The following is a 115,343-nucleotide window of genomic DNA, read 5'->3' as shown; positions in this document are numbered from 1 at the left end:
CGGGACTACATCCTCCAGCACCTGCGCGACCAGCCGCTCTCGCCCTTCCGGGCGAGCTACGCCTACACCAACTACGGCCTGACCGAGGCGGCCGTCGCCGTGGCCAGGGCCAAGGGGGTGGCCTGGGAGGACCTCGCGGCGGACGAGCTGTACAAGCCACTGGGCATGAACTCCACCAGTTCACGGCGCTCCGACTACGACCGGGCGGCGAACAAGGCCGCTGCGCACGTCAGGACCGGCTCCGGCTGGCAGGTCAGCACCACCGAGAACGCGGACTCCCAGTCCCCGGCCGGAGGCGTCAGTTCCACCGTGCAGGACCTCGCCAAGTGGATGCGGCTGCAGCTCGCCGACGGGAAGTTCGACGGCCGCCAGGTGATCGACCCGGCCGCCCTGAACGAGACCCGGGTGCCGCACTACGTCAACAGCCCGCCCAGGGCGCCCGCGGGCACCGCCGGCTTCTACGGCCTGGGCTGGAACGTCAGCACCGACACCCGCGGCCGGCTGCGGCTGAACCACTCCGGCGGCTTCGAACTGGGCGCGGCGACCACGGTCACCCTGCTGCCCTCCGAGCAGCTCGGGATCGTGGTGCTGACCAACGGCCAGCCGACCGGCCTGCCGGAGGCGGTGGCCGAGGAGTTCTTCGACGTCGCCCAGGAGGGCCACGAGACGGTCGACTGGCTGGCCTTCCTCGGCAAGGTCGTCCCCGCGGCCGCCGCCAGCCCGGTCTCGCCGACCGACTACTCCAAGCCCCCGGCCGGCGCCGCCCCGGCCAAACCGAACGCGGCCTACACCGGCACCTACCACAGCGGGTACTACGGACCGCTGACGGTGAGCGAGCAGGGCGGCGGCCTGCTGATGACCGTCGGCCCCGCCAACCTGCAGTACCCGCTGCAGCACTACGACGGCGACGTCTTCAGCTTCCGCAGCGAGGGCGAGAACGCCGTCGGCCTCTCCGGGGTGACCTTCACCGTGGGTGTCGACGGGAAGGCCGGCAAGGTGGTGGTCGAGCAGCTCGACATCGACGGCCTCGGGACGTTCACCCGCAGCTGACCCGGACGGCCGTGAACGAACAGAGGCCCGCGTGAAGTTGTCTGACCAAGTTCGGCCGCTGTTCGCCCGCGCGCCCTTCCCCGGGCCGTGCCGAACCGGTATCTCTGTCCCGCTCGTGGTGCACGGCCACGGCAACCACCTCACGCAACCAACGGGACGAGGTACCCCCCATGCGACTGCGCTGGAGCCCCCTCGGCGGGCTGCTCGCCACCCTCCCGCTCATCGGCGCCCTGGTCGTCGGTGCACCGACCGCCGCGCAGGCGGCGGTCGGCAGCGGCAACCTGATCGTCAACGGTGACGCCGAGGCAGGCGGCTACTGCACCAACGACTGGAGCGCCGCCACCACCGTCCCCGGCTGGACGACCCAGGCCGGCGGCGTCGACGTCATGTGCTCCACGGTCGGCTCCTTCGGCCTGCCGAAGGACGGCAACACGCCCGGCAAGGCCTTCTTCGGGCCGGGCAACTTCGGCGACGGCTCGATGAGCCAGACCGTCGACGTCTCCTCCGCGGCCACCGCGATCGACGGCGGTGGCGTGCACTACAACCTGGCGGGCTGGCTGGGCGGTTGGACCACCTACGGCGGCTACGCCGCGGTCGCCCTGCACTTCCAGGACGCCGGCGGCAGGCCGCTCGGCCCGACCGCCGAGCTGCCGACCGTCTCCGCCACCGACCGCGGCCTGAGCACCGAGTTCCTCTCCCGCACCGCCACCGGGGCCGTCCCGGCCGGGACCAGGTCGATCCAGGTCGAGGTGCAGTTCCTGTCCTCCACGAACGAGACCGGCTACCTGGACAACCTCTCGCTCACCCTCGACACCCCGGTCGCCGCACCCGGGCCGCTGACCCCGCCCGCCTCCCAAGTGCCGGGCTACGACCACGTGTTCACCGTCATGATGGAGAACACCGACTACTCCCAGATCATGAACGACCCGGCGGACACCCCGTACATCCACAGTCTGATGTCCCAGGGCGCCACCCTCACCGACGCCCACGGCGTCTACCACCCCAGCGACGAGAACTACCTCGCCGTCGCGGGCGGCGACACCTACACCAAGGGCGCCACCTACTGGCCCAACATCAACTCCCCGCAGCGCAACCTCGGCGACACCATCGAGGACGCGGGCAAGACCTGGAAGGCCTACGAGCAGGGCATGGGCACGCCCTGCAACACCAACAAGAACAACGACAGCTACTACATGCCCGACGACGCGCCCTTCATCAACTACACCGACATCAGCGGCAATCCGGCCCGCTGCGCGGCCCACCTGTTCGACACCACCCAGCTGACCACCGACCTCAGGTCGGCCGCCACCACGCCGAACTTCTCCTGGATCGCCGCCGACGACTACTACGACGGCGAAGCCTCCGGCAACGGCAGCGCCACCAGCCTGAAGACCCAGGACGGCTGGCTGCAGCAGACCCTCGCCCCGGTGCTGTCCTCCCCGGCCTGGACCCAGCAGCGCTCACTGCTGCTCCTGACCTGGGACGAGAGCCAGAACGAGGGCTACAACCACCTCGCCACCGTCGTCGTCGGCTCCCAGGGCACCGTCCCGGCCGGGACCAGCAGCCCGCTGCACTACGACCACTACGGCATCGGCCGCACCATCGAGTCGGCCCTCGGCCTGCCCGGACTCACCGCCAACGACACCTACGCGACGCCGCTGAACGCCGCCTTCGCGCCGTCCACCGCGACCGCGCCGACGCTGACCGGCGACCTGAACGCGGTGGCGAACGGCGGCAACGTCACCCTGCGCTACGGCGTCCCGAACGCGTCCCGGGCCGGCGCCAAGAACTGGGTCGGCCTCTACCCGGCGGGCGTCACCCCCGGCTCCCGGTCCGCGCTCACCTGGGCCTACACACCCAACCAGAGCGGCGCCGTCACCTTCGCCACCGGCAAGCTCAACGGCGCGGGCCGCTACGACGCGTACTACCTGGCCGACGACGGCTACTCCGTACTGGCCGGGCCGTTCACTCTGACCGTCGGCTGACGGCTGACGGCTGACGGCAGCCGGCAGGGCCCCGCAGACGTGCGGGCCCTTGCCCCGGCGGCGCCGGCGGACCGGCACCACCACCGCCGGGCCCCGGTGAGGGACGTCCCGGCCGCAGGAACAGGCTATTCGGGCTTGCGGGCCACCAGGCAGGCGTGCGGTCTGGTCACCCGACCGCTGGGCGCCTGCTCCAGCCTCGCGGTGACGACGAGTCCGGCCTGCCCATGCGGTCGACCCTAGACCGGAGAACCGACGGGTCGGCTCGGTTCGCGGGAACGGGCTGCGCAAGGCGCTCGCCGGGCAGGTTTCCACCGTTCGGCCCGTACGCCGCCGCCCGCCGCTCGGCCGCGACAGCGGTCGGGTGGCGGTCAGGACGCCTTGCGGCGCGACCGGCCGGCGTGCTCAAGGGCCTCCTGGAGCTCGTCGCGCGTCATCGTGGAGCGGTGCGGGATGTCCAGGTCGGTGGCCCGCTGGTAGAGCTCGGCCTTGGTGAGCTCGGACAACCGCTGCTTGCCGGTGGCGCCGGCGCGCTTCGTGGTCCCGGCCGTGCCGGCCTTGGCGGCGGTGCTCTTCTTGCCGCCGGTCGGCTTGGGGGAGCGGCCGGCGCGGGCAGCCGGGGTTCGGTCGGCACGCCCCTTCCCGGCTGCGTCGGCCGGTTCCTTCTTGCGGGCGGTGTCGAGGCTGCGGCGCAGCGCGTCCATCAGGTCGATGACGTTGGTGGCCTCGGGGGCGGGGCCGGCGGAGACGGCGATCTCGCGGCCGGCGAGCTTGTCCTCGACGAGTTTCCGCACCTGCTCCTCGTAGGTGTCGTGCCACTCGTCGGGCTTCCACTCGACGGCGAGCATGCCGATCAGCTGCTCGGCGGTCCTGACCTCCTGCGGCGTGAGCTCGACCTTCTCCGGCAGGTCGTCGATCTCGCCGCGGGGGTCGCGGACCTCGTCGGCGAAGTGCATGGTGTGCAGTTCCAGCAGCCCGTTCTCCGAGCGCACCGCGGTCAGGTACTCCTTGCCGCGCATCGCGAACATCGCCAGCCCGACCTTGCCCGAGTGCTCCAGCGCCTCGACCAGGAGCGCGTAGACCTTCTGGTACTCCTTGCCGCGGGGGCCTAGGTAGTAGGTGCGGTCGAAGAAGATCGGGTCGACGTCGGCGAGGTCGACGAACCCTGAGATGTCGATGGTGCGGGAGCGGCCGGGGGAGATCCGTTCCAGTTCGTCCGGTTCGACGATCACGTACTCGCCCTCGGTGACCTCGTAGCCCTTGACGATGTCCGCGTACTCGACCTCCTTGCCGGTGCGCTCGTTGACGCGCTTGTTGCGCACCCGGTCGGAGGTGCCGCGCTGCAGCTGGTGGAAGCGCACGTCGTGGGACTGCGTCGCGGTGTAGAGCGCGACCGGCACGGTGACCAGTCCGAAGGTGAGCACTCCGGTCCACATGGGTCGGGCCATGACGGGCTCCCTTCACCCTGCCGCGCCCGCCTTGCGGTGCGCGGGCGGGTCATGACCAGCGTGGCCGGGCGCCCGGCTCCGCGCACGCGGTGGTGGGCCGACGGGCGCCGCCGCCCTGCTGGGCCCCGCTCGGAGGCGAAGCGACGACGCCCTACCGGGCGCCTGGCCAGCGGCGGCCCGCCCAAACCCCGCAGCCCTGCCGATGAGCCGCGCGCGTCAGGTGGCCCGGCCGCTGCGGCCTCCGCGGCCTCCGCGGTCGTTCGTCTCCAGCTGCCGTAGCCGGTCGGCGGCCCGGTGGGCGCTCTCGCGCGACCGGGCGGCTTGTTCCTGGGCCGCGCCGACGGCGTCCTCGGCGGCGCGCAGCTGTTCGTCGGCCCGCGTGAGCTCCTCGCGGGCGCGGGCTTCGCGCTCCCCGGCTCGGGCGAGTGCGTCCCGGGCCCGTTCGGCCTCGTCCCGGGCCTGCTCGGCCTCGTTCCGGGCCCGTTCGGCCTCGTCCTGCGCCTGCCGCCGGGCCGACCGGGCGCCGCGCAGAGCCTGCTCGGCTTCGCCGACGCGCCCGACGGCCTGCCGCTCCTCCTGCTTCGCGGCGGCCGCCGCCTGCCAGGCCCGGGCCAGTTCCCGTTCCTGCTCCCGCTCCCGCTCCTGCTCCCGTTCCCGCTTGTGGTGACGTTGCCGCTCCGCCCCGGCCGTCGGGCGTCCGCGTTCAGCACGTTCAGCACGCTCAGCAGGAGGTGCCTTCGCCGGGCCCGCGCCCGTACCGGCTCCGACGGTGTCCGCCCGTCCCGTGGGCTCCGGTTCGTCGGCAGCGGCTCCCGGCCACGGCGGCGGCTCCAGCGCGGTGGTGAGTCGGCCCTCGGCCAGTGCCCGGGCCGCGTTTGGGTCGGCGAGGGCGGCGGACAGGGTCCGGTCCAGATCGGCGACCGCGTCCGCGCCGAGCGGGTGGCCGGCTGCCGAGGCCTCCTGGCGCGCCTGCTCGGTGAGCGCCCGCACCAACCGGCGGCGCTGGTCGGTGAGGGCGCGCAGCTGTTCGCCGACGAGGTGTTCCTGGGCGGTCCGCAGCGCCTCCCCGAGATCCAGGAGTTGCTCGACCAACTGGTGGTGGCGGTGGGCGAGGAGGTTGGCGGACCATGCGGCCAGGGTCGGTCGGTGCAGGGCGCGGATCCGCTTCGCGAGCTGCGGGTCGGCCTTCTTCAGCCCGTCGGCTCGCTCGTTGCGCGCCGCGGTGAACTCGGACGGGGCGAGGACGTAGAGGGCGTCGGCGATCGCGTCGAAATCGGGGCTGGCCACGTCTTCGGACTCTACGGCCGGCCGGGCCGGCGGGCACGAGGGCTGACGGCACGCCATCGGTCATCCGGCACGGTCGGCGAGTGCGCGCAGTTCGTCGCCGTAGGCGGGCCAGGTCTCGCGGGTGAGGAAGTGGCCGGCGCCCGGCATGATCACCGCCCTGCTCGCCGCCGCCCCGCCCGTCGAACCCGCCGGCGACCGGTTCGACGCCGTCCTCGGCCGCGTCCTGGGCTGATCCGCCGGCCGGCCCAGCGCGCGCCCGGCCGCAGGGCGGCTCCCGGCGCCGGGACCCGGGTCCTCGCCGCGATGCGCGAGAGTCCGGGATGCCGACCGGCAGGACCGGCGGGCCCGACGAGGTGGCGGCAAATCCGCTGGACGGCGTCGGGATACTGCCGACATGGCCGTCACCCGACAGCTCGCCCGAGTCCCGGCGGAGTACCTCGCCGCCTGCCGTCGGTCCGCCGAGGAATCACCGGACGGGGACCACCGCTGGGATCCGCCGTCCGCGGACTGCCTCGATCTCGACTGGGCGCCCTTCATGCTGGAGCGCGCCTGCGAACTGGCCCGACTTGACGCCGTCCACCTGGGGGCGCTCAAGCGGGCGACCGATGGCGATCACGGCATCGATCTGGACTTCCTCAATGCGGGCCCGCACGCGATCGCCTTCTTCGGCAACTCCCCCGCGACGGCCCTCTGCCCGGACGCAGTCGTCCAGGTGTCGGTGATGCTCGGAGCGATCGACCTGGAAGGGATCCTCCGGTCGGTCCTGGGCAGTGGCGCGGGATCCGAGCTCGGCCACGGCTTCATCGGTGACCCGACGGAGTACCTGCTGGGCCACTTCGGTGCGCTGCGTGACTTCTACGCGCAGGCGGCCCGGAGGCGCCTTCTCGTCGTGCTGTGGTCGGACTGAGCCGAGCCGCGGCCTCCCCGCCCGGTGGCGACTCGTCACGCAAAGTGCCGAGGAGTCGCGGACAGCCCGTGGCTCCGGCCGGCTGCCCGGTCTGTGGGATCCCAGCCGATCGCCTCGCCGGCCAGCGCGAGGACGGCCTGGTCGAAGCAGGGTTCGCCGGGCAGGGGGGCCACCTCGGTGTCGCAGAACACGACCGGGACGCCGCGTCGTTCGGCGTGTTCGGCGACGACGTCGACGGCGGCGGCCTTGAGCTCGGCCAGGTACAACTCCGCCTTCACATCAGCGAGTTCGGCTCGCAGTCGGTTCCGGTCGGCGAGGGCGTTCGTGGCGTGGACGACCCGGGCGCCGTACCTCGTCCGCAGGTGGTCGACCATCCCGGGCAGGACGTGCGGCGCGGCGGTGGTGAAGAACGCGACGCGACGTCCCGACACGTCCGCGACCGGCCGGGGGCGCAGTGCGACGGCGATCAGCGGTACGTCCCGGATCCGCCGGACGGCCGCGCGCATGGCGCTGATGTCGAGCTGCGGATCGGCGAGGGTGAGCACGGCCAGGTCGGAGACCAGCAGCCGGTACGCGCCCAGGTAGCCGAAGACCCGGTCGGGATCCTGGCCGGCCCCGATGACGAGGATCCGCCGACGCGCCTCCACCGGCGGCAGGACGGTCCCGCTGCCCTCGAACAGGACGAGATCGGGCGAGAGCTCGGCCGCGGTCTCGGCCGCCGCCGCGACGTTCGAGGCGAACGGAGCTGACGCGAAGCCGCCGCCGCAGCGCCGGGCCCCGACGGTGGGCACCCCGGTGAACACCGCGTCCTCGATGTAGTCGGAGGCGGCGTGCCGACCGGAGCGGGAGAGTTCCAGCAGGTCGGCGAGGTCCGGCGGGTCGGTCACCACCTCCGGTTCGGCCGGTCCGCCGCGGCCCATGGCGACGACCACGACCTTCCACCGCTCGGCCAGCAGGCGTGCGGTGTGTCCGCTGACGGCGGTCTTGCCGATCCGCTTGCCCGTGCCCGCGATGCTGAGGGACGGCAGTGCGAACGGCGCCAGCCGCGGGGGCTCGAAGCAGAAGTCCGCTCCCGCGTACGGAACTCCGCAGGCCATCGCCTGTGCCGCGTACGCCATCCGCTCCGGGCCGCCGACCACCGGTTCGTCCGACAGGTCGAGGACGAAGTCGGCCGCGCAGGCGGACACGGCCTCCGTGAGGCTCCCGGTCAGCAGCGGTACTCCGAAGTCCGGCGCCTCCCGCAGCTTCTCCGTCCCGCCGACGAGCAGCGCACCTGCCACCCGGCAGGGCAACGCGCGCAGGGTTTCCCGGACCACCTCCGGGTAGTGCTCCCCGTCGACGACGGCGAGGGCCCGCCCTGCCACCAGCCGTGACGGCAGTCTGTCGATCATGTGCTCTCCCGGGGATTCGCTGTTCCTCGTTCGGAGCCGGACGCGGGATCGGACGCGGAGTGCGTCGCGCGGCCGCTCTGCTCGCATGCATACCAATGGGTCCGCGAGCCAGGGCCGTGACAGGCGGTTTCAACACGAATGGTGGACGCGGCCGGGACCGAGTTCCGGCCGAACCCGCTCCGGCTGTTAGGAACCGCGCGCTCCGGGCACCCGCTTCGGCGGACCCGGGGACTTCTCGACGAGGAGGAGGCGGTATGGACGGGGGTGACGGACGTGCGACGAGCGGTCTGCCGAGTCCGCGCGGACCGCTGTCGGCAGCGGTGCTCGGGCTGGTGACCGCCGGGCCGCCGGGTGCCGGGCGGCTGCTCACACCGGCCGTCCCACTCTCCGATCCGTGGGGTGAGGACCACCAGCTGGCGCTGTACCTGTGCTACGAGCTGCACGACCGGGGCCTGCCCGGAGTGCACCCCGGCTGGGAGTGGGAACCCGAACTGCTCGCCCTGCGCCGGGAGTTGGAGCGCCCCTTCCTCGCGGCGGTGCGTGCCGAGGTCGGGCCGGTGCCGCCGCTGGCCGAGGTGCAGGAACAGCTGCTGACCGAGCCGGTCGAGGGCACCGGTCCGTCGTACTTCCTGCTGGGGCAAGGCGAGCGCCGCCACGCCCGGGAGTACCTGGTGCACCGGTCCGTCTACCACCTCAAGGAGGCGGACCCCCAGTTGTGGGCGCTGCCGAGGGTGCACGGGCCCGCGCAGGCGGTGCTGATGTCGATCGCCTACGACGAGTACGGTGCCGGGCGCCCGGAACGGGCCCACGCCTCGCTGTTCGCCCGGATGATGGCCGCCTTCGGCCTCGACCCCCGCTACGGGCACTACCTGGACCTGATCCCCGCACCGGCGCTGGCGATGGTCAACCTGATGATGCTGTTCGGCCTGCACCGGGCGCTGCGGTACGCGGCCGTCGGGCACTTCGCCGCCGTCGAGATCACCTCCTCGCCCGGTTCGGCCCGGCTGGCCACCGCCCTGGAGCGGCTGGGCGGCGGACCGGACGGCGTGCTGTTCTACCGCGAGCATGTCGAGGCGGACGCCGTCCACGAGCAGCTGGTGCGCCGCGGGGTGATCGGGGAGATCGTGGACGCCGAGCCCGAGGCCGCAGCGGACATCGCCTTCGGCATCGCCGCCGCCGACGCCGTGGACCGGCGCCTGGGCGACCACCTGGTCGACTGCTGGCAGCAGGGGCGGACGTCCCTGCGCTCACCCCTCCCCGGAGACGGGCTGCTCCCCGCCACCGCCCCGCTCCGAACCGGCGGGACCGCCCCGCTCTGAACCGGCGCGCCCCGGAGAGCCTCGCGGGGGTCCGCCGTGCCGCCGGTGGCTGGTGTCGCAGAACGGGTACGTCCGGCTCCGCCGACAGGCGCACAGCGCCACCACGGGGCGCTCGGACACCCGGCGCGAGCCGTCCGGCAGGACGACCTCCACCGGTCCCTCGACCAGCATCGGGCCGCCCGGCACGATCGTCACCCGCGTCACGCGGTCGGCGCTCCCGGACCGAGCGCTCCCGGGCTCAGCGCTCCCGGATCGAGCGCTCCCGGATCGAGCGCTCCCGGATCGAGCGCTCCCGGACTCAGCGCTCCCGGACACCGCGCACCACCACCAGCTCCTCCTCGCGCTCGCCCGGCCGGATCAGCCCCTGCTGCTCGAACAGGGCGGCGCGGGCCGACAGCACCGGTCCGAAGGGCTGCCGCCGCCGCGCCGCCACGTCCGCACGCAGCCCCGCCCGGCGCAGGGCCGCCAGGGTGGCCGGGACGTCCGCGAGCGCGGACTGCACCACCAGCAGGACACCGCCCGCGGACAGTACGCGGGGGGCCGTACGGCAGATCCGGTCCAGGACCAGCCGCCCGTCCGCCCCGGCGTCCCAGGCCAGCGCGGCGCCGCGCCCGGGGGCGCGGAGGCCGGAGGCGGTGGGGACGTACGGGGGATTGGCGGTGACCAGGTCGAAGCGCCGGCCGGTCACCGGGACCAGCAGGTCGCCGCGCCGCAGCCGGATCCGCCGACGGTGCAGCCGGGTGTTGCACCAGGCGGTGAGGACCGCCCGGGCGGACAGGTCCACCGCGGTGACCCGGGCGCCGCTGCGCGCGGCCACCAGCGCGACCGCGCCCGTCCCGGTGCACAGGTCGAGCACCCGGCTGGAGCCGTCGAGCGGCTCCCGGCGCACGCAGTCGGCCAGCAGTTCGGTGTCCCCCTGGGGCGGATAGACGCCCGGCGGTCGGATCAACAGCATGCGTAGCGGCTGCCCGGGAAGCCGCCGTCCACACGCGCCCCGCCCCGCCGCATCGTGCCCGCCCACCGCACACTCACTGTGCGCGCACGATCACCACCGGGCAGGTCGCGTGCTGCGCGCAGCGGGTGCTCACCGAGCCGAGCAGCGCCCTGGTGAAGCCGCCGCGCCCGTGGCTGCCCACGACCAGCAGCTCGGCGCCCTTGGACGCCTCCAGCAGGGCGTCGGAGGCGTCGCCCATGATCATGGTCCGGCGGACCTGCACCGGGCAGTCCGTGCCGAGCACCTCGGCCAGCTCGTCGGCGAACTTCCGTTCGGCGAGCTCCTGGTCAAAGGTGGCGTCGACCACCGGCGCCGACCAGCCGAAGTGGCTCGGCGGTTCCCACGCCCCCACCGCGTCCACCACGCCGCCGATCATCCCGGCGTGCCGGACCGCCCAGCGCAGCGCGGCGTGCGACGGCTGAGAGCCGTCGACGCCGACCACGACACGGGGGAGGGAGTCGTTCGCGTCCATCGGTACCGTCCTGGGGGGTGGTGGCCATCGGTCCTCCCCACCACGGTGCGGACCGTCGGCCGTCACCGCCAGTACGGCCCGGCACCCGGGTGACGTCCACGGAGGATCCGGGCGCAGCGGAGGGCCGGGCTCACCCCTCGGCCTACCGCAGCCGGGCGGTCTCGACGTCGTTGAGGTGCTGCTCCGCCCGGGCCCGTACCGCCGCCGCCGGCGCGTCCGGGGGGTGCGGCCCGCGACCGCCCGCCGCGACCGGGCGCGGCGGGCGGTGACTCCTCCGGGCAGGCCGGTGGGGCCGCAGCCGGGCTGCGGCCCCACGCGGGGTTCGGGGTCGTCAGGAGGCGTTGAGGGCGGTGTCGTCGAGGACGAAGCTGGTCTGCAGGGAGGAGTCCTCCGTGCCGGTGAACTTGATGGTCACCGACTTGCCGGCGAAGGCCGACAGGTCGTAGGTGTGCAGGGTGTAGCCGTTGGCCGCGTTCACGTTGGAGAAGGTGGCCAGGGTGGTGGAGTTGGCCTGGACGGTGAGCTTGTCGTAGGCCGTGCTGCCGGTCTCCGCGGTGTCGACGTGCAGCCAGAAGGAGAGGCTGGCCTTGCAGCCGGCCGGGACGGTGACGGTCTGGCTCAGGGTGTCGGTGTGGGTGCTGCCGTAGCCGTCGAGCCAGGCCTTCCAGCTGCCGGAGTGGGCGGCCTCGCTGGAGGAGTTGTCGATGACACCGGTGCTCGCGGTCCAGGGTGAGGCGGTGCCGGTCTCGAAGCCGGGGTTGCCGAGCAGCTGGCCGGTGCAGGTGCCGCCGCCGGAGCCGGCGATGGTCCAGGTGAAGGAGGCGGAGCCGGAGGCGCCGGTGGTGTCCTTGGCGGTGACCGTGACGTTGTTGCTGCCCGCGGTGGTCGGGGTGCCGGAGATCAGGCCGGAGGAGGAGTTGATCGACAGTCCGGCGGGCAGGCCGGTGGCCGAGTAGGTCAGGCTCTGGCCGGAGGCCGAGTCACTGGCGTGGATCTGCAGGCTGGTGGCGGTGCCGACGGTGCCGCTCTGGCTGCCGGGGCCGGTGACCGTGACGGTGTTGCCGCCGCTGCTGCCGCCGGCCGTGAAGGCGGTCAGGCCGTTGGGGGTGCCGAGGCCGGTCGGGCCGTCGTAGCCGGCGCCCGCGGTGCACAGGTAGCTCGGGGAGCAGGTGCCGTTGGCGCCGCTGGTCACGTCGTTGAGCGCGTTGGGGTGCGCGTACGGGTACTTGGCGGGGACGTCGCCCGCGCCCGGGGTGCCGGCGTCGGCGTAGACCGCGGCGATGATGGGCGAGGAGGCGCTCGTGCCGCCGTAGACGGACCAGCCGCTGGCGCCGTACGTCTGGTAGACCGCCACGCCGGTGGCCGGGTCGGCGACGGCCGAGACGTCCGCGATGGTGCGCCGGGCGCAGCCGCTGTCGGTCTGCCAGCTGGGCTTGGGGTCGTAGGCGGAGCAGCCGGAGCCGGCGCCGTTGCCGCCGGAGCTGGAGCCCCAGACGCTCTCGCTCCAGCCGCGGGCGCTGGAGTCGCGGGTCAGCGAGGTGCCGCCGACGGCGATGACGTACTGGGAGCCGGCCGGGTACTGGGCGCCGTAGCCGGAGTCGCCCGAGGAGGCGGTGATGGCCACGCCCGGGTGGTTGAAGTACTGGCTGTCCGAGGAGGTGTCGGTGGAGTCCTCGGCGCCGCCGTAGCTGTTGGAGACGAACCTGGCGCCCTGGGCGACGGCCTGGTTGACCGAGGCGCCGAGGTCGGCCATGGTCGCGGAGTTGGCCTCGACCAGCAGGATGTGGGCGTTCGGGGCGATGGCGGAGACCATGTCGAGGTCGAGGGAGATCTCGCCCGCCCAACCGGTGTCGGAGGTCGGGTAGTTGCTGCCGCCGTTCTGGTCGATCTTCTTGAAGCACCCGTTGGCCGTGGTGCACGCGGGCTGCCCGTACTGCGTGCGGTACGTCGCCAGGTCGGACTCGGCGTTGGGGTCGTCCATCGCGTCGACGATGGCGATGGTCTGCCCGGCGCCGCCGTTGGCCGAGAGGCCGTAGGCGCTCTGCAGGTCGCCCGGGCCGAAGCCGGACGGCGTCGCGTCCGGCGAGACCGCGGCGAGCGAGAACGCGTGCGGCTGGACGACGTCGGTGCGCTGCAGGGCGTCGCAGGCCATCTGGTGACGGTCGGTCGGCTTGGCGCACGCGTGCCTGACGCCGGCCGCGGACGCGCCGGAGCTGCCGTGCGCGGTGGCGGCGCTCGCGGCGGGTGCCGCGACGGCGAGGCCGGCGGCCACCACGGCGCCGACCGCGAGGGCCGCGGTGGTGGCACGGAGGCCGCCGGGCCGCAGGGTGGAGCGGAGGAAGGTGTGCAACGGAGCCCTCCCAAGTGGGGGTCGGGCCCTGGGCGTGCGTGCGACGCCGCTGGTGGCGGCAGTCGGGGCAGGCCCGGGGTAGAGGGGGAGACGCGCACGTGCAGACGGCGGCCCTGGCGTACGGCGGGGCGTGGAGCGTCGGCCCGTGGGGGACGGGGCGTCCGGCCGTGCGAGATGTGATCAGGGCATGCCAAAGGAGTGGTGCCGGGCCTGCGCGGCCTCAGCGCTAGGAAGGTAGCCAAGCCCGCAGCGGCGAACAAGGCCGATGTCCACGCCATGACCGAGGCTTGACCGGGCGGAATGTCGCCACTGGCGCCGTACCGCCGCCGGCCCCGCTGAGCGGCGGTTCACGTTGCACACGGAACGGCCGAGGCCCGTGGGGGCCTCGGCCGTTGCGGCCGGTCCGGCGCGGGGGCCGGACGGCGGGCGGGCGGTCGTGGACGAACGCCGCCGGCGGGTGGCGGCCGCTACAGGGCGCAGCAGCCGTCGCGGCGCAGGGCCTGGCCGACGGCGTACCAGTCCTCGGCCGGGCCCGACGGCTGGGCGGCGAGCGGAGCCCGGACGCGGGCGCCGACCACGTCCGCGCGCCGGTAGATGACGCCGTCCCGCATCACCCAGGAGGTCCGTGCCAGGTCGGCGAAGTCGTGGAACGGGTCCCCGTCGACCACCGTCAGGTCGGCGAGCTTGCCCGCCTCCACCGTGCCGAGGTCGTCGGCCAGCCCGAACAGCCGGGTCGGGGTCACCGTCGCCGTGCGCAGTGCCTGGGCGGGGGTCACGCCCGCGTACCGGACCAGGGCGCGCAGCCCGAGGTGCAGCTGGAGGCCGACGGGGGTGAGCGGGGAGTCGGTGCCCAGGGCCAGGGCGCCGCCGTCCTCGATGATCTTCCGGTAGACGCCCATCTCCCTCCGGACCGCGCGGCGCTGCTCCGGGGTGGCCGGCGTCTGCGCCTGGTGCTGCACGCCGGCGGCGTCCCAGAGCGGCATCAGGGCCGTCACCCGGGCGTCCTCGGCCAGCGAGGGGTCGTCGCCGAGCAGGTAGAACGCGGAGAACGGGGTGACGACGATCGCGAACGCCCCGCCGCGGTAGATCTCGTGGACGTCCTGGTAGGCCTGCCCGGTCGGCGAGACCACCCGGCCGTACTCCTGCCGCTGGGTGGCCGACAGGTGGGTGGTGAGGTCCTGCCCCACCTGCACCCCGGGGGTCAGCAGGTGGCTGCCCGCGGGCACCCCGAGGCGCTCGTGGGCCGTCCGGGCGGCCTCCGCCATGATCCAGGCGGGCGCCCGCACATAGGTCTTGACGAAGTCGTAGTCCAGCGCGACGGCGCGCTCCAGGCTGCGCCGCACCCCGTCGGCGGTGCGGTGGGCGCGGCCCATGCTGTACGCGACCCGGCTGCCGTCGAGCAGTTCGCCGGTGGTCAGGAACCGCGGGCCGTCCATCACCCGGGCGTCGACCGACTCGCGGATGCGCGCCTGCTCGTAGGCGAAGCCGCCCAGCGACGCGGTGCCGGTGACCCCGTAGGCGAGCAGCAGACGGGACTCACGGCCGCCGTAGGTGTTCTGGTACGGGTGGGTGTGGGAGTCCCACAGGCCCGGCAGGACGGTGCAGCCGGTGGCGTCGACCAGCCGCTCCCCGGCCCGGCGGGCGCCGGAGCGGTGCGGTTCGACGGCGGTGACGCGGTTGCCGGTGACGACGATGTCGACGTCCTCGCGGACGGTGTCGCCGGTGCCGTCCCACAGCCGGGCGGCGTGGATGCGGGTGACGTCGGAGCGCGGCGGCAGGGCGCGGGCGGTGCGCAGCGGCACGGCGACGGTGCGCCGGTCGCCGCCGTCGCGGCCGGTCAACTGCAGCTTGCCGTCCGCGAGATGGAGCAGCCGGGCGGAGTCGCCGGACCAGGACGGGTGGTCGGCCGCGTTGTCGGTGATCCGCCGGGCCTCGCCGGTCGGCGTGCCGTCCGGGGCGACCGGCAGCACCCACAGCGCGGAGTCCACGACCAGCGCCAGCCAGCGGCCGTCGGGCGACCAGACCGGTCCGCTGTCGCAGCGGTCGGCGACCGAGGTGTCCGGCAGCGGCAGGAAGGACTTCGAGGAGCCGTCCCGGGTGTCGATCACCCGGATGACGTTGTAGCCCTCGCGGAAGCGGTGGTTGAGGCGGTTGCGGTCGCAGAGCGCGAGGTAGCGGCCGTCGGGAGACCAACTGGGCCTGCCGGGAAGGCCGTTGCCGCCGAGCGGCGTCGCGAGGCGGTGCTCGGCGCCGGTGGCGGGGTCGACCAGGAGGAGGTTGCCCAGGACGTCCTGGCAGGCCAGCCGGGTGCCGTCCGGGGAGAGCGCCGGGTTGAACCGGCCGCCCCGGGCGAGGACGGTGTCGCTGCCGCCGTCCAGGGTCAGGCGGTGCACGGCGCCCAGGCCGTCCCCGTCGGCGTCGCCGTCGTGGACGTACAGCACGCTGCGGCCGTCCCGGCTCCAGGACGGCATCTGCACGTAGTGGGCGGGGGCGGCCTGGAACAGCTTGCGCGGCTGCCCGCCGATCGGCAGCAGCCACAGGGCGTTGAGCGCGCAGAAGACCACCGAGCGACCGTCCGGGGAGAGCGCGGGCAGGTGGATGCCGCGCACGTCCCGCTCGGCGGTGGAGTCGAAGTCGCGCGCCTTGCGCCGGTACCGGAGCCTCGGCACCTCCTGCCGCGCGCTGAACGGGACCTCCTTGGCGGTGGCCAGGTCGGGGGAGCGGTCGGTGATCCGGCCGTCCGCGAAGTAGACGATGCCGCCCTCGGGCGTCCAGCAGGGCGGCAGCGGGGAGACGTCCTCGTCGCCCGAGACCACGGTGCCGTCGACGGCCAGCGAGGCGCTCGCCGCCAGGTAGGAGGTGGCGGCGGAGGAGTCGCCGATCCACACGTACGCCAGCCGGCCGTCCCGGGCGACCACCGGGCAGGTCACGGTGCCGCTGTCCACGGTGCGTTCGACCCGTACCGGGCCGCCGGCGGCCGGCACGGAGGCGATGGTCCGGGCGCCGGAGGCGTCCGCGCGGACGAAGACGACCCGCTCGCCGTCGGGGTGCCAGGACGGGTCGTGGTCCTCGACGTCCGGCCGGTCGGTCAGCCTGGTCAGCCGGCCGGTGGCGAGCTCCACCGTCCACACGTCGTACGAGCTGCCGGACACCGCGTCGCCCGCGCGCTCGGAGGAGAAGGCGAGGTGGCGCCCGTCCGGGGACCAGGACACCCCGCGGTCGTCCCACGCGCCACTGGTCACCTGGCGCAGGTTCGAGCCGTCGGGCGCCATGGTCCACAGGTGGAAGCCGCCGTCCCGGTAGGCGCAGAAGGCCACGGTCGAGCCGTCCGGGGACCACGCCGGGCGGGTGGGCTCCAGCCCGGGGGAGGTCAGCGCGGTCGCCGTTCCGCCGCGCCGGGACAGCGCCCACAGGATGCCCTGGACCTCGACGACCATCCGCTCGCCGTCGGGGGAGAGGGCCACGGCCGCGTTGGTGCCGGCCGTGAACTCCAGCACCCTCGACGGCCGGGCGTCCGGGGCGTCCGCGTCCGCGGCTGCGGCCGTGGCCGTGGCCGTCGCGGCGGCCGGTCCGAGCGCCGCACCGGCGCCGGCCAGCGCGGCCACCCCGATGAAACCGCGCCGGCTCAACTCCCTTGCGCTCAACTCCCGTGCGCTGAACTCCTGCTGGTTGGGTTTCCGCTCGTTCCCGTCCCGGAGAGACGACACACCCGCTCCCTTCCCGCCACCATGGACCTCGTGGTTCTCGACATGTCCATTGTCATCGGGTGTGGCGACGGGAACGGCGCGTTTCGGCCTTCGAGACGTCAAACTGCCGGTGCACGAAGCGAATTCAGTCCGACGGGCGCTCGCGGACCGGTGTGTCGGCCTCGTCGAGGAGGAGCTCCAGCAGAGGCAGGGCCGCCTCCAGCGCGCGGCACTGCTCGGGGCTGAGGCGGGTGCTGCGCCTGGCCAGCAGGGCGGTGCGCTCGCGGCGGATCCGGGCGAGGGTGTCCCGGCCGTGCGGGGTGGGGGCGAGCAGCTGGGAGCGGCCGTCCTGCGGGTCGGGGGTCTTGGCGATCAGGCCGTCGGCGACGAGCGGGGCGACCGTACGGACCATGGACGGGACGGCCACGCCCTCGCGCGCGGCGAGTTCGCCGAGCCGCAGCGGGCCGTGCTGCTCCACCCGGGCCAGGGCGGAGAGCTGGGCGGAGGTGAGGTCCTGGTCGCCCGAGGCGCGGACCAGCTGGCGGTTCAGCCGACCGATCGCCAGCCGGAGCCGGACCACCGCCTCGGCGGAGAGTCCGCCGCCGTCCGCGCTCACGGCCCGTGCTCCTTCGTCGCCCCGGTGCCCCGGTCGGGCGTGCTGGCGGCCGCTTCGGCCGCGGTCCGGGGCCGGCCGCGGACCAGCGAGGCGGCCGCGGCGACCAGGGACATCGCGATGGCCAGCCAGAACACCACGACCAGGCCGTCGTGGAAGGGCCCCGAGATCAGCTGGGGGAAGAACTCCCGGCCGGTCAGCGTCCTGGCGTGGTCCGGCGGTAGCTGTCCGAGCACCTGCGGCCCCAACAGCTGCTGCACGGGGTTGTAGCCGAGGAACGCGGCGAACAGGGTGCCCACCGGCGGCAGCGAGGCGATGGTGCGCGCGTCGGCGGCGGGAACACCCTGGGCGGTCAGCCCGGCGGTGAGGGTGTGCGGCAGCGAGCCGGCCAGCCCGGCGACCATCAGCGAGAAGAAAACCCCGATCGACAGCACCATCCCGGCGTTCTGGAATGTGGCCCGCATGCCGGAGGCGGCGCCACGGGCCGCGGCCGGCACGCTCGACATGATCAGCGAGGTGTTGGGGGCGGCGAACAGGCCGCCGCCCAGGCCGTTGAGGAAGACCAGGAGCGCGAACCACGGGTAGCCGAAGTCGGTGGGCAGCAGGAGCAGCCCGGCGAAGGAGGCGGCCATCACCACCAGCCCGCCGGCGGCGAACAGCCGGGCCCCGGCGCGGTCCGAGAGGTAGCCGGAGACCGGTCCGGCGGCCAGGAAGCCGACGGTCAGCGGCACGAGGTAGATGCCCGCCCACAGCGGGGTGTCGGCGTAGTCGTAGCCGTGCAGCGGGAGCCAGATGCCCTGGAGCCAGATGATCAGCATGAACTGCAGCCCGCCGCGGGCGATCGAGCCCAGCAGGGTGGCCGCGTTCCCGCCGGTGAAGACCGGGTCGCGGAAGAGCGAGAGCGGGAACATCGGCTCGGCGGTCCTGGCCTCGACCAGGCAGAACACGGCCAGCAGCGCGACCCCGCCGAACAGCCCGGCCAGCACCCAGGGGTTGGCCCAGCCCATGGTGCGGCCGCCGTACGGCTGGATGCCGTAGGTGATCGCGGCGAGCAGGGCGGTCAGGCCCACGCCGAAGGTGACGTTGCCCCACCAGTCGATCCGGGCGGGCCTGCGCACCCCGGTCTCGCGCAGCGAGCGGTAGGCCCAGACGGTGCCGAGGACGCCGATCGGCACGTTGACCCAGAAGATCGAGCGCCAGTTCCACTCGGCCAGCAGCCCGCCCAGGACCAGGCCGATGAACGACCCGGCGATGCCCGCGACGATGTTGACCCCGAGCGCCGTGCCGCGCTGCCGGGCCGGGAAGGCGTCGGTGATGATCGCCGCCGAGTTGGCCATCAGCATCGAGCCGCCGACCGCCTGCACCACCCGCCAGCCGATCAGCCACAGCGCCCCCGGCCCGCCGTGCAGCGGATCGAGGGAGAGGGCCACCGAGGTGAGGGTGAAGATCAGGAAGCCCGCGTTGTAGATCCGCACCCGGCCGTGGATGTCGCCCAGTCGGCCGAGGGTGACCACCAGGACGGCGGTGACCAGCATGTAGCCCATCAGCATCCACAGCAGGTAACCGACGTTGCCGGGCTGCAGCGGATCCAGGCCGATGCCGTTGAAGATCGCGGGCAGCGAGATCAGCACGATCGAGGCGTTGACGGTGGCGATCAGCGTACCGAGCGTGGTGTTGGACAGCGCCACCCACTTGTACCGGGGGTGGTCCCCCTCCACTCCGGTACGGGCCGGGCGCCGTCCGGTCCTGCCCCCGCCGGAGAGTCGTGTCGCCACCGCTGCCTCCTGTTGGCCCGGGCGGGCCCCGGGGAGAGTCCTGAGCCCGGCCGCCGGATCGGAGTGGGAATGTCGATAGCTTCCGCCAACTAACGGTAGTCCCGGCGGCCGTTCGGGCGACAGACCCCGGCGGCCCCCCGGTTGAGGGCCAGGACCATGCGGGTACGTCCCCTGGCATGTCCGACGAGAAGCACCGCGCCGTGGCCGAGGCGATCCTCCCGCTGGTCGGCGGCGCCGCCAACATCCGCTCGGTCGCCCACTGCATGACCCGGCTCCGGCTGGGCCTGGCGGACCGCACGCTGGTCGACCGGGAGGCGCTCGGGGCGCTGCCCGCCGTCCTGGGCACGGTCGAGGACGACACCTACCAGATCGTCCTCGGCCCCGGCGCCGTCGCCGGGGTCACCGCGCAGCTGCGGCGACTGCTGGACTCCGGCGGCGGTTCCGGCCCGGCGGCCGCCGCCCCCACCGCCGAGGACCTCGCCGGGCGCGGCGCCCGGATCCGGGCGGAGGCCCGGGTGCGCAACGCGACCCCGGTGAAGCGGATGCTGCGCCGGATCGCGAACGTCTTCGTCCCGCTGATCCCCGCCCTGATCGGCTGCGGGATCGTCGCCGCCCTCGCCGGGGCGCTCGCCAACCTCGGCTGGGCCCCGGGCCTGGTCACCGCCCTCGGACCGGTCTCCTCCGGGTTCATGTCGCTGCTCGCCGTCTTCGTCGGCCACAACACGGCGAAGGAGTTCGGCGGCACCCCCGTACTGGGCGGGGCCGTCGCCAGTGTGATCGTCTACGCGGGGGTCGCCAAGGTGGAGGCGTTCGGCCACCACCTCACCCCCGGGCAGGGCGGCGTGGTCGGGGCGCTGCTCGCCGCGCTGCTCGCCGTCCGGCTGGAGCGGTGGACCCGGCGGATCGTGCCCGACGCGCTGGACGTCCTGGTCACCCCCACGGTCACCGTGCTGTTCGGCGGGCTGGCCGCGCTGTTCGGCCTGATGTTCGTCGCCGGGGAGGTCTCCACCGCCATCGGCCACGCCGCCACCTGGCTGCTCGCCCACGGCGGGCTGCTCGCCGGGCTGGTGCTCGGCGGCCTCTTCCTGCCGCTGGTGATGCTCGGGCTGCACCAGGCGCTCATCCCGATCCACACCACCCTGATCCAGCAGCAGGGCTCCACCGTCCTGCTGCCGATCCTCGCGATGGCCGGGGCCGGGCAGGTCGGCTGCGCCGCGGCCGTCTACCTGCGGCTGCGGCGCAACGCCTCCGTCCGGGCGACCATCAGGTCGGCGCTGCCGGCCGGACTGCTCGGCGTCGGCGAGCCGCTGGTCTACGGGGTCACCCTGCCGCTGGGCCGCCCGTTCGTCACGGCCTGCGTGGGCGGCGCCGCCGGCGGCGCCTTCGTCGGGGTGGCCGGCCAGCTCGGCAGCGCGGTCGGCTCGACGGCCGTCGGACCGTCCGGCTGGGCCCTGTTCCCGCTGCTGGCCGGCCCGCACGGGATGGCCGCGAGCGCCGCCGTCTACGGCGGCGGGTTGTTGACCGGGTACCTGGTGGGCTTCCTGGCCACGTACTTCTTCGGTTTCACCCGGGAGACGCTCGCCGAGTACGACGCCGCCGCCGTGGAACCCGGGCCCGCTCCCGCCCTCGCGGCCGAGCGGCCCGACGCGCTGGGTTGACGGTGCTCGGCGGCGTGGTCGCCGATCCGCGGTGGGCCGTTCGGGGTGTGCCCCCGCGTGATCTGCGCAGGGCCTCAACGCGAGGACGCCCCGGGCGGCGGGAGCGCTGACGTCATGCCACGGCGGCGGCCGCCGTCTCCACGCCGCGGGCGGTGACCAGGTGCACGGCTCCGTCCGCCAGCTGGTAGGACAGGCCCACCACGGCGGCACTGCCCGCTTCGACCGCGTGGGCCAGGGCGCGCGAGCGCTCCATCAGCAGGTCGACCGTGTGCCGGACGTGCTCGGCGATGAAGTCCGCGTCCTCGACGCGCCCGGCCGCGCGGGCAGCCAGCACGCTGGGCGTGACCCGCTCGACCACGTCGCGCACGTACCCGCGCACCGTGGTGCCGTCCGAGACAGCGGCCTTGGCCGCGGCCACCGCCCCGCAGGCATCGTGGCCCAGCACCACGACCAGAGGGCAGCCGAGGACACTGATCCCGTACTCGATGCTGCCCAGCGATTCCGGGCCGACCACGTGACCGGCGTTGCGCACCACGAACAGGTCGCCCAGCCCGCGGTCGAAGATGATCTCCGCGGCGAGGCGGGAGTCCGAGCAGCCGAACAGCACCGCGAACGGCGCCTGCGCGGGCGCGATCTCACTGCGGCGGGCGGCGTCCTGGTTCGGATGCTCGACGGTTCCGGTGACGAACCGCTGGTTGCCGGCCAGCAGTGTCTCGAACGCTTCCTGGGGCGTGGGGGGCTGCGTCACAGTCATGGCCGCAGGCTACTGTCCCCACCCGGTCACCGCCCGGAACGGGCACCCTTCCGGGTGCGACCACCCGGGACGACCGTCACCGCCGACCTGTGTGTGTCGGTCCGTGCAGGCGCGGTGCGTCAGCGCGAGGCGAGGCGTGCGGTCGGCATCAACCCGGAGATCCGCGCCGCGTCCGACACCGAGATGCCCCCGGACTACCCGGCCGCCGCCATGGGCTTCCTGGCCGGCGGCGGCGACGAGTACCAGCACGACTGACCGGCCGTCAGCGCCGGCTGCCGGCCGGACCCGGGCAGAGCTGCGGAAGTCCGGTTCAGGTCGCGGTGGCTTCCAACGCCGTTTCACGCCAGGGGCGTTGCCGCCGCTCGATGAGCTGCTGGACGGAGCGGGGGAGGGCGAGCCGCGCTGCCCGGCGGTGCCGTCCGCCGCTCGTGAAGGCTGAGTTCGGAGTGGCGATTCGTTACCTCCGCGTGACATCCGCGCCTGACCGGCGGGTCTACCTTTGTCGACGCTCGGCCAACTCCACACCCTCACAAGGGAGTAGCCATGCCCGAAGCACGTCGGCGCAGCCTCGCCGTGTCCACCGCCCTGCTGACCCTCCTGGGCACCGCCGCACCGGCCGTCGCCGCCACCGCCCCCGCCGTCGTGCAGGCCCCGCTCGCCCACCGCGGCGGCGGGCTGCTGCGCAGCACCAGCGGCAACTGGGCCGGATACGCCGCCACCGGCGGAAAGTTCACCAGCGTCAAGGCCAGCTGGGTCCAGCCGTCCGTGTCCTGCAACGGCACCGACACCTGGTCCAGCTTCTGGGCCGGTCTCGACGGCGACGGCAGCAACTCCGTCGAGCAGACCGGCACCGAGGCCGACTGCTCCGGCGGCTCCCCGGTGTACTCCGCCTGGTACGAGATGTACCCGCAGTACCCGTCCAACTTCAGCAGCCCCGTACGGCCGGGGGACCACTTCACCGCGAGCGTCACCACCAACGGCAGCGGCTCCTTCACCCTCACCCTCTCCGACACCACGGCCGGTTGGAGCCACACCGTCAACAAGTCCCTCAAGAGCGCCGCCCTGGCCTCCGCCGAGGTGATCGCCGAGGCCCCCTCCAGCTCCTCGGGGGTGCTGCCGCTCGCCAACTTCCGCACGGTCTCCTTCACCGGCTCCACCGTCAACGGCCAGCCCCTGGGCGGCTTCAGCCCGGACGCCATCACCATGGCCTCCGGGAGCACCACCAAGGCCACCACCTCCGGGCTGAGCGGCGGCAGCGCCTTCTCGGTGACCTGGAAGCACAGCTGACGCAACGTCGGGCGGGGTCGCGCCATGGGCGCTGCCCCGCCCGCCGTGCGGGCGGCGCCCGTCACGGGAGGGCGCGGGCGATGAGGAGGGCGACGTCGTCCTGGTTGTCGGGGCGGCGCAGCGCGGTGAGGAGGAGGTCGCAGGTGTCCTCCAGGGGCCGGCGGGGGCCGGCGAGGAGGTCGGTGAGGATCCGCAGGCGTTGGTCGATGTCCTGGTCGCGGACTTCGACGAGGCCGTCGGTGTAGAGGACCAGGTCGTCCCCGGCGCGCAGGGTGAGGTCGCGGATGGGGAACGGCAGGTGGCCGACACCGAGCGGCGGGCCGGGGTCGAGGTGGACCGGGTGCGGGGTGTGGCCGGGGCGGGCCAGGACGGGTGGCAGGTGGCCGGCGCAGGCGAGCCGGCAGCGGCCGGTGGCGGGGTCGTAGAGGGCGATCAGGCAGGTGGCCATGGCGTCGCCGAGGTCGCGCGCGGTGGCGTCGAGGTGGGTGAGGAGATCCGCGGGGTCGGTGGTGAGGCGGGCCAGGGCGCGGGTGGTGGTGCGCAGTTGACCCATGGTGGCGGCGGCGTTGATGCCGGAGCCCATCACGTCTCCGACGACGAGCAGGGTGCGGTCGTCCTCGACGGGGATGGTGTCGAACCAGTCGCCGCCGGTGTCGTCGGTGGCGCTGGCGGGCTGGTAGCGGTGGGCGATGGCCAGGCCCGGCGGGTGGGGGGCGTGCTGGGGCGGCAGCAGGTGGCGTTGGAGGGCGAGGGTCGCCTGGCGCTGGTGCTGGTACCAGCGGGCGTTGTCGATGGCGACGGCGGCCCGGGCGGCGAGTTCGGTGGCGAGCAGCACGTCGTCCTGGTCGAAGGGGGCGGAGTTGCGGGTGCGTTTGAGGTCAAGGGCCCCGAGGACCCGGCCGCGGGCGATGAGGGGGACGGCGAGGTAGGAGTGGAGGCCGGCTTCGGCCAGGAGCTGGGCGGCGTTCTCGTCCCGGGCGATGCGTGGCAGGTCGGTGGCGGTGACGTGGGGGACGAGTACGGGGCGGCCGCCGACGGCAGCCTGGGTCACCAGCCGCTGGGAGTGGTAGCGGGTGACCTCGCCGATCGGGTCGGCGGCGTCGGTGGCCGGAGTCGGGTGCGCGGTCTTGATCGCCATGGCACGGAACAGGGCGGGGCCGTCGTCCGCGCGGGTCGTCGCGTCCGGCAGGGCCGCGTCCAGCAGGTCGACGGCGGCGATGTCGGCGACCTCGGGCACGGTCACCTCGGCGAGTTCCCGGGCGGTGGTGGCGAGGTCGAGGGTGGTGCCGACCCGGATGGAGGCGTCGGCGATCAGGGACAGGCGGCGCCTGGCGCGGGCGGCGGCGAGGAACTGTTCGTAGGACTCGGTGACGTCGATGACGGAGATCGCCAGCCCGATCACCCGGTGGGTCTGGTCCTCCAGGCGGTAGAACGAAGAGGTCCAGGCGTGGGTGCGGTCGTCGTGCGGCGTGTGCCCGACGGTGAACTCCTCCAGCACCGGCTGTCCGGTGGCCAGGACCTGGCGCATCCGGTCCTCGATCGCCGCGACGTCCAGGTGGGTCAGGACCTCGTGCGGGGTGCGGCCGAGGTGGTCGGCGGCCGGAACGCCGTTGATCTTCTCCAGTGCGCGGTTCACCAGCACGTACCGCAGGTCCTGGTCGAGGACCGCGAGGCCGATGGGGGCCTGGTCGACGATCCGCGCGGCGAGGGCCAGGTCGCGTTCCAGACGCCGCACGGTCTCGCGCGGGGAGGCGATGCCCAGGGCGAACCAGGCGCCGGAGGCGGCCTGCAGTCGGGTGTTGCGGAACTCCACCAGCATGCTGTGGCCATCCTTGTGCCGGACCGGGAACGCGCCGGCCCAGGTGCCCTCGCCGGCCATCACCCGTGCGAACGCCTCCTGCACCTGTTCGCGGCGTCCGGGTTCCACCAGCAGCTGGGAGGCCTCGCGTCCGAGCGCCTCCTCGCAGGAGTAGCCGAACAGTTCCTGGGCGGGAGGGCTCCACAGGGCGATGCGGCCGCGCTCGTCGAGGACGACGGCCGCCACACCCAGGACGTCCAGCAGGGCTCCCGCCGCCATCGCGGCGTCCGCCGGGCCGAGTCGGCGCGCCATCGCCACCACCTCCCTCACCTGCCCTCCGGGCGTGAACGGTCTGGCTTCCTCCATCGTCCGCCGGTCGCCGGAGTCCGGCAGGTGATCCGGTGTGTCCGGGCGCTGTCCGCCGTCGGCGGGCGCGTCCGACGGACGCGCCCGCCGGGTGCGCTCAGGCGGCGCTTCGGCCGCTCCGGTCGTCGTCGACGATCTCGGCGTCGACCACCTCCTCCTCTTCCTGCGGTGCCTGCGGGCCCGCGGGGCCGGACGTCGCCTGCGCGCCGGGCTGCTGCGCGTAGAGGGCCTGGCCGAGTCGCTGGCCGACCTGGTTGAGGTGGTCGGCGGCCGTGCGGATCGCCGTGGTGTCCTCGCCCTTGAGCTTGTCGCGCAGCTCCGCGATCGCGCCCTCGACGTCGCCCCGCACGTCCGCGGGGATTTTGTCCTGGTTGTCGGTGAGGACCTTCTCGGTCGAGTAGGCGAGCTGTTCGGCCTGGTTACGGGTCTCGGCGGCCTCCTTGCGCCGGCGGTCCTCCTCGGCGTGCTGCTCGGCCTCGCGGACCATGCGGTCGATGTCCTGCTTGGGCAGGGACGAGCCGCCGGTGACCGTCATCTTCTGTTCCTTGCCGGTGGCGAGGTCCTTCGCGGTGACGTGCATGATGCCGTTGGCGTCGATGTCGAAGGCGACCTCGATCTGCGGCAGGCCGCGCGGGGCCGGGGCGACCGGCAGCTCGAACATGCCGAGCTTCTTGTTGTACGCGGCGATCTCGCGCTCGCCCTGGAAGACCTGCACGGTGACCGCGGGCTGGTTGTCCTCCGCGGTGGTGAAGATCTCGGACCGGCGCGTGGGGATCGTGGTGTTCCGCTCGATGAGCCTGGTCATGATGCCGCCCTTGGTCTCGATGCCGAGCGAGAGCGGGGTGACGTCCAGCAACAGGACGTCCTTGACCTCGCCGCGGAGCACGCCGGCCTGCAGGGCCGCGCCCACGGCGACGACCTCGTCCGGGTTGACGCCCTTGTGCGGCTCCTTGCCGGTCAGCTCCTTCACCAGGTCGGTGACGGCGGGCATCCGGGTGGAGCCGCCGACCAGGATCACGTGGTCGATGTCGGAGACCTTGATCCCCGCGTCCTTGACCGCCTGCTGGAACGGCTCCTTGCACCGCTGCAGCAGGTCGGCGGTGAGCTGCTGGAACTGGGCGCGGGTGAGCGTCTCCTCCAGGTGCAGCGCCCCCTCGGGCGAGGCGGTGACGTAGGGCAGGTTGATCGTCGTCTCGCTCGCCGCGGACAGTTCGATCTTCGCCTTCTCCGCCGCCTCCCGGAGCCGCTGCGCGGCCATCTTGTCCTTCGACAGGTCGATGCCGTAGCCGTTCCTGAACTGCTGGACCAGGTGGTCGACGATCCGCTGGTCCCAGTCGTCACCGCCGAGGTGGGTGTCGCCGGAGGTGGCCTTCACCTCGACCACGCCCTCGCCGATGTCCAGCAGCGAGACGTCGAAGGTCCCGCCGCCGAGGTCGAAGACCAGCACCGTCTGGTCGCTCTCCTTGTCCAGCCCGTACGCCAGCGCCGCCGCGGTCGGCTCGTTGACGATCCGCAGCACCTTGAGCCCGGCTATCTCACCGGCCTCCTTCGTCGCCGTGCGCTGCGCGTCGTTGAAGTACGCGGGCACGGTGATCACCGCGTCGGTGACCTCCTCACCGAGGTACGCCTCGGCATCGCGCTTCAGCTTCTGCAGCACCCGCGCGGAGATCTCCTGCGCGGTGTACCGCTTGCCGTCCACGTCACCCTTCTCCGGGAAGCGCCACGAGGCCTCGCCCATGTGCCGCTTCACGGAACGGGCGGTGCGGTCCACGTTGGTGACCGCCTGGCGCTTGGCGATCTCCCCGACCAGCACCTCGCCGCCCTTGCCGAACGCCACCACCGACGGCGTGGTGCGCGCTCCCTCGGCGTTGGGGATCACCGTGGGCTCGCCGGCCTCCAGTACGGACACCACCGAGTTCGTCGTTCCCAGGTCGATACCGACTGCGCGTGCCATCTCCGTCCTCCTTCCGGACGTCCCTTGCGGAGACACATGCCTTGTATCGAGGCATAAAACTTGAGTCGGCTGATGTCAAGTGTGGCCGCACCGGTCGGCATGACCGCGGGCCCGGGCGGAGCGCCCGGGCCCGCGGTCCGTGAACGCGTCAGGCCTGGATCTGCTTGCGGCCGCCGCTGTGGCTGATGGCGATCTTGCGGGGCTTGGCCTTCTCGGCGACCGGGATCTTCAGGGTCAGCACGCCCGCCTCGTAGTCGGCGCTGATCCCCTCCGGGTCGAGGGTGTCGGAGAGCATGACCTGGCGGGAGAAGACCCCGAGCGGTCGCTCGGACAGCTCCCACTTCACGCCCTCGCCGTTGTGGCGCGGACGGCGCTCGGCCTTGACGGTCAGCATGTTCCGTTCGACGTCGATGTCGATCGCCTCCGGGTCCACACCCGGCAGGTCGAAGGAGATCACGTACTCGTCGTCGGTGCGGTACGCGTCCAGCGGCATCGGGGCCGGACGCGACCAGGTGCCGGTACCTCCGAAGAACTGCTGGGTCAGCCGGTCCAGCTCGCGGAACGGGTCGGTGCGCATCAGCATCGTGAACACCTCCACTGATCGATGGGTGCCAGTGCGCTTCACCTGCATCCGTTCTAACACGTCATCCATCCGATGACAAACACTTCCGTCGCCGAATGAACGACGTGGGCGGCCGCCGGTCGCCAGGCGCGGAGCTCCCGGCCGATTGCGTCAACGCCCCGCACCGAGGTATACGGACGGAGAGGGCGGGAACCTTCGCCGCGAACATGTGCCCGCACCCACAACCGCCCGGTGGAACCGGCCGAAGAGGTGACGATGCGATGATCACGGAAATGGCGCTGGAACGCGTGGAATTCACCTGTGGCCACTGCTGGCACCAGTGGAGCGTCGACTACGACGTCCAGCAGTACCGCGACGCCGCCGGAAACACCTGGGAGTACTTCTCCCGTGACGGCAACCCCATCGACTCCCCCTACACCCCGGCCGGGGCGCTGCCCTGTCCCGCCTGCGGACGGCACTGGGTGGGCCGCCTCACCGCCCGCCGGCCGATTCCCGCCGCGCCCGGCCCCGACGGCACGCCACGCCAAGCCGTCGTTGCCGGCCACCGGCCCGAACGCCACGGCGCGCCGCTGCTCACCGCCGCCGGCCATGCTCAGCCGCACGGTGCCCGCGCATCAGGGCACGGCTGACCGGAGGTGTGAGTCCTGGCCGGCCCCGTCGGCGCCGGCCAGGACCGGGGCGGCGGCCCCGGTGAGGTGCTCTTCCTGCCGGGCCGCTACCGGCCGCCCTCGGCCCGGGCCCTGGTCCAGGCGGTCTCGCGGAGCAGACGCAGGCCGTTGAGGCCGACGATCACGGTCGAGCCCTCGTGGCCGAGGACGCCCAGTGGCAGCGGGAGGGTGGCGACCAGGTCCCAGACCACCAGCACGGAGATGAACACCGAGGCGATCGCCAGGTTCTGCACCACGAAGGAGCGGGCCCGCCGGGAGAGCGCCACCACGGCCGGGACGGTGGCGAGTTCGTCGCGCACGATGACGGCGTCGGCGGTCTCCAGCGCGAGGTCGGAGCCGGCCCGGCCCATCGCGACACCGATGTGGGCGGCGGCCAGCGCGGGCGCGTCGTTGACGCCGTCGCCGACGACCAGGACCTTGCGGCCGGCCCGCTCCTGCTCCTGGACCGCGGTGACCTTGTCCTGGGGGAGCAGCCCGGCGCGGACGTCGGTGATGCCGACCTCGGCGGCCAGTCGGGCGGCGGCGCGCGGGTTGTCGCCGGTGAGCAGCACCGGCGCCGTGCCGGTGAGGGAGGTGAGCGCGCCGATGGTGGCGGCGGCGTCCGGGCGCAGCCGGTCGGCGATGCCGAGCACGCCGACCGGGACGCCGTCGGCCTCGACCAGGACGGCGGTGCGGCCGCCGCTCTCCAGCTCGGCGGCGATCGCGGCGGCGCGGGCGGAGACGGCGTCCCCGGCGTTCAGCAGCCGGGCCGGGGCGCCGACCGCGACGGCCCGGCCGTCGACGGTGGCGGTGACGCCGATGCCGGGAGCGGAGGAGAACTCCTCGGCGGTGGCGAGGGCCAGGCCGCGGGTGCGGGCAGCGTCCACGATCGCCCGGGCGAGCGGGTGCTCGCTGGGGTGCTCGGCGGCTGCTGCGAGCGCGAGCAGGCCGTCCTCCGTGAGGCCGGAACCGGTGAGCGGGCGCAGGTCGGTGACCCGGGGCGTGCCCTCGGTGAGGGTGCCGGTCTTGTCGAGGGCGACGCCGTCGACCTGGCCGAGCCGCTCCATGACCACGGCGGACTTCACCAGCACGCCGTGCCGTCCGGCGTTGGCGATCGCCGACAGCAGCGGTGGCATGGTGGCGAGCACCACGGCGCACGGGGAGGCGACGATCATGAAGGTCATCGCCCGCAGCAGCGAACCGGTGAAGGCAGCGCCGAAGGCGAGCGGCACCGCGAAGACCGCGAGGGTGGCGATCACCATGCCGATCGAATAGCGCTGTTCGACCTTCTCGATGAACAGCTGGGTCGGCGCCTTGGTCTCGGAGGCCTCCTCGACCATGGCGACGATCCGGGCGATCACCGAGTCGGAGGCGTCGCGCTCGACCTTCACCCGCAGCGCGCCGGTGCCGTTCAGGGTGCCCGCGAACACCTCGTCGCCGACCTCCTTGGCCACGGGCAGCGGCTCGCCGGTGATGGTGGCCTGGTCGACCTCGCTCGCCCCGTCCAGCACCCGCCCGTCGGCGCCGACCCGCTCGCCGGGCCGCACCAGGATCGTGTCGCCGACCGCCAGCCGCTCGGTCGGCACGGTCTCCTCGCCGCCGTCGTCCAGCAGCCGGGTGGCGGTGGCCGGGGCGAGGTCGAGCAATCCGCGCACCGAGTCGGCGGTACGGGCGGTGGCCAGGGCCTCCAGTGCGCCGGAGGTGGCGAAGATGACGATCAGCAGCGCGCCGTCCATGACCTGGCCGACGGCGGAGGCGCCGAGGGCGGCGACGATCATCAGCAGGTCGACGTCGAGGGTCTTCTCGCGCAGTGCCCGGAGCCCGGCCCGGGCGGGCTCCCAGCCGCCGGTGGCGTACGCGAGGGCGTACAGCGGACCCCAGGCCCAGGCGGGGGCGCCGGCGAGCTGCAGCGGGAGCGCGATCAGGAACAGCACGGTCGCCGCGGCGGCCCAGCGGGCTTCGGGCAGGGCGAACACCCGGGTGCGGCGGCGCGGGGCGGTGTCGGGGCGGAGCGCGGCCGAGGGCGCGGGCCGCTCGATCAGGGTGGTGGGCATGCGGACGGGACCCTTCGGGGCAGGGCGGGGCCAGTGACTCATCCACGATACATGAACATATGAACCCCTCTTCATGTATGAGTTGTACTATTGCCCGCATGGGTCATGGAGCCGCCCCCGCAACCGCCGTCCCGCACACCCGCCTGGACCAGGCCAGCGCTGCCCGGGTGGCGACCACCCTCCAGGCCCTGGCCACCCCCTCGCGGCTGCTGATCCTCTCCCGCCTGCGCGAGGGCCCCTGCGCGGCCACCGAACTCGCCGCCGAGGTCGGGCTGGAGCAGTCCGCCTGCTCCCACCAGCTGCGCCTGCTGCGCAACCTCGGTCTGGTGGTCGGTCGGCGGCAGGGCCGCTCGGTCGTCTACGCGCTCTACGACAACCACGTCGCCGCCCTGCTCGACCAGGCGGTCTACCACATCGAGCACCTGCGGCTCGGGCTCACGGACAGCGCGCTCGACTGATTCCGCGTCGACCGCCCCCCGGCTCGATCCGAGGGGCGGTCGGTCGCTCAGCGCCGGTGCCAGGCGGTGAGGAGCTCGCTCTCCCGCTCCGGGGTCAGGGCCTGCGGCAGCGGGTCGAACGGCAGGATGTCGCGCGCGGTGTCGGCCACCGGGCGGACCTTGAGGCCGGTGGCGAGGGCGGCGGACGGGTCGGCGGTGCCGGTGGCCCGGATCAGCGGGTCGGTGCTCCACAGCGGCAGCGCCCGGTCCTGGACGCCGGCCTCCCGGAGGAAGTCGTCGTCCACCCAGGTGAGCGTGGTGCCGGGCGGGGCGACGGCCGAGGCGACGGCATCGAGCAGGTCGCCCATGGCGAAGGGCGGGGGTGTCGCGGCGTGGAAGGCACCCGAGGCGCGCTGGTCGAGCAGGCCGAGCATCCAGTCCGCGAGGTCGCGGGCGTCGATGACCTGGATCGGGGTGTCGGGCCGGCCCGGGGCCAGCACCTCGCCGCCCCGGGCGAGCCGCTGCACCCAGTGGTCGAAGCGGTGGGTGTAGTCCTCGGGCCCGATCACGTAGGTCGGACGCACCAGCAGCACGTCCGGGCCGAAGGACTCCCGGGCCTCCCGCTCGCACTGGACCTTGAGGACGCCGTAGCTGGCGGCGGTGACCTCCTCGGCCTCCGGGCCGTCGGCGGGGAGCAGCGGGGAGCGCTCGGTGAACCCCGGGGCGGCCGGCCGGTCGTAGACGGCCATGGAGGACACCAGGAGGTAGCGACCGGCGGCGCCGGGGTCGAGTGCGGCGGCCAACTGGCGGATCTGGCGCGGGAAGTAGGCGCTGACGTCCACGGTCGCGTCGAAGGCGAGGCCGCGCAGGGCGGACAGGTCGGCGTCGCGGTCGGCGATGAGGTGGGTGGCGTCCGGGAGCAGCTGGGCACCGGACCTGCCCCGGTGCAGCACCGTGACGTCGTGCCCGGCGGCGAGGGCCGCCCGGGCGAAGTGGTAGCCGACGAACCTGGTGCCGCCCATGATCAGAATGCGCATCAGGCCATGGTGGCAGCTCGGTTGGGAGCCGGGCCAGGGGTCCGATCGGGCCCCTGGCCCGGCCCGCACCGGGTTCCGGTGTCAGCCGTGGACGCCCAGCCGGGTCAGCAGGGTCCGGTTGTCAGGTGGGCTCGGGAGCCCGGTGGCTGGAGCCTTGGCGCTAACTCCCTTGCTGCCCAGGCGGACTGACGTCCTTTCACACTGCCGCGAGCACGTCCTGGTGCACACCGTCGAGGACGAGGCCGTTGTCCAGACGGATGCGGACCGTCACCCGGTTCCCGTCTGCCCGGTGTGCGGTCCACTCCGGTTCCAGCGCCGCGATCTGCGCCTCCAGGCGCTCCCGGCTGGCCTCCGGCATGGTGTGCCCGTAGTCGTCGAACAGTGCCTTGAGCCGCTGGTACTCACGCACCTCCTCGCTCTCCGGGAGCTCGCCGTCCACCCGCTCGACGGTGCCCTCGGCCCCGGCTCCCAGTGAAAGGAACCCGACGACGGTCCCGGTCCCGGGATCCCCGCTGAGGGCCTCGCCGATCCCGAGGTCCGCCGTCAGCCTGACGCGCCGTCCTACCTCCAGGGTCATCCTCGTCCTCCGCCTCTCTGATCGCTCGGACCGCGGGCGCGGGCGGCCGACGGTCAGGGGCCATTATCCGTGGCCGCGGGGAGCGCCGGGTCAGGCGCGGCCTGCCCGCGGCTCGGAGCTCCGTACTTCTCCGAGCCCTGCCCGAAGGAAAGGGGGGGCTGGAATTGCCGGAGAATCCTCTCGGCCATTCGCATGCATGGCGTGCATCCTTGCGTGCGTCGACGAGCTCTTCCCGTCTTGCGGAAGGCCTCCGCCGTTCCGTCGATAGGCGGCACCCGTTTCCGCAAACGTCGTGCTGCGTGCCCGAGCGCCTTTTGCGGCCCTGTCGGCGCCGAAGCATTCGGGCGCATCCGCGGAGGGTCGAAAGAACCTCCGGAAATGTGCGGCACCGTGCGCCGCCGTTCCTGCTGGGCACCTGACTTCCGCACGGACCGGCGGCCGAATCGCCGCGTTCAGATGATCTCCGGCAATGAACGGGTCACACCGATCTCCGCGAAGAGCGGAACACGGTCGAGCGCCTGATCGACAACACGTGATCACACCATCACATGGGTGCTAGGCGATCGCGATCACGGGGTGGTCGGCGGGGTCGATCCACTGCATCGTCCGGGTCAGGAAGGCGGCGGGGACGGCGACGCAGCCGGCGGTGGCGCCGGCTTGGGGGGCGAGGTCGTGGAGGAAGATGCCGGCGCCGCGGCCCTTCACCACGGGTGAGGTGTTGAAGTCGATGACGAGGGCGTTCTCGTACTGGACCGGGTAGTTGACGAGGTGTTCGCTGCCGAGGGGGCCCTGCTCGGTGAGGTGGAAGCCGCCCTCGGTGTCGGTGCGCATGCGGTTGTAGTAGGCGGAGGTGGGGTCCTGGACCCACCAGTCATGCGCGGTGACGTGGTGGTAGGGCATCTTCGTGCCCGGGTCCGGGGAGATGCCGAAGGCCTGGGTCACGGTGTACGTGCCGGTGGGCGTGGTCCCGGTCCCCTGGACGCGGCTGAGGCCGTCGTGCACGCCGCCGGACCCGATGCGCGCGTCGGTGGTGGAGTCGAGGGAGCGCCAGTGCCCGTCCTTCCGGACCCACAGAGTCACGGCAGCGCGGGTGCCGTCCGACTTGACCGTGATCACCTGGTGGGCCTGGCCGACTCTCACCGGTACGGGGAACGGGTCGCCATCGGCCCAGGCCCTCGGGGCGGGGCTCGCAGCGGTCAGCGTGGCGGCGAAACCGCACGTGAGAGCCATGCTCATGCGACGGAGTGCCGAGCCGCGGCGGTCGGCGGCGGGTGTCCGGGAGACGGCCATGGGGGAGGGGCCCTTCGGAGGTGGAGTGACACGGGCGAAGCGCGACGGGGCGCGGTGGGCGGAGGCGGAGGTGCGCCGCAAGCCATCGGGTGGTGCTCCGGTCGGTCGTCCCCGGCCAGGGGTCTCCGACCACGCCTGGCCATGATCGGTCGGCCTCGGCCGTCGCGCCAGCACCGACACCGCCGGGCCGAGGACGCGGTCGACGACGTGCGGAGCCTCGACAACGGGGCCCTCGCCCGGATCGTCGACGAGCGACGTTGCGCGATCGGCGGCGCTCCGGCCGGGCAGCCGGATGGTCGTATACGGACCCTCATTGGGGGGCAAGTCCACAACTGATCGGATTTGATCGGACAGGCTTTCGCACGGCAGGCTCGGTGCGCACAGTGGCGGGTCAGCCACGGTCCGCCACGGAGGGGAGCCGCATGTCCGAGACCGAACACCCCCACCCGACCGCCCACGTCGTCGTCGGGTTCACCCCCCAGGAAGGGTTCGTCGCCGTCCAACTCAACCCGCCGCCGGCGGAGTACGTGTGGCACGACCGCCAGGCCGAGCACCGGCAGGAGCGCTTCGGGCCCGGGAACGGCTACCAGCAGTGGCTGGCCGTCGACGTCGCCACCGGCGCCGTGTGGTTCGGGGACACCGACTGGCGGACGAGGGAGGAGGGTTCCGCCGCCGGGTTTCCGGGATGTCGTCGGTGCGAGCTCGGAGACGGGGCCCTGCCCTCGCCGGCCGTCCTCGTCGTCCCGCTCGTCCACCGCGCCACCGACGGCCAGGGCACGTCCACCTGGCGCTTCTTCACGGCCGAGGAACTCCACGAACTCGCGCAGCGCACACTGCCCACGGTCCAGCGGGTGGTCGACTCCCTGCACCGGGTGGGCCCGGCCTCCGACCTGGAATGGTCCGCAGAGGCCGCCACGGCCTGGGGCGACCTCGAACAGGCCTGCCGTTTCACCTCCGACGCGACGGGGGCGGTGACCTGGGCCGAGCCCCGTACGAGCCGGGTCCGCGGAACGCGCGTCGAAGTGGCGGACTTCCTCGCCCAGAACCCGGAGTTGTGCGATCCGTCCTGGGCGACGGCCACCGACGAGGAGCTGGACGCCTACGCCGCCTACGAACCCGCCTCCGGTTACGGCGGCGTACCGGGGCGGATGTGCGCTCCGGCGAACGTCCGGATTGAGGAGGGCTACACGTTCTACGGCCACCGCGCGGCGCTGTACGCCTACCGCGCGGCCGCTTGCGGTGGCCGTACGCCGGTCGACGCCGGGACCTGGTTCCGGAACAGCGAGGCGGGGCGCAGCAGTTGGGAGGCGGCCAAGGTCGTGGGCGCGAGCCTCGCCGACGTCCCGGACTGCGGGCTGAGCCAGCTCGCCGACACCTTCCGCGGTGCCGCGGCGGACGACGGCGTGGTCCTCACCGGGCTGAACGCCTACCTGTGGCAACAGCGCGCCGAGGAGCGGACGGCGGTCGACGAGACGCTCGCCGCCACCGGCGAGGAGCTGGAGCGGCTGGAGGGGATGGTCAAGGAGCTCCGCCGCGTCCGCAACACCGTTCTGACGCGGGTCCTCGCCTGGACCGACGGGCGGGACGACGAGGAGATCGCCCGACTGGCCGCGACCTCTCCGACGGCCGTGGCCGAGTGGCGGGAGCGGCTCACCGCGAACCCGGGCGGCCAGCCGGAGTAACGGGCCGGAACAGCGCTGGGGGCTTTCCAACAGCGCTGCAATCCCGAGGAGTTGGGCCCGGCAGATCGCGTACGGGGCGGGGGAGCGGAGGCGCCCGGTCCGTCGGCTGCGCTTTACGAGAGGGCGGCCAGCGCCTCCTCCGCCAGCATCCGCTCCAGGGCCAGCAGGGCGCGCGGGGTGTGCCGGGTGTCGATGCGGACGGCGTAGATGAAGCGCGTCAGTTCCGGGTCGGCCAGCGGACGGGCCACGACCTGGGCGGAACCCCGGGGGAGCGCGAGCTGCGGCATCACGGCGACGCACAGGCCCGCGGCCACGAAGCCCAGCACGGTGTTGAAGTCGTCGCCCTCGTACGCCAGTCGCGCCTGGAAGCCCGGCGTCTTGGCGATCTGGGCGAGCAGTTCCAGGCGCAGCGCTGCCTCCGGGGCCGCGATCCAGGTCTCGGACGCGAGGCTGGCCAGGTCGATGACGTCCCGGTCGGCGAGGTGGTGGCCGGCCGGGACCACCGCCACGACCGGATCCCGCGCGACCAGCGTCCGGCGCAGCGTCCGGGGCGGCGGCAGGGGTATGAAGTCGTAGTCGTAGCTGAGGGCCAGATCCATGTCTCCCCGCTTGAGGCGGGCGTAGCCGGCTTCGGGCTCCAGCTGGGAAAGGCTGACCTGCACGTCGGGGTACGCCGTGTGCAGGTGCGCCAGCGCCTTCGGGACGATGCCGGCGGCGGCGGAGGCGAAGGCACCGAGCCGGATCCGTCCGGCGGTGCCGGCGCGCATGGCGTCGAGTTCCACGGACGCCGCCGCCAGGGCACTCCTGACGCCCTGTTCGGCGTCGAGCAGGACCTGGCCGGCCGGGGTGGGCCGCACCGGCCGGCGCTCCAGTACCCGCAGACCCGCCCGGCGTTCGAGTTCGGCGATCTGCTGCGAGACGGCGGGCGCGCTGTAGCCCAGCTCACGGGCGGCGGCGGTGAAGGAACGGTGGCGGACCACGGCCTCCAGGGTGGCGAGCAGACGGGGGTCCAGTCTCTGCATCGTGTTAAGGCTCACTTATCTGTCGCGAAGACGTCTTTTCTTGTGCTTAAGGATGAACGGCAGCAGGATTCTTGCTTGCGGCCCGGATGCGCAAGCCTCCGCCCCCCGCTCCGTGGCCGATCGCTCCCTCCTGTGGCCGATCGCTCGCCACCGCGGGCGCGCCTCCGTGCGCCGCCGTGCCGTGCACCCCCTCCTCCGCAGCCAGCCCGCCGCACACGTGCGCCGGGCGGGTGGGCTGTGGGGGAGACGGCCGTCGACGATCGGCCCCAGCCCTGGAAGGACGTGGTATGCGCAAGCCACTCATCGGACTCACCACCTACCTCGCCGACGCCCGGTGGGGCGAGTGGGCGTTGCCCGCCGCGCTGCTGCCCGCGGCGTACACCAGCTGCATCCAGGCCGCGGGCGGCCACGCCGTCCTGCTGCCGCCGGACGCGCCGGAAGCCGCGGCCGATGTCGTCGAGAAGCTGGACGCCGTCATCCTGACCAGCGGCGAGGACCTGGATCCCGCGCTCTACGGAGCGCAGCCGCACCTGTGCACCGGGCCGCCGGTGCGCGAGCGCGACCGGTGGGAGAAGGCGGTGCTGGCCGCCGCTCTCGCACGTGACATTCCGGTGCTCGGGATCTGCCGGGGGATGCAGCTGATGAACGTGCACGCGGGCGGCACCCTCGTCCAGCACCTGCCCGAGAAGGTGGGGCACCACGGCCACAACCCGTACGGGGGCCACTTCGCCCCCCATCCGGTCACCACGGTGCCCGGAACCCGGCTCGGCGCGCTCCTTCCGGGCACCAGTCGGGTCGCCTCCCACCACCACCAGGCGGTGGACTCCCTCGGGGCCGGCCTGGTGGTCTCCGCCCGTGCGGTGGACGGGACCATCGAGGCGATCGAGAGCCCCCGGCACCGCTTCGCCGTGGGTGTCCAGTGGCATCCGGAGGCGGCCTTCGAGCCCGCCGTGGTGCACGCCCTGGTGGCCGCGGCCAGGCAGGACGACGACGGCGCGGTGGTCTCCGCCTCAGGTCGGGAGCCGGGCGCAAGGTGACAGCCGAGTTCGGAGTCGTCGCGGCGAGGCCGAGGTCTTGACACCACCGGGCGGGATCCCCCAGGATCGCCCCGTGAACCTGTCAGACAGCAAGACAGTCAGTCCGATGCCCAGGCGCGTGAGCGCCATGGAAGCGGTGTTCGGCCACCTCCGCGGTGCCATCGAGCGCGGTGAGTACGCGGTGGGGGACAAGCTCCCCTCCGAAGCGGAGCTGTGCCGGACCCTGGAGGTCAGCCGGCCGGTGCTGCGGGAGGCGCTCAGGGCGCTGCAGACCATGGGACTGACCGTCTCCAAGACCGGCAGGGGCACCTTCGTCGTGGCGAACACGGTCGAGGACCCCACCTTCGGCGACTACGCCGCCAGCGACCTCCTGGAGGTGCGCCGCCACGTCGAGATCCCGGTCGCCGGGTACGCGGCGCTGCGCCGCACCCCGGAGGACCTGGACCACCTGACCCATCTGCTCGACCGGATGGAGCGGGAGACCGACACCACGGCCTGGGTCGCCCTGGACACCGTGTTCCACCTGGCGGTGGCCGAGGCCTCCCGCAACCCGGTCTTCCGCCGGGTCATCGAGGAGATCCGGGACGCACTGGCGCGTCAGTCGGCCTTCCTCAACGAGCTCGGCGATCGACGCGAGCAGTCCAACTGCGAGCACCGGGCGATCGTCGAAGCACTGATCGACGGGTCCGAGCCGGACGCGGTGGAGGCCATGTCCCACCACCTGCACCGCGTCGAGGCGACCCTCACCGACATCGTGCGCCCTCAGCGCACGAACATCCCCCCAACAGAAGGCAGACCCGAGGCGTGAGCGAGCAGTTCCTCAAAGACGAGAAGCGCCCCTCCACCCGTCACGTCGACGCCGGGGACACCGGCTACAGCAAGTCCTTGAAACCCCGGCACGTCAACATGATCGCCATCGGCGGTGCCATCGGCACCGGCCTGTTCCTCGGCGCCGGCGGCCGCCTCGCCGATGCCGGGCCCTCCCTGTTCGTCGCCTACGCGGTGTGCGGCGTGTTCGCGTTCCTCGTCGTGAGAGCGCTCGGCGAACTCGTCCTGTACCGGCCGTCCTCCGGCGCCTTCGTTTCCTACGCCCGGGAGTTCCTGGGGGAGAAGGGGGCGTACACCGCGGGCTGGATGTACTTCCTCAACTGGGCGACCACCGGTATCGCCGACATCACCGCGGTGGCCACCTACGCCCACTACTGGCACCTGTTCTCCGACGTCCCGCAGTGGGTGATCGCGCTCGTTGCCCTGGCGCTGGTCCTCACCGTGAACCTCATATCGGTGCGGATCTTCGGCGAACTGGAGTTCTGGTTCGCCATCGTGAAGGTCAGCGCGCTGGTCATCTTCATGGGCATCGCGATCGTCCTCCTGGTCACCCAGCACCCGGTGGACGGCGTCACCCCCGGTCCCTCCCTGATCAGCGACAACGGCGGCATCTTCCCCAACGGTCTGCTGCCGATGCTGCTGATCATCCAGGGTGTCGTGTTCGCCTACGCCTCCGTCGAACTGGTCGGCGTCACGGCCGGGGAGACCGAGAACCCCGAGAAGATCATGCCGAAGGCGATCAACTCGATCATGTGGCGGGTGGGCCTGTTCTACGTCGGTTCGGTGATCCTGCTGTCGATGCTGCTGCCGTGGAACAGGTACACCTCCGGCCAGAGCCCCTTCGTGACCGTGCTGTCCCACATCGGGGTGCCGGCCGCGGGCAGCGTGATGAACCTGGTGGTCCTCACCGCGGCGATGTCCTCGCTCAACTCCGGCCTCTACTCCACCGGCCGCATCCTGCGCTCGATGGCCGTCAACGGCTCCGCCCCGCGCTTCACCGCCCGGATGAGCCGCAGTCAGGTGCCCTACGGCGGCATCCTGCTCACCAGCGGTATGTGCGTCCTCGGCGTGGTCCTCAACTACGTGGTGCCCGCGGACGCGTTCGAGATCGTGCTCAACCTCGCGGCGATCGGCATCCTCTCCACCTGGGGCATGATCATGATCTGCCACCTCTTCTTCTGGCGGAAGACCCAAGCCGGTGAACTGACCCGCCCCGCCTACCGGCTGCCGGGCTCGCCCTGGACCGAGATCGTGACGCTGGCCTTCCTCGCCACCGTCCTGGTCCTGATGTACGCCGACGGCGGTGCCGGACGCACCACCGTGCTCTGCGTACCGCTGATCGCCGCCGCGCTGGTGGCCGGCTGGTACGCGATCCGCGGCCGCCGCACGCGCGACGGCGCCCGGTCCGACGGCGCCCGGTCCGACGACTGACACCGGGCGGCGGCCTTCGATGCGGGGAACCCACCCCGCGTTGTCGAGGGCCGCCGCCCGCCCGGCCGACGGACCGGCAAGTGATCCACCACCGAGCGAGGCAGTGATGCACAGAACCACCCCCGCGGCCGCACCTGCGGTCCGCGAGCCCCGGCACGTCCCCGTCGCCCACGTCACCCGCGGCGGCATGATCGAGGGAGTCCACCACGGCTCCGTCGTCGTCCTCGACGCAGACGGCGAAGTCCGCTTCCACCTCGGCGACATCGAGGTCGCCTGCTACCCGCGATCCGCCCTCAAGCCGCTCCAGGCCGTCGCCATGGTGCGGGCCGGACTGCCGCTGGACGGCGAACTCCTCTCCCTCGCGATGGGCAGCCACTCCGGCGAGGAACGCCACCTCGCGGGCACCCGACGGATCCTCGAACTGGCCGATCTCGGCGAGGACGACCTGCGCAACGTCCCCGACCTGCCGTACGACCCCGCCGTGCGGGACACCTGGGTACGGGACGGCCGACCGCCCTCCCGCCTCGCCCAGAACTGCTCCGGCAAGCACGCCGCGATGCTCTACCTCTGCAGGCTCAACGGCTGGCCCCTGCGGACGTACCTCGACCCCACACACCCGCTCCAGACGGTGATCGCCGAGGTCGTCGAGGAGCTCACCGGCCAGCGCACCGCGCACGTCAGCATCGACGGCTGCGGCACCCCGCTGTTCGCCGTCTCGCTGCACGGGCTCGCCCGCGCCGCCGCCCGCATCGCCGGGGCGCTGCCGGGCACCGCCGAGTTCCGGGTCGCGGACGCGCTGCGCGGCCACCCGGAGATGGCCTCCGGGACCGGACGGGACACGGCCGCGCTGATGCGCGCGGTGCCCGGGCTGCTCGCCAAGGACGGTTTCGAGGGCGTGCAGATCGCCGCGCTGCCGGACGGCCGCGCCGTCGCGGTGAAGATCGCGGACGGGGCGAACCGGGCACGGATCCCGGTGGCCGCGGCCGCTCTGGCGCTGGCGGGCGTCGATCCCGACCTGCTGGTGGACTGCGCCGGCGAGGCGACGGCGGGCGGCGGCCGGCGCGTGGGCAGCGTACGGCCGGTGCCGGCGCTGGTCGAGGCGCCGGTGCCGGTGCCGGCACCGGAAGCCGGCGTCCGTCCCGCGTGAGCGACCCCGACCCGTCACCACCCGACCTCACGACCAGGAAGAGGACCCGCACACCATGACGACCGCCACCCGGAGCGAGCACGACCTGCTCGGAGACCGCGACGTCCCCGCCGACGTCTACTGGGGCGTCCACACCCTGCGCGCCACCGAGAACTTCCCCATCACGGGGACGCCCATCTCCACCTACCCGCACCTGATCGAGGCACTCGCCGCCGTCAAGGAGGCCGCCGCCCTCGCCAACGAGGAACTCGGCCTGCTGGAGCCCCGGAAGGCCGCCGCGATCGTCGCCGCCTGCCAGGAGATCCGCGCCGGAAAGCTGCACGACCAGTTCGTCGTCGACGTCATCCAGGGCGGCGCCGGCACCTCGACCAACATGAACGCCAACGAGGTCGTCGCCAACCGGGCGCTGGAACTGCTGGGGCACGCCAAGGGCGAGTACCAGCACCTGCACCCCAACGAGGACGTCAACCTCGGCCAGTCCACCAACGACGTCTACCCGACCGCCGTCCGGATCGCGACCGTCTACGCCGTCCGCGGCCTGCTCAGCGCGATGGCCGTTCTCCAGGACGCCTTCGCCCGCAAGTCCACCGAGTTCCGCGACGTGCTCAAGATGGGCCGCACCCAGCTGCAGGACGCCGTGCCGATGACGCTCGGGCAGGAGTTCTCGACCTTCGCGGTCATGCTGGACGAGGACCGCAGCCGGCTCGCCGAGGCCGTCGAGCTGATCCACGAGATCAACCTGGGCGCGACCGCGATCGGCACCGGCCTCAACGCTCCGGCCGGATACGCCGAAGCCGCCCGCCGGCACCTGGTGGACATCTGCGGGCTGCCCCTGGTCACCGCCGCCAACCTGGTCGAGGCCACCCAGGACTGCGGCGCGTTCGTCCAGATGTCCGGCGTGCTCAAGCGCATCGCCGTCAAGCTGTCGAAGAGCTGCAACGACCTGCGCCTGCTGTCCTCCGGGCCGCGCGCGGGCCTCGGCGAGATCAACCTGCCGCCGGTGCAGGCCGGTTCGAGCATCATGCCCGGCAAGGTCAACCCGGTGATCCCCGAGGTCGTCAACCAGGTCGCCTTCGAGGTGATCGGCAACGACGTCGCGATCACCATGGCCGCCGAGGCGGGCCAGCTCCAGCTCAACGCCTTCGAGCCGATCATCCTGCACTCGCTGTCGGAGTCGATCACCCATCTGCGTGCCGCCTGCCTCACCCTCGCCGAGCGCTGCGTCGTCGGCATCACCGCCAACACCGAGGTGCTGCGCGCGACCGTCGAGAACTCCATCGGCCTGGTGACCGCACTGAACCCGCACATCGGGTACACGGCCGCCACCGACATCGCCAAGGAGGCCCTCGCCAGCGGCCGGGGGGTGGCCGAACTGGTTCTGGAGAAGGGCCTGTTGCCGGCGGAGCGGCTCGCCGCGCTGCTGCGGCCCGAGGTGATCGCGGGGACGGGCGCGCCCGCGCTCTGACGACACCAGTGACCTCCGGGCCCGGCCCGGTACTCCCGGGAAGGGCCGCGCCGGCCCGTCCCGGGATCCGGCCTTCGGTGAACGGTGTCGGCCCTAGCCCCGGGCGTTCCGGGCCGCGTCGGTGACGGCGGTGATCGTCGGGTAGGCCCCGGGGCGGGTGAGGAGGTCGACGGCGAGCTCGACGCAGGGGAGTGCGCAGGCGGCGCGGGTGGCGTCGTCGGGGATGGCCTGCAGGTCGGCGACGTGGGCGAAGCCGAAGACGCGGCGGAGGATCTCGGCGCCGCAGAAGCCGAGGGTGTCGGCGAGGACGACGGCGAGGTGGCGGCGGCGTTCGGCGTCGAGGGCGGCGGGGTCGGGGAAGAGCGCACGCGGGTAGGCGTCGCCGGTCGTGGACCGTTCCCAGTGGGAGAGGTAGCGGTCGGTGAACTCCCGCCACAGGTCGTCGACGGTCTCCAGCAGCCAGTCCTGGTAGTGGTCGCGGTCCGGGCCGGGCGGCCGGTGGCCGGGCTGGGCGAAGTGGGCGATGAGGAGGTGGGCGAGGAGGGTGCCGAGGTCGAAGCCGATCGGGCCGTAGCAGGCGAACTCCTGGTCGATGATCCTGGTGTCGTCGGCGGTGACCAGGATCGATCCGGTGTGGAGGTCCCCGTGCAGGAGTGCCTCCGCGCAGGTGAGGTAGTGCAGTTTGAGCCGGGACACGGCGGTCTTGAGGGTGGTGTCGGCCCGTAGCCGGGTGAGGGTGGCGTCCAGGTGGGGGCTGGTCCAGGAGTTGCGCCGGTGGTCGTGGTAGATCTCGGTGAAGACCATGTCCTCCATGATTCGGGTCATTTCGGTGTTGCCGTTGAACAGGGCGGCCAGTGGCCGCTTCCGGGCCGCCGGACAGGCGAGGTCGCTGGTGCCGACCATGGTCGCGGCCAGGTACTCGGCGAGCTGCCGGGCCAGTGAGGGGTAGCGGACGCCGTCGATCAGTCCCTGGCGCAGCACGCCGTGGGGTGCCAGGTATTCGACGACGATCAGGTTCATCTCCCGGTCGTAGTAAAGGACTTGGGGCACCCGGGTGGGGGCGTGGCGGGCGTGCTCCTGGAGGGCCCGGTACTCGTAGAAGGTGCGCCGCGGGGTGAGCGGCCAGGACTCGCCGATGGCGCGCACGTACGGCAGGGCCTGCTTGACGCAGAGCCGGCCGTCCGGGCCGCGGACGGCGTAGACGTAGTTGACGTTTCCGTCGCCGATCTCGGTGACCGTCCAGTCGGCGGCCCGGCCGCCCAGGCGTACGGCGACGGCCGGGATCCCGGCGAGGTGGTCGGCGAGCCGGCCGCCGTCGAGCAGTGGGGTCGTGGTCACGGGAGCGCTCTCCTCAACTCTGGTCCCAGCGGGTGGCGTTCGGGCGCAGCCAGGGGGGTGGGGCGAGCCCGAAGTCGGTCTGCAGGACGCGTTCGGCGGCCTGGAGGACGCCCTCGACCGAGCCGGGCCGGGGCGTCCAGCCGTCGTTGATCCAGAACACCGGCTCGCCGGGCAGCGGTCGGCGCATGGCCGGGATCACCTCGTCGGCGTCGTACCCCGGGCGCCAGACCGGCCAGGCGCCGCCGTAGGGGTCGGCCGACCAGTCCTGCCAGCCGGAGCCGATCGGCGCCGGGGCGACGTCGAGGCCGTGCAGTCGGACGGCCAGGGCGTGGGCGCGTTCGACGAGTCGGCGCGGGGCCGGGCCCGGCCGGCCGTTGTCCGGTCGGCGGTCGTGCGAGTGGCCGTCGTACGGTCGGCCGTCGTACGGTCGGCCGTTGGCGAGTGCGGCCCAGTAGCGGTGCGCGGGGCCGTCCGCGTAGACGGCCAGCAGGGCGGCGGGGCCGTCGTCGAACGGGGTTTCCCAGTACCAGAGTTGGCGGTTCGGCAGGTCGGTGGTGCTGCGTCCGCGGGTGACTCCGGTCCGGCGCCACCAGGGTTCGGGGTAGGTGAGGAAGAGCTTGGCCGCCGGGACGTGGTGCTGGCTCGCCAGGCCGTGGCGGAAGCGGCCGTCGGTGAGGGGGAGGAGTCCGGGGGTCAGCAGCTCGACGGCGCGCCGGGGCAGGGCGAGGACGACGGCCCGGGCCAGTGCCTCGCGGCGGCCCGAGCCGCCGAAGCGGAGCCGGTAGCCGCCGGTGGCGCGTTCCAGGCCGGTCACTGGATGCGCCGGGAAGGTCGCGCCGCCGGCGGCGGTGAAGCGGCGGTGGAGGGCGCGGGGGACTTCCCCGAAGCCGCAGCGCAGCCGTTGCAGGCCGACGCCCGGCGGGTTCTGGGCCATGGTGTCGAGCCAGTGCGCCGCGCTCCCGGCCGCGGTTCGGTGGTCGTAGCCGCCGCTGTCCTGGACCAGCCGGGCGGCCTCCGGGCTCAGCGCCGAGTCCAGGAGCTCGGTCCACGGCACCTCGTGCAGGGCGCGACCCCGCCACCGCGCCGCTCGCCGGGCCCGCCGGTAGCGCTCCACGGCCGCGGTGCTCCGGGCCCGCTCCCCGGCCCCCAACTCGGCGCGCAGGGCGGCGAATCCGGGTAGGGCCTGCTCGGCGGCCAGCTCCGACAGGCCGTCCGCGCCGAGTCCGCGTTCCTCCGGGCGCAGCCGGTACGGCAGTTCGGCCGCGGCGGTGGACAGGTGGTGCGTCCGGAGCGGGACGCCGCGTACGTGCAGGTGGTTCTCCGGTCGGCCGACCGGGAAGGGGACCAACTCGGGCCCCAGGCCCAGGTGGTGGACGAGATCGGTGACGGTGTGCTCGGTCGGGTCGAGCCGCATCGCGCCGTACTCGGCCACCACGTCGGGGAGTCCGGGCAGGGGTGCCGAGCACAGCCGGCCGCCGAGCCGGGGCGAGGCCTCGAACAGCGCCACGCCCGGACCGGCCAGCCGGTGGGCGAGGTAGCAGCCACCGACCCCGGCCCCCACCACGGCGACGTCCCACATCCCGGTGCCCGGTCCCTTCGACGATCGGGGCCTGTCGGGGCCCAGCCGCACCGCTCCTCGTGCGGATGCGAACGTTTCGCCCCACACTGTAGTGATCCGGTAACAGTACGTGCCCGGGGTGGGAAGCGTCCACGGCACGGGACCGACCACACGATCGAGGTTGACGATGACCTTCAGACAGCAGGTTCCCGCTGCGGCGGTCGACGGCTACCGCCAGATGGAGCAGTACTTCAGCGACGTCCGTGCCTTCTTCGAGGTGCTGAACGTGCGCTTCTCGATCCCCGAGTACGGGGTCAGCCTCAAACCGATCGGCGGGCAGGCGCTCTTCTCCAACGCCAACAGCTACCTGCTCTCGGACGACAGCTCCTACCCGTTCTACCTGTGGCTGCCGACCTGGCTCGGCCGGTTCTACCTCGATCCCACGACGGTGCCGCCGGGCACCTCGGGCGACGACTGTCCCATGGGCCGGGCGCGGCTGATGGCCTTCGTCTGGCCCTGGCTCGGCTTCAACGACGCCTATCTCGACGACGCGGACGAGCCCGAGTGCTGGTTCGGCGTCGCCGAGCCGCGCCCGACCGACCCGGCGGAGCGCGCGCTGGACACCGCGGAGAAGATCTTCCAGTTCTTCCGGCTGGAGCGGACCAGGGAACTGGAGAGCGCGGGCTGGACCACCGGGCACTTCCGCGGCAGCGACATCGGCTGCGACCTGCGCGGCCACTGGTTCCTGCGCCGGGTGCCGCTCTCCCGGCTCACCTCGTACCACGAGGTCGAGAAGCATGTCATCGCCCCGCTCGGCGAGCAGTTCCACCGGATGAAGACCATGGACACCGATCTGCCGCAGCCGGTGGCCTACCCGCTGCCCGAGGGCTGGCGGGACCAGGCGCCGTCCCGCGTGGACGGCGCGGGCCGGTCGGACGACAACGCCCGCCCGGACGGCGCAGGCCGGGTCGACGGCACCGGTTGGTGACGCCCGAGCCCTCCTGGCAGCCGCCTCCCGGCGTTCCCGAGGGTCGGCTGCCAGGAGCGGCCGTCCGGAGGCCCCGCTGCGGATCAACGCGCGTGTCGGCATGTCCCTTCGGCCAACGTTGGGCGAGCGGACTTTGCCGGTCAGGACAAACCTCCCGGGCAGTCGTTGCTGAGAGTCTGTGGCGCATGGACATCTCAACCACACTGTCCGAGCTCGTGGCCTCGGCGGTACGCCCCGGAGACCCGGGACTGTCCGTGGGGATCTACACCGACGGGAAGCTGATCCACCAGGCATCGGCGGGGTTGGCGAGCGTGGAGTTCGAGGCGCCGGTCGACACCCGGACACGGTTCGACATCGCTTCCATGAGCAAGCAGTTCACCGCCGCGGCGGCGTTGCTGCTGTGCCGGGACGGGCGACTGTCACTGGACGACGACATCCGCACGCACCTGCCCGAGCTGAGGCTGGCGGTGCCGGTGACGGTCGGTCAGTGTCTGCGGCACACGGGCGGTCTGCGGGACTGGCTGGCCCTGATGACGATCGCCGGCCGCCCGCTGACGAGGATCACCCAGGATCAAACACTGGCCTTCCTGGCGGGGCTGACCGAGGTCGACTTCGAACCGGGGACCGCGTTCTCGTACTCCAACACGGGGTACGTCCTGGTGGCCTCGCTCGTGCGGCGGCTCACCGGCCGCACCCTGGGGGAGTTCACCACGGACCGGATGTTCACACCGCTGGGCATGAACCAGACCGTGTTCCGCGAGGACAGCCGGGAGCCGCTGCCCCGATTCGCCTACGGGTACGACGTCACCCGCGGTGCCGTCCGGCGCGCCGACACCGAGGAGTCCGCGGTCGGCGACGGCGGCCTGGCCACCAGCGTCGCCGACCTGGCGCCCTGGTTCGGGTTCCTGCAGGACGGCCGGGTCCTGGGCACCGACCTCCGCGACGGGCTGTTGCGGCGGGTCGACTCCGGGGACGGGGAGGAGCCGTACGCGCTGGGTCTCCACCACACGACGATCGCGGGCCGCCCGGCGTTCGGCCACGCCGGCGGTCTCCCCGGGTACCGGTCCCAGCTGCTGTTCATGCCGGACGCCGACCTCGGCGTGGCGCTGCTGAGCAACAACTCCTCGATCCACTCCCCGAAGCTGGCCACCCGGGTGCTCCGGCTGGCCGCCGGGCTGCCCGAGGACGATCCCGTCGAGCTGACGGCGGGTGCGGTGGCCGCCGAGCCCGCAGCCCGGCTGACGGGGGACTGGCTGGATCCGCGATCCGGCCTCACCGTCCGGATCGACGCCGTGGGCAACGGTCGGATCCGCATCCACGGTGCGCCGCCCGCAGGCGAGTTCGCAGCGGCCGTCGACGGCAGCTGGCAGGGCCTGGGGGACGGCGCCGACTTCTCGCTGCGGGTGTCGTCCGGCAGGATCAGGCTCGGATCGGTGTACCGCCCCGGCCGAGCCACCGAGTACCGGCGCTGTCCCCCCGCCGCTGCCGGTGCCACGCTGCCACCGGCCGTCTACCGCAGTCCGGAGCTGGGCATCCTGGCGACGGTCACCCGGGACGGCACGCTCGAACTCGGCCCGGAGTTCGTCGGGACGATCGAACCGGCGCCGGACGGCGCGTTCCGTGCGGGCGGGCTGATCAGCCTGCGCCGCAGCGGCGACGACCTCCTGATCAGCACACACGGTGTCCACCGGCTGCGCTTCGTCAGACAGCCCGATGCCGCCGTGCTGCGATCGGAGCGGCGATGACGGCCCCCGCCGGGATCACCCTCGGGGTCGTGCTCGACAGCCTGGGAACCGGTCTCCTACGGCCGCTCGCGCTGCCACGAGGCCGGGCGGTCGCCGTCGGGGCGCCCACGATCCATGACACCGACGCCCCCGGGACGGGGCTGACCGACGCGATCGTTCTGGTTCCCGGCCGGCTGACCGCCGACGTACTGGAGTGGGCCGCCCGGCACCACGCCAAGGCGGTGGTCATGCGAGCCGGCGCGACGGACGCGGCAGCGCTGACCGAGGCAGCCGAACGGACCGGGGTGGCGCTCCTGGAGCGCAGTGCCGAGATCTCCTGGGGGCAGCTCTACACCTTGATCGACGCGCTGCGTGCGATCACGAGCCCGGTGTTCGAGCCGAACAGGCATCGCTCCACCGACCTGTTCGCCCTGGCCAACGACATCGCCGTGCGGGCCGGTGGCGCGGTGGCGATCGAGGACCTGTCCATGCGCGTGCTGGCCTACTCCACGGTCCCGGGCCAGCTGGTCGACGACCCGCGTCGTGACGGGATCCTCGGCCGCCGCGTGCCGGACCACCCGACGCACGCCGAGGAGTACGCCGCTGTCCTGCGGTCCGACACCGCGGTCTGGAGCCACGAGCCGAAGGAGTACCGGCCGCGCCTCGCCATCGCCATCCGGGACGGCGGCGAGGCGCTGGGCACCATCTGGGTGATCCAGGGTGATGAGTCCCTGGCGGAGGAAGCGTCAGACGTCCTCGCCGAGGGCGCGCGACTGGCCGCCCCCCACCTGGCCCGGGTCAGTCTCGCGGCCGACGCCGAGCGCCGGCAACGGGCCGAGCGCCTGGGCTGGTTGCTCCGCGGCCGGGGAGCGACCCGGGAGCTCGCCGACTCGTTCGGGATAGGCTTCGACGGCCCGGCGACGGTCCTGGTGATCGGCCGCTTCGATGACCCGGCCGGTCGGGCGCGGGGCGTGTCGCCGGATTCCGCCGCCGAGTACGTCGGCGACCTGCTGCGGATGGGGCTCTCCGCCTACCGGCTGGGAGCCGCTGCCGGAGCGCTGGACGGTCAGGCCGTGGCGGTGGTCGACACGGCGTCCGACACGCCCGTGATCCAGCTGATCATCGCGACGGTGCTGGCTCGCGCGAGGGACACCCTCGGCGGCGGCTGGCGGGCGGGGATCAGCCGCACCCTTCCCGGCCTCGCCGACGTCTCGACAGGGCTGAGTCAGGCCGGACAGGCGCTCAAGGTGGTGTGCGGACCGTTCGGCAAGGCGGAGATCGGACGGTACGACGAGCTGGCCGCCGAGATGTTCCTGCGGGACGTGTACGAGGCGCTCCGGTACCGTCCGGCCCTGGAGGGGGAGCCCCTGTCGACGGTGCTCGACCACGACGCTCGGCACGGAACGGAGTACGAGAAGACGCTGCGCTGCTGGATCGCCGGGCACTACGACGTGCCACGGGCTGCGGACGCCTTGATGCTGCACCCCAACACCTTGCGGCACCGGTTGCGCCGGCTGGCCGAGCTGATCGACATCGACGATCCGGACCTGCGGTTGGCGCTGGCGCTGCAGTTGCGGCTACGGCTGCCGGACATCGGCACAAAGGAGGCTGGGTGAACTTGGGCCCGGACGCCAATGGCCCGGGGCGGTCCGCCGAGCAGACTCGTCGCATGGTCGAATTTCCTTCCGCGCACGCGGAACGGGCGGGCGTCCGCATCCAGTTGCTTCGGACCGTGCCCCAACTCCAGCAGGCCGCCGCGGTGCTGCGAGCCGTGTGGAACACCCCGGACGACGCCGAGCCGCCGTTGGCCCTGGACGTGATGTGCGCCCTCGCGCACACCGGCGGCTACGTCGCGGCGGCGTACCTGGGGACGGCGATGGTCGGCGTGACCGCCGGGTTCCGGACCGTCGGGGACAGCCTGCACTCGCACGTGGCCGGCGTGCTGCCGGGAATGCACGGGCGCGGGATCGGTGCGGCGATGAAGTCGTACCAGCGGAAGTGGGCCGCCGAGGCGGGCCTCTCGTCGATCTCGTGGACGTACGACCCGCTGATCCGCCGCAACGCCCACTTCAACCTGCACCGGCTCGGTGCGGTCGCGGAGGCGTACCTGCCCGACTTCTACGGGCCGTTGGAGGACGGCATCAACGACGGCGACGACTCCGACCGGCTGTTCGTCAGGTGGCCGGTGCACGTGACGCCGCACGCACCGGAACCGTTGCCGGACCTGGCCGCCGCGGAACCCGTGCTCGAAGCGGACCGCGACGGCGAGCCCGTACCGCGCCCCGCGACCGGCGGCGTACTGCGGTGCGCCACCCCGGTGGACGCGGAGTCCCTGCGGCGACAGGATCCGGCCGCCGCCCGGCGCTGGCGGTCCGCGATGCGCGAGGCGCTCGGGGGCGCCATGGAGAACGGTTACCGGATCGAGGGGTTCGACCGGTCCGGCTGGTACGTCCTGCGACGGAAGGAAGCATCGGAATGAAGCTGCAGCAGGCGGAGTTGCGCGAGGTGGCCCTGCCCCTGGTCGCGCCGTTCCGGACCTCACTGGGAACCCAGGAACACCGGTACTCGCTGCTGGTCAAGGTGACCACGGCCGACGGCGTCGTCGGCTGGGGCGAGTGCGTGGCCGACGACGATCCGACGTACAGCGCCGAGTACCTGGCCGGGGCCCGCGCAGTGGTACGTGAGTTCCTGCTGCCCCGGTTGTCCCGGACTCCCGAGCTGACCGCGGCGCTGGTGCCCGAGCTGCTCCGGCCGGTCAGGGGGAACCCGATGGCCAAGACGGCCGTCGAGATGGCGGTACTGGACGCCGAACTGCGGACCGCCGGCATCAGCCTCGCCCAGTACTTCGGGGCGACGCGGACCGAGCTCGCCGTCGGCGTGTCGGTCAGCATCATGGACACCGTCGACGAGCTGGTCAGCGCCGTCGACGGCTATCTCCGCGCGGGCTACGCCCGGATCAAGCTGAAGATCGCACCGGGCTGGGACATCGAGCCGCTGCGAGCCGTCCGGGAGACGTTCGGCCCGGACATCGCCCTGCAGGTGGACGCCAACACCGCCTACGGTCCGGCGGACCAGCGCCACCTGCGCCGGCTCGACGCCTACGGGCTGACGCTGATCGAGCAGCCGTTCGCCCCGGACGACCTGCTCTCGCACACCCGGCTGGCGGCTCGCATGGACACCCCGATCTGCCTGGACGAGTCGATCACCTCGGCCCGGGACGCGGCCACCGCCATCCGGCAGGAGGCGTGTTCGATCGTGAACATCAAGCCCGGCCGGGTCGGCGGGTACCTGGAAGCCCGCCGGATACACGACCTGTGCCTGGCGAACGGCGTGCCGGTGTGGTGCGGCGGCATGCTGGAGACCGGCCTGGGGCGGGCGGCCAACCTGGCGCTGGCCGCGCTCCCGGGCTTCACCCTGCCCGGCGACATCTCGGCCTCGGCCCGCTACTACACCCGCGACATCACCGACCCCTTCGTCCTCCACGACGGCCGGCTGACCGTCCCCACCGGCCCGGGGATCGGCATCGTCCCCGACCCCGACGCCCTGCAGGCCGCCACCACGTCCACGGAACTCCTCACCGTCTGACCGGTCGCGCCCGTACTCGATGAGGTCCTCCACCCGCGCCGCGAGGTGGGACCCCGATCCGCGCCGTCCGGCGGCACGCGTCCCGGCTCACTCGGCCGGGGCGCGTGGGCGTGCCCGCCGCAGGCGGATGGCCGAGGGTGGGGGCGGAGCCGCGTCCGGACCGATGACGCGGCACGCTGTCGAAAGGCCCCGAATGACCACCCACATCGCCCGCGAGCGGTTGGAGCCGTCGCCGACGGTCGCCCCCGAGCTCCAGCTCGCCGAGGCGCCCGGCACCCACTCGCTCGCCGCCTGGTTCCTCGGCCCGATGGCCGAGAACCAGAAGGTCCTCGCCGACCTGATCAACGACGCCCTGGCGTCGCACTGCGCCGACCGCCAGAACTTCTACCAGGACGACCCGCCCTACGTCACCGACGAGATCAAGCAGTCGCCGGAGTACCAGAAGTCCGTCGCGACCATGCGCGGGGAACACGCCAAGCTCCTGGACCACCTGCGCGGCTCGGTGCCGTTCTTCAGTTACCGCTACCAGGCGCACATGAACTGGGACCAGACGATCCCGGCTCTCGCCGGCTACTTCGCTGCGACGCTCTACAACCCGAACAACGTTGCCCTGGAAGCCTCGCCGGTGACGACCCGTCTGGAGGAGGAGGTCGGGAAGGACCTGTGCCGGCTGCTCGGCTACCAGCCGATCGGCCTGCCGACGCCGTGGGGCCACATCACCTGTGACGGCACGGTCGCCAACCTCGAAGCCATGTGGTCCGCGCGCAACCTGACCTACTACCCGATCGCGGTGGCCGAGGCGATCCGGCGCAACTCACGTGCGCTCGGCAGTGCCCGGGACCTCACCGTGCGCCTGGCCAACGGCAAGGACACCCCCAGGCTGCTCGACCTCGACCCGTGGGAGTGCGTCAACCTGCCGGTGGACGAGGTGCTGGGCCTGCCGACCCGGATGGTCGAGGACTACCACGTCAAGAAGGAGGACCTCGGCCTGATCAACGCCCACACGGTGCAGAACCTCGGCTACGAGGAGTTCCGCCGGCGCTTCCTGGAGGGCAAGGTCGGCAACCCGGCCGTGCTGGTGACGGCCACGATGCACTACTCGTGGCCGAAGGCCGCGGCCCTGCTCGGCATCGGTCAGAGCGGCCTGATCCCGGTCGAGGTGGACCTGGACGCGCGGGCCACCGTGGAGAGCCTGCGCACCCGGCTGGAGGAGTGCGAACGCGGCCGGCGGCCCGTCATCCTCAACGTCGCCGTGCTGGGCAGCACCGAGCAGAGCTCGGTCGACCCGCTGGCGGAAATGCTGGCGCTGCGCGAGGAGTTCCACGTCCGCAACGTCTCCTACCCGATCCACGTGGACGCGGCGTGGGGCGGCTACTTCGCCGCGATCAAACGCCCCCGCACCCAGCAGGCCGACGGCCAGGTCACCTACACGCCCGACTTCGTCATGAGCGAGTACGTCAACCGGCAGTACGACGCCCTGCACCAGGCCGACTCGATCAGCATCGACCCGCACAAGGCCGGCTTCGTGCCCTACCCTGCGGGCGGACTGTGCTACCGCAACGGCGCGCAGAAGAACATGGTGGCCTTCACCGCGCCCTACCTCGACCTGGGCAACCCGGGCGTGGGCCTGTTCGGGGTCGAGGGATCCAAGCCGGGCGCCGCCGCGGCGGGCGTCTACCTGAGCCACCGCGTCATCACCACCGACCAGCACGGCTACGGCAAGATCCTCGGGCAGGCGCTGTTCAACAGCAAGCGCCTCTACGCGGCCTTCGTCACCCTCGGCCTCGACCACCCCGACCTGCTCGTCGCCCCGCTCCAGCGGCTGCCCGTCGAACGCGAGCACCCGGGCGACCAGAGCGCCCTCCGCGAGCAGCTCCAGTTCATCCTGGACCGCATCGTGTTCAGGACCAACGACGAGATCATGGCCGACCGGGAGGCCCGCGAGCTCCTCGCCGAACTCGGCTCGGACCAGGTCATCATCGCCTACGCGTTCAACGCCGTCCGCGACGGCCGTCCCAACCCGGACCTGGCCAAGGCCAACCTGATCAACCACCTGATCGCCGAGAAGCTGGCGATCGCCCCGGAGATCGCCGCCGCCAGGGACATGCCCGCGCCCTCACAGCGCCCCGACCTGATCGTCAGCGGATCCGCCCTCGAACCGGGCCTGTACGGCGGGGCGTACATGCGGCGGGTGGCGAACCGGCTCGGAGTCGACGCGGACCCGGGCGGGACCCCGATCAGTTACCTGGTCTCCTGCACGATGGACCCCTGGCTGACCGACACCGCGCGGGGCGACTTCATCCCCGTCCTGCGCGAGGCACTGGCCGAGGGAGCCCGAGCGGCGATCAGCGAGGTGTTCCCCGAGCCCGCCCGGTAACCTCCCGGCCCTTCCGGGCCCGCATTGCTGTACCTGCCCCTGCGCGGAATCCGGCGCGGGGGCAGTGCATGGCTGTCGGTCGCCGCGGCTGCTGCGGGCGCCGAGGCTGACGGCGAGTGCGGTGGCGGTGAGCAGCGCGGCGGTGGTGTTGCGGCGGCGGGCGGTGACGGACCTGGGGGTGGACCTCCTTGTGAGGTGGTGACGGCCCGCGCCGGTGGGCGGGACGCGCCGGACGTGGTGCCCGGCGTAGGGGGAAGAGGGGTCTCAGGTGACGGTGACGACGGTGCTGTGCCAGCCGGTGGCGCCCGCCGGGTAGGGGGCGGCGCGGTTCTCGGTCTGGACCGCGCCGGTCGCGTCGGTGGCACGGACATCGATCCGGTGGGTGCCGGGCGCCGCCCCGGTCCAGGTGTGGGACCACTGCCGCCACAGATCCGGTCCCACGTCGGCGGCGAGCAGCGCCTCCTGCCAGGGGCCGGTGTCGATGCGGACCTCGACGGCGGCGATGCCCCGGTGGGTCGCCCATGCGGTCCCGGCCACCGTGACGTCACCGGCCGGCACGCGGGCGAACGGCGCCGGCACCTCGATCCGTGAGGCGGTGCGCACGGTGCCGCTGCGGTCCCAGCCCCGGCGCACCCAGTACGGGTCGCAGGCGGCGAAGGTGGTGACGTCGAGATCGACGAGCCATTTGGTGGCCGAGGCGTAGCCGTAGAAGCCGGGGACGACGCTGCGGCAGGGGAAGCCGTGGGCAACTGGGAGGGCCTCGCCGTTCATCGCGACCGCCAGCAGCGCGCGCCGTCCGTCGAGGACCGATTCCAGCGGGGTGCCGATCGTCATCCCGTCCTCGGAGCGCCCGACGAGCTGGTCCGCTCCCGGGCGCACGCCGGCCCGGCGCAGCAGGGCCGGGAGGGAGGCGCCGAGCCAGCGGGTGGTGCCGACATAGGGGCCACCGACCTCGTTGGACACACAGGACAGGGTGTGGTCGAGCTCCTCCAGGGGTTCGTGGAGCAGGTCGTCGAAGGTGATGAGGAGCGGGTGGTCGACCAAGCCGTGAATGCGCAGGGTCCAGCGCCGTGGGTCGATACGGGGAAGGGTGAGAGCGGTGTCGACCCGGTAGAAGTCCGCGTTCGGGGTGACGAAGGGGGACAGGTCCGGCACCTTCGGGTGGACGGCGGCGGGCAGCGGGGGCAGCGGCTGAGTGGCCGGGGGGATGCGGACGGCGGCGCGGGCTGCGTCGATGTCGTAGCGGTGGTCCGACAGTTTCCGGCCGCCGACGCCGGCGAGCGCACCGCAGGCGATCGTCCCACCGGTGGCGACCAGGACCGCCCGTCGCTCGGTGCCACCCGCGCGGGTGCTGGGTCCTTCGTCTTCCGCGAGGTCCGTCGGTGCTTCTCCGGGCAGGGCTGGTTCCCCCACCGTCGTCCTGACGGAGCGCAGCATGCGCGACAGGGTGAGGACACTGGTCGCTCCTGCCAGGCCCGCGACCACGGCGGGCGCGGCGTCGGCGACACCGGCTGCGGGGCGGGACAGCGCGGCCCAGCTGCCGAGCAGGCCGAAGAGCGCGAAGACGCCCGCGCCGAGCACCGGGCGGCGGGCGGCCAGAAGTCCCGCGAACGCGGCGAGAAGGGCCGTCGTCAGGTAGATCCCGCCGAGCAGAGCCGGCTTGTCGTCGGTGCCGAACGTGCGGATGGCGTACTCCTTGAGCGGAGTCGGCGCCAGGTCGATGGCGGCGGAGCCGACGGCGACGACCGGCGCGGTGTCCGGGCCGGTGACGGCGGCGACCGGTTCGCCGGCGCCGAGCGCCGCGGTGGCCGCGGCCCATCCGGTCGCCGCGGCCACGCCGGTTCGCACGAGTCGTTCCAGGCGGGGCCGGGACGGTGGAGGGGACAGGATCGCGTCGTTGCTCACGTTACCCATTCGGCGCATGCACCGGTCCGGATGGGTGGGTGTTCGGTCCGTCCGGCTGGTCCGCCGTTCCGGATCGCGTCGGTCGTCGTCCTCGACCGCCGGAAGCCGTCCTGTCGACGCACCGTGGCAGCCGGGACCAATCCGGCAGCCCCCTTGCTCCGAACGACCCCTGTCCGTCAGTTCTGTTCACCTGGCCGGAGCTCGGCTCCGGTCGTGGCCATGGGAGGCCCGTGATGCCCGCCGTCCGCCCGCTGGGCTCTCCGCCCGCCCGCCGTACCGTAGGCGTGGCCGGATGAGCGCCGTCGTCCACCTGTCAGGCCCGGGGCGGCCGGCCCCGGACCTGAAGGAGCTCCTCGCCCGGGTCGCCCGTGGCGACCAGGACGCCTTCTCCCGGCTCTACGACGAGGTCGCCGCCCCGGTACTCGGCCTGGTCCGCCGGGTCCTGCGGGACCCGGCGCAGTCCGAGGAGGTCGCCCAGGAGGTGCTGCTGGAGGTCTGGCGCACCGCCGCCCGCTACCGGGCCGAGCGGGGCGAGGTGCTGCCCTGGGTGCTGACCATCGCCCACCGCCGTGCGGTGGACCGGGTCCGCTCCGCGCAGGCGGCGGCCGACCGCGACCAGCGCGCGGCTGCCGCCTCCCACACCCCGGTGTTCGATGAGGTCGCCGAACAGGTCGAGGGCAGGCTGGAGCGTGAACAGGTCCGGCGGTGCATGAGGATGCTGACCGAACTCCAGCGTGAGGCGTTGACACTGGCGTACTACCGCGGTTACACCTACCCCCAGGTCGCCGAGGTCCTCGCTGCACCGCTGGGCACGATCAAGACCCGCATGCGCGACGGACTGATCCGCCTGCGCGACTGCCTGGGGGTGGGAGCATGAGCGCCGCCGACCTGCACACCCTCACCGGTGCGTACGCCGCGCACGCCCTCGACCCCGACGAGAGCGCCGAGTTCGAACTCCACCTGGCCTCCTGCCCGGCCTGCTCCCAGGAGGTCGCGGAGTTCGCCGCGACGCTGGCCCGGCTCGGCGCGGCCGAGGCCGTCGCGCCTCCGCAGGCCCTCAAGGACCGGGTGATGACCGCGCTGCCGACGCTGCGCCAGGAGGCCCCGCGCAGCACGCCCGTTCCGGAACGCCGTACCGGCCGGTTCGCCAGGGGCTGGTTGAAGCTCACCCTGGCGGCTTGCCTGGCACTGGCGGCCGGCGCCGGCGGCGTGGCGGTGCGGCAGTCCCAGCAGGCGGGGCAGGCCCGGGCTCGTGCCGCCGCGCTCCAGCAGCAGCAGGACCGCTTCGCCGCCCTGCTCACCGCGCCCGACGCCCGGACCGCCACCGGGGCCGCCACCGGAAGGAGCGGCGTGGGCACGGTGGTGTGGTCGCACAGCCGCGGTCAGGCAGGTTTCCTGGCCTCCGGCATGCCGGCACCCGCCGCCGGCACCGCCTACGAGCTGTGGTTCAACGACTCCGGGACGATGCGTCCGGCCGGTCTGCTGCCGACGGGCGACGGTGTCCTGCTGCTGACCGGGCCCCTGGACGGCGCCGGTGGCATCGGCGTCACCGTCGAACCCGCGGGCGGCTCCGACCATCCCACCACCGCGCCGCTCATGCTGCTGTCGTTCACCTGAGCCGAACGGATCGTCGTCAGGTCGACGACGAGGTGACGACGAAGGATCTTGGGGTCCCGGCGCGGGCGCCGGTCAGTCGGCGTGCGCGACACACGCGACATCGCACCGGTCGGCCGAACTGGGTTCCGTCTACCGCAGAGGAACGTTCTCCTCCTGGAGCCGGTGCAGCAGCATTGCCCGGTGCAGCGCGGCGATCGGCTCAAGGAGGTCGGGGTGGCGCAGCAGGGGCGCCGCCTGGTGCTCGTGGTCGCCGGGCTGCAGGAGGCGGGTCACGGCACCGGTCGCGCCGGGGACCGTGGCGGCCTGGGCACGGGGGACGAGGGCGGGGTCGGCCAGCAGGCAGGCCGCCCAGCTGACGACGGTCTCGTCGACCCAGGTCCGCCAGGCGGCGTCCTCGGCGAGGCGCTCGTGTTCAGCGCCGGTGAGCCAGTCCAGTCGGGCACTGCCGCCCGGGCCCAGGAGGTGCAGCAGCTGCGCGTCGAGGTCGGTCGGGTAGCGCAGGACGGCGGCCAGAGTGACGGCTTGTCCCGCCTGCGCCTCGGCCAGGGCCCGGCTGAACGCGCCGGGTGCCGGCGGGAAGGCGGTCAGGAGCCAGCGGGTGCCGGCGGCTATGACGGGGGCGAGATCGGCGGACACGGTGTCCTCCTCGGAGCAAGCTCGCTCGCCCGGCCGGGTTCCGCGAGTTACGGCGCGAAGCCGCACTGCTCCGCTCGTGGCGGCCAGTGTAGGCGGGCTCGGCCCGGCGACGGCATGACGCCCGTCACGTCCGGCCCGGAGGGTGCGGAGGCCGCCTGCCGGACCCGCACCCCCGGGCCCACCGGGAACGGGTCAGGACTTGCCGCGGCCGGTGGCGAGGTCGCGTGCCCGGTCCACCAGGCCTGCGCCCGGCGCGAGCAGTTTGCTGGCCGTCGGGGTGCTCGGCGTGGACGGGTGGGGGCGGGTGGGTGCCATGGCCTTGGCCCGGCGGATCTTGTCCCCCAGGTCGTCCAGCTGCTCGGGCGTACACGCCTGGCGCAGCCTGGGGAAGAGGTTGTCCTCCTCGTCCCGGACGTGGGCGGAGACCTCGTCCATCAGCTGCCGCAGCAGCGAGGTCATCTCGGGGTCGTCGGCCCGGACCTTCTCCAGTCGCTTGAGGAGCTTCTCCACCCGGTTGTGGTCCTCGATCTCCTTGTCCGCGAGCCGCTGCCCGCCTTCGACGTGCTCGCGCACCGCCGGGTAGAGGTACTGCTCTTCGGCGACCGAGTGCCGCACCAGTTCGATGGTGACCTCGTCCACGAGGTCCCGCAGTTCCTGTCCCGAACCGGTCATCGCCTGGATGCGACCGAACATCCCCTCCACCTCCCGGTGGTCGGTCGTCAACTCGTCGATCACGTTTCCGCCGTGTCCCATGTCGTCTCCACGCGTCCGCGGGCGGGCCCTTCCCGCCCAGCTCCGAAGGGCTTCCCCGCCCGGCGTGGCCGCGCCCTGGCGCGGTGCGGGTCTCATCCGATCGGACGCGGGCACGAGGCGCGTCCGCGCAGACCGCAGCACCTGCGCACCCGCCCGAGTCACCTCGGTCGATCCATCGCGTCGTGAGCCGGAGGCCCAGGCATCAGCTCGGGCCACCGCCGCACGTCGGTTGGAAACGTCAAGCAGGAAGGCCCGGTTCACACGATCTGGGGAAGTGCGGAACGAGACCCATCCGGTCGGGCCGGGAGACCGAATGGCCCGCGTGACCGTTTCGGTCCCCTTCTCTCGTCCGGGATCCGCCCGGCGTCCGCCACAGGAGTATCACCTGATGAACATGACCCGTTCGGTGCGCACGTCCTTCGCCGCCGTCCTCGCCACCGGCGTGCTGGTCGCTTCGCTGACCGCATGCGGGAGCAGCGGAGGCGCGAAGGCGTCCGATGCCGCCAAGGGCACGGCCGGGGCCTCGGCGCCCGCCACGGACATGGCCGGCAGCTCCGCGACGGAATCCCCGGCAGCGGGGCAGACGACGGCCGGCCAGGCGTTCGGCACCGCCTGCGCGGCCGTACCCAAGGACGGCGCCGGCTCCTTCACCGGCATGGCCAAGGACCCGGTCGCCACCGCCGCCTCCAACAACCCCCTCCTGTCGACCCTGGTCGCCGCCGTCAAGCAGGCCGGCCTCGTCGACACCCTCAACTCCGCGCAGAACATCACCGTCTTCGCCCCCACCAACGACGCCTTCGACAAGATCCCCAAGGCCACCCTGGACGCGGTCCTCGCCGACAGGGACAAGCTCACCAAGATCCTCACCTACCACGTCGTCCCCCAGCGCCTGGACCCCGCCACCCTCACCGGCGCCCACACGACCCTGGCCACCGACAACCTCACCGTCACCGGCACCACCCCCGACTTCACCGTCAACAACACCGCAAAGGTCCTGTGCGGCAACGTCCGGACCGCCAACGCCACCGTCTACCTCGTCGACACCGTCCTGATGCCCGCCTCCTGACCTAGCGTCAGGTCATCGACCGCGGTCCCCGGCCGACATCCCCCCGGGGCCGGGGACCGCACCCCGCGCATCAACGGAAGGAACTCGACGGCGCCGTCGGTCGACCGGTGGGTCGACAGCGTGGGGCCGGAGGCCTGCACCTTCCAGCGGGCCGACCGGACCGGGCAGTCCGAGGCACGGTGGCGGGTGATCAGGACTGAGCCCCGGCAGATCCCGCAGCAGGCGGTGGAGTACGTCGCCGAGCTGGTGAAGGTGCAGGCCGCGGACGTTCCTTCCGACCTTCTGGGCGTGCGTGCTCGGCGGCGTCGTCCCGTGCCCGCTCCCGCCGATTACCAAGGACGCCGAATGAGACCAGCACAAGCACATGCACGAACCCGGCATCCGTCGGATGAATGCGCTGGCCGAGTATGAGCGGAACAGAGAACCGGCGGTGCTGTCAGAAGTTTTGACGCGGCGGACGCTGGCCCAGGACTCGCAGGTCAGAAGGTGCAGTTCTGGCGCCGGTATGGCTAATAGCAGCGCGAAGAAGGAAGGTGTGCCGCGTCCTACGGCTCTGGGGCAGGCGGTGCGGCACTGGGTGATGGCGAGCCGCCCTAGGTCGACGTCGGCGGGCAGCGCCGCCTGTTCGCCGGTGGGCGGGCGGCGGTGGCGGCCGGGCATCTCAGGCTCCGACCAGGGCGCGCAGGTCCTCGGAGGCGTCCCAGCCGTAGGTGGAGAACCCACGCCTGTCGCCGGAGAGGTAGGCGGTGAGGGCGGCGTGCGAGGTGGGGAACATGGGGGTGGGCAGCGCCGTGGCGTCCGCCCAGAGGACGGCGAGGTGCTTGTCCGGCTCGGTGTTCGCCAGCTCGCCCTGCCAGGACGTCGCGGCGAAGACGGAGAGCAGGAACGGGCCCTGGCCGTCCCAGCCGGCCTTGACCTGGATGGTGTGGACCAGCCGCAGCTCCTCGGCGGCAACGACCAGGCCCGCCTCCTCGCGCAGTTCGCGGGCGGCGGCCTCGTCGAGGCGTTCGCCCTCCTCCGCCTTGCCGCCGGGGACGGTCCAGGCGGGGACCGTGGACCAGGAGTCGTTGGCGTAGTGGACGCAGGCGACCTTGCCCGCCCTCTTGTCGTGGACGATGACGCAGACGGCCTGACGCAGGGACTGCATTGTGTGCTCCAACCGGTAGGGGGAGTAGGGGCGTTCACGCGACGGGGTTCGGGTCACGCAGCAGGTCGAGGACGGTGCGGGCGTAGCCGATGACCTCCTCGTCCCGGTGGTGATCCAGGGCCCAGCGCAGGGCGGCGGGGCAGTCGATTGCGGCCCACGCCCGGCACGCCGCCCGCTCCTGCGGGGTGAGGTCGCGGCCGTACCCGGCGGTGAACGCGCCACGCAGGTCAGGGCGGTGGGGCGTGAGCTGGAGGGTGACGCGCATCAGGTCGCGCCGGGCGGGGGCTTCGACGTGGCTGCGTTCGAAGTCGATCAGCCCGAGCGTCAGCCGGTCGCCGTCGCGGTGGACGATCCAGTTCCGGGGGCCGAAGTCGCCGTGGCAGTAGGCGATCGCGGTGGGCGGGGGTTCGGTGCGGGTGGCATCGGCCAGGACCTCGATGTCCTCGGCCGGAAGGCGGGCGTCCCGGGCGCGGGCCAGGGCCCGTGCGCGTTCCTGGGCCCAGGGCAGGCACTCGCCGACGGGGGCTCCGGTAGTCGGCTGCGCGTGGATGGCGGCCAGGAGCTGCCCGGCCTGCCGGTACACCTCCCGCTGCTCGGCGGCGGTGAGGGCGGTGCTGATGACCGGAGTGCCGGGCACGGCGGTGGTGACGACGAGTAGCGAGGAGGCGTCGGCGCCCAGCAGGGACGGCGCGCGGCCTTCGCCGAGGGCCGGCGCGAGCAGCCGGTAGGCGGCTGTTTCCCGTTCGTGCATGAGCGTGTTCTTGTGACGTTTGGCGAACAGGCGGCGCCCGCCTTCGTCGGCGACCTCCCAGACGCTCGGGTGCCCGGCGCGGTCGCGGGAGCGCACGTCGAGCAACTCGTAGCGACCTGTCGTCTCGCGCAGCAGCCGGTCGGCGTCCTGGGGCAGGCGGGGCGTGGTCATACGGGCCAGCCGACGGTGGACAGGGTGTTGCCGCGGGTGATCTCGCCGAGGGCGTGGGCGGTGTACGGCACGGTGTTTCTCGGGAGCTCGTCGAGCGGCCACCAGTGCAGCGCGTCGCACTTGTGCGGTTCGGCGTTGCGGATCCGGCCGTCGTAGCGGGTGGGCCGGAAGAACAGCTGGAGGCGGCTGCGGCCGTCGTCGGCGTCGAGGTGGTGCAGGGTGTGGACGAGCGCGAGGTCGTCCTCGGCGATGAGGATGCCGAGCTCCTCCTCGGCCTCGCGCGTCATCGAGCGGGTGACCGTCTCGCCGGGCTCCATGTGCCCGGCGGGCAAGTGCCACAGGCCGTTCGCGTAAGCGGTGTTGCGACGCCGGCCGAGGAGCACGGTGCCGTCGTCGAGCAGGACGAGGTGGACGCCGACGACCAGGGTCGGCGGCTCCGTCCCGGCCGGGCGGGACGGGAGCGCGGCCGGGCGGCGGGTGTCGTCGAGCGGATTCACGCGGTCCTCCCGGAGGGCAGGCCGGCCGCGTCGGCGAGCATCGGTAGGTAGTGCCGCAGGTAGGGCGGGACCTTGAGGTCGAGTACTTCGTCGACGGGGACCATGCGCACGGCCAGGCCCTCGTCACCGAGCCGCAGGTCGCTCTCGGCTCCGTCCCAGACGGCGTGCAGAACGCGGGTGAGCGGCAGACCGAGGTCATCGTGCGGGTCGGGGAGGAGCCGCAGCCCGGTGATCTCGATACCGGCCTCCTCGCGGACCTCGCGCACTGCGGTCTCCTCGGCGCTCTCGTCGGCCTCGCGCCAGCCGCCGATCGGCGTCCAGTAGCCGGGCCAGGGCATGTCTGGCCGGTCTTCTCGCTGGTGCATCAGCAGCCGGCCCGCGGGGTCGGTGACGAAGACGAGGACGCCCTCGAAGTCGTCGTCGGCCGGGGTGGGGCGCTCCAGGTAGAGGGGGACGCCGGAGCGGTGGGCGCGCAGCACCTGCCGGAGCCGCCGGTAGCGGGCGGGTTCCATGAGCTGTCGCCAGTCGTGGGCGGTCTCGAACCGCCACTCGGTGTGCTCGGAGGGGTCAAGCCGAATGCGGGCCTGCTGGTCGGGCGTGAGGACGCCGCCGTCGAAGACGTAGCCGCAGACCGGCACGGGGTACTCGGTGCCGGCCTGCTCGTGGATGACGGCGACCAGGCGCCGCCGGGCGATGACGTCGGGGTTCTCGGCGGCGAGGTCGAGACCCAGCTCCTCGTGGGCCTCGCGCAGGGCGGTGGTGAAGGGCGCTTCGCCGTGCTCGATGTTGCCGCCGGGGAAGTTCCACACGGCCGGGTTGATGGTCGAGCGCATCCCGAGGACGCGGCCCTGCGGGTCGGTAACGAGGAAGCAGCCGTAGGAGCTGGGTCGGGCGATGGTGGTGAGGTAGCCGCCGACGGGCCGCCAGCCCGGGATGCTCAGGCGTCGGGTGAGCCATTCGATCACCGTGCGCTGCCCGTCGCTGGTCGGCGGCAGGGCGTCCGGGTGCGCCCACTGGTGGCCGTCGTGGTCTCGGGAGAGGGCGACTGCGGTGCCGTCCGGCAGGGCGGTGGTGAAGACGAACTGGCGCACGCGCCGCCCGCGCTGGTCGGTGAAGTCGAGATGCCGCGCGTACTCCAGCGGCAGGCCGGTGAGCCCGGTCTCTTCGGCCAGCTTGCGGTCCGCGCAGGCGGGCACCACCTCGCCGACCTCCCGGCCGCCGCCGGGGTACTCCCACAGGCCCGCCGGGACGTCGTGCGGGGACCTGCGGATCATCAGGACCCGTCCCGAGGCGTCCCGGACCACCACGCCGACGCCGATCCGTTCGATGCCCTCGCGTGCGGCGAGGTCCGTGAGTACGTCGAAGTCGATCACTGAACAGGCTCCCCGGAGTTGCGGGCGGGCACGGTCGGCCGGACGAGGGAGGTGATCCCGGCCGGCGCGCCGGTGGGGTTGTCCACGAAGACCTCCAGACGTGGCTGGTGTTCGAGCGCGCGAAGCCGGCCCTCGGTGAAGGTCGCTACAAGTGTGCCCTCGTGCACCGGAGTTGGACGGGTTCGTGCGAGCGGAGGTGACTGATAATGGTGCTGTTCGAACGCGGCGCTCAAGCGGATTCCCTCCGGGCGAGCCTGGGTCGAACGGGGACTTTTCGAGCACCCCGCGCGCGTGCTCCGGCGCCTCCTCCAGCCGGCTGCGCACGGCGTCCGGCAGGTCGGCGGAGCCCGGTGCGCAGGCGGCGAGAGCCCGTTCGAGTACCGCGCCCTGGACCGGGTCAAGACGGCGTCGGACGCCCTCGTGGGCGAGGAGGTCGCGCAGCGCGTAGCCGTCGCCGGATTCACCCGTTCGGCTGGTCAGGTGGGCAAGGAGGTTTCAGGCGGCGGGCGTGTCGGGGTCGGCGGCGTCGAGGGCGGTCAGCGCGAGGCGGGTGGTGAAGACGGCCAGGCTCTCCGGTGGTGGCGCGGGCGAGGACGGCGACCTGGCGGCCGTCGAGGGTGCACCGGCCGATGCCGCGGTGTTCCTCGATGTGGCGCAGGGCCTCGCTCCAGCGGCCGGCGGCGGTGAGGGCGCGAGTGCCGTCGGCGAGCACGGTGCCGTCGGGGCCGTGGCCGATCACGCCGCAGGGCCTGCGGCAGGCCGCGGCGCGGTTGCGCGCGGAGGCAGCCGGTGGAGCCGCCCGTGGCTGGGGCGGCTCCGCCTGGTGTGTCGGGCTCAGGTGAGCAGTTCGACGCAGTCGTAGGCGAAACCGGGGCTGAGGAATTGCGAGCCGCTGCTGCCGGAGACGACGGTGATGGTGAGCGTGTTGGTGCCAGGCCGGAGGGCGGAGGCGGGGACGGTGAAGGCGTAGGTGTGGTTGTTGCCGCGGTAGGAGCCGACCGTGAGCGAGCGGGTGCTCGGTTCGGGGTGGGGTTGGAGGACGGGTGAGGTCCAGTCGTTGAGCCGGATCCGGGGGCGGGCGTTGAGGTAGGCGGTGGTGATGCCGATGTTGAGGGTGCGCGGTCGGGCGGCTTGCTCTGCCGTCAGGTCGAAGGTGACTTTCCGGCCGTCGTTGACGTCCCGCCACTGGTAGGCGGGGAAGTCGGCGTCCGTGGATCGGCCCACGGTGAAGTCGCCGGTCCACGGCTCGGCGCGCACGTCCGAGGGGTGTGCGTGGGTGACCAGGTCGGCGTTGCGGAAGCCCGCCGGGGTGCCGTCCCAGCGGCCGATGCGCCAGATCGCCGGAGCCTGGCCCGGGTCGTCGGCGGGGGTGAGGCCGATGGTGTGCAGGGCGGTGGTGCTGCCGGGCTCGACGGTCACGGAGCCGGTGCGGACGGCGAGTTCGCCCTGGTAGACCGTCCAGGTGTAGTCGCCGGGCAGCATCCGGCGGGCGATGTACGCGCCGCGGCCCGGTTCGGCGGTCGCCCAGTACTGTGCGTCGTCGTTGGCGAACCCGACGGTGTAGGCGAGGGCCGGGTTGCGACCCGAGATGCCCACCCCGGCCACGGCTCCGCGGTTGCTGTCGCCGACCCAGCCGTCCAGGCCGAGCCCGTCCACCCAGGAGGTGTCGATGCGGTCGTGCCACAGCTCCGATGAGGGTGCGCCGCCGTCGGTGAAGGCGAGCACGTACGGCCCCTGGAGGCCGAAGCGCATCGGCTCGGTCTGGTTCTCGCCGTAGTAGAGGATCTCGTACAGGCCTGCGCCGTTGTCGTACGAGTGGCGCATCAGGGAGCGGTAGAACGGTCCGCCGGACGCTTTCTCGTGGTTGCTTCGCACCATCCACAGGCCGACGCCGGGCTTGCTCCAGCCCACGTACCGGTAGTCGATGACCCGTTGGTTGGAGTAGTGCTTGGACCGGGTGGTGCCGTCGGGTCGGCGGCGCACGTCCTGGGCCTCGATGAGGACGTCCTGGGTGGCGTCCCAGGAGTCGGGGTTGTCATTGGGGAAGAGGCCGGGGCGGACGCGCACGATGTAGCGGGTGACGGTGATCGAGTCGTCCGCCTTGTCGGTCCACAGGTAGACGTTGTTCTCGCCCTGGCGTGCGGCGTAGTAGTGGCGCAGGGTGCCGTGGACCACGCTGATCAGGATGGTCCGGCCGTGCCGGGCGATGCTCACCGTGGACGGGCCGAGGCCGGATTCGACCTGGGAGTTCTGCCCGTTGTAGCCCTGGTACTCGACGCCCCGGTAGACCAGGGAGGTCAGGTCGCCGGTGCTCCTGCTGACCCGGAAGACCAGGTCGGCGCCGGTGTCCACGGTGTACTCGCGGCCGTCGTAGGTGTAGCCGAACGTGCCGCTCGCCGTGGTGGCGGCCTGTGCGCCGGACAGGCCGGCGCCGACCGCCGCCCCGCCCAGGGCGATGCTCGCCGCTCCGGCCCGGGACAGGAAGCGGCGGCGGCTTGGACGATGCTTGCTCATGCTGCGATGTTTCCTTTTCGGTCGACGGCTGTCACAGGTTCGGGTAGGTGGGGAAGGTGGCCAGGTCGGCACCGCGCCGCTGCCAGTGGGCAGAGCGGTGACGGTGACGCGGCTGCCGCTGGGGGAGAGGCCGCTGTTCCAGGTCCGGAGGCACCACCGAGGACCGCGACACCGCCGCGCGTGAAACGCCCGGTTCGCCTGCTCACGTCCGACAGTTCCTTTTCGACGGGACCGGCGGGCGGCCCGACCCAGGGCAGGGCAACCCGGAACGCGGCGCCGCGCTCTGCCTGTTGGTGGCCGCCCGGCGGTGAAAGGTTGCCCGCGTCGGAAGAATTTTCCCGAGCCGGGGTCCAATGAACCGTGTAACTCGGGTGGGTTGCGTTAGCGGTGGCCGACGGAGAGTCGGCCGCCGAAGGCCCGTCGGGCGCCGGCGCGGTCTCCGGCTCGCCCATCCCGTGGGGGCTGACCCCCACCACCCCGTCCCTCGGTTTCCTGACAGGCAGCTCACCAGGGGACCGGGCCGTGCTCGTCGAAGAAGCCGCCGGTCGGCCCGTCATCGGGCAGCGTGGCGAGCCGGACGACCACGGCCGCGCCGTCGGCCGCGGTGCGGGTGAGGCCGGGGAACGCGGTGGTGAAGTCGGTCGCACACGGCCCCGGATCGGCGGCGTTGACCAGGATGTTGCGGCTGCGCAGTTCCTTGGCGTACTGCACGGTCAGCGAGTTGAGTGCGGTCTTGGACGGGATGTAAGCGACCAACGGGGGCCGGGTTGTGAAGTAGTCCTCGGGATCGGTCATCCGGGCGATGGAGCCCAGTCCACTGCTGACATTGACGATCCGGGCGGCGTGGGAGCGGGCGAGCAGCGGCAGCATCGCGGTGGTCACGCTGATCACGCCGAACACGTTGGTCTCGAACACCTCGCGTACAGCGGCCAGTTCGACACTGCCAGGGCTCTGGGCGGCGAGGTCGCCAGAGATGCCGGCGTTGTTGACCAGGATGTCCAGCCGGCCAAAGCGCTCCTCGATCCAGCGGGCGGCGGACAGGACGCTGGCGCGGTCGGTGACGTCCAGGGTGACCGGGTACACCCGCGGGCCCAGGTCGGCTGCGGCTGCCGCACCGCGGTCCGGGTCGCGCGAGGCCAGCAGGACGTTCGTGCCGAGCGAGGCGAGCCGGGCTGCGACCTCGCGCCCGATGCCCTTGTTGGCACCGGTGACCAGGGCAGTTGTGGTTTCTGTCATGCGTTCAGCCCACCACGGGGGCGGCCGGGAGTTCCAACACCGATCAGGTAAGCAGCGATACCGTGCGGGTATGGAAAGACTGGAGGTCCGCGAGCTCGTCTACTTCACCGCTGTCGCCGAGGAACTGCACTTCGGTCGGGCGGCCGCCCGACTGGGGATGACCCAACCGCCGCTCTCCCGCGCCATTCAGCAGCTCGAACGACGGCTGGGCGTGGCCTTGTTGGAACGTGGCAGTCGCCGGGTCGCACTGACCGAGGCGGGGGCCGTCCTGCTCCGCGAGAGCCGTACGGTGCTCGACGCCGCGTCGGCCGCGGCGCGCCGCACCCGTCGGGCCGGCCGCGCCGAACCGCGTCTGGTCCTGGTCATCAAGCCGGGCGGCGACGGTGGCCTGCTGCCCGCGATCCTCGACGCCTATCAGACTGAGCCGGGTGCGCTGCCGGTCGAGCTGGTGTGCAGCTTCGGCGAGCGTGAGATCCTCCTGCGGGAGGGCCGTGCCGACGCCGCCCTGCTGCACCGCCCCCACCACGACCTCACCGGCCTGGACACCCAGGACCTCCTGACCGAGCCTCAAGTTCTCGTGGTGCCGAGTTCGCATCGCCTCGCGGGCCGCACCCGGGTCTGCCTGGACGACCTCGCCGGGGAGCCCCTGCCGCGCTGGCCGGGCGCATCTGAGGGTGGCTCACACGGACCCGAGGTCCACGACCTTGGGCAGCTTCTCCACCTCATCGCCTTGCGCCGCATGGTCGCCGTCCTCCCCTCCTCCATCCGCGACCAGCTCCGCGACGACCTGGTCGCTGTCCCAGTCGATGATGCCGAGCCCACCACGCTCCTCCTCGCCTGGCCCGAGCACGCCACCTCCCCAGCCCTGGCCGCCTTCGTCCGCACGGCCGCCGCAGTGGCGGGCAAGGCGACGGGCCACGGCGGGTAGAGCGGAGAGACACGCGGGGTGGGAGGCGAGGGCGGCCAGTTCCTCGGGGGTGCCGAGGGACGGGGCGTCCAGCGCGGCCGGGCGGACGGGACGCCGTGGGCGGCCTGGCCGCTCGTCCTGCTCGGGGCGGGCCTGGTGACGGCGCTGGTCGGGCTCAGGCTCCGGCCGGGTCTGGACCGGTGGGCCGACGCGCTGGCCGCTGGCGGGCTGACGGTGTTGGCACTGGTCGGGGTCGTGCTCACGGGCGGCACGGTGGAGCGGTTCCAGCTCCGGGGGCGGACGACGGAACCGGTAACGACGAGCTCAGCGGTTGCCGGGTGACCGGCCATCGCTGGGAGGAGCTCGCGGAGCTTCAGCTCGATCTGCAGGTCGACTAGATCGGCCGTCGCCATACTCGGACGCTGTCGGCATGCACGGGAGTCCATGAAGATCAGCGCAGCTCAAAGCGACTGGTGACGGCATCCAGGGCGCCCGGCCCTCCCGGTCGGACGCCCTGCTCCTCGCGGTCGGACGACTGGGACTCACCGGCGGGACAGTCGTCCTGCACGTGTCCTGGCCGATGGCGGACGTCCCCGGGCGGTGCCCCGCCCGGGGACGTCGACCCGTGCACCGGATCAGACCTTGTTGAACTCCTCCGGGATCAGGAAGCCCCAGAGCTCCGCGATCGCGGTCACCTTGCCGGAGCCATCCACCGTGATCTCGTAGACGTCGCCCGCGTCGCAGACCGGCTTGTCCTGGCCGCCCGCGAGGCACTTGGTCATGTGGTCGATCATCCGGTCGAGCGGGACCTTGGGCCCGGCACCGTTGTCGGCCAGCGCCGTCGTCACGTCGGGCGCGATGGTGTAGGTCTTCTCGGCGCCCTTCTCCCACCAGCCCTGGTCGGGCATCGTGCAGGTGTACTCCGCATCGACGGCGAACAGCTCGGTCTTGGTCGCGGCCTTCTTCACGATGACGACCTTGTGTCCGGCCGGCACCTTCGGCGCCTTGGAGCTGTCCTTGCAGTCGGCCGCCAGGTAGCCGGTGCCGCCGGGGCTCGCCTTGCCCGACGGCCGGGCCTTCGAGGTGGGCTTGGCAGCTGCAGTACCGCCGGCTCCGGTGGGCGCGGAGCTCGGTGCGGAGCCGGCTTTCGTCGCCGTACCGCCGGCGGAGTCGTTGCCGCTCTCCGGGCCGCACGCCGTCAAGGCCAGAGTGACCGACGCGGCGACTACGGCGGTCCGGAGAATTCGACGAGATGACATGTGAACTGATCCCCCATGATGTGCATCGATCGCCCTTCGATCGACAATCGCACAGACTACCGGCCGTCACCGACGCCACGTGCACGTCGTGGCACCTGGTCAGCACCGGTGGTGGCACCGCCTAGACCCGACCGTGCGGTCGGCACCCGCCGGTCGCGGGAGGAAAACATCAGGGGCCCACCGATGGGCACCCGGCAGCGCATCGACCTGCCGGACGGGGGAGCCCATGGCTCCGGCCTCCGTTGATCATCATGTCCATCGGCAGCCGGTAGTAGGGTCTTCAGCGCCTCCCCGGCAGCGTCCGTCGGCTCGCACGTCCAACACGCGATCGGCCACGAACTGGGCCTCATGCAGCGGTCGCTCCCGGCGATGTCCTCATGCCGGCTCGGAGGCGAAGCCCAGGAGGGCGGTGGCCAGGCGGTCGGGGGCCTCGCCGGACGGCAGCAGGTCGCGGGTCGGCCCCGTGCGGGCGATCCGGCCGCCCGACAGGACCACCAGCCGGTCCGAGGCAGCCGCTGCGATGTCGGCGTCGTGCGTGATCAGCACGACCGCCAGGCCGAAGCCGTCCCGCAGGCTGCCCAGCAATTCCACGATGCCGGCGGCGGTGTCGGAGTCGAGCGAGGCGGTCACCTCGTCGCAGATCAGTACGGCGGGCCTGGCGGCGAGCGCCCGGGCCAGTGCGACCCGCTGCCGCTGTCCGCCGGACAGTTCGCCCGGTAGTCGGTCGGCCACGTCGGTGGGCAGGGCGACCGCGTCGAGCAGCCTGTCGATCTCCGCGTTCCGTTCGGACCGGTCCCGCAGGCCGCGCAGTCGCAGCAGTGGGCGGGCGAGCGCGGTCCGGACGTCGTGGCGCGGGTGGAGGGCCTCGGCCGGGTTCTGCGCCACCAGTTGCACCGCCGCGCGCTGCGAAGTGGTCCGTCGGCGGATGTCGACGGGCAGTTCGGCCCCGCGTAGCGCCAGGGTGCCGGAGGAGGGCCGGTGGAGTCCGGCGAGGCAGCGTGCGAGGGTGCTCTTGCCGACTCCCGAGACGCCGAGCACCGCCAGGCATTCGCCGGCTCCCACCGAGACGTCGAGGCCGTGCAGGACCTGGGTGGTTCCGTAGCCGGCGACCAGCCCGGTGGCACTGAACGCCGGCTCGGTCGGCGTCCGGGCGGTGGGGAGTGCGGCCGGTGTCCGGCGCGGTGCGCGCGGCGCGGCGATCCGGCCCGCCTCGACCGCAACGGTCCGGTCGGCGAGCGCGGCGACGGCATCGCGGTCATGGCTGATCCAGAGCAGTGCGACGCCGCGCTCCTTCAGCCGCCGGAGTTCGGTCAGCACCTCCGCCCGCGCCAGCAGATCGAGCGCGGTGGTCGGTTCGTCCAGCACCAGGAGCCGGGGTTCGCGGGAGAGGGCGGCGGCGAGTACCACGCGCTGCTGTTGGCCGCCGGAGAGCTGGTGCGGGTAGCGGCCGGCGAGTTCGCCCGGCAGGCCGACGCGGTCGAGCAGGGTGGTGACCAGGGCGGTCCGTTCCGTCCGTGGCAGGCGGCGTGCGCGGGCGGCGGTGAGCAGGATCGAGGACACGCGGGCGTACGGGTTGAGTGCGAGACCGGGGTCCTGGCCGACGTAGCCGACCGTCGTGCCGCGAAGTCCGTTCGGCGGCACCGGAAGGACCGGCGTCCCGTTGACAAGGGCCTGGCCCCCGGTGTGCCGGACGCCCTCGCGCAGGTGCCCGAGGACCGCCAGCCCGAGGGTGGTCTTGCCGGAGCCGGACGGGCCGACGATGCCGACCGTCTCGCCCTCGGCCACGGTGAGGTCGACGCCGTCGAGCACGGGGACGCTCCCCGCGTGCAGGCGCAGCTCCGTCAGTTCCACCAACTTCAGTGGAGCGTAGGTGAGTTCGGTCATGAGAGCACCCCTTTGAGGCGGCGGGCCGCCGCGTCGGAGCCCAGGTTGGCGCCGACCGCGATCACCGCCACGCACGCCATCGGCGCGATGAGCGCCCACGGCTGCAGTTCCGCGCCCGGAAGTGCTTCCACGACGAGCAGGCCCCAATCCGAATCCGAGGTGGACAGTCCGAGGAACCCCGCGGCGGCGACCAGGTAGACCGCGGAGACGAAGCGCATGCCGAAGTCGGCGACCACCGGCCCGGCGATCAGCGGCAGCAGCTCCCGGCCGAGGATCCAGGCCCATCCCTCACCGCGCGCCGTCGCAGCTTCGACGTGCGCACGCCCGGCGACCTGGGCCGCCGCAGCCGCGACCACCCGGGCCGACAGCGGCACGCTGGTCACCGCGATGGAGAGGACGAGACCGGCCCGGTTCGGCAGCACCGTGAGGATCAGCAGCACCACCAGGATCGACGGCACGGCGGCGACCGCGTCCAGCGGCCGCATGATCAGAGGTGCGAGCCACCGCCTGCCGGTGGTGGCCAGTGCGGCGCCCAACCCGGCGAGTACGCCCGCAGCGGAGCCGGCGGCCGCCGCGGCGAGGCTGGTCAGTAGGAGGGGCCGGCCGCCGTACAGCAGCCGTGACAGCACGTCGCGCCCCAGGTGGTCCGTGCCGAGCAGGCCCACCTCGCCGGGCAGCGCGTACGGCACGCCGACGGTCTCCGTCGCCCGGTGCGGCGCCAGTTGCGGGCCGAGGAGGACGGCGCAGAGGAACAGGCCGAGCAGGATCAGGCCGAGGCGGCCGACGACCCGACGGACGGTCACCCCACGGCCGGTCACCGTGTGCACGGTCGCGGTCCGGGCGTTCGCGGTGTGGGCGGTCACGACGCCACCGCCGTGCGCAGCCGAGGCGTGGCCAGCCGGACCGCGAGGTCCGCCAGTGCCAACGCGACCAGCATCGCGCCCCCGAGGATCAGCGCCAGTGCCTGAACCACGGGCAGGTCAGCGGTCTGGACGGACGTCACCAGGAGCTCCCCGACGCCGGGGTAGCCGTACACCTTCTCCACCAGGACGGCGCCGCCGATCAGCCCGACGCCGGTGACCAGCCAGGCCTGCACGGCGATCGGCACCACCGCGGGCAGCACCGCGACCCGCAGCACCGTCATGTCCGGAACCCCGGACAGCCGCAGGAACTCGACGTGCGGGGACCGCAGGGCGGCGGTCGCGGCTCCCCTGATCACCCGCAGCGAGTAGGCGAAGCCGACGAGGAACAGGCTCAGCACCGGCAGCACCAGCGCCCTCGGGTACTCGAGCGGGCCGGAGCCCGCCGGGATGAGCGAGACGGCGGGCAGCAGGCGCCAGCCGACCGCGAACAGCACCACGAGGACGCCGGCCACGACGAACTCGGGCACCGACACCAGCAGCAGGGAGGCCGTGGTGATCACGCGGTCGGTCGCCCGTCCGTGGTGCACCGCCGCGAGCAGGCCCAGGCCGAGCGAGACCGGTACGAGCAGGAGCATCGCCAGCCCCGCCAGCAGCGCGGAGTTGCCGACCCGGTCGCCGAGCATCGCCCCCACCGGCCGGCCCGAGGCGGAGGAGCCGAGGTCGCCGCGCAGCAGGCCGGCGGCCCAGTCGGCATAGCGCTGCAGCACCGGCTGGTCCAGCCCCAGGTGGGTACGGACCTCGGCGATCCGCTCGGGGGTCGCGGTGGTGCCGAGGCGGGCGGCGACGGGATCGCCGGGCAGCAGGTCAACCCCGACGAACACCACGAGCGAGAGCAGGACGAGCACCAGGGCGCTGGTGGCGAGCCTGCCGGCGAGGTAGCGCAGCAGGGGAGCGGCGGAGGGTGTCACGCCAGGCCCGCCTTGCCGAGGTACGGGTACTTGGCGTCGGTCCTGGTCTCGATGCCGGCGACGTTCTTCCGCGCCACCGACAGGGTGTCGGCCAGGCCCCAGACCACGGTGTTGCCGCGGTCGAACATGGCGTCCTGCACCTCGCCCCAGGAACTGCGGCGCCGCGTCTCGTCGGTGTCGCCGATCGCGGCCGACACCGCCTTGGTGATCGCGTCGTCCGGCATGGCCAGGGACGGGTACGCGGCCATTCGCCCGTAGATCACCGGCAGGGGCAGCGCGCCGATGGAGAACACGATCCCGTGGGCCTCGGAGAGGGCCTTGACGTCGAAGAAGGTCGGGACGGAGACGATCTCCGGCTTGACGTTCAGTCCGATCTCGCGCATCTGCTCGGCGAAGAGCTGGGTGGAGGCGTTGTAGCCGATCTCCCACTCGGCCGACCGGATCCTGATCTCGGCGCCGCCGGCGCCGGACTCCTTGACGAGCCGCCGCGCCTCGTCGACGTTCCTGGCGAGGGGCTCGCGCTGGGCGAAGTACTCGCTGCCGGCGCCGAACAGGTCGTTGCCCGGGCTGCCGTTGCCGAGCAGGACGGTGTCGACCAGGGCCTTCCGGTCGATGCCCAGCCGGATCGCCCGGCGGGCCCGGGGGTCGTCGAAGGGCGGGCGGGTGGCGTTGAGCACGAAGCCGAAGCCGGTCCGGTGGCGCGCGTCGGTGCGGCGGATCTCCAGGGTGGAGCTGTCGGTGCCGGTGCGGGCGGCGGTGTACGGGATGTCGGCGGCGAAGTCGGCCTGCCCGGTGAGGACCGCGTTCACCTTGGCCTGCGGGTCGGCGAGGCTGGACAGGACGACGGAGTCGGCGAGGGGCGCGCCGTCCCAGTAGCGGTCGAAGCGCGCCAGGCGTGCCTCCCGCCCGGCCTCGAAGGCCTCGACCTGGTACGGGCCGGTGCCTATCGCGCTGGTGGGCGCGAAGTCGGCCGCGCCGTTCTTGATGATCTTGGCGGGGAACGCGGCGAGCATCACGGCGGGATCGCCGACGGGGCGCCGGGTCGGTACGCGCAGGGTGTGGTCGTCGGTCACGCTGACGCCCTGGGCGTCCAGGTAGGAGGAGAGCTCGCTCGGGTACGGTCTGGCGGGGTCGCTCATGTAGCGCAGGCTGTAGGCGACGTCGGCTGCGGTGAACGGCGAGCCGTCGTGCCAGAGCACGCCGTCGCGCAGCCGCAGGACGAAGGACCGTGCGTCGGGGGCCGGCTCGGCGGAGAGCGCGAGCAGCGGCGCGGGCTTGCCGTCGTGGAGCGTGAACAGCGACTCGTAGATCACGTCGTTGCGCACGTAGTCGCTCGGCGAGCCGCCGGCGAACGGGTCCAGCGACTCGGCCGCGCCTCCACCGGTGAGCACGGCGCGGAACGTTCCGCCGCGTCGCGGGGTCGAGGACGCCGTCTGTTCGACGACCTGCCCGGTGGACCCGCCTCCGCAGGCGCTGATCAGTGCTCCGGCGCCGGCGAGTCCGAGCGCCCAGCCGGCCGAGCGAAGCAGGTCACGACGGGTTGGCGACATGAGGGCCTCCGAGGAAGTGGGCAGGCTTATTGGTAATGAGTTTCATATCGGATAAGCTGCGCGAAGTCGAGCCGGGTTGGGCAAACGTAAGGCAAGCCTTGCTTGATCGCTTGACGATTGGTCAAGACTCCTGTGGCCCAACGACGATGAGACATGCTAGGAATGACACGGCTTCGTCGCTAGGTCCGAGAGTCTGGCTTGTACAACGTACAACCGTTTCTCGATGGGGGAGCACGACATGGGCCGTACGCGAGGACACTCGCCTGTTGAGCATCGAGCGCGGACATGAGCGCGGACATGAAGCCGACGCCGTGGCTGCGCTGCCACCGGCCCCGGGTGGCCCCGGAGGTCCGGCTGGTGTGCTTCCCGCACGCCGGAGGTGCGGCGAGCTTCTTCACCTCCTGGGCCCGCGCGATGCCAGACACCGTCGAGGTGTGGGTCGTGCAGTACCCGGGGCGCGCGGACCGGATCGACGAGCCGCTCATCGAGGACATGGCGACGCTGGCCGGGGCGATCGCCCCGGAGATCGCCGCCCTGACCGGCATTCCGGTGGCACTCTTCGGTCACAGCATGGGAGCGGCCGTCGCCTACGAGGTGGCCCGGCTGCTCCAGCGGCGCCCGGCGACGGCGCCGGTCCACCTGTTCGCCTCCGGCCGGCACGCGCCGGGCGAGGTGCTCGACGAGTCGGTGCGCCTGCTCGACGACGAGGCGCTGGTGCGCGAACTGGTCCGGCTCGGCGCCACCGACGGCGAACTGCTGCGGGACGCCGAGATCCGGTCGGTGTTCCTGCCGGCCATCCGCGCCGACTACACGCTCGCCGAGACCTACCGCCACCTGCCAGGCCCCGTCCTGGGCTGCCCGATCACGGCGGTCCTCGGCACCGGCGACCCGGAGGTCACCGCCGCGCAGGCCCGGCGGTGGCGTGAGCACACCAGTGCGGCGTTCGCGCTGCACGAACTGCCCGGTGAGCACTTCTACCTGGTCGAGCAGGCCGAGGCGGTGCACCGGCTGATCGAGCGTGGCCTGACCGCCGGTTCCGGCTCTCCGGTCGGCGCGTCCCATCGCTGACCAGCCGTCGCGATCCGTCGGCAAGTCCCTTGTGGCACAAGGGCATCAGACCAAATACGGTACAGGAAGGTACCCGTGATCCCACAGGAGCAGATGGCGGCCGAGCTGATACGGGCCGTCGCCGAGGTGCTCGACGTGCCCGCTGACGAGATCGGTGAACAGGACAACCTGATCCGCCTCGGGCTGGACTCGCTGACCATGATGCGCCTCGCCGGCCGATGTCAGAGGTCAGGTCTGGACATCGGTTTCGCCGAACTGGCCGAGCAGCCGACCCTCGCGTCCTGGCGCACGCTGCTCGCCGGGCACTACGGCGCTCCGGCCGTACCGGTTCCGGACACCGCCGGGGCGGCCGAAGTCCTCGACGAGGGAGAGCCGTTCGACCTGGCGCTGATGCAGCACGCGTACTGGGTCGGCCGGGCTCAGGGGCAGCGCCTGGGCGGCGTCGCCGCCCACTTCTACAACGAGTTCGACGGGACGGACGTCGACCCCGCCCGCCTGGAGTCCGCCGTACGGGCCGTGCTCGCGCGGCACGCGATGCTGCGCGCCCGGGTGCACGACGACGGCACCCAGAGCATCCTGCCGCAGAGCCCCTGGCCGGGTCTGCGGGTGCACGACCTGCGGGCCATGTCCGCCGAGAATGCCGAGGCCCGACTGGCCTCGCTGCGGGCCGAGTTGTCCCACCGGAACATGGACATCGGAGCGGGCGAGATGCTCGACGTCCAGCTCTCCCTCCTGCCGCAGCACCTCAGGAGCGGCGGCACCCGGATGCACGTCAACCTCGACATGGTCGCCGCCGACGCGCTGAGCCTGCGCGTCCTGCTCGCCGACCTCGCCGCCCACTACCGCGACCCCGCACAGTCGCTGCCGCCCCTCGCCTACGGCTACCCGCGCTACCTGAGGGACCGGGAGGCGGCCCGGAGCACGCCGGCCAGGGCCGAGGCGCTGCGGGCGGACCGCGCGCACTGGGCGGGCCGGCTCGCCGACCTGCCGCCGGCCCCCCAACTGCCGGTCGCCGGACACGACCGGGAGGTCGCCGCCACCACCGTGGTGCGCAGGCACCGCCTGCTGGACGCCGAAGCCGTACGGAGCTTCACCGAGCTGTCCCGGCAGCACGGGCTGACCCCGGCGATGGCGCTCGCCGCCGTGTTCGCCGAGACCCTGACCGCCTGGAGCTCCGAGCCGCGCTTCCTGCTGAACCTCCCGCTGTTCGACCGCGAGCCCCTGCACCCTGACGTGGACTCACTGGTCGGCGACTTCACCTCGTCCGTCCTGCTGGCCTGGGACGGCGCCGCCCCCGGCACCTTCGCCGAGCGCGCGGCCCGGTTGCAGCGCCGGTTCCACGAGGACGCCAAGCACTCCGGCCACTCCGGGGTGGAGGTGCTGCGCGACGCCTCGCGACTGAACGGCGAGCAGCTGCTCGCACCCGTGGTCTACACCAGCTCGCTCGGCCTCGGCGAGCTGTTCCCGCGCGCCGTGCGCGAGTGCTTCGGCGACCCCGCCTGGATCATCTCCCAGGGCCCGCAGGTGTGGCTCGACGCCCAGGTCACCGAGCTGGACGGCGGACTGCTGGTGAACTGGGACGCCCGCGAGGACGCCTTCGCGCCCGGCACGCTGGACGCGATGTTCGGCGCGTACAGCGCGCTCGTGGACGCCCTCGTCCGCGATCCGCAGGCCTGGACCTCCCCGGTGCCCGCCCTGCTGCCGGACGCCCAACTCGCCGTACGGGCCCGGGCCAACGACACCGCCGCCCCGCGCTCCGGCCGCCGCCTGCACGAGGGCTTCTTCGCGCACGCGGCGACCGACCCCGACGCTCCCGCGCTGCTGTGGGGCGCTGACGGCTCGATGAGCTACGGCGACATGGCCCGACGGGCACTGGCCCTGGCCGGCCGGCTGCGCTCCGAGGGCGTACGGCCGGGAGACCTGGTCGCGGTGACCCTGCCCAAGGGGCCGGACCAGGTCCTCGCGGTCCTCGCGGTGCTCGCCGCCGGCGCGGCCTACCTGCCGGTCGGCGTGGACCAGCCGCAGGCCCGACGCGAACGGATCCACGCGGCGGCCGGGGTCCGGTACGTCCTGGACGACGTGACGGTCGCCCCCGGCACCGCCGCCCTGGACGCCCCCGCACCCGGCGACGACGGCGACCTCGCCTACGTGATCTACACCTCCGGGTCGACCGGTGAGCCCAAGGGTGTGGAGATCAGCCACGCCGCCGCGATGAACACGATCGACGACCTCGACCACCGCTTCGGCATCGGCCCGCGCGACCGCACGCTCGCGGTCTCCGCCCTCGACTTCGACCTGTCGGTGTACGACGTCTTCGGCCCGCTCTCGGCCGGCGGCGCGGTCGTGTGCGTCGAGGAGGCGCAGCGGCGCGACGCCACCGCCTGGGTGGAACTGCTGCGCACCCACCGCGCCACCGTGCTCAACTGCGTGCCCGCACTGCTCGACATGGTGCTCACCGCGGCGGAGGACGGTGAACTGCCGCTGCGCGTGGTGCTGCTGGGCGGTGACTGGGTCACCCTCGACCTGCCGGGCCGGCTCGCCGAGGCGGCGCCGCGGTGCCGGTTCGTCGCGCTCGGCGGCACCACCGAGACCGCGATCCACTCCACGGTCTGCGAGGTCACCGAGATCGGGCCGGACTGGTCCTCCGTGCCGTACGGGACGCCGCTGCGCAGCGTCGTCTGCCGGGTGGTGGACCCGCTCGGGCGGGACGCGCCGGACTGGGTGGCGGGCGAGCTGTGGATCGGCGGCGCCGGTGTCGCGATCGGCTACCGGGGCGACCCCGAGCGCACCGCGGACCGCTTCGTGCGGGTGGACGGCGTGCGGTACTACCGGACCGGCGACCTCGCGAGGTACTGGCCGGACGGAACGCTGGAGTTCCTCGGCCGCGCCGACCACCAGGTGAAGGTGCGCGGGCACCGGATCGAGCTCGGTGAGATCGAGGCGTCGCTGACCGCCCACCCGGCGGTCGCCCAGGCCGTCTCCCTCCTCGACGAGAACGGCAGGCTCGCAGCCGCCGTCACGCTGGTCGAGACCACCGAACCCGAACGACTGCGCGCCTTCCTGGCGGATCGTCTTCCCTCGGCGATGGTGCCCGGTGCGATCCTGCCGCTGCCCGCGCTGCCGCTGACACCCAACGGCAAGGTCGACCGCCCCGCCCTGCGCCGGCTGCTCGCCGAAGCCGAGCGGCCGGGCGCGGGACCGGTCACCCCGCCCCGTGGCGAGGTCGAGCGGCGGGTCGCCGAGGCCTGGTCGGAGCTGCTCGGGGTGCCGGAGGTCGGCCGTGAGCACGGCTTCTTCGCCCTCGGCGGCGATTCGCTGCTGGCCACCAGGCTGGTCGGGCGGCTGCGGGCAGCGGGGCTGTCGGGGGTGGCGCTGGCGCGGCTGTTCGCCGAGCCGGTGCTGGCCGGCTTCGCCGCCGGCCTGCGGATGGAAGCCGGCCGCGAGGCCGCTCCCGCCCTCGTGGCGGACGAGGGGAACCGCCACGAACCCTTCCCGCCGACCGACGTGCAGCGCGCGTACTGGCTCGGCCGGTCCGAGGAGTTCACCCTCGGCGGGATCGGCTGCCACTTCTACCGTGAGTACGACGTCCCCGACCTGGACGTGGCGCGGCTGGAGGCGGCCGTGAACGCACTGGTGGCGCGGCACGAGATGCTGCGTGCGGTGTTCGACGAACACGGCTACCAGCGGATCCTGCCGACCGCACCGCCGTACCGGATCACGGTGACCGAGGCGGGGGACGACGAGGAGACGGGCTTCGCGCTGCTGCGCGAGACCTCCTCGCACCAGGTCTTCGACCCCGGCGCCTGGCCGCTGTTCGCCATCCGGGGCGTGCGCTCGGGCCGCACCACCCGGCTCGGCATCGGGATCGACAACATCGCCCTCGACGCACTGAGCATCCTGCTCTTCTACTCCGAGTTGAGCGCCCTCTACGAGGACCCGGACGCCCAACTGCCCCCGGTCGGCCTGTCCTTTCGCGACTACGTGCTCGGCACGGCCCCCGAACCCGCCGCACTGGCCGCAGCGCGGGAGTACTGGACCGGGCGACTGGCGGACCTGCCGCCCGCACCCCGCCTGCCGCTCGCCGTCGACCCGTCCGAGGTGGAGCGCCCGCGCTTCGTCCGGCACGAGGGCCGGGTGGACGAAGCGCGCTGGCGCACGATCACCGACCGGGCGCGCGAACACGGCCTCACGCCCTCGGCGGTGCTGCTGACCGCGTTCGCCGAGGTGCTCGGCCGGTGGAGCGCGCGCCCGGACCTCACCCTGAACCTCACCCTGTTCGACCGCCGGGACGTGCACCCCGACGTGCACCGTGTGATGGGCGACTTCACCTCGCTGATGCCGCTCGCCGTCGAACCGGTGGCCGGGCAGAGCTGGCTGGAGCGCGTACGGGCGGTGCAGGAGCAGCTGTGGCGCTCGCTGGACCACCGCGAGGTGTCCACCGTCTGGGTCCTGCGCGAACTCGCCCGCCGCACCGGCGATCCCGAGGTGTCGCTGCCGGTGGTGTTCACCAGTGCGCTGGGGGTGCCGGGCGGCACGGCCGCGCCGGGCTCCGGGCCGTTCAGCCGCCAGGTGTGGGGGGTGTCGCAGACCCCGCAGGTGTGGCTGGACCACCAGGTGGTCGAGGCCGACGGCGGTGTGGCGCTGAACTGGGACGCCGTCGAGGAGCTGTTCCCGCCCGGGACGGTCGCCGAGATGTTCGCCGCCTACCTGCGGCTGCTGGACTGGGCGGGCGGCGCCGACTGGGCCTCGGCGACGCCGGACCTGCTGCCCGAGGCCACCCGGCGGGTGCGCGAGCGGGTCAACGCGACCGCCGGACCGGTGCCGGACGGGCTGCTGCACACGGAGTTCTTCCGCCGCGCGGCCGAGCGGCCGGACCGGGTCGCGGTGATCGCCGGTTCCGGGACGCTGACCTACGGCGAACTGGCGGACCGCGCGCTCAGGGTGACCGCGCGACTGGCCGAACACGGGGTGGTTCCCGGCGATCCGGTCGTCGTCAGCCTGCCGAAGGGGCCGGACCAACTGGCCGCCGTCCTCGGCGTGCTGGCCGCCGGCGCCGCCTACGTCCCGGTCGGGGTGGACCAGCCCCCCGCGCGCCGGGACCGCATCCTCTCCCTGGCGGGGGCGAAGTTCGTCGTCACACCGGGGCCGGGGGAGTGGCAGGGCTGCCGCGCGGTGCCGATGACGGACCTGGCCGGGCCAGCCGCCGGTCCGCTCGACACGGACCCTGGCGAACTCGCGTACGTGATCTTCACCTCCGGATCGACCGGCGACCCGAAGGGCGTGGAGATCACCCACGCCTCGGCGCTGAACACCGTGGCGGACGTCAACTCCCGCTACCGGCTCGGCGAACGGGACCGCGTGCTCGCGGTGTCCGCGCTGGACTTCGACCTGTCGGTGTACGACGTCTTCGGCCCGCTGTCGGTCGGCGGCGCCGTGGTCGTCATCGACGAGGACGCCCGGCGCGACCCGCGCGTCTGGCTGGACCTGGTGCGCACCCACGAGGTCACGGTGTGGAACACCGTTCCGGCGCTCCTGGAGATGCTGCTGGTCGTGGCGGAGGGCACGGGCGAGTACCCGCTGTCGCTGCGGGTGGCGCTGATCTCCGGCGACTGGGTGGGGCTCGACCTGCCCGGGCGGCTCGCCGCCGTGAGCCCGGGATGCCGGTTCGTCGCGCTCGGCGGCGCCACCGAGGCGTCCATCTGGTCCAACGCCTTCGACGTCGCCGAGGTGGACCCGGCCTGGGTGTCGGTGCCGTACGGATTCCCGCTGCGCAACCAGCGCTTCCGGGTGGTGGACCCGCTGGGGCGGGACTGCCCGGACTGGGTCGCCGGCGAGCTGTGGATCGGCGGCACCGGGGTGGCCCGGGGGTACCGGGGCGCGCCGGAGACCACCGCGCGGCAGTTCACCGCCGATGGCGGCGAGCGGTGGTACCGCACCGGGGACCTCGGCCGCTACTGGCCGGACGGCACGCTCGAGTTCCTCGGGCGGACCGACCACCAGGTCAAGATCCACGGCCACCGGATCGAGCTCGGCGAGATCGAGGCGGCGCTGGCCTCCGGCCCGGGCGTCGGGCACGCGGTGGTGTGCGTGGTGGGCCGCACCGGAGGCCGGAGCCTGGCCGCCGGCGTCGTCGCCTCCGGCCGAACCGCCGTGGACCCCACCGAGCTGCGGGCACACGCGGCGGCCCGGCTGCCCGCGCACATGGTGCCCGACCGGATCCAGGTCCTGGACGCGCTGCCGCTGAGCGCCAACGGCAAGGTCGACCGCACGGCGGTCGCCGCCCTGCTCGCCACGGCCGACACCGACGACCACGGCCGGGCCCCGTGCGGGGAACTGGAGGAGGCGGTCGCCGCGATCTGGGCGGAACTGCTGGACCTGCCGGGCATCGGCCGCGACCAGAGCTTCGTCGAGCTTGGCGGGGACAGCCTGCTCGCCGTCCGCTTCATCGAGGCGGCCCGCGCCCGGTTCGGGGTCGCCCTGCCGCTCAAGCGGCTGTTCGCCGGACCGACGCTACGGGCGGTCGCCGCCCTGCTGGCCGAGAAACGTGCGGCCGCCGCCGACCTGGAGGAGGGCGAGCTGTGACCAGCCGTCCCACGACAACGAGGAGTGATCGCCAGTGACGGGGGCAACCGCCGTGATGGCAGAGGGCAGAAAGCACGTCAGCTACCGGGAGACCGCCGTCGCGGGCCCCTTCGACCCGCCGGCCGCGGTGTCCGCCGTCGCGGGCTCCGGAGTCCTCGCCGAGTACGTGGTCTACGAGCGCGACCGCCGGTGGTTCGTCGCCGGCAACCCGGTCGGCGAGGTGACCGTGGACGCCCGGCAGGTCCGCTCGACCCTCGGCGGGGAGTCCGCCGAACCCTGGACGGGCACCCCGTGGCGGGCGGTGCGCGACGCGCTGCACCGAGCCCCGATCGAGCGGTGGCGCGCGTACGGCTGGGCCTCCTTCGAACTCGCGGGCCCCGGCGCCGCGACCTCACCGGAAGTCCTGGCGCACCTGATGGTCCCGGCCGTCGAGCTGGAGATCGGCGAGGAACACGCGGTGATCCGCACGCTCGACGACGCGGACCTGACCGCCGTCCTCTCCGTACTGCGCACAGGCGCGCAGGCGGGCACGGGCGAGCCGGAGCCGGTGGGCGTGGAGGCGCTCGACGGCCGCTACCTCGCGGGTGTGGCGTACGCGGTGGAGCAGATCCGCACCGGCCGGCTGCAGAAGATGATCCTCTCCCGCTGCGTGGACGTGCCCTTCGAGGTGGACATGCCCGCGACCTACCTGGCAGGACGAAGGGCTAACACGCCGGCCCGCTCGTTCCTGCTCGACCTCGGCGGGTGGCAGGCCACCGGGTTCAGCCCGGAGACCGTGGTCGAGGTGTCCGCCTCGGGCGCCGTCTCGACCCAGCCGCTGGCCGGCACCCGGGCGCGCACCGGCGACCCGGCCGCCGACCTGGCCCTGCGGGCGGAACTGCAGGCCGACCCCAAGGAGGTCTACGAACACGCCACCTCGGTGAAGCTCGCCTTCGACGAGCTGGAGACCGTGGGGGCCGAGGGGACCACCAGGGTCAGCGAGTACCTGGCCGTCAAGGAGCGCGGGAGCGTCCAGCACCTCGCCTCCCGGGTGGACACCACCCTGGCCGCCCCGCACACGGCCTGGGACGCGCTCGCCGCCGTGTTCCCGGCGATCACCGCGTCCGGCATCCCCAAGGGCCCGGCGTACGAGTTGATCACCCATCTGGAGCTGGGCCCGCGCGGGCTGTACGCCGGCGCGGTGCTCACGGCGGACAGCGACGGGGAACTGGACGCCGCGCTGGTGCTGCGCGCGGTGTACCAGCGCGCGGGCCGGGCCTGGCTGCGGGCCGGTGCGGGGATCGTCGCCTCGTCCGCTCCGGCGCGTGAACACGAGGAGACCTGCGAGAAGTTGCGCAGCGTGGCGCCGTTCCTGGTGCCCGCCGCGACCACTGGCCCGAACGACCGAGGAGATGACGGACCGAATGGCTGACGTGCGGTCGAACCGGCGGTGGACCACGCTGGTGACCTCCCTCGCGGCGATGCTGATGACCTTGGACATCACCATGCTCAACGTCGCGCTGCCGCAGATCGGCACCGATCTGCACGCGACCCTGGACGGCCTGCAGTGGGTGGTCAACGCCTACACGCTGGTGTTCGCGGCCCTCCTGCTCACCGCGGGCGCGCTGTCGGACCGGCTCGGCCGGCGCCGGATCTTCCTGCTCGGCGTGGTCGTCTTCACCCTGGCGTCCGCGACCTGCGCCCTGGCGCCGAGCGTCGGGGTGCTGGTCGCGGCCAGGGCCGTGCAGGGCGTCGGCGGAGCGATGGTGATGGGCACCTCCCTCGCGCTGATCGCCTGCGCCTTCGAGGGCGCGGCGGCCGGGCAGCGGGAACGGGCGGTCGCGCTGTTCACCGCGGGCGGCGCCGCCGCGGCGGCGATGGGGCCGGTAATCGGCGGGGTCGTCGTCGACTCGCTGAACTGGCGGCTGCTGTTCGCGGTCAACGTGCCGCTGGGCCTGCTGATCGTCTACGGGACGGTCCGCGGTGTGCCGGGGAGCGCGGGCACGCGGGAGGCCCGGCTCGACCCGGCCGGGCCCGTCCTCGCGGTCCTGGCGCTGTTCGCGCTGAACTACGGCCTGGTGACCGGCGCGGACAAGGGCTGGTCCAGGCCGGACGTGCTGGTCGCGCTGATCGCGGGCGCGGCGCTGGTGGTGGTGTTCGTACTGGTCGAACGGCGGCTGGGCGAGCGGGCGATGCTGGACCTGCGGCTGTTCGCCATCCCGTCGTTCTCCGGCGCGATGCTGCTCAGTTTCGCCGCCCGCATCGTCAGCTTCGGGATGTTCCCGTTCGTCATCCTGTGGCTGGGCGGGATCCTGGGCTTCTCGCCGCTGAAGGTCGGCCTGGTGCTGTTCGTGCAGTCGGCCGCGCTGATGGTCGGCGCGCCGCTGAGCGGGGTGCTGGCGAAGGTCATGCCGTTGTCGGCCGTGATGGCGCTCGGCATGGGGCTGTGCGGGGTCGGGATGTTCACGGCGGTGGGCATCGGCCCGCACGACGGGTGGACCGCGATCGTGCCGATGCTGGTCCTGATCGGCGTCGGCGGCGGTCTGGCCATGCCGCACCTGCTCGGCGTCGCGGTCGCCGTGGTGCCCGCCGCCCGGGCCGGCACCGCCTCGGGCGCGGTGAACAGCTTCTTCCCGCTCGGCACGTCGGTCAGCGTCGCGGTGTTCGGCGCCGTCCTCACGGCCCGGGTCGACTCGGCGATGCCGGACGGCGCGCTGGACGCGGCGGGCGTGCCCGCCGGTTCGGCCGGGACGCTGCGCTCGCTGGTGGGCACCGGCCAGTTCGAGGCCGTCGGCCGTCTCGTACCGAAGTCCGTGGCCGAGCCGGTGCTGGAGCTGGCGCGCACCGGCTACACCGGGGCGCTGTCGACGATCTTCCTGGTCGGCGGGATCGCCGGTGTGCTCGCCGGACTGGCGAGCCTGGTCCTCATCCGGGCCGGGGACAACCACGTTCCGGTGGCGGTCCGGGAGCCGGGCGCCGCCGAGGAGCCTTCGGCGGCGCCCTCGTGACACCGTCAGTCCACGGCCGCCGCTGCGGCCAGTTCCTCGTGGTCGACCGGCTCCGGCTCGTCCGGCCGGATCAGCTCGGGCATGCCGATCCGGGCGGTCAGGTCGCTCCACGCCCGGGTGACCGCGAGCGCCCACTGCCCGCTGTGCGCCCGGCGGCCCGGCTCGGCGACGTCGCGCACCAGGTCGCGCAGGGCGACGAGCACCGCGTCGGGCCAGGTGCGGGCGAACACCTCGTGGTAGCTGCGGGTGTCCGCCTCCCCGAGGACGGACGTGCTGGGCACGGCGAGCCGCTCGGTGCCCGGCCCGCTCATCACCAGGCGGCCGGTCTCGTCGCGCGGCGAGTGCAGCCTCGGGTTCCACAGCACGGGCCCGTGGGTGTCGGACAGCGTCAGCACCCCGGCGTCGCAGCCGAGCGAGATCCGGTGCAGCAGCAGCGAGTGGTTGTCCGGGTCGCCCGGGTGGACCTGGTTCTGCACCCGCAGGGTGACCGGCACCCCGCCGATCGCCGCGTTGAGGTTCACGAACGGCTGGGGCGCCGTACCGGGCGCCTCGGCCGGGGCGGCCGGCTCGCCGAAGGACCACGGGCGCAGCCCGCCCGCCGCCCGGCCGAGCACGTCCAGCAGCGGATAGGCGACCTGGCTGTTGCACGCGGCGTCCAGGAAGCGGATCGGCCGGCGCGAGCGGAGGTACTCGGCCGCGGCGAGGAAGCGCCGGACCGGGGCGATGTTCGGGTAGAGCGTGTTCACCGCGTAGGCGGCGCCGCCCTGCCTGGCAGCGCGCAGGCACTCGGCGACCTCGGTGGCGTGCACCGGGTGCTCCTGCAGCACGTGGATGCCGCGCCGCAGCAGTGCCTGGGCCAGCTCGGAGCCCGGCCCGCCGGTGGCGCCCGAGCGCACCACGACGCAGGCGATGTCGACGTCCTCGGGCACGGCCTCGGCGGAGGTGAACAGCGGCACGCCGTGGCGGGCGGCGAGCTTCGCGGAGTAGTCCCCGCCGCGTGCGAGCACCCCCGCGAGGGCGAACTCGCGCGGCGCGGAGCGGACCGCGTCGAGGTAGATGCGGCCGAACGCGGTGCCGGCCACGACCACGCGCAATGGAGCGTGTGTCACGGAAACCCCCTTCTTCGAGTCGACGCGCGACTCTCTTGAGCCCATACCGGGCAATTGGTGCGAAACATATCAAATGCCAAGCCATTGGCGAGAGTTCGGGAACGGGAGACGGAACATGAGAACGACGTGCAGCCACGTCCTGCTGTGGGTGGGCGATCTCCACCAGGCCGTACGGGACTACCGCAGGCTCGGCTTCACGGTCGACTACGCGACCGCCGAGGACAAGGCGCGGCACGCCCACATCTGGTTCACCGAGGGCCCGGTGATCGAGCTGCTGACCACACCGAGCACCGCCAAGTACTTCAAGTGGCCCATCGACCTGATCGCCGGGCGCGGCTCGGGCGCCCGGATGATCCGCTGGCCGCGCGGCGGCGAGGGCTTCTGCGACGTCGCCGTGGTCACCGAAACCCCGGACCTGGCAGCCGAGTTGGCCGCGCTGCGGGCGGCGGGCGTCCCCACCGGACGGGCGGTGCGCTGGCGGCGCACCAAACCCGACGGGCAGCGGACCACGTTCCGGCTGGCCTACCCGCGCAACGACCGGCTGCCGTTCATCGTCACCCCGTACGACCCGCCGCAGCACCCCGCCCGGGCCGAGCACGCCAACGGCGCCAGTGGCCTGCACCGCGTGCGCATGGGCGTGCGCGCCGAGGACGCCGAAGCCTTCCGCCTGATCGTCGGCGACGACCCCACGTTCGTCGTCGAACCCGCCAGCACCACCGGGGTGCTCGGCATCGAACTCGCCGGACTGCACGGCGAGTTGGACCAGGACCTGTTGCACGGCGCCATGCTCGGCCCGGTCCGGACCGTACCCGGCAACGCCTGATCCCTTCACCCGCACACCATGACCCGCACACCAGGACCCGCACGGGGGAGCCGCACAGGATGACCACCACCACGACCGCCGCCGGCATCATCGCCGAGCTCAGCGCGCTCGGCGTCGAACTCTGGGAGGAAGCCGGACAGTTGAAGTTCCGCGCCGCCAAGGGGCTGCTCACCGAGGAGCACCGGGCGACGCTGCGCGCGCACAAGCCGGAGATCCTCCGCCTGCTGGCCGCCGACGCGGACGCCGGGACCGTGCAGCCGGACCCGGACGCCCGCCACGAGCCCTTCCCGCTCACCGACGTGCAGACGGCCTATCTGCTCGGCCGCCAGGACTCCTTCGGCTACGGCGGCGTCGCCTGCCACGGCTACCTGGAGGTGACGTACCCCTCGCTGTCCCCGGCGGAGTTGGAGGACGCCTGGAACCTGTTGATCGAGCGGCACGACATGCTGCGCGCGGTGGTCGAGCGCGACGGCTACCAGCGGGTACTGCCCGAGGTGCCCCGATGCCGCATCCGCGCCGCCGACCTGCGGGACGCGCCGCCCGACCGGGTCGAGGCCGAACTCGAAGCCGTACGAACCGAGTTGGGCCACCGGATCTACCGGACCGACAGCTGGCCGCTGTTCGAGCTGCGGCTGACCCGCACCCCCGGCGGCGACGTCGTCCACTTCTCGCTCGACTCACTGATCGCCGACTGGGCCAGCGCCGGCGTGCTGTTCCGGGAACTGGACACGATCCTCGCCGGACACGGGGACCAACTGCCCGCCCTGGACATCACGTTCCGGGACTACCTGCTCGCCGAGCGGCGCCTGCGCGAGACCGGCCGCTACCGGCGCGACCGCGAGTACTGGCTCGCCCGCGCCGATGACCTGCCACCCGCGCCCGAACTCCCGCTGCTGCAGGCGGAGACCGGCGGCCCCGTCCGGTTCGCCCGGCACCACACCCGGCTCGGCGCCGACGCCTGGGCGCGTCTGCGGCGCCGGGCGGGCGAGCGCGGGCTGACCCCGTCCGCCGCCGTGCTCGCCGCGTACGCGGCGGTCCTGCGTCGCTGGAGCCGGCGCGACCGCTTCAGCCTCAACCTCACCCTGCTCAACCGGCTGCCCCTGCACACCCAGGTGCCCGCGCTGGTGGGCGACTTCACCTCGGTGAGCCTGCTGGAGGTCGTGGCCCCGGACGGGCGCGGCTTCGCCGCACACGCGGCGGCCGTCTCCGAGCAGCTGTTCGCCGATCTGGACCACCGACTGTTCTCCGGGGTCGAGGTGGTCCGCGAACTCGCGCGGCGCCGAGGACGCGAGGCGGCGCTCATGCCCGTGGTGTTCACCAGCGCCATCGGCCTCGACGACGACCCCGGCAGCGGCACCCTCGGCGTCGGGATCACCCAGACCCCCCAGGTGGTCCTGGACTGCCAGGTGGCCGACGGAGCCGACGGGCTGACGGTCAGCTGGGACGTACGACAGGGCGTGTTCCCCGACGGGCTGGTGGAGGACATGTTCGCGGCGCTGCGCGGCCTGCTCGGCCGGCTGGCCGACGGCGACGAGGCGTGGGAGGAGCCCGAGCCGGTCGCCCTGCCGCCGTGGCAGGAGGCCGAGCGGGCCCGGGTCAACGACACCGCCGCCCCGTTGCCGGAGAACCTGCTGCACGACGACATCCTCGCCCAGGCGGCGCGCACACCGGAGGCGACCGCCGTCGTCGGCGCGACCGGCTCGCTCAGCTACCGCGAACTGGTCCTGCGCGCGGCCGCCGTCGCCGAGGCGCTGCGCGCCGCGGGCTGCGCACCGGGCGAGCGGGTCGCGGTCGTCATGGACAAGGGCGTCGAGCAGGTCGTCGCCGTGCTCGGCGTACTGCTCGCCGGCGGCGTGTACCTGCCGCTGGACACCACCCAGCCCCGGCTGCGCCGGGACAAGGTGCTCGCCGACGCCGCGGTCCGGCACGTGCTCACCCAGTCCAGGGCCCGGCCCGGTGCCGAACTGCCCGAAGGCCTGCGGGTGTTCGAGGTGGACGCCCTGCAGCCGGCGACCGAGCCGCCGGCCGTCGAGCCGGGCGACCCGGACACCCCGGCGTACGTGATCTACACCTCCGGCTCCACCGGCGACCCGAAGGGCGTGGTGATCACCCACCGGGCGGCGCTGAACACCGTCGTGGACATCAACACCCGCTTCGGCGTCACCCGCGAGGACCGGGTGCTCGGCCTGGCGCAGCTCGGCTTCGACCTCTCGGTGTACGACGTCTTCGGCCCGCTCACGGTCGGCGCGACGCTGGTGCTGACCGACCCGTCGCGGGGCGCCGACCCCTCCCACTGGGCCGACCTGGTCGCCGAACACGGCATCACGCTGTGGAACTCGGTGCCCGCCCAGCTGCAGATGCTGGCCAACTACCTGGAGACCGAGCCCGCCCCGGTCGGCTCGCTGCAACTGGCGATGCTGTCCGGCGACTGGATCCCGGTGACCCTGCCCGCCCGGATCCGCGGCTTCGTGCCCGACCTGACCCTGGTCGGTCTCGGCGGCGCGACCGAGGCGTCGATCTGGTCCATCCACCACCCGATCACCGAGGTCGACCCGGCGTGGACCAGCATCCCGTACGGCACCCCCCTGACGAATCAGGGCTTCCGGGTCCTGGACGAGGCGCTTCGCGACGCCCCCGTCTGGACGGTCGGCGAGCTGTACATCACCGGCGCCGGCCTGGCCGCCGGCTACCTGGGCGATCCGGAGCTGACGGCGGCACGGTTCTTCGACCACCCCGTCGACGGGCAGCGGATGTACCGCACCGGCGACCTCGGACGCTACCTGCCGGGCGGGGAGATCGAGTTCCTCGGCCGCGAGGACGGACAGGTCAAGATCCGCGGCCACCGCATCGAGCTCGGCGAGGTCGAGGCGGCACTGCTGGCCCACCCGTCGGTCGGCGCGGCCGCCGCGGTGGTCGCCGGCTCCATCTCCGGCGGGGGGACGGCCGACCGGGCCCTGCTCGGCTTCGTCGAGGCCGCCCGGGCAGCCCGGGCCGACGACCTGGACGTGGGACGGCTGGGCGCCGTGGTACGCCGCTTCGCCACCGAACAGGTCCGCGACCTCGACACCGAACAGGTCGCCGAGCACGTTCACGACCTGCACGAGGCCGCGCTCGCGTCCATGCTCGACGTGCTCGTCCGCCACGGGCTGTTCGCCGAGGGCCGGGAGCACACCGCCGAAGAGGTCCTGGCCGCGGCGAAGGTGAGCGAACGCCACCACTGGCTGGTGCGCCGCTGGCTCGACCTGCTCACCGGCGCCGGCTGGCTCGCCACCGACGCCGACCCCCGGCGCTACCGCCAGGTGCGGGCCCTGCGGGAGCGGACGGCCGACGAGGCGTGGCAGCGCGTCGAGCACCACGCCGAACAGGGCCTGTGCACATCGGAGTTCGTCCGCTACCACCGCGCGCACGTCGACCGGCTCCCGGCGCTGCTGGCCGACGAACAGAACCCCTTCGAGCTGCTGTTCCCCGAGGGCCGCCAGGACACCGCGCACGCGATCTACCGCGACGACTCGATCGCCCGCCACAACAACCAGGCCGTCGCCGCACTGCTGAACCGCGTGGCCGCCGCGCACACCGGCACGCTGCGGGTGCTGGAGATCGGCGCGGGCACCGGGGCGACCACCGCCGCCGTCCTCCCGGTGCTCGACGGCCACCAGGTGGACTACCTGTTCACCGACCTGACCGCCTTCTTCCTGGCCGAGGCCCGCGAACGGTTCGGCGACCGGCCGTGGCTGCGGTTCGGCCTCTTCGACCTGGACGGCGACCCCCGGGCGCAGGGCCTCGCCCCGAACTCGGCCGACGTGGTGCTCTGCGCCGGCGTCCTCAGCAGCACCCGGGACGTCGAGGCCGCCGTGACGGCCGCCGTTCGCCTGCTCGCGCCCGGCGGGTGGCTGGTGTTCACCGAGCCGACCGCCGACCACCCCCACGTGCTGCTCACCCAGGGCTTCATGATGGACCCGGCGCACGGCGACCGCGCCCACGGCAGCACCAAGTTCCTCTCGCGCGAGCGGTGGCGCGAGGTGATCGAGGCCGCGGGCGGCGAGCCGGTGCTCTGCCTGCCCGAGGACGACCACCCGATGGCGGCGCAGGGCATCCACGCCTTCGCCGCGCGGTTCAAGACCGACCGGCAGCCGGTGACCCCCGAGGAACTGACCGCCTTCCTGGCCCAGCGGCTGCCCTCGCACATGGTCCCGGCGCACCTGCAGGTGCTCGACGACCTCCCGCTCACCGGTAACGGGAAGATCGACCGGCGCACGCTCGCCGGCTGGCGGCCGGCCGTCACCACGGTGGCCGAGCAGGACCAGGGCGGCTCGGCCGACGGGCTGGAGAGCCGGCTGTGCGCGCTGTGGGCGAACGCGCTCGGCATCGCCCGGCTCGGCCGCGACGAGAACGTCTACGACCACGGGGCCGACTCCCTGATCCTCGCCCGGGTCGCGGGCCGGCTGCGCGAGGAGATACCCGAGGCGGAACCCTTCGCCTACGACACCCTGCTGCGCCAGATGCTCAACGAGCCGACGGTCGCCGCACTCGCCCGCTCGCTGCGCGCCGACACCGCCGCCGCCCAGCACACGCCCGGAGCGACCGGCCCCGCACCGGCGGACGCGGCACCGTCCGCCTGGCGCGGTGAGCACGGCAACTCGCTGCTGATCCCGTTCGGCGGCGACGGCGACGGGCCGGTCCGGGTGATGTTCCACGCGGCCCTGGGCACCCTGGACTACTTCCAGCACCTGGGCCGCGCCCTGGCCGCGCAGAACCTCGGCCCGGTCGTCGGTTTCGCCGTCGCCGACACCGAGCAGTACCTCGCGATCGAACCGAAGGAACTGGTGCACCGGGTCGCCGACGACTACGCCCGGCGCCTCGTCGACGAGGGGTACACCCGCTTCCAGCTGGTCGGCTACTGCCTCGGCGGGCTGCTCGCGGTGGAGGTGGCCCGGCGCCTGGTGGAACGCGGCCTGGACGTCGTGGACCTGACGCTGGTCGACAGCATCCCGATGTTCGTGGAGACCGACGAGGAACTGGCCTTCGAGTCCGTCTTCGTGCCGAACCTCAACCTCGACCCGGTGACCACGGTCTTCGGCGAAGGCGTCGCCCACGCCGACGTCTATCGGGCGATCGAGAAGCTGATGACCGAGTACGACCGCAAGGTCCCGGCGGGTGCGATGGCCGCGCTGACCGGCGACCCGGGGCTCGAAGCGGTCGCCGCAGCGGTCCGCGAGCGGTCGAGGACCGGCCAGGACGAGCGGCTCGCGGCGTACGCGCAGGCGGCGGCGAAGCAGGCCGGGGTGCCGGTGGGGCCGGAACTGGTACCCGCCCTGTTCCGGGTCTGCCGCCACAGCATGCGCGCCGCGCGCTTCGACCCGGAGCCGTACGTCGGCGACATGACCTTCCTCCGGTGCACCGAACAGCAGTCCTTCGGGATCACCGCCGGAGTGGGTCACCTGGCCGCGCCGTTCTGGGCGGACACCTGCCTCGGCGAGTTCACCGTCGTCGACGTGCCGGGCAACCACTTCAGCGTCATCGAGCCGCCACACGTGGACGTGGTGGTCGAGCGCCTGGCCGCACCGCTGCGGGGCGAGTCGTGATCGGCGTCCTCGGCGGCTACGGCGACGTGGGAGCCTTCGCGTCGCGCGCGCTGGCCCGGCTCGGGCCGGGCCAGCTGCGGATCGGCGGGCGCGACCCCGTGGCGGCCCGTCGGCTCGCCGCCGCACTCGGGGCGTCCGACGCCGGGGCCTGCGAAGTCGTCGCCCAGGCCGTGGACTTCACCGACGAGCCGTCGCTCCAGCGGTTCGCCGACGGCTGCCGGATCCTGGTCAACTGCGCCGGCCCGTCCCACGCCGTCGCCGACCGCGCGGCACGGGCGGCCCTGCGGGCCGGGGCCGACTACGTCGACGCCGCCGGCGACGACACGCTCTTCGCCGCACTCGACCCCGGCGCCTGGTCCGACCGGGCGGCGGTGCTGTCGGCCGGGCTGAACCCCGGCCTGACCGGCCTGCTGCCCCGCTGGGCCGCCGCCCGCTTCACCGAAGTGCACGGACTGAGCTGCTACTTCGGACTGCTGGACCACTTCACCGAGGTGGCCGCCGACGACTACCTCCAGGGCGCCGCCGACGGAGTGAGCGAGCCGCTGGCCGCCTGGCGCGACGGCCGCCGCCGGCCGGGCGCGCTGCGCCGCCGCACCGGAGCCCGGGTGCCGTGCTACCCCGGCACGGTGACCGTGCTGCCCCACCTGCCCACCGAGGGCGAGCGGCTGGCCCGGGTCCTCGGGATCGACCGCGCGGACTGGTACACGGTGGTGGCCGGTGAGCACGTGCGCGCCGCCTTCGACCGGGTGCACGCCCTGGACCGGAGGGACGCGGTGGCGGCGCTGCGCCGCGCCAGCCTGCTGGACCTGGCCGGGCGCGCACCGTACGTGCTGCTCCTGGCCCAGCTCGACGGGCTGTCGCAGGGGCGGGCGGCCACCTCGACCGTGCTCCTGCGCGGCCGGCGCAACGCCGAGCTGACCGGTGCCGTCACCGCGGCCGCCACGCTCGCCGTGGCCCGGGGCGAGGTCCCGTCCGGGCGGCACTTCGCGGCCGGGGTGCTCGACCCGCAGTCCACGATCGACCGGCTGCGCGCGAGCGGCGCAGTGGCCGAACTCGTGGTGCTGGACGCGGCGATCGAGGACCTGGACGCCGCAGAGGAGGGCGCGCTGTGACGGACCCCCTGCGGATCTCGCTGCGCGGCGACGGCTTCGGCGCCGTGCACCGGGCCGCCCTCGACCGGGCCGGGCTCGTGCACTCCGAGGATCTCGCGGACGCCGATGCCTGCTGGGTGAGTGGCGCAGCGACCGCCATCGAGTTGCTGCAACGCGGGATCCCGGTGCTGGCCGAGCCATCGATGGGGCACGCGGATCTGGCCGCCTGTGTGCGGCAGGCCCGCCGCTCGGGGGTGGCGTTCCGGCTCGCCGATCCGGCGCCCCGGCTCCACGCAGTCCGGCAATTCGTCGCCGCCGCACGGGCGTTGCGGGCGCATGCGCCGATCGCCCAGGTGGCGGCCTCGTGCGCCCGCGACGCGCTGCCCGCGCTGGTACGGGTGCTCGCCGACGGGCTCGGCACCCTGCGCCCGTGGACGTTCGAGCCCCTGGCGGACACGCCGGTTTCGCCGAGTGTGCTCGGTGGCCGTGTCGCGGATGTGCCGATCTCCCTGCGCGTACGGGAGGAACGGCCACCGGGAGCGGCGCCGGACCTGGACCTGGTGCTGGGCACCGCAGGAGGCGAGCTGGCGCTGGCGAGCGCGTGCGGTCCGGTTACCTGGACCTCGGGGGAGGAGCGGGTGTCACTCGGCGATCCGGGCGGCCGGGGCGACTGGGCGGCTGCCATGGCGGCCGAACTGCTCGCGTTCGCCGGGGCCGTGCGGGAGCCCGGTGTCGCCGCACCGGACGTCCAGCAGCAGCTCACCCACTGCCGACTGCGTGAGGAGCTGCTCGCCGCACTCGGCCCCGCACCGGAGGCGGCAACGGCCCGTGTCCATGTCGCCGAGCTCGCCGCAGCGGCCGTCGAGGCCGGCGACGACACCCGGGCCCTCCCGGGTGAGCTGCCCACGGCTCAGGAGACGCACCGGGCGGGGTTCACCGGCCTGCCCGACCCGGCAGCCGTCGCGGGCCTGCCCGGGGCCATGGAACGGCTGGGGGAAATCAGCCTCGCCGCCGTGGCCGACCTGCTCTCCGACGTGCTGCCCGGGGACGTGGCGCGGTCCGAGGAGGAGATCACGGCCGCTCTCGGCACCGCCCCCAGGCACGCCTGGCTCGTCCGGCGCTGGCTGCTCGCTCTGACCGCCCGAGGCCTCCTCGCCCAGGAATCCGGCCGGTACCGCGTCGCGAAGCTCCCGGCCACCACTCGGGAGGGCATGCGGGACGCGTACGCCACGCTCGGGTTCCCGCCCGCCATGGCGCGCGTCCACGAGGCGGCGCTCGCCGAACTGCCCCGGCTGGTCCGTGACGAGGTGGCGGTGCAGCAGGTGCTGTTCGCCGACGGGCAGGTGCTGCCGGCGCTGGCGGCCTACCAGGACAACCTGTTCACCGCCTACCTCAACACCGCCTGCGGGTACCTGCTGGCCCGCTGCCCGCGCCCGGAGGGCGGACCGCTGCGCGTGGTCGAACTCGGCGGCGGGGCAGGACTGAGCACCGCCGCAGCATTGCGCGCGCTGTCCGGTCGGCCGGCCGACTACCTGTTCACCGACGTCTCCCGGATGTTCACCGTGGCGGCGCGGGAGCGCTTCGGCGACCACCCGGGGCTGCGCCACGGGCTGATCGACATCAATGCCGACTTCGCCGCGCAGGGCGTGGCCCCGGCGACGGCGGACGTCGTCCTCGCCGGAAACGTGCTGCACAACGCGACGCACGTGGGGCACACGCTGCGCCGGATCCGGCGGGTGCTGGCGCCGGGTGGCTGGCTGGTGTTCACCGAGTCGGTCCGGGAGAACGACGCGGTCCTCACCTCGATGCAGTTCCTGCTGTCCGCCCCGCCGGGCGGGTCGCGGGTGGGCAGCGAGGACCGCCGCGCCGCCTCCGGCTCGGTCTTCGTGGACGCCGAGGGCTGGCGGCAGGAGCTGGCCGCCGCCGGGTTCGTACCCCACTTCGTCCTGCCGGAGGCGCACTCGCCGCTCGCGGCCGCCGGTCAGCACCTGTTCTTCGCCACCGTCGGCTGACCACCAGGAGGAGATCCCTTTGACGACACCCATCACCGACGGCCTCGCCCGCCTCGCCGACCGCCCGGCCCTCGTCTGCGCGGACCGGGTGTGGACCGGTGCCGAGGTGCTGGCCGCGGCCCGCCGCACCCCGGCCGGGCCACCGGGCCCCGCCGGCCCCGAAGCACTGATCGCCCACCTGGCCGAGGCCCTGCACGGCGGCGGGGTCTCCAGCGAGGCCGCCTCGGCCCGGGCACTGCGCGACGCGCTCGGCGAAGACCCGGAGATCGTCCTGATCGCCGCACCACCCACGGGCCTGGGCGGTGACGCCGCGTTGGCGAGCTGGAGCGCGGGCGCCGCGGTCCACTTCGACGGCGCGCCCACCCCCGCCGAGGCACTCGCGCTGCTGGAACGCACCCGCGCGGACCGCGCCGTGCTGCCGGGGGCCCTGTTGCGGGAGCTGGTGGCCCATCCGGCCGCGCTTCTCGCCGAACTGTCGGCGGTGCGGCGGGTGGTGCACGACGGCGGGCCGATCGACGTGTCCGGTGTCCTCGATGCGCAGGCCGTCCCCGTGGACACCGGTCCCGACGAACGGACCATCGCACGGCTGGTCACCGAGACCGCGGCCGCGGCCGACGCCGAACTCGCCGGGATCGACCTGGACCAGGCGGTCGCCGCCGTGGAGCGGCTCGGCTCCACCGCCCTGCTGTCGATGCTCAACTCCCTCCACCGCAACGGCCTGTTCACCGCAGCGGACGCCGCGCACACCGAACAGCAGGTGCTCGACGGGGCCCGGGTCGCCGCCGAGCACCGGCCGCTGATCCGCCGCTGGCTGCGAGTACTGGCCAAGCAGGGCTTGATCCGGCACGACGGCGCCCTGCTGCGGCCCGCCATCGATACCGAGGAATTCACCGACGCCGCACTCGACCGCGCGTGGACGGAGACCGAGCGGGCCTGGCTGGCCACGGCCGGCGCCGCCGGCACCCTCGCCTACGCCCGGCGCAACGCCGAACACCTGCCGGAGCTGATGACCGGGGCGGTGCAGGCGGTGCACCTGTTGTTCCCGCAGGGGCGCACCGACCTCGCCAGGGCGCTGTACCGGGAGAGCGTGGCCGCGCGCTACCAGCACCGCGCGGTGAGCGCCTTCGTCAGCGGGATCGCGCGGGAGTCGCGACGGCGGCTGCGGGTCCTGGAGGTGGGCGCAGGCACCGGAACGACCTCCGAGGTGCTGCTGCCGGCCCTGTCCGGCCTGGACGTCGACTACCTCTACACCGACGTCTCTCGATACTTTCTGGACACCGCCGCCGACCACCTCGCGCCCCACCCCTGGGTCCGCACCGGCCTGTTCGACCTCGACCGCTCCCCGTACGAGCAGGGCCTCGCGCCGCACTCCTTCGACGTCATCGTCAGCGGCGGAGCGTTGAACGCCGTACAGGACACTGATGCCTCCGTCCGCCGGCTGGCCGAACTGCTCGAACCCGGCGGGTGGTTGGTGTTCACCGAGCCCACCGTCGAGGAGTACTGGGTGATGGCCTCGCAGGCCTTCATGCTGCCGGCCGCCGACGACGGGCGGGCCGACACCGGCTCGACGTTCCTCACCCTGCCGCAGTGGAACCGGGTGCTCGACGACGCCGGGCTGGAGCGGGTCCTCGCCCTGCCCGCCCCCGGGCACCCGCTGGAACGGCTCGGCCACCGCGTCTTCGCCGCCCGCGCCCCGCACACCCCCGACACCACCCCCCGATGAGAGGAAGATTCCGCATGAACACCCCGGTTCCCTACCCCTTCAACGACTTCCACGGCCTCGAACTCGCCCCCGAGTACACGACGGCCCTCTCCCACTCGGAGCTGACCCGGGTCAAGCTGCCGCAGGGCGAACCGGCCTGGCTGGTCACCCGCTACGCCGACGCCAGGCTGGTGCTCTCCGACCGCCGCTTCAGCCGCGCCGAGGCGGCCGGGCGGGACGCGCCACGCGCCCTGCCCCGGACGGCCGGCGGGATCGTGATGATGGACGCGCCGGAGCTGACCCGGATCCGCAACCTGGTCACCAAGGCCTTCACCACCCGTCAGGTGGAGCGACTGCGCCCGCACGTGCGCAAGCTCGCGGGCGAGCTGGTCGACGCGATGGAGGCCGCGGGCCGATCCGCCGACCTGGTAAGGGACTTCGCGCTGCCGATCCCGATGTCGGTGATCTGCGAGCTGCTCGGCGTCCCGATCGAGGACCAGCCGAGGTTCAAGGAGTGGAACGACTCCCTGCTCTCCACCGATGCCGCCGACGCCGAGCGGACCCGGCGCAACCTCGGCGAGCTGTCGCAGTACATCCTGGGCCTGATCGCCAGGCGCCGGGCCGAGCCGGGCGAGGACCTGATGACCGCGCTCATCGAGGCCCGCGACGTGGACGACCAGCTGAGCGAGATCGAGCTGGTGCAACTGTGCATCGCGATCCTGGTCGCCGGCTACGAGGCGACCTCCTCGCAGATCCCCAACTTCGTCGTCACCCTGCTCGACCACCCCGACGAGTACGCCCGGCTGCGCGCGAATCCGGACCTGATGCCGGGCGCCGTCGAGGAGTTGCTGCGGTTCGTCCCGCTGGCCTCCAGCGCGATGTTCCCGCACTACGCGCTGGAGGACGTGCGGGTGGGCGGCACCCTGGTGCGCAACGGCGAGCCGGTGTTCGTGTCGATCGGCGCGGCCAACCGGGACGCCCGCCGGTTCGCCGAGCCCGAGCGGCTCGACCTCGGCCGGGAGGCACAGGCGCACCTCGCCTTCGGCCACGGCATGCACCACTGCATCGGCTCCGCCCTCGGCCGGGTCGAACTCATCGAGGCGATGCGGGTGTTGGTGACCAGGCTGCCGGGGCTGCGGCTCGACGGCGACATCGAGTGGAAGACCGCCACCTTCTTCCGCGGGCCCCGGCGCCTGCCGGTCACCTGGTGATCGCGCTACCGCGACACCAGCGCCGCCAGTGCCCGCTTGTCGACCTTGCCGAGTCCCGTCCGGGGGAAGGCGTCCAGCACCTCGATCCGGTCCGGCAGCTTGAACGCGGCCAGGCCGAGGTCGGTCAGGTAACCGGTCAGCTCGGCGCGGGTCGGCGGCGTCCCGCGGGCGATGACGAAGGCACAGCTGCGCTCGCCGAGCGCCTCGTCGGGGAGACCGACGATCGCCACGTCGTGCACCGAGGGGTGGCCGAGGACGAGGTTCTCCACCTCCTCGACGGGGACCTTCTCCCCGCCGCGGTTGATCACGTCCTTGACCCGGCCCTCCACCACGAGGTGGCCGCTGGGCAGGCGCCGCACCAGGTCGCCGCTGCGGTAGAAACCGTCCGCGGTGAACGCGCCGCGGTTGTGCTCCTCGGCCCGGTAGTACCCCCGCAGCGTGTACGGGCCGCGCACCTGCAGTTCGCCCACCTCTCCGGGGGTGACCTCGACGTCGTCCTCGTCGACCAGGCGCACCTCGTCGTCCTCGGCGAGCGGGCGGCCCTGGGTGTCGAGGACGAGTTCCTCCGGGTCGTCCAGCCGGGTGAAGTTCAGCAGGCCCTCGGCCATGCCGTACACCTGCTGGAGCCGACAGCCGAGCACGGGCCGCACCCGGGCGGCGGCTTCCGCCTTGAGGCGGGAGCCGCCGACCTGGAGCAGTTCCAGGCTGCTCAGGTCGGCGGCGGTCCACTCGGCGGCCTCCAGCCAGAGCAGCGCCAGCGGCGGGACGAGAGCGGTGACGGTGATCCGCTCGCGCTCGATCCGGGCGAAGGCGTCCTCCGGGCTGGGCGTCGGGCAGAAGACCACCGTGCCGCCGGCGTGCAGGGTGCCGAACGCGCCGGGGCAGGCGAGCGGGAAGTTGTGCGCGATCGGCAGCACGACCAGGTAGCGGCTGTCCGCGCCCAGGCCGGCGACCTCGCTGCTGGCGCGCGCGTTGTAGGCGTAGTCGTCGTGGGTCCGGGGGATCAGCTTCGGCAGCCCTGTGGTGCCACCGGACAGCAGCAGCAGCGCCACGTCCGCGGGATCGGGCTCCGGGAGGTCCAGTCTGGCTTCCCCGCCGTCCAGTTCGGACAGCGCGGTGAACTCCTCGGCCTCGCCGACCACCACCACGTGCCGCAGCCCGGGAGCCTGCGCGCGGACCGTACGGGCGAGGGCGCGGTAGTCGAAGCCGAGGTGGGTGTCCGCGATGACGTACGCGGCCGCCCCGGACAGCCGGGCCAGGTGGACGAGTTCGGTCTCCCGGTGCGCCGGCAGCGCGAGCACCGGTACCGCACCGAGGCGGAACAGCGCGAAGCACAGCGGCAGGAACTCGCCGACGTTCGGCAGCTGCACCAGAACGCGGTCGCCCGGCGCCAGCCCGATGCCGTCCAGGCCGGCGGCCAACCGGTCGGCGTGGGCGTCGAGTTCGGCGTACGTCCAGCGCCGGTCCCCGTCCACGACGGCTTCGGCGTCCGGCCGCTCCTTCGCCCACGCGCGCAGCGACGCGCCCAGCGTTCTCCCTCGCCAGTACCCGCGTTCGCGGTAACGGGCGGCGAGGTCACCGGGCCACTCGACGAATCCAGGCAGCATCAGCGGTCCTTCCGAAGAGTCTCGACACACGTACTTCCGACATATTCACTTAGGGCAGACTAAGTTCTTGTCCATTGTTCAATGGCGGCTGAGTCCGATCCTAACCACACCGGAACCGAGGAGCACTGAGAAGACCATGAGCAGTTCCGAGGAGGCCGCGCACGCGTCGCGGACACCCAACGGCCTGCGCCAGGTGATGGAGCTGGTGAGCCTGTCACCCCCGGCCCGCGCCGGCCTCACCAGGGCCGCCGGGCTGAGCGTGCTCTCCGGCATCGCCGCCGTCGCCGGATTCGTCTGCCTGGGCTTCGCCGTCGGCGAGCTCTTCGCCCCGGCGCCGTCCGGTCGGGCGGTCGGATGGTGGGCGGCGGGCGCGCTCACCGGCCTGGCCGGCTCCTTCGGAGCGCGGTGGCTGGCCGAAGGCACCACCCACGAGGCGAGCTTCGAACTGGAGGTGACCCTGCGCCGCACGCTCGCCGACGCCCTGGCCCGCATGCCGCTCGGCGAGGTGCACCGGCTGGGCTCGGGACGGCTGAAGAAGGTCCTCCAGGACGACGTGAAGGCGCTGCACAGCGTGGTCGCCGACGCGCTGCCGTTCGTCGGCTCCAGCGTGGCCCAGCCGGTCGCGGCACTGGTCGCGCTCGGCCTCGTCCAGTGGCGGCTGCTCGCCGCCGTCCTGCTCGTCGTGCCGCTCGCGGTGGCCTGCCTGTCCTTCATGACCCGCGACTACGCCGAACAGCGCGACCGCTACAACCGCGCCAATGAGGACGTCAACGCCGCGGTCGTGGAGTTCGTCCAGGGCATGCCGGTGGTCCGCACCTTCGACGACGGCCGCAGCTCCTTCGGACGCTACTCCGGCGCCGTCCGCTCCTTCACCGTGGCGGTCGGGGACTGGATCGCCACCACGCGCGCCGCCGGCATCGTCACCCAGCTGTTCATCGTGCCGCTGCCTACCCTGCTCATCGTCGCCGCCACCTCGGTGCCGATGCTCGCCGCCCACTGGATCACCCCGACCGAACTGCTCATCGCCCTGCTGATCGGAGCGATGCCGATCGAGGCGATCGCCCCGCTGATGCACCTCAACGGCTACCTCAACGACTCCAAGGCCGCGGCCGCCCGCATCGCCGAGGTACTGGCCATCCCGCCGCTGCCGGAACCGGAGCACCCGAAGGAGCCGCAGGACGCGTCCATCGCCCTGCGCGGCGTCACCTTCGGATACACGGGCGACCGGGGCAGGCCCGCGCTGGACACCGTGGACCTCGACATCCCGGCCGGCACGGTGTGCGCGCTGGTCGGTCCCTCGGGCTCCGGCAAGTCCACCGTCGCCCGGCTCGTCCCGCGCTTCTACGACGTGCAGGAGGGGTCCGTGCGCGTCGGCGGCATCGACGTGCGCGACATCCCCAGCGACCTGCTGCTGCGTCACGTCGCGCTGGTCTTCCAGGAACCGTTCCTGGTCAGCGGGACCGTCGCGGAGAACATCCGGCTGTCCAAACCGGACGCGACCGACGCCGAGGTGCACGCGGCCGCGATGGCGGCCGCCGCGCACGAGTTCATCGTCAACGATCTGCCCGACGGCTACGACACCGTCGTCGGCGAACGCGGCGGCCTGCTCTCCGGCGGCCAGCGGCAGCGGATCACCATCGCCCGGGCGATCCTCTCCGACGCCCCGATCGTGATCCTGGACGAGGCGACCTCCTTCGCCGACCCGGAGAACGAGGCGGTGATCCAGGAAGCCCTGGGCCGGCTGACCAAGGGCCGCACCGTCCTGGTGATCGCCCACCGGCTGTCCACGATCGTCGACGTCGACCAGATCGTCGTCCTGGACGGCGGGAAGGTCGTCGAGACCGGCCGGCACGCCGAACTCGCCGCCGCCGGCGGGCGCTACGCCGCGCTCTGGGAACGCCACGCGAAGGCGTCGACCTGGGGACTGCCGGCCAACCGGACCAAGGCTGCCAACCGAACCGTGGAGGCCAACCGATGACGCGGATCCTACGACTCATGCTGACCGCGGCGGGCCCCTACGCCCCGCAGTTCCGCGCCACACTGCGCGTCTCGCTCGCGGCGACCGCCGTCCAGACCGCCGCCTACGCGGTGTTCGTCCCCCTGCTCACCGCACTCGCGGGCGACCCGGTGGACACCGGGCGGGCCTGGCTGTGGGTGGCCGTCCTGGCGGCGCTGGTAGCCGCCGAGGCGGCGCTGCGCATCCGCGAGATGGGCTTCACCTACGACTACTGGCACCTCGTCACCGAGGACGCACGGCTGCGCCTCGGAGCCAAACTGCGCTCGATGCCGCAGCAGGAACTCAACCGGCGCGCCGCCGGCGACCTCACCACCGTGGTCGGGCACAACGTCACCAGTGCCGCCACCGCGATCTCCTCGCTCGCGGCGCTGTTCGTCCGGCTGATCACCGTCCCGCTCCTGCTCGGCGTCCTCGTCCTGGCCCTGGACCGGCGGCTCGGGGCGGTGCTCGTGCTCGCCACCCTCGCCGCGATCCCGCTGGTGCGCACCGTGCAGCGGCGCTCCAACGCCGGATACCAGGGCGTGAACACCGCCGACGCCGAGGCCGCGGACCGCATCGTCGAGTACGTCCAGGGTCTGCCGGTGCTCAAGGCGACCGGGCAGGCGGGCGCGGACTCGCCGCGGCTGCTGCCCGCCCTGCGGCACCAGCACGAGGCCCAGTCGGCGGCCGCCCGATCGGCCTCGATCCCCGTCGCCGGAGCGCAACTGCTCGTCCAGGCGGCGATCGTGGCCCTGGTGTCGGCCGGCGCCGCGCTCGTCCTGGACGCCGACCTGTCGCTGCCGCTGCTGGTCGCGATCACCGTGACCGCGGCCCGCTTCGCCGAACCGCTGGCGCTCGCCTCCACGATGACGCAGCTCTTCGAGATGGCCGAGACCGCACTGAGCCGCGTCGGCGACGTGCTCACCGTCGAACCGCTGCCGGTCCGGCCCGGCGGAACGCCGCCCGAGGCCTTCGACATCCGCTTCGAGGACGTGGAGTTCAGCTACCGCGGCCAGTCCGAGCCCACCCTGCGGGGCGTCTCCTTCGAGGTGCCCGAGCGCAGCATGACCGCGCTGGTCGGCCCGTCCGGCTCGGGCAAGACCACCGTGACGAAACTGGTCACGCGTTTCGCCGACCCGACCTCGGGCACGGTGCGGCTCGGCGGGACCGACGTGTCCGTCGTGGATCAGGACCAACTGCTGCGCCACATCGCCGTGGTGTTCCAGGACGTGTACCTCTTCGACGACACGATCCGCGCGAACATCGCGATGGGCCGCCCGGACGCCACGGAGGCCGAGATCGAGGCCGCCGTACGGGCCGCCAACGTGCACGAGTTCATCGCCGGGCTGCCGCTGGGGCTCGACACCCGGGTCGGCGAGATCGGCTCCGCGCTGTCGGGCGGAGAACGCCAGCGGATCTCCATCGCCCGGGCCATCCTCAAGGACGCCCCGGTGGTGCTGCTCGACGAGCCGACGGCGGCGCTGGACAGTGAGTCGGAGGTGGTCGTCCAGGAGGCGATCGAGGCGCTGGTCGCCGGAAAGACCGTGGTGGTGATCGCGCACCGGCTGTCCACGATCGTCGGCGCCGACCAGATCCTGGTGATCGAGGACGGCCGGGTCGCCCAGCGCGGCACCCACACCGAGCTGATCGCCGACCCCGACGGCCGCTACGCCCGCATGTGGGCGGCGCAGGAGCGGGCCCGCGACTGGCACGTCCCGGCGGCGTAGGGCCGTCCCCCTGACGGGGAGGAGGTGCCCGGCAGCGCCCGGGCACCTCCTCCACGGCCGTCAACGGGGCCGGACCTGCTCCAACCGGGCGGCTATCCCGTCGAGCGTGCGCTCGACCGCGTAGTCGTAGAAGCTCGCGTAGAACCCGGCGAGCTGGTCGGGCTGCTCCGAGACCTCGTGCACGAAGGCGCCCATCGCCGCCAGACCCGGCATGTCGTCGCGGGTGCGCGACTGCGCGTACAACTGCGACATCCTGGCCCGCAGCTCGGGGTTGTGCTCCCGGTCGTCCTCGATCGCCATCAGCTGGCACGCCGTCCCCAGCAGCACGTTGTAGGCGAGCACGCTCTCCTTGCCGAAGCCCGCCTCCTGGAGCAGCGTGACGCCCCGGTCGATGATCGGCGCGGCCCGCTCGACCCCCGGGCCGTGCGCGGCCAGCCGCCTGGCCACACCGGGATAGCGACGCAGCACCCCGCGCATCCCGCTGAGCAGCACACGGAACCAGTCGCGCCACGGCAGCGCGGTCGGCGGCACCGGCAACATGCCGACCACCCGCTCCAGCACCGCGTTCACCACGGCCTCCCGGTCACCGACGTGGTGGTACACCACGGTCGGGTACGCCTCGATCGCCGCGGCGAGCTGACGCACCGTCCAGTTGTCCAGGCCGTGCGTCTCGGTCAGGACCAGCGCCTGGTCGACGATCTTCTCGGCGGTGATCGCGGGAAGCCCCGCGGCCCAGCGTGAGCGCGGGCGGGAATCCGGGATCGAGGCTCGTGATGCCATGGACAAACCATATCGGACCACCGGGCGCCGGGCTGTACACCGTTCAACGGATCGCAGACGGAGGGGTGGTCACCGAGTCCACAGGATGCAGCGCCTGGACGACGGCCCAGATGACGGCGACGGCGGGCACAGCGAGGACGGCACCGATGATGCCGAGCGCGATGCTGCCGACGATCACCGACTATACGACTGCCTGCCCGGCGGACCGTTCCCGCCGCCTGCCTGCCGCAGATGCGGTTCGGACGGCTACTTCAGCCAGGGCCTCCAACCCTGGGGGCCTACCGTTGGGTCGTCGCGCGGACCATCGCCTGGCTTCACGGCTTCCGCCGCCTTCGCATCCGCTGGGAGCGACGCGACGACATCCACGAGGCCTTCAGATGTGCTCCCTAAAGGTCAGGGGAGAGAAGGTCGCGCATGCGGGTCCGTTCGGCTCGGGAAGCCGCGGCGGGGCGTCCGGCCGTCATACCACCGTCGACTGCGAGATCCTGCCCGGTGACGAGGCGGCTGGCGTCGCCGGCGAGCCACAGTACTGCCGCGGCGATGTCGTCGGTCCGGACAGTGCCGGGGAGTGGTTGGGTGGAGTCCAGCAGTGGCTTGAACGCTTCGGCCACTGACGTGGCCGTGGCGTCAGCAGCCGATGCGTCGGCTCCGGCCCCCTTGGCGAAGATGCCCGTCGGCACGAAACCGGGGGACACGCTGTTCACGCGGACCTCGTGCTCACCCAGGTCCACTGCCGCGCACCGGGTGAGGTGGAGTGCCGCGGCCTTGGCGGTCGAATAGTCCAGGCCGGACCAGCCGGCTGTCTTTCCCGCTAGGCTCGCCACGTTGATGATGCTTCCCGAGCGCTGGGCCACCATCTGCCGTCCGGCGTGCTTGATCCCGTGCATGACGCCCGTGACATGGACCGCCAGTGTCCGTGTGAAAACGGCCGAGTCGAAGTCGGTCACCGAAGCCATGTTCCCTGGCCCGCCCGCGTTGTTGACCATGATGTCGAGCCGCCCGTAGCGCTCGACTGCGTGGCTGACCAGTGCCTCGACGTCCGCCTCGATCGACACGTCGCAGCGCACGAAGGTCGCCGACTCGCCCAGTGCCGCGGCCTGCTGGCGTCCTTCCCGCTCGCGGCGGCCGGCGAGGACGACGTGGGCGCCCTCGGCGGCGAACACCTCCGCAATACGGGCTCCGATGCCGCTTGTTGCCCCGGTGACGACGGCGACCTTGCGCTGCAGACTCTTCATAAACTCAACTCCGGTGTCGGGTCCGAGGTACAGGCAACAGGACCGGGTACGGCAAAGGTTGATCATTATCATTGGCCATCAGCGACCCGTGGACAAGTCACGCCGTCCAGCGGACGGGACCACGCGCGGCTGGGCCGGCATGGACTGGCGTTCGACGGCAACTTCGTGCCAGCTGAACCCGGCGATCTGGACTACCACTGCGGCTGCAAGGTGCGGTTCCACCATCGCCGGTGCAGCGCTCGCTCCAGCCATCGGGTCGCCTGGTCGGTGCTCGTCAGCTTGTGGAGTGATAGCGATCAGCCCCCGTCTCCCTGACCAGGACCGAGGTGTACACCTCCTTGGTGTTGACCCAGACTCGGACTGAGAAGAGCCGGTCTTGATTTGGTCTGGTGGAAGAAGCCGTGTACCGCGTCGCCGGGGAGCTTTCAGGGCTGGGAGAATCCCGCTACATGTCGCGCTCGACGCCAGCACCAGCAGATGATCCCCAGCTCAGGCTGAGCGGCCCCGAACGGGGCCGCCTGAAGGCCGAACGTGTTCGATGCCAACACGTTCGGGGCGGCCCGGCCGGATCTCAGCTCGATCTTTGACCTCGCGCGGCGAGGTGGGCCTGGAGCGTGTCGCGTTTGGCGGTCTTTCCCACGTCGTGGCGGGGCGGTCACGGATGACCGGGATGCCGAGCGGCGCGGGCAGGTCGTCCGGCGTACCGGACGACCTGCCCGCCAGAAGGACTGATGCACCGTCAGAAGAGTCAGCAAAAGGTCAGCATTCATCCGAGCAAACGCTGTCACACCCACCCACATGTGAGACGCTGCGGATCCTCGAATCCCGCCTCGCCCGCCCTCCGGAACACGATCCAGCCATCGCCGCCCGGCAGGGGCGTCGGGCCACCGCTGCACCGGCGGCCGACCGTCAGCGACTTCCTGCGGTGGACCCACCGCTGCAAGATCACCCCACGCCTGCAGGTTCCCCCGCTCCCCAACGGCGATCCCGCCACCTTCCTCGACGAAGACCACCACATCGACCTCCTCCACCGCTGCGTGCACGACGACTCCTTGCCCACCGATGTCCGCGCCGCAGGAGCGCTCGTCCTTCTCTACGGGGCCCGCACGAGTCGTATCGCCCGGCTGACCCACGACGACCTGATCCGTGACGGCGACCAGATGCTCGTCATCCTCGGCACCGCTGCCACCCCCGTTCCGCCCCGAGTGGCCCATCTGCTCACCACCCAGGCGGCAGCCCGGCCGCGCACGCTGTCCCAGCACCCCACCGCCGCAGGTCCTGCCTGGCTGTTCCCCGGCGCGCTCGTCGGTCGCCCTGTCGCCCCGCACCGCCTGCGCGAGCGCCTGTCCGACTACGACATCGGCGTCCGCCCCGGACGAAACAGTGCAGTTCTTGCCCTCGCCCAGGGCCTGCCAGCCCCTATCGTCAGCTCGCTGCTCGACCTCCACATCGACACAGCCGTCCACTGGGCCAAACGCGGCAAGAACGACTGGACCGGCTGCCTCCAGACCCGCGTCCGTAGCTGAGCCGAAGGCTCTCCGCGCTATCCCGAACGGGCAAACTCGCGCAATTGCGCGAGGGATGTGCCGACCACGCCGGCCGTCGGGGGCGTCGGACACCGCGGGGCACAGGGGAGCGGGTAACCCTGTCCGACCGTGGACTTACGGTGCGGCTGGGGGCAGCTGTTCCCGGAGCCGCCCAAGGGCTGCAGCGTGGGGCGCGCTGGCGGCGAGGGTGTAGGTGACGATGGTGAGGCCGGGGTCGGCGGGGATTTCGAGGGCGTCGTAGTCGAGGTCGAGATCGCCGACGTCGGGGTGGTGGAAGTGCTGCCGGCCGCTGCGGTAGTACTCGACGTCGTGGTCGTCCCAGCGCCGCGCGAACTCTTCGCTGCAGATGGCGAGTTCGTCGATGAGGTCGGCGAGGTCGGTGTCACTGGGGTTGCGGGCGGCTTCGGTGCGCAGGCTGCCGACGGCGTCGTGGGCGATGCGTTCCCAGTCGCGGTAGAAGCGCCGGGCCCGGGGGTCGCGGAAGACGAAGCGGGCCAGGTTGGGCGGCTGCTCGGCGCTGTCGAGGGCTTCGGTGTACAGGGCGCGGGCGAGGGCGTTGGTGGCGAGGACGTCCAGGTGGGCGTTGCGGACGAAGGCGGCGGCGCCGGTCATGGCGTCGAGGATCTGCTGGAGGCTGGGCCGGACGTGGCTGGTGCCGCCGTCTCGGTCGGGGAGGCGGTGGGGGTTGTTGGCGGCGCGGACGAGCGCGGCCAGGTGGGCGCGCTCGACGTCGTCCAGGCGCAGGGCGCGGGCGAGGGCGTCGAGGATGTCCTCGGAGACGCCGCCGACGTTGCCGCGCTCGATGCGGGTGTAGTACTCGACGCTGATGGCGGCGAGCTGGGCGACCTCCGAGCGTCGCAGCCCGGCCACCTGGCGTCGGCCGCCGAAGTCGGGCAGGCCGGCCTCCTGGGGGGTGAGGCGGGCGCGGCGGCTGGTGAGGAAGGTGCGGATGTCTTCGCGGACGGTGTCGGCTGGCACCGCTCCAGCGTAGGCCGGTGCCGCGGGCGGGGGTCCCTGCCAGTACCCCTCCCAGCAAGGACTCCCAGGTCAGAGACGGTGCGTGGTTCCGTGGAGGGGTGAGCGGGCCAGCAGTTCGGCCCGTACCTCCAAGGGAAGGATCCCGCCCGCCATGACCGTCACCGCTTCCTCGCCCAGCTCGGCGCAGGTGGCCACGGCCGGCACAGACCGGCACGCCGCGGCAACGCTGGCCGCCGCCGCCTTGGGCTTCTTCGTGATCACCCTGGACGCGACGATCGTCAACGTCGCCCTGCCCTCGATCCGCGGCGCGCTCGGCGGCGGGATCACCGGCCTGCAATGGGTGGTCGACGGCTACACGCTGATGTTCGCCGCGCTGCTGCTGTCCGCCGGCGCCCTGTCGGACCGGATCGGCGCGCGCAAGGCGTTCGCCGGCGGTCTGGTCCTGTTCGTGGCCGCGTCGCTGGCATGCGGGCTGGCCCCGTCGCTGCCGGCCCTCGTCGCCGCCCGCGTGGTGCAGGGCATCGGCGCGGCCGTGACCATGCCGACCTCGATGGCGCTGGTCCGTCACGCCTTCCCCGACCCGGCCCGCCGGGCCCGCGCGGTGGGGGTGTGGGCGATGGGCGGTGCCATCGCCGCCGCCGCGGGCCCGGTGCTCGGCGGTGTGCTGAGCCTGGCCTCCTGGCGGATGATCTTCTTCATCAACCTGCCGGTCGGCCTGCTCATCCTGGCGCTGCTCGCCCGCAGTCCGAAGTCGCCGACCCGTCCGGCGCCGTTCGACTGGGCCGGGCAGGTCACCGGCATCCTGGCGATGGGCGGCCTGACGTTCGGCGCGATCGAGTCCGGCGAGGCCGGGTTCACCGCCCCGAAGGTACTGCTCTCGCTCGCCGTCGCAGTCGCGGCCGGGGCCGCGTTCGTACTGGCGCAGGCCAAGGGGGCGCACCCGATGGTGCCGCTGTCCCTGTTCCGGTCCAAGACGGTGGTGATCGTCACCGGGATCGGGTTCGCGTTCATGGTCGGCTTCTCCGGGCTGCCGTTCGTCTTCAGCCTCGACTTCCAGCAGCAGCACGGCCGGTCCGCGCTGGGCGCCGGGATCGCGTTCCTGCCGATGATGCTGCTCAGCGCCTGCCTGACCCCGTTCTCCGCCCGCATCGTGGTGCGCACCGGCCCCCGCGTGCCGGTCATCTCCGGGCTGGTACTGATCGCGGCCGGATCGGTGGCCCTGGCCCTCGTGCCCGGATCGGCGCCGGTGTGGGTGAGCGCCCTGCTGCTGGTCCCCGTCGGGCTGGCCGGCCCGCTGGTGATGCCACCGGCCACCACGCTGCTGCTGGAGCACGTCCCGGCCGAGCAGACCGGCACCGCCAGCGGGGTGTTCAACACCAGCCGACAGATCGGCGGGGCGCTGCCCGTCGCGGTCTTTGGCGCCCTGATCTCCGGCACGGCTGGCTTCCAGCACGGCCTGCGCCTCAGCCTCGCCCTGGCCGCCGCCGTCGCTGCGGCCGCGGCGCTGGCCGCCACCCGCATGGCCGCCGCCCGGCGTGGCAACTGAGCCCGCCCACGCAGGCCACGGCACCGTCAGGCACAACCACCGCCCCGCCGCTGCGGGGCCCGACGAAGGGATTCCCTCATGCCCGGCACCGAGCCTTCGGGCGCGGCGAAGATGTTCGGCGACTTCGCCCCGCAACTGGTGCACTTCACCGACGACGTCCTGTTCGGCGAGGTCTGGCAGCGCCTCGGCCTCACTCCCCGCGACCGCTCGCTGATCACCGTCGCCAGCCTGGTCATGAGCGGCAGCACCGAGCAACTGCGCCACCACCTCGGCCGCGCCAGGGACAACGGCGTCACCGAGGCCGAGCTGATCGAGGCCATCACCCATCTCGCGTTCTACACCGGCTGGCCGCGCGCCATGTCCGCCATGGCCGTCGCCAAAGACCTCTTCACCAGCTGACCTTCCCTCACCTCGCCCAAGGAGTCACCCCGATGGAACTGCGCACCCGTCCCGCCACCGCCAAGCTGCCCGAGAAGATGTTCACCGGCGACGCCTGGGCCGACGTCATCCACCGCGGTGAGGAGCCGTCCAGGATGCGGGCCAACGCAGTGCACTTCGCCCCGGGCGCCCGCACCGCCTGGCACTCCCACGGCATCGGCCAGACCCTCTACATCGTCGAGGGCATCGCCCTGATCCAGTCCCGTGGCGGCACGATCCTCGAAGCCCACCCGGGCCAGGTGATCTGGACCCCGCCGGGCGAGGAGCACTGGCACGGCGCCGCCCCCGACCACTTCATGACCCACATCGCCCTGTGGGAAGGCGACGACGTTACCTGGCTCGACCACGTCACCGACGCCGAATACACCGGCCCCCGCACCCGCGAACTCTGACCCTTCCGCAACGAGTACAAGGAGCACCCCGTCATGCGTGCCACCCTCCTGTACGGGCCCGGGGACGTTCGCGTCGAGGAACGCGACACCCCTCAGATCCTCAAGCCCACTGACGCGATCATCCGCACGTTCGCCACCTGCGTGTGCGGCTCCGACCTGTGGGACTACCGCGGCATCAATCCCGCCAAGGACCCCGCCCCCATCGGCCACGAGTACGTCGGCATCGTCGAAGAAGCCGGCGACGAGGTCACCACCGTGCGGCCGGGCCAATTCGTCGTCGGCTCCTTCTTCGCCAGCGACGGCACCTGCGCCAACTGCCGCAACGGCTACCCCAGCAACTGCCTGCACCGCGAGTTCGTCGGCGGCTGCCAAGCCGAGTACATCCGCATCCCCTGGGCCGACGGCACCCTTGTCGCTACCGCCGACCTGCCCACCGACGCGCAGGTGCCCGACCTGCTGGCCTGCTCCGACGTCATGGGCACCGGCTGGTGGGCCGCCGTCGCCGCCGGCGTCCAGCGCGGTGACACCGTCGCCGTCGTCGGCGACGGAGCCGTCGGCCTGTCCGCCGTCCTCGCCGCACGCGAACTCGGCGCCGAACGCATCATCGCCATGTCCCGCCACGAGGCACGCCAGAAACTCGCCACCGACTTCGGCGCCACCGACATCGTCGCCGAACGCGGCGACGAGGGCGTGGCCCGCATCAAGAACCTCACCGGCGGCATCGGAGCCGACCGCGTCCTGGAATGCGTCGGCACCGACCAGTCCACCCGGCAGGCCCTGAACTCCGCCCGGCCCGGCGGCGGCGTCGGCATCGCCGGCGTCCCCCACGGCGTCCAGATCGACGGCACCGCCCTGTTCTACTCCCACGTCGCCGTCCAGGGCGGCCCCGCCCCCGTGCGTCGCTTCCTGCCCGACCTCGTCGACCGCGTCATGACCGGCCGCATCAACCCCGGCCGCGCCTTCGACCTCACCCTGCCCCTCGACCAGGCCGCCGAAGGCTACAAGGCCATGGACGAACGCCGCGCCATCAAGACGCTCCTCAAGCCCTGACCCCTGCCCCGGGCTCGCTTCAAACCGGTGCCGGGGCGGCCCACCCCGGCAGCCCACGGTTGAGATCCGCACCGCTCGTCACCCGCTGCCCTCCGCTGGTGCGGTCCAGTCGAGATAGCCGCACGGTGCACTCCAGGTGGGTACCGCCGACGATTCCATGTCCGGCAGCTGATCGGGCTGCCAGACCAATACGACGCTCCAGGAATAAGTGATCTCCGCCGGTATAACGAGCGGGGTTGCATCGAATGAAACATTCGGCGCGACCGTACAGGCGGCTGACCTGCAGTTCTCCGAGGGGGTCGACTCTATGTCGGACCCTCGTCGCGCAGTTCAGGAGCCAGGGCGCTAACCGATGCAACGTGGGTCGGCGGTGGTGCAGGCTGCTCTGGAAGGCATCCGTGGCGGACCCGCCCGCCTTTGAACTCCTTAGGACGGTGGTCGAGGGGTGGATCGAGCGAGCGCCCCCATGTCCAACCGGCGGTCTCGATAGTGGATACGGTGTTGCTGTTATTGTGCTGGTCAAGGAGGTGAATGTTCGGTGGCAGCAGCTGGTCCTACGCGAGCGACCACGGCATCGGGCCGGGGCCCGGGGCGTCCGCCCGTGCCGTTGGAGCGCATCGTCTCCACCGCCCTGCAGATCGTGGACGATGAGGGGGCCGACGCCCTCTCGATGAGGACGCTGGCCCAGCGCCTGGGCTCGGGCACGGCGACGCTGTACCGGCACTTCGACAACCGGACAGCGCTGGTCGCCCATGTCGTGGACCGCATGTTCGGCGCCGTGGAACTGAACGGCAACGAGCTCCTCGCGATGGGCTGGCAGCAGGCGCTGCGGACGGTCGCGCACACCATGTTCGAGGCCCTGGCTCGGCACCGGAACGCGGCGCGCCTGATGGTCGAAGAGATTCCCATGGGGCCGAACGCCATGGCGCTGCGGGAGCACTGTGTCGCGGCGCTACTCGACAGCGGCTTCCCGCCGCGACTGGCCGCGCACGCCTTTGCCACCCTCGCCCGCTACGTCCTCGGATTCGCCATACAGGTCAACGGCCATGGCGGCGGCGGGCAGCATCACGACGCGCACCTGTCCGGCGTCTTTCAGGGAGTCGATCCGGCCGTGTTCCCGGCAACGGTCACCGTCGCCGGTTCGATGCCCGTTCCGATCGAGGACGAGTTCTCCTTCGGACTCGAACTCCTACTCAGTGGGCTTGCCCACCTGCGCGACGACGCCTGACCGGGCAGCCCGATGCGGCCCGGCCTCTTCCCTGGCCCGCGCAGCGCCGGCGAGGAGCTGTCTGACCCGCGTGGTCGGCGGTTCGTCAGCGGAAGGCGAAGTGCTCGGCGTGGAGATGCTGACGGGGGACGCCCCGGCGGTGCAGGTCGCGACTGAGGTCTTCGACCATGGAGGCGGGGCCGCAGAGGAAGACGTGCGTGTCGGGGGTGATCGGTCCGGCCTCGGCCTGGATCCTCTCGGCGGTCAGGCGGCCGTGGCTGCGGCTGAACGTCGGGTGGAGCCGGAACTCGGGGCGGTGTGCTGCCGCTTCGGTGAGTTCCGGGAGGAACGGTGCGTCTTCGGCGGTGGGGGCGCAGTAGAAGAGGTCGGTGCGGGCCGGCGCGGCACTGGGGTGGGTGAGCCAGCCGAGGAAGGGCGCGATGCCGATGCCGCCCGCGATCCAGATCTGCCGGGGTCCGCCGAGGGTGTGGTCGAACATGCCGTAGGGACCCTTGAGGGTGGCGGGGTGTCCTTCGCTGATGTCCGTGTAGAGGCCGCGTGTGCCGCGGCCCAGGGCGCGGATGGTGAGGCGTACCGAGCCGTCGGCCTGGGTTCCCGCGACGCTGAAGGGATGTTCGTGCCAGCCGCCGACCCGCAGGTAGACGAACTGACCTCCTGTCACCGGGAGCGGCGTGTCGCCGGTGGGTGTGAGGGTGAGGTCGAGGATGTCGGGTGTCGGCCGCTCGACGCGACGGATGACGTAGTCCGCCCGGGGTTCCCTGTGCCGTAGCACCAGTTCGTCGTAGGCGTAGGCGGTCATGCCGATGGCGGCCATGGTGGTGTAGGTCGCCAGCAGCGGTGTGGATCCGTTGATGATGAGATCGAGGAACCAGCCGTGCAGCAGCGCCGACAGGAGCAGCAGGCCGGTGAGGCGGTGCAGGAACAGCCAGCGCTCGTAGGGCAGTCGCAGGATGCGGCCGACCTGGCCGAGTGAGATGAGGACGAGCAGCAGCAGGCCGATGGCGGAGACGGCGCCGAGCAGGTGGCCCATCCCTACCGACGCGGTCGGGTGGGCGTAGCCGTACGGGCTCCCGTCGAAACCGGAGAAGAAGTGGAGGAGCAGGTGGGGGGTGAGCAGGAGGATGGACCACAGGGCGTACAGCTTGTGCTGGCGGTACATGCGGTCCAGGCCGCCGAACCACTGCTCCAGCCACATCAGGCGGGTGGCCAGCACCAGGGTGCAGGACATCAGGTAGGCGGACAGGACGCCGGCGAACTCGCCGGCGAAGTAGACGGGGCTGAGGTGCTCGGGCGTGAGCCAGTCCCAGGCCAGGTAGAGCATGACCGCTCCGGTCGTGACCGACAGTGGTCCGACGTGGCGCTTCTTCAGGCGTGCGTCCAAGGGGGCGCGGGCGATCCGGATGGCGTAGATCGCTATCACGATCAGAACGGGCATGGTCTACCCCTCGGGGTCGGCGCTGTGGACGAAGGGGCGCTGGTGAAGGCAGGCGGGCCATGCGGTCGCGGCTTGAGCGCCCTGGAGTCCAGGTGGCTGCGTTTCCTGCCACCTCTGATATTGGCTACAGTGTAGCCGTTTTCGGGTCGGTGCACGCGGATGCCTGGTGGCCAGCCCTGGATCTGTCCTCGGGAGCGTGACGGTCCGAAAACCTCCCCGTCG

At 72.9% G+C, this 115,343-nt stretch carries 87 protein-coding genes and 1 pseudogene (1 of these 88 only partly in view); 45 read left to right on the top strand and 43 right to left on the bottom strand.

Annotated features, from left to right (window positions below):
- Together ACZ6Z8_RS03190 and ACZ6Z8_RS03185 are read left to right on the top strand one after the other, a co-directional pair.
- Positions 1–1,050, top strand: the 3' portion of a protein-coding gene (locus tag ACZ6Z8_RS03190; protein ID WP_465605785.1) for a serine hydrolase. The gene continues 645 nt to the left of window position 1, outside the view; 1,050 of the gene's 1,695 nt are visible here — the last part of the coding sequence; its start codon lies off the left edge, out of view; its stop codon occupies positions 1,048–1,050.
- A 170-nt stretch (positions 1,051–1,220) separates the two neighbouring features.
- Entirely contained in the window at positions 1,221–3,035 is a 1,815-nt protein-coding gene (locus tag ACZ6Z8_RS03185; protein ID WP_465605783.1) for an alkaline phosphatase family protein, read from the top strand.
- Between the two features lie 368 nt (positions 3,036–3,403).
- On the opposite strand, the gene ku is transcribed toward ACZ6Z8_RS03185, so the two are convergent.
- Both ku and ACZ6Z8_RS03175 read right to left on the bottom strand, forming a co-directional pair.
- Positions 3,404–4,480, bottom strand: coding sequence for a non-homologous end joining protein Ku (gene ku / locus ACZ6Z8_RS03180; protein ID WP_465605781.1), 1,077 nt, complete (start codon positions 4,478–4,480; stop codon positions 3,404–3,406).
- Between the two features lie 216 nt (positions 4,481–4,696).
- Entirely contained in the window at positions 4,697–5,767 is a 1,071-nt protein-coding gene (locus ACZ6Z8_RS03175; protein ID WP_465605779.1) for a hypothetical protein, read from the bottom strand.
- Between the two features lie 394 nt (positions 5,768–6,161).
- Here ACZ6Z8_RS03175 and ACZ6Z8_RS03170 point away from each other — a divergent pair, with 394 nt between their 5' ends.
- Positions 6,162–6,674: a DUF1877 domain-containing protein gene (locus ACZ6Z8_RS03170; RefSeq protein WP_465605777.1), complete on the top strand. Its 513-nt coding sequence runs from the start codon at positions 6,162–6,164 to the stop codon at positions 6,672–6,674.
- A 35-nt stretch (positions 6,675–6,709) separates the two neighbouring features.
- On the opposite strand, the gene ACZ6Z8_RS03165 is transcribed toward ACZ6Z8_RS03170, so the two are convergent.
- A complete protein-coding gene (locus ACZ6Z8_RS03165) occupies positions 6,710–8,065 on the bottom strand; it encodes a hypothetical protein (RefSeq protein ID WP_465605775.1) in 1,356 nt (451 codons plus the stop codon).
- A 254-nt stretch (positions 8,066–8,319) separates the two neighbouring features.
- Between ACZ6Z8_RS03165 and ACZ6Z8_RS03160 the strand changes: the two genes are divergently transcribed.
- Positions 8,320–9,384, top strand: coding sequence for an iron-containing redox enzyme family protein (locus ACZ6Z8_RS03160; protein ID WP_465605773.1), 1,065 nt, complete (start codon positions 8,320–8,322; stop codon positions 9,382–9,384).
- Here ACZ6Z8_RS03160 and ACZ6Z8_RS03155 read toward each other — a convergent pair.
- The 7 genes from ACZ6Z8_RS03155 to ACZ6Z8_RS03125 form a co-directional block, all read right to left on the bottom strand.
- Positions 9,313–9,555, bottom strand: a complete 243-nt coding sequence (locus ACZ6Z8_RS03155; protein ID WP_465606325.1) for a CDGSH iron-sulfur domain-containing protein — start codon at positions 9,553–9,555, stop codon at positions 9,313–9,315. The genes ACZ6Z8_RS03160 and ACZ6Z8_RS03155 overlap by 72 nt on opposite strands.
- A gap of 127 nt (positions 9,556–9,682) precedes the next feature.
- On the bottom strand, positions 9,683–10,339 hold the full coding sequence (locus tag ACZ6Z8_RS03150; protein WP_465605771.1) for a HemK2/MTQ2 family protein methyltransferase: 657 nt from the start codon (positions 10,337–10,339) through the stop codon (positions 9,683–9,685).
- A 73-nt stretch (positions 10,340–10,412) separates the two neighbouring features.
- On the bottom strand, positions 10,413–10,850 hold the full coding sequence (locus ACZ6Z8_RS03145) for a universal stress protein (protein ID WP_465605769.1): 438 nt from the start codon (positions 10,848–10,850) through the stop codon (positions 10,413–10,415).
- 331 nt (positions 10,851–11,181) lie between these two features.
- The gene (locus ACZ6Z8_RS03140; RefSeq protein WP_465606323.1) at positions 11,182–13,002 is read right to left on the bottom strand and encodes a putative Ig domain-containing protein; all 1,821 of its coding nucleotides are present in this window, start codon (positions 13,000–13,002) and stop codon (positions 11,182–11,184) included.
- A 665-nt stretch (positions 13,003–13,667) separates the two neighbouring features.
- On the bottom strand, positions 13,668–16,907 hold the full coding sequence (locus tag ACZ6Z8_RS03135) for an amidohydrolase family protein (protein ID WP_465605767.1): 3,240 nt from the start codon (positions 16,905–16,907) through the stop codon (positions 13,668–13,670).
- A gap of 124 nt (positions 16,908–17,031) precedes the next feature.
- Positions 17,032–17,502, bottom strand: a complete 471-nt coding sequence (locus ACZ6Z8_RS03130; RefSeq protein ID WP_465605765.1) for a MarR family winged helix-turn-helix transcriptional regulator — start codon at positions 17,500–17,502, stop codon at positions 17,032–17,034.
- A complete protein-coding gene (locus ACZ6Z8_RS03125; RefSeq protein ID WP_465605763.1) occupies positions 17,499–19,274 on the bottom strand; it encodes an MFS transporter in 1,776 nt (591 codons plus the stop codon). The genes ACZ6Z8_RS03130 and ACZ6Z8_RS03125 overlap by 4 nt, the downstream gene beginning before the upstream one ends.
- 176 nt (positions 19,275–19,450) lie before the next feature.
- On the opposite strand from ACZ6Z8_RS03125, the gene ACZ6Z8_RS03120 reads away from it, so the two are divergent.
- On the top strand, positions 19,451–20,932 hold the full coding sequence (locus ACZ6Z8_RS03120; protein ID WP_465605761.1) for a PTS transporter subunit EIIC: 1,482 nt from the start codon (positions 19,451–19,453) through the stop codon (positions 20,930–20,932).
- Positions 20,933–21,044: 112 nt separating this feature from the next.
- Here ACZ6Z8_RS03120 and ACZ6Z8_RS03115 read toward each other — a convergent pair whose 3' ends face one another.
- Positions 21,045–21,686: a carbonic anhydrase gene (locus ACZ6Z8_RS03115; RefSeq protein ID WP_465605759.1), complete on the bottom strand. Its 642-nt coding sequence runs from the start codon at positions 21,684–21,686 to the stop codon at positions 21,045–21,047.
- Between the two features lie 114 nt (positions 21,687–21,800).
- Between ACZ6Z8_RS03115 and ACZ6Z8_RS03110 the strand changes: the two genes are divergently transcribed.
- A complete protein-coding gene (locus tag ACZ6Z8_RS03110; RefSeq protein WP_465605757.1) occupies positions 21,801–21,941 on the top strand; it encodes a hypothetical protein in 141 nt (46 codons plus the stop codon).
- A 288-nt stretch (positions 21,942–22,229) separates the two neighbouring features.
- Positions 22,230–22,973: a G1 family glutamic endopeptidase gene (locus ACZ6Z8_RS03105; protein ID WP_465605755.1), complete on the top strand. Its 744-nt coding sequence runs from the start codon at positions 22,230–22,232 to the stop codon at positions 22,971–22,973.
- Positions 22,974–23,034: 61 nt separating this feature from the next.
- Here ACZ6Z8_RS03105 and ACZ6Z8_RS03100 read toward each other — a convergent pair whose 3' ends face one another.
- The 3 genes from ACZ6Z8_RS03100 to ACZ6Z8_RS03090 all read right to left on the bottom strand — a co-directional run bounded on the left by ACZ6Z8_RS03100 (position 23,035) and on the right by ACZ6Z8_RS03090 (position 27,674).
- Positions 23,035–25,083 (bottom strand): SpoIIE family protein phosphatase, encoded by a 2,049-nt coding sequence (locus ACZ6Z8_RS03100; RefSeq protein WP_465605753.1) that lies wholly within the window; start codon positions 25,081–25,083, stop codon positions 23,035–23,037.
- A gap of 151 nt (positions 25,084–25,234) precedes the next feature.
- Positions 25,235–27,091, bottom strand: coding sequence for a molecular chaperone DnaK (gene dnaK / locus ACZ6Z8_RS03095; protein ID WP_465605751.1), 1,857 nt, complete (start codon positions 27,089–27,091; stop codon positions 25,235–25,237).
- A 148-nt stretch (positions 27,092–27,239) separates the two neighbouring features.
- A complete protein-coding gene (locus ACZ6Z8_RS03090) occupies positions 27,240–27,674 on the bottom strand; it encodes an Hsp20/alpha crystallin family protein (protein ID WP_465605750.1) in 435 nt (144 codons plus the stop codon).
- Between the two features lie 260 nt (positions 27,675–27,934).
- Here ACZ6Z8_RS03090 and ACZ6Z8_RS03085 point away from each other — a divergent pair, with 260 nt between their 5' ends.
- On the top strand, positions 27,935–28,303 hold the full coding sequence (locus ACZ6Z8_RS03085) for a hypothetical protein (protein WP_465605748.1): 369 nt from the start codon (positions 27,935–27,937) through the stop codon (positions 28,301–28,303).
- Between the two features lie 86 nt (positions 28,304–28,389).
- Here the strand turns inward: ACZ6Z8_RS03085 and ACZ6Z8_RS03080 are convergent, their stop codons facing one another.
- Positions 28,390–30,375 (bottom strand): heavy metal translocating P-type ATPase, encoded by a 1,986-nt coding sequence (locus tag ACZ6Z8_RS03080; RefSeq protein WP_465605746.1) that lies wholly within the window; start codon positions 30,373–30,375, stop codon positions 28,390–28,392.
- Between the two features lie 98 nt (positions 30,376–30,473).
- Here ACZ6Z8_RS03080 and ACZ6Z8_RS03075 point away from each other — a divergent pair, with 98 nt between their 5' ends.
- Positions 30,474–30,833, top strand: coding sequence for an ArsR/SmtB family transcription factor (locus tag ACZ6Z8_RS03075; RefSeq protein WP_465605744.1), 360 nt, complete (start codon positions 30,474–30,476; stop codon positions 30,831–30,833).
- A 47-nt stretch (positions 30,834–30,880) separates the two neighbouring features.
- Here ACZ6Z8_RS03075 and ACZ6Z8_RS03070 read toward each other — a convergent pair whose 3' ends face one another.
- From ACZ6Z8_RS03070 to ACZ6Z8_RS03060, 3 genes are all read right to left on the bottom strand, one after another.
- A complete protein-coding gene (locus ACZ6Z8_RS03070) occupies positions 30,881–31,849 on the bottom strand; it encodes an NAD-dependent epimerase/dehydratase family protein (protein WP_465605742.1) in 969 nt (322 codons plus the stop codon).
- A 196-nt stretch (positions 31,850–32,045) separates the two neighbouring features.
- Positions 32,046–32,426, bottom strand: coding sequence for a hypothetical protein (locus ACZ6Z8_RS03065; protein ID WP_465605740.1), 381 nt, complete (start codon positions 32,424–32,426; stop codon positions 32,046–32,048).
- A gap of 555 nt (positions 32,427–32,981) precedes the next feature.
- The gene (locus ACZ6Z8_RS03060; protein WP_465605738.1) at positions 32,982–33,662 is read right to left on the bottom strand and encodes a L,D-transpeptidase family protein; all 681 of its coding nucleotides are present in this window, start codon (positions 33,660–33,662) and stop codon (positions 32,982–32,984) included.
- Positions 33,663–34,138: 476 nt separating this feature from the next.
- Here ACZ6Z8_RS03060 and ACZ6Z8_RS03055 point away from each other — a divergent pair, with 476 nt between their 5' ends.
- Positions 34,139–35,398, top strand: coding sequence for a hypothetical protein (locus tag ACZ6Z8_RS03055; RefSeq protein WP_465605736.1), 1,260 nt, complete (start codon positions 34,139–34,141; stop codon positions 35,396–35,398).
- A gap of 113 nt (positions 35,399–35,511) precedes the next feature.
- On the opposite strand, the gene ACZ6Z8_RS03050 is transcribed toward ACZ6Z8_RS03055, so the two are convergent.
- On the bottom strand, positions 35,512–36,420 hold the full coding sequence (locus ACZ6Z8_RS03050; protein ID WP_465605734.1) for a LysR family transcriptional regulator: 909 nt from the start codon (positions 36,418–36,420) through the stop codon (positions 35,512–35,514).
- A 287-nt stretch (positions 36,421–36,707) separates the two neighbouring features.
- On the opposite strand from ACZ6Z8_RS03050, the gene ACZ6Z8_RS03045 reads away from it, so the two are divergent.
- The 5 genes from ACZ6Z8_RS03045 to aspA all read left to right on the top strand — a co-directional run bounded on the left by ACZ6Z8_RS03045 (position 36,708) and on the right by aspA (position 42,328).
- Positions 36,708–37,457 (top strand): gamma-glutamyl-gamma-aminobutyrate hydrolase family protein, encoded by a 750-nt coding sequence (locus ACZ6Z8_RS03045; protein ID WP_465605732.1) that lies wholly within the window; start codon positions 36,708–36,710, stop codon positions 37,455–37,457.
- 127 nt (positions 37,458–37,584) lie between these two features.
- On the top strand, positions 37,585–38,265 hold the full coding sequence (locus tag ACZ6Z8_RS03040; RefSeq protein WP_465606321.1) for a FadR/GntR family transcriptional regulator: 681 nt from the start codon (positions 37,585–37,587) through the stop codon (positions 38,263–38,265).
- Positions 38,262–39,716 carry an amino acid permease gene (locus tag ACZ6Z8_RS03035; RefSeq protein WP_465605731.1) on the top strand — a complete coding sequence of 485 codons (1,455 nt, stop codon included), beginning with the start codon at positions 38,262–38,264 and terminating at the stop codon, positions 39,714–39,716. The genes ACZ6Z8_RS03040 and ACZ6Z8_RS03035 overlap by 4 nt, the downstream gene beginning before the upstream one ends.
- Before the next feature lie 106 nt (positions 39,717–39,822).
- Complete coding sequence (locus ACZ6Z8_RS03030; RefSeq protein ID WP_465605729.1) at positions 39,823–40,863, top strand: asparaginase; 1,041 nt, start codon at positions 39,823–39,825, stop codon at positions 40,861–40,863.
- A gap of 55 nt (positions 40,864–40,918) precedes the next feature.
- The gene (gene aspA / locus ACZ6Z8_RS03025) at positions 40,919–42,328 is read left to right on the top strand and encodes an aspartate ammonia-lyase (protein WP_465605727.1); all 1,410 of its coding nucleotides are present in this window, start codon (positions 40,919–40,921) and stop codon (positions 42,326–42,328) included.
- Between the two features lie 93 nt (positions 42,329–42,421).
- Here the strand turns inward: aspA and mtnK are convergent, their stop codons facing one another.
- Both mtnK and ACZ6Z8_RS03015 read right to left on the bottom strand, forming a co-directional pair.
- On the bottom strand, positions 42,422–43,666 hold the full coding sequence (gene mtnK, locus ACZ6Z8_RS03020; protein WP_465605725.1) for an S-methyl-5-thioribose kinase: 1,245 nt from the start codon (positions 43,664–43,666) through the stop codon (positions 42,422–42,424).
- Between the two features lie 13 nt (positions 43,667–43,679).
- A complete protein-coding gene (locus ACZ6Z8_RS03015) occupies positions 43,680–45,245 on the bottom strand; it encodes a flavin monoamine oxidase family protein (protein WP_465605723.1) in 1,566 nt (521 codons plus the stop codon).
- Positions 45,246–45,411: 166 nt separating this feature from the next.
- Between ACZ6Z8_RS03015 and ACZ6Z8_RS03010 the strand changes: the two genes are divergently transcribed.
- The 6 genes from ACZ6Z8_RS03010 to ACZ6Z8_RS02985 all read left to right on the top strand — a co-directional run bounded on the left by ACZ6Z8_RS03010 (position 45,412) and on the right by ACZ6Z8_RS02985 (position 53,898).
- A complete protein-coding gene (locus tag ACZ6Z8_RS03010) occupies positions 45,412–46,212 on the top strand; it encodes a hypothetical protein (RefSeq protein WP_465605721.1) in 801 nt (266 codons plus the stop codon).
- Between the two features lie 185 nt (positions 46,213–46,397).
- Entirely contained in the window at positions 46,398–47,957 is a 1,560-nt protein-coding gene (locus tag ACZ6Z8_RS03005) for a serine hydrolase domain-containing protein (RefSeq protein ID WP_465605720.1), read from the top strand.
- Entirely contained in the window at positions 47,954–49,552 is a 1,599-nt protein-coding gene (locus ACZ6Z8_RS03000) for a PucR family transcriptional regulator (protein WP_465605718.1), read from the top strand. The genes ACZ6Z8_RS03005 and ACZ6Z8_RS03000 overlap by 4 nt, the downstream gene beginning before the upstream one ends.
- Before the next feature lie 53 nt (positions 49,553–49,605).
- On the top strand, positions 49,606–50,415 hold the full coding sequence (locus ACZ6Z8_RS02995; RefSeq protein ID WP_465605716.1) for a GNAT family N-acetyltransferase: 810 nt from the start codon (positions 49,606–49,608) through the stop codon (positions 50,413–50,415).
- Positions 50,412–51,521, top strand: coding sequence for an o-succinylbenzoate synthase (gene menC, locus ACZ6Z8_RS02990; protein WP_465605714.1), 1,110 nt, complete (start codon positions 50,412–50,414; stop codon positions 51,519–51,521). Before ACZ6Z8_RS02995 ends, menC begins: the two co-directional genes overlap by 4 nt.
- A 193-nt stretch (positions 51,522–51,714) precedes the next feature.
- Positions 51,715–53,898, top strand: a complete 2,184-nt coding sequence (locus tag ACZ6Z8_RS02985) for a pyridoxal phosphate-dependent decarboxylase family protein (protein WP_465605712.1) — start codon at positions 51,715–51,717, stop codon at positions 53,896–53,898.
- Between the two features lie 264 nt (positions 53,899–54,162).
- Here the strand turns inward: ACZ6Z8_RS02985 and ACZ6Z8_RS02980 are convergent, their stop codons facing one another.
- On the bottom strand, positions 54,163–55,812 hold the full coding sequence (locus tag ACZ6Z8_RS02980) for a molybdopterin-dependent oxidoreductase (RefSeq protein ID WP_465605710.1): 1,650 nt from the start codon (positions 55,810–55,812) through the stop codon (positions 54,163–54,165).
- 283 nt (positions 55,813–56,095) lie between these two features.
- Here ACZ6Z8_RS02980 and ACZ6Z8_RS02975 point away from each other — a divergent pair, with 283 nt between their 5' ends.
- Complete coding sequence (locus ACZ6Z8_RS02975; RefSeq protein ID WP_465605708.1) at positions 56,096–56,680, top strand: sigma-70 family RNA polymerase sigma factor; 585 nt, start codon at positions 56,096–56,098, stop codon at positions 56,678–56,680.
- The gene (locus ACZ6Z8_RS02970) at positions 56,677–57,420 is read left to right on the top strand and encodes an anti-sigma factor (RefSeq protein WP_465605706.1); all 744 of its coding nucleotides are present in this window, start codon (positions 56,677–56,679) and stop codon (positions 57,418–57,420) included. The genes ACZ6Z8_RS02975 and ACZ6Z8_RS02970 overlap by 4 nt, the downstream gene beginning before the upstream one ends.
- A 129-nt stretch (positions 57,421–57,549) precedes the next feature.
- On the opposite strand, the gene ACZ6Z8_RS02965 is transcribed toward ACZ6Z8_RS02970, so the two are convergent.
- Positions 57,550–58,056, bottom strand: a complete 507-nt coding sequence (locus ACZ6Z8_RS02965) for a hypothetical protein (RefSeq protein WP_465605705.1) — start codon at positions 58,054–58,056, stop codon at positions 57,550–57,552.
- A gap of 192 nt (positions 58,057–58,248) precedes the next feature.
- Positions 58,249–58,809 carry a hemerythrin domain-containing protein gene (locus tag ACZ6Z8_RS02960; RefSeq protein WP_465605703.1) on the bottom strand — a complete coding sequence of 187 codons (561 nt, stop codon included), beginning with the start codon at positions 58,807–58,809 and terminating at the stop codon, positions 58,249–58,251.
- A gap of 394 nt (positions 58,810–59,203) precedes the next feature.
- Here ACZ6Z8_RS02960 and ACZ6Z8_RS02955 point away from each other — a divergent pair, with 394 nt between their 5' ends.
- Entirely contained in the window at positions 59,204–59,875 is a 672-nt protein-coding gene (locus ACZ6Z8_RS02955) for a fasciclin domain-containing protein (RefSeq protein ID WP_465606319.1), read from the top strand.
- Between the two features lie 661 nt (positions 59,876–60,536).
- Here the strand turns inward: ACZ6Z8_RS02955 and ACZ6Z8_RS02950 are convergent.
- The 7 genes from ACZ6Z8_RS02950 to ACZ6Z8_RS02920 all read right to left on the bottom strand — a co-directional run bounded on the left by ACZ6Z8_RS02950 (position 60,537) and on the right by ACZ6Z8_RS02920 (position 67,564).
- Positions 60,537–61,022 carry an NUDIX domain-containing protein gene (locus tag ACZ6Z8_RS02950; RefSeq protein ID WP_465605701.1) on the bottom strand — a complete coding sequence of 162 codons (486 nt, stop codon included), beginning with the start codon at positions 61,020–61,022 and terminating at the stop codon, positions 60,537–60,539.
- Between the two features lie 34 nt (positions 61,023–61,056).
- Positions 61,057–61,944 carry a phosphotransferase family protein gene (locus tag ACZ6Z8_RS02945; RefSeq protein WP_465605699.1) on the bottom strand — a complete coding sequence of 296 codons (888 nt, stop codon included), beginning with the start codon at positions 61,942–61,944 and terminating at the stop codon, positions 61,057–61,059.
- Positions 61,941–62,441 carry an NUDIX hydrolase gene (locus tag ACZ6Z8_RS02940; protein ID WP_465605697.1) on the bottom strand — a complete coding sequence of 167 codons (501 nt, stop codon included), beginning with the start codon at positions 62,439–62,441 and terminating at the stop codon, positions 61,941–61,943. The genes ACZ6Z8_RS02945 and ACZ6Z8_RS02940 overlap by 4 nt, the downstream gene beginning before the upstream one ends.
- Complete coding sequence (locus tag ACZ6Z8_RS02935) at positions 62,438–63,814, bottom strand: NUDIX hydrolase (RefSeq protein WP_465605696.1); 1,377 nt, start codon at positions 63,812–63,814, stop codon at positions 62,438–62,440. Before ACZ6Z8_RS02935 ends, ACZ6Z8_RS02940 begins: the two co-directional genes overlap by 4 nt.
- On the bottom strand, positions 63,811–64,047 hold the full coding sequence (locus ACZ6Z8_RS02930) for a hypothetical protein (protein ID WP_465605694.1): 237 nt from the start codon (positions 64,045–64,047) through the stop codon (positions 63,811–63,813). The genes ACZ6Z8_RS02935 and ACZ6Z8_RS02930 overlap by 4 nt, the downstream gene beginning before the upstream one ends.
- Before the next feature lie 601 nt (positions 64,048–64,648).
- On the bottom strand, positions 64,649–66,328 hold the full coding sequence (locus ACZ6Z8_RS02925; RefSeq protein WP_465605692.1) for a rhamnogalacturonan lyase B N-terminal domain-containing protein: 1,680 nt from the start codon (positions 66,326–66,328) through the stop codon (positions 64,649–64,651).
- Between the two features lie 504 nt (positions 66,329–66,832).
- Positions 66,833–67,564, bottom strand: a complete 732-nt coding sequence (locus tag ACZ6Z8_RS02920; RefSeq protein WP_465605691.1) for an SDR family oxidoreductase — start codon at positions 67,562–67,564, stop codon at positions 66,833–66,835.
- Positions 67,565–67,634: 70 nt separating this feature from the next.
- Between ACZ6Z8_RS02920 and ACZ6Z8_RS02915 the strand changes: the two genes are divergently transcribed.
- Together ACZ6Z8_RS02915 and ACZ6Z8_RS02910 are read left to right on the top strand one after the other, a co-directional pair.
- Positions 67,635–68,492, top strand: a complete 858-nt coding sequence (locus tag ACZ6Z8_RS02915; RefSeq protein WP_465605689.1) for a LysR family transcriptional regulator — start codon at positions 67,635–67,637, stop codon at positions 68,490–68,492.
- 18 nt (positions 68,493–68,510) lie between these two features.
- The gene (locus ACZ6Z8_RS02910; protein ID WP_465605687.1) at positions 68,511–68,813 is read left to right on the top strand and encodes a hypothetical protein; all 303 of its coding nucleotides are present in this window, start codon (positions 68,511–68,513) and stop codon (positions 68,811–68,813) included.
- A 293-nt stretch (positions 68,814–69,106) separates the two neighbouring features.
- On the opposite strand, the gene ACZ6Z8_RS02905 is transcribed toward ACZ6Z8_RS02910, so the two are convergent.
- From ACZ6Z8_RS02905 to ACZ6Z8_RS02885, 5 genes are all read right to left on the bottom strand, one after another.
- Positions 69,107–69,673 carry a hypothetical protein gene (locus ACZ6Z8_RS02905; protein WP_465605685.1) on the bottom strand — a complete coding sequence of 189 codons (567 nt, stop codon included), beginning with the start codon at positions 69,671–69,673 and terminating at the stop codon, positions 69,107–69,109.
- A 432-nt stretch (positions 69,674–70,105) separates the two neighbouring features.
- A complete protein-coding gene (locus ACZ6Z8_RS02900; protein ID WP_465605683.1) occupies positions 70,106–71,614 on the bottom strand; it encodes an ABC transporter ATP-binding protein in 1,509 nt (502 codons plus the stop codon).
- A complete protein-coding gene (locus tag ACZ6Z8_RS02895) occupies positions 71,611–72,477 on the bottom strand; it encodes an ABC transporter permease subunit (protein ID WP_465605681.1) in 867 nt (288 codons plus the stop codon). The genes ACZ6Z8_RS02900 and ACZ6Z8_RS02895 overlap by 4 nt, the downstream gene beginning before the upstream one ends.
- Complete coding sequence (locus ACZ6Z8_RS02890; RefSeq protein WP_465605679.1) at positions 72,474–73,445, bottom strand: ABC transporter permease; 972 nt, start codon at positions 73,443–73,445, stop codon at positions 72,474–72,476. The genes ACZ6Z8_RS02895 and ACZ6Z8_RS02890 overlap by 4 nt, the downstream gene beginning before the upstream one ends.
- Complete coding sequence (locus tag ACZ6Z8_RS02885; RefSeq protein WP_465605677.1) at positions 73,442–74,995, bottom strand: ABC transporter substrate-binding protein; 1,554 nt, start codon at positions 74,993–74,995, stop codon at positions 73,442–73,444. The genes ACZ6Z8_RS02890 and ACZ6Z8_RS02885 overlap by 4 nt, the downstream gene beginning before the upstream one ends.
- A 297-nt stretch (positions 74,996–75,292) precedes the next feature.
- Between ACZ6Z8_RS02885 and ACZ6Z8_RS02880 the strand changes: the two genes are divergently transcribed.
- The 4 genes from ACZ6Z8_RS02880 to ACZ6Z8_RS02865 all read left to right on the top strand — a co-directional run bounded on the left by ACZ6Z8_RS02880 (position 75,293) and on the right by ACZ6Z8_RS02865 (position 85,632).
- On the top strand, positions 75,293–76,063 hold the full coding sequence (locus ACZ6Z8_RS02880; protein WP_465605675.1) for a thioesterase II family protein: 771 nt from the start codon (positions 75,293–75,295) through the stop codon (positions 76,061–76,063).
- Positions 76,064–76,138: 75 nt separating this feature from the next.
- Positions 76,139–82,645 carry an amino acid adenylation domain-containing protein gene (locus ACZ6Z8_RS02875; protein WP_465605673.1) on the top strand — a complete coding sequence of 2,169 codons (6,507 nt, stop codon included), beginning with the start codon at positions 76,139–76,141 and terminating at the stop codon, positions 82,643–82,645.
- 55 nt (positions 82,646–82,700) lie between these two features.
- Positions 82,701–84,056, top strand: a complete 1,356-nt coding sequence (locus ACZ6Z8_RS02870) for a salicylate synthase (RefSeq protein WP_465605671.1) — start codon at positions 82,701–82,703, stop codon at positions 84,054–84,056.
- A complete protein-coding gene (locus tag ACZ6Z8_RS02865; RefSeq protein WP_465605669.1) occupies positions 84,049–85,632 on the top strand; it encodes an MFS transporter in 1,584 nt (527 codons plus the stop codon). The genes ACZ6Z8_RS02870 and ACZ6Z8_RS02865 overlap by 8 nt, the downstream gene beginning before the upstream one ends.
- Before the next feature lie 5 nt (positions 85,633–85,637).
- On the opposite strand, the gene ACZ6Z8_RS02860 is transcribed toward ACZ6Z8_RS02865, so the two are convergent.
- The gene (locus ACZ6Z8_RS02860; RefSeq protein ID WP_465605667.1) at positions 85,638–86,741 is read right to left on the bottom strand and encodes a Gfo/Idh/MocA family oxidoreductase; all 1,104 of its coding nucleotides are present in this window, start codon (positions 86,739–86,741) and stop codon (positions 85,638–85,640) included.
- Positions 86,742–86,856: 115 nt separating this feature from the next.
- Between ACZ6Z8_RS02860 and ACZ6Z8_RS02855 the strand changes: the two genes are divergently transcribed.
- The 6 genes from ACZ6Z8_RS02855 to ACZ6Z8_RS02830 are packed head-to-tail and all read left to right on the top strand — an operon-like array spanning position 86,857 to position 99,162.
- The gene (locus ACZ6Z8_RS02855; protein WP_465605665.1) at positions 86,857–87,564 is read left to right on the top strand and encodes a VOC family protein; all 708 of its coding nucleotides are present in this window, start codon (positions 86,857–86,859) and stop codon (positions 87,562–87,564) included.
- A 59-nt stretch (positions 87,565–87,623) separates the two neighbouring features.
- Positions 87,624–93,146, top strand: coding sequence for a non-ribosomal peptide synthetase (locus ACZ6Z8_RS02850; RefSeq protein ID WP_465605663.1), 5,523 nt, complete (start codon positions 87,624–87,626; stop codon positions 93,144–93,146).
- Positions 93,143–94,258: a saccharopine dehydrogenase NADP-binding domain-containing protein gene (locus ACZ6Z8_RS02845; RefSeq protein WP_465605661.1), complete on the top strand. Its 1,116-nt coding sequence runs from the start codon at positions 93,143–93,145 to the stop codon at positions 94,256–94,258. Before ACZ6Z8_RS02850 ends, ACZ6Z8_RS02845 begins: the two co-directional genes overlap by 4 nt.
- The gene (locus ACZ6Z8_RS02840; RefSeq protein ID WP_465605659.1) at positions 94,255–96,249 is read left to right on the top strand and encodes a bifunctional Gfo/Idh/MocA family oxidoreductase/class I SAM-dependent methyltransferase; all 1,995 of its coding nucleotides are present in this window, start codon (positions 94,255–94,257) and stop codon (positions 96,247–96,249) included. Before ACZ6Z8_RS02845 ends, ACZ6Z8_RS02840 begins: the two co-directional genes overlap by 4 nt.
- Positions 96,250–96,268: 19 nt before the next feature.
- Entirely contained in the window at positions 96,269–97,972 is a 1,704-nt protein-coding gene (locus tag ACZ6Z8_RS02835; protein WP_465605657.1) for a methyltransferase, read from the top strand.
- A 14-nt stretch (positions 97,973–97,986) separates the two neighbouring features.
- Positions 97,987–99,162, top strand: coding sequence for a cytochrome P450 (locus tag ACZ6Z8_RS02830; RefSeq protein WP_465605655.1), 1,176 nt, complete (start codon positions 97,987–97,989; stop codon positions 99,160–99,162).
- Between the two features lie 5 nt (positions 99,163–99,167).
- Here ACZ6Z8_RS02830 and ACZ6Z8_RS02825 read toward each other — a convergent pair whose 3' ends face one another.
- Positions 99,168–100,769 carry a (2,3-dihydroxybenzoyl)adenylate synthase gene (locus ACZ6Z8_RS02825; RefSeq protein ID WP_465605653.1) on the bottom strand — a complete coding sequence of 534 codons (1,602 nt, stop codon included), beginning with the start codon at positions 100,767–100,769 and terminating at the stop codon, positions 99,168–99,170.
- 136 nt (positions 100,770–100,905) lie between these two features.
- Here ACZ6Z8_RS02825 and ACZ6Z8_RS02820 point away from each other — a divergent pair, with 136 nt between their 5' ends.
- Entirely contained in the window at positions 100,906–102,747 is a 1,842-nt protein-coding gene (locus ACZ6Z8_RS02820; protein ID WP_465605651.1) for an ABC transporter ATP-binding protein, read from the top strand.
- A gap of 17 nt (positions 102,748–102,764) precedes the next feature.
- Positions 102,765–104,492 carry an ABC transporter ATP-binding protein gene (locus tag ACZ6Z8_RS02815; protein ID WP_465605649.1) on the top strand — a complete coding sequence of 576 codons (1,728 nt, stop codon included), beginning with the start codon at positions 102,765–102,767 and terminating at the stop codon, positions 104,490–104,492.
- Positions 104,493–104,552: 60 nt separating this feature from the next.
- On the opposite strand, the gene ACZ6Z8_RS02810 is transcribed toward ACZ6Z8_RS02815, so the two are convergent.
- Both ACZ6Z8_RS02810 and ACZ6Z8_RS02805 read right to left on the bottom strand, forming a co-directional pair.
- A complete protein-coding gene (locus ACZ6Z8_RS02810; protein WP_465605647.1) occupies positions 104,553–105,272 on the bottom strand; it encodes a TetR/AcrR family transcriptional regulator in 720 nt (239 codons plus the stop codon).
- A 43-nt stretch (positions 105,273–105,315) separates the two neighbouring features.
- Positions 105,316–105,450: a hypothetical protein gene (locus ACZ6Z8_RS02805; protein ID WP_465605645.1), complete on the bottom strand. Its 135-nt coding sequence runs from the start codon at positions 105,448–105,450 to the stop codon at positions 105,316–105,318.
- A 92-nt stretch (positions 105,451–105,542) separates the two neighbouring features.
- On the opposite strand from ACZ6Z8_RS02805, the pseudogene ACZ6Z8_RS02800 reads away from it, so the two are divergent.
- Positions 105,543–105,662 (top strand): annotated as a pseudogene (locus ACZ6Z8_RS02800) (IS5/IS1182 family transposase); the annotation flags it as partial.
- Here ACZ6Z8_RS02800 and ACZ6Z8_RS02795 read toward each other — a convergent pair.
- Positions 105,659–106,507, bottom strand: coding sequence for an SDR family NAD(P)-dependent oxidoreductase (locus ACZ6Z8_RS02795; protein ID WP_465605643.1), 849 nt, complete (start codon positions 106,505–106,507; stop codon positions 105,659–105,661). The pseudogene ACZ6Z8_RS02800 and the gene ACZ6Z8_RS02795 sit on opposite strands and share 4 nt — an antisense overlap.
- 731 nt (positions 106,508–107,238) lie before the next feature.
- Between ACZ6Z8_RS02795 and ACZ6Z8_RS02790 the strand changes: the two genes are divergently transcribed.
- Entirely contained in the window at positions 107,239–108,033 is a 795-nt protein-coding gene (locus tag ACZ6Z8_RS02790; RefSeq protein WP_465605641.1) for a hypothetical protein, read from the top strand.
- Between the two features lie 135 nt (positions 108,034–108,168).
- Here the strand turns inward: ACZ6Z8_RS02790 and ACZ6Z8_RS02785 are convergent, their stop codons facing one another.
- Positions 108,169–109,032, bottom strand: coding sequence for a helix-turn-helix transcriptional regulator (locus tag ACZ6Z8_RS02785; protein WP_465605639.1), 864 nt, complete (start codon positions 109,030–109,032; stop codon positions 108,169–108,171).
- Between the two features lie 151 nt (positions 109,033–109,183).
- On the opposite strand from ACZ6Z8_RS02785, the gene ACZ6Z8_RS02780 reads away from it, so the two are divergent.
- The 5 genes from ACZ6Z8_RS02780 (at position 109,184) to ACZ6Z8_RS02760 (ending at position 113,686) form a co-directional block, all read left to right on the top strand.
- Positions 109,184–110,578 (top strand): MFS transporter, encoded by a 1,395-nt coding sequence (locus ACZ6Z8_RS02780; RefSeq protein WP_465605637.1) that lies wholly within the window; start codon positions 109,184–109,186, stop codon positions 110,576–110,578.
- A gap of 78 nt (positions 110,579–110,656) precedes the next feature.
- Positions 110,657–110,977 (top strand): carboxymuconolactone decarboxylase family protein, encoded by a 321-nt coding sequence (locus ACZ6Z8_RS02775; RefSeq protein ID WP_465605635.1) that lies wholly within the window; start codon positions 110,657–110,659, stop codon positions 110,975–110,977.
- Positions 110,978–111,009: 32 nt separating this feature from the next.
- Positions 111,010–111,408, top strand: coding sequence for a (R)-mandelonitrile lyase (locus ACZ6Z8_RS02770; protein WP_465605633.1), 399 nt, complete (start codon positions 111,010–111,012; stop codon positions 111,406–111,408).
- A gap of 33 nt (positions 111,409–111,441) precedes the next feature.
- Complete coding sequence (locus ACZ6Z8_RS02765; RefSeq protein WP_465605631.1) at positions 111,442–112,458, top strand: zinc-dependent alcohol dehydrogenase family protein; 1,017 nt, start codon at positions 111,442–111,444, stop codon at positions 112,456–112,458.
- A 601-nt stretch (positions 112,459–113,059) separates the two neighbouring features.
- Positions 113,060–113,686, top strand: a complete 627-nt coding sequence (locus ACZ6Z8_RS02760; protein ID WP_465605630.1) for a TetR/AcrR family transcriptional regulator — start codon at positions 113,060–113,062, stop codon at positions 113,684–113,686.
- Positions 113,687–113,771: 85 nt separating this feature from the next.
- Here ACZ6Z8_RS02760 and ACZ6Z8_RS02755 read toward each other — a convergent pair whose 3' ends face one another.
- Positions 113,772–115,121 carry a ferredoxin reductase family protein gene (locus ACZ6Z8_RS02755; RefSeq protein WP_465605629.1) on the bottom strand — a complete coding sequence of 450 codons (1,350 nt, stop codon included), beginning with the start codon at positions 115,119–115,121 and terminating at the stop codon, positions 113,772–113,774.
- Positions 115,122–115,343 lie beyond the last annotated feature (222 nt).

This window comes from Kitasatospora sp. NPDC101108 (assembly GCF_055584725.1).
The sequence above is the reverse complement of the archived record's forward strand: the minus strand, read 5'-3'. Positions and strand labels throughout refer to the sequence as shown.

What these genes read in the sequence shown, in the direction of transcription:
- menC (WP_465605714.1), top strand. Translation starts at nt 50,412, where the DNA reads ATGAAGCTGCAGCAGGCGGAGTTGCGCGAGGTGGCCCTGCCCCTGGTC.
- ACZ6Z8_RS02920 (WP_465605691.1), bottom strand. Translation starts at nt 67,564, where the DNA reads ATGACAGAAACCACAACTGCCCTGGTCACCGGTGCCAACAAGGGCATC.
- ACZ6Z8_RS02960 (WP_465605703.1), bottom strand. Translation starts at nt 58,809, where the DNA reads ATGGGACACGGCGGAAACGTGATCGACGAGTTGACGACCGACCACCGG.
- ACZ6Z8_RS02915 (WP_465605689.1), top strand. Translation starts at nt 67,635, where the DNA reads ATGGAAAGACTGGAGGTCCGCGAGCTCGTCTACTTCACCGCTGTCGCC.
- ACZ6Z8_RS03065 (WP_465605740.1), bottom strand. Translation starts at nt 32,426, where the DNA reads ATGACCCTGGAGGTAGGACGGCGCGTCAGGCTGACGGCGGACCTCGGG.
- ACZ6Z8_RS03160 (WP_465605773.1), top strand. Translation starts at nt 8,320, where the DNA reads ATGGACGGGGGTGACGGACGTGCGACGAGCGGTCTGCCGAGTCCGCGC.
- ACZ6Z8_RS03155 (WP_465606325.1), bottom strand. Translation starts at nt 9,555, where the DNA reads ATGCTGGTCGAGGGACCGGTGGAGGTCGTCCTGCCGGACGGCTCGCGC.
- ACZ6Z8_RS03185 (WP_465605783.1), top strand. Translation starts at nt 1,221, where the DNA reads ATGCGACTGCGCTGGAGCCCCCTCGGCGGGCTGCTCGCCACCCTCCCG.
- ACZ6Z8_RS03015 (WP_465605723.1), bottom strand. Translation starts at nt 45,245, where the DNA reads ATGTGGGACGTCGCCGTGGTGGGGGCCGGGGTCGGTGGCTGCTACCTC.
- ACZ6Z8_RS03070 (WP_465605742.1), bottom strand. Translation starts at nt 31,849, where the DNA reads ATGCGCATTCTGATCATGGGCGGCACCAGGTTCGTCGGCTACCACTTC.
- ACZ6Z8_RS03145 (WP_465605769.1), bottom strand. Translation starts at nt 10,850, where the DNA reads ATGGACGCGAACGACTCCCTCCCCCGTGTCGTGGTCGGCGTCGACGGC.
- ACZ6Z8_RS03150 (WP_465605771.1), bottom strand. Translation starts at nt 10,339, where the DNA reads ATGCTGTTGATCCGACCGCCGGGCGTCTATCCGCCCCAGGGGGACACC.
- ACZ6Z8_RS02810 (WP_465605647.1), bottom strand. Translation starts at nt 105,272, where the DNA reads ATGGCATCACGAGCCTCGATCCCGGATTCCCGCCCGCGCTCACGCTGG.
- ACZ6Z8_RS02795 (WP_465605643.1), bottom strand. Translation starts at nt 106,507, where the DNA reads ATGAAGAGTCTGCAGCGCAAGGTCGCCGTCGTCACCGGGGCAACAAGC.
- ACZ6Z8_RS03010 (WP_465605721.1), top strand. Translation starts at nt 45,412, where the DNA reads ATGACCTTCAGACAGCAGGTTCCCGCTGCGGCGGTCGACGGCTACCGC.
- ACZ6Z8_RS03075 (WP_465605744.1), top strand. Translation starts at nt 30,474, where the DNA reads ATGGGTCATGGAGCCGCCCCCGCAACCGCCGTCCCGCACACCCGCCTG.
- ACZ6Z8_RS02950 (WP_465605701.1), bottom strand. Translation starts at nt 61,022, where the DNA reads ATGCAGTCCCTGCGTCAGGCCGTCTGCGTCATCGTCCACGACAAGAGG.
- ACZ6Z8_RS03120 (WP_465605761.1), top strand. Translation starts at nt 19,451, where the DNA reads ATGTCCGACGAGAAGCACCGCGCCGTGGCCGAGGCGATCCTCCCGCTG.
- ACZ6Z8_RS03060 (WP_465605738.1), bottom strand. Translation starts at nt 33,662, where the DNA reads ATGAGCATGGCTCTCACGTGCGGTTTCGCCGCCACGCTGACCGCTGCG.
- ACZ6Z8_RS02880 (WP_465605675.1), top strand. Translation starts at nt 75,293, where the DNA reads ATGAAGCCGACGCCGTGGCTGCGCTGCCACCGGCCCCGGGTGGCCCCG.
- ACZ6Z8_RS02755 (WP_465605629.1), bottom strand. Translation starts at nt 115,121, where the DNA reads ATGCCCGTTCTGATCGTGATAGCGATCTACGCCATCCGGATCGCCCGC.
- ACZ6Z8_RS03085 (WP_465605748.1), top strand. Translation starts at nt 27,935, where the DNA reads ATGATCACGGAAATGGCGCTGGAACGCGTGGAATTCACCTGTGGCCAC.
- ACZ6Z8_RS03170 (WP_465605777.1), top strand. Translation starts at nt 6,162, where the DNA reads ATGGCCGTCACCCGACAGCTCGCCCGAGTCCCGGCGGAGTACCTCGCC.
- ACZ6Z8_RS02985 (WP_465605712.1), top strand. Translation starts at nt 51,715, where the DNA reads ATGACCACCCACATCGCCCGCGAGCGGTTGGAGCCGTCGCCGACGGTC.
- ACZ6Z8_RS02770 (WP_465605633.1), top strand. Translation starts at nt 111,010, where the DNA reads ATGGAACTGCGCACCCGTCCCGCCACCGCCAAGCTGCCCGAGAAGATG.
- ACZ6Z8_RS02855 (WP_465605665.1), top strand. Translation starts at nt 86,857, where the DNA reads ATGAGAACGACGTGCAGCCACGTCCTGCTGTGGGTGGGCGATCTCCAC.
- ACZ6Z8_RS02970 (WP_465605706.1), top strand. Translation starts at nt 56,677, where the DNA reads ATGAGCGCCGCCGACCTGCACACCCTCACCGGTGCGTACGCCGCGCAC.
- ACZ6Z8_RS03165 (WP_465605775.1), bottom strand. Translation starts at nt 8,065, where the DNA reads ATGATCGACAGACTGCCGTCACGGCTGGTGGCAGGGCGGGCCCTCGCC.
- ACZ6Z8_RS03050 (WP_465605734.1), bottom strand. Translation starts at nt 36,420, where the DNA reads ATGCAGAGACTGGACCCCCGTCTGCTCGCCACCCTGGAGGCCGTGGTC.
- ACZ6Z8_RS02850 (WP_465605663.1), top strand. Translation starts at nt 87,624, where the DNA reads ATGACCACCACCACGACCGCCGCCGGCATCATCGCCGAGCTCAGCGCG.
- aspA (WP_465605727.1), top strand. Translation starts at nt 40,919, where the DNA reads ATGACGACCGCCACCCGGAGCGAGCACGACCTGCTCGGAGACCGCGAC.
- ACZ6Z8_RS03140 (WP_465606323.1), bottom strand. Translation starts at nt 13,002, where the DNA reads ATGGCCTGCGACGCCCTGCAGCGCACCGACGTCGTCCAGCCGCACGCG.
- ACZ6Z8_RS02865 (WP_465605669.1), top strand. Translation starts at nt 84,049, where the DNA reads ATGGCTGACGTGCGGTCGAACCGGCGGTGGACCACGCTGGTGACCTCC.
- ACZ6Z8_RS03005 (WP_465605720.1), top strand. Translation starts at nt 46,398, where the DNA reads ATGGACATCTCAACCACACTGTCCGAGCTCGTGGCCTCGGCGGTACGC.
- ACZ6Z8_RS02975 (WP_465605708.1), top strand. Translation starts at nt 56,096, where the DNA reads ATGAGCGCCGTCGTCCACCTGTCAGGCCCGGGGCGGCCGGCCCCGGAC.
- ACZ6Z8_RS03055 (WP_465605736.1), top strand. Translation starts at nt 34,139, where the DNA reads ATGTCCGAGACCGAACACCCCCACCCGACCGCCCACGTCGTCGTCGGG.
- ACZ6Z8_RS02815 (WP_465605649.1), top strand. Translation starts at nt 102,765, where the DNA reads ATGCTGACCGCGGCGGGCCCCTACGCCCCGCAGTTCCGCGCCACACTG.
- ku (WP_465605781.1), bottom strand. Translation starts at nt 4,480, where the DNA reads ATGGCCCGACCCATGTGGACCGGAGTGCTCACCTTCGGACTGGTCACC.
- ACZ6Z8_RS03045 (WP_465605732.1), top strand. Translation starts at nt 36,708, where the DNA reads ATGCGCAAGCCACTCATCGGACTCACCACCTACCTCGCCGACGCCCGG.
- ACZ6Z8_RS02825 (WP_465605653.1), bottom strand. Translation starts at nt 100,769, where the DNA reads ATGCTGCCTGGATTCGTCGAGTGGCCCGGTGACCTCGCCGCCCGTTAC.
- ACZ6Z8_RS03105 (WP_465605755.1), top strand. Translation starts at nt 22,230, where the DNA reads ATGCCCGAAGCACGTCGGCGCAGCCTCGCCGTGTCCACCGCCCTGCTG.
- ACZ6Z8_RS03090 (WP_465605750.1), bottom strand. Translation starts at nt 27,674, where the DNA reads ATGCTGATGCGCACCGACCCGTTCCGCGAGCTGGACCGGCTGACCCAG.
- ACZ6Z8_RS02765 (WP_465605631.1), top strand. Translation starts at nt 111,442, where the DNA reads ATGCGTGCCACCCTCCTGTACGGGCCCGGGGACGTTCGCGTCGAGGAA.
- ACZ6Z8_RS02830 (WP_465605655.1), top strand. Translation starts at nt 97,987, where the DNA reads ATGAACACCCCGGTTCCCTACCCCTTCAACGACTTCCACGGCCTCGAA.
- ACZ6Z8_RS02820 (WP_465605651.1), top strand. Translation starts at nt 100,906, where the DNA reads ATGAGCAGTTCCGAGGAGGCCGCGCACGCGTCGCGGACACCCAACGGC.
- ACZ6Z8_RS02925 (WP_465605692.1), bottom strand. Translation starts at nt 66,328, where the DNA reads ATGAGCAAGCATCGTCCAAGCCGCCGCCGCTTCCTGTCCCGGGCCGGA.
- ACZ6Z8_RS02995 (WP_465605716.1), top strand. Translation starts at nt 49,606, where the DNA reads ATGGTCGAATTTCCTTCCGCGCACGCGGAACGGGCGGGCGTCCGCATC.
- ACZ6Z8_RS02900 (WP_465605683.1), bottom strand. Translation starts at nt 71,614, where the DNA reads ATGACCGAACTCACCTACGCTCCACTGAAGTTGGTGGAACTGACGGAG.
- ACZ6Z8_RS03080 (WP_465605746.1), bottom strand. Translation starts at nt 30,375, where the DNA reads ATGCCCACCACCCTGATCGAGCGGCCCGCGCCCTCGGCCGCGCTCCGC.
- ACZ6Z8_RS02780 (WP_465605637.1), top strand. Translation starts at nt 109,184, where the DNA reads ATGACCGTCACCGCTTCCTCGCCCAGCTCGGCGCAGGTGGCCACGGCC.
- ACZ6Z8_RS03040 (WP_465606321.1), top strand. Translation starts at nt 37,585, where the DNA reads ATGGAAGCGGTGTTCGGCCACCTCCGCGGTGCCATCGAGCGCGGTGAG.
- ACZ6Z8_RS02870 (WP_465605671.1), top strand. Translation starts at nt 82,701, where the DNA reads ATGGCAGAGGGCAGAAAGCACGTCAGCTACCGGGAGACCGCCGTCGCG.
- ACZ6Z8_RS02790 (WP_465605641.1), top strand. Translation starts at nt 107,239, where the DNA reads ATGCACCGTCAGAAGAGTCAGCAAAAGGTCAGCATTCATCCGAGCAAA.
- ACZ6Z8_RS03100 (WP_465605753.1), bottom strand. Translation starts at nt 25,083, where the DNA reads ATGGCGCGCCGACTCGGCCCGGCGGACGCCGCGATGGCGGCGGGAGCC.
- ACZ6Z8_RS02980 (WP_465605710.1), bottom strand. Translation starts at nt 55,812, where the DNA reads ATGGGTAACGTGAGCAACGACGCGATCCTGTCCCCTCCACCGTCCCGG.
- ACZ6Z8_RS03115 (WP_465605759.1), bottom strand. Translation starts at nt 21,686, where the DNA reads ATGACTGTGACGCAGCCCCCCACGCCCCAGGAAGCGTTCGAGACACTG.
- ACZ6Z8_RS02775 (WP_465605635.1), top strand. Translation starts at nt 110,657, where the DNA reads ATGCCCGGCACCGAGCCTTCGGGCGCGGCGAAGATGTTCGGCGACTTC.
- ACZ6Z8_RS02955 (WP_465606319.1), top strand. Translation starts at nt 59,204, where the DNA reads ATGACCCGTTCGGTGCGCACGTCCTTCGCCGCCGTCCTCGCCACCGGC.
- ACZ6Z8_RS02945 (WP_465605699.1), bottom strand. Translation starts at nt 61,944, where the DNA reads ATGACCACGCCCCGCCTGCCCCAGGACGCCGACCGGCTGCTGCGCGAG.
- ACZ6Z8_RS03030 (WP_465605729.1), top strand. Translation starts at nt 39,823, where the DNA reads ATGCACAGAACCACCCCCGCGGCCGCACCTGCGGTCCGCGAGCCCCGG.
- dnaK (WP_465605751.1), bottom strand. Translation starts at nt 27,091, where the DNA reads ATGGCACGCGCAGTCGGTATCGACCTGGGAACGACGAACTCGGTGGTG.
- ACZ6Z8_RS02885 (WP_465605677.1), bottom strand. Translation starts at nt 74,995, where the DNA reads ATGTCGCCAACCCGTCGTGACCTGCTTCGCTCGGCCGGCTGGGCGCTC.
- ACZ6Z8_RS03000 (WP_465605718.1), top strand. Translation starts at nt 47,954, where the DNA reads ATGACGGCCCCCGCCGGGATCACCCTCGGGGTCGTGCTCGACAGCCTG.